The organism is Gluconobacter vitians (assembly GCF_015244565.1).
In the GTDB taxonomy this organism is placed as follows: domain Bacteria; phylum Pseudomonadota; class Alphaproteobacteria; order Acetobacterales; family Acetobacteraceae; genus Gluconobacter; species Gluconobacter vitians.
In genome coordinates, this window is the sequence record NZ_JABCQG010000006.1 from 54,787 (window position 1) to 154,303 (window position 99,517).

The following is a 99,517-nucleotide window of genomic DNA, read 5'->3' on the forward strand; positions in this document are numbered from 1 at the left end:
TCCCAGCGGATGACACGGCGCAAACCATGCTCACAGGTCAGAATGCGTCCCTGCAGATCCACGGTATTGCCGTTGCTGTTAAAGCTTTCCTTCCGATAGGTCGTCATCAGGTTCTCTTCCGGCAAAAACCTGTACTGTGCACTACGGACCGTATCGGACAGGAGCAGGAACCGGCCTTCACTGATCCAGGCAGGCCCTTCCAGCCAGCCACCACCGCTCCAGACGCGTTCGATATTGCCGTTCTTGAACACCAGATCGCCGAATGACGGATCGAGCGACAGAATGTCCGGATCAGGAACGAACGCCGGAGGCGCATGCGGCCCGAAATCACGGACAGGCTGCGTCATGACATCAGCCGGATGAGGCTCGCGCGTTGCAGCCCGCGCTGCCGCGCCGGACAGGAAAACAGCAGCGACTCCACGAAGAACGGAACGGCGATCAGGTAAGGACACGTCGGAACTCCCAGTTGGAAAGAACAGGCTGTTTCAGGATACCCTGCCGGTGTCCTGACCCGGTTTGAGATCAGGCAGACGGCTGGCCAGAAAACCGGCCACGGCGGCTTCTTCCGCCGTCAGGCCATAGCCTTCATGATCCAGAACCTCCTGCGCCCTGCTCTTGAAAGCTTCACGCAGACTTCCGTCCAGATACCCGTCCAGCACGCAGGGATTGATATAGCTGCGCTTGCAGACTGCCGGCGTATTGCCGAGCTTGGCCGCCACGGATTTGACGGCTTCAACAAGCTGTTTCTTTGCTTTGGCTTTCGTATCGTACTGACTGAACGCGCAGAGCGTGACGGCCGCAAGCTGCGTTGCGGCCCAGGTCCGGAAGTCCTTGGCGGTAATGTCCGCGCCCGTGATGTCCTGAAGATAGGCATTCACGTCCTGTGAATGGATATCGTGACGGGTGCCATCCGCATCGACATACTGGAACAGGCGCTGCCCCGGCAGGTCCTCAAGGCGGGAGACGATACGGGCCAGACGGGGATCATCCAGTTCCAGGTGCTGCTTGATTCCGTGCTTGGCGCGAAAATCGAGCGTCAGGTGCCTGCCATGCACGGTCGCATGTTTGTGGCGCAGGGTGGTCAGCCCATAGCTGCGGTTCTCTTTCGCGTAACGGTCATTGCCGATGCGGGCCATCGTGCGTTCCATGAGACGGACGATCGCCGCCAGGACACGCTCGCGTTCCAGCCCGCGCCGGCGCAGATCGTGATCCACACGTTCACGCAGAAGGGGCAGTTTTTCGCTGAAGACCAGCATATGCCCGAACTTGCCCTCATCCCGCACACCCTGCCATAGCGGATGATAGCGATATTGCAGACGACCGCGCGCATCCTCGCCAACAGCCTGAAGATGTCCCTGCGGATCAGGACAGATCCAGACATTCCGATAGGCCGGGGGAATGGCCAGACGGCGGATCCGCGCAATCACATCCGGATCGACGATATGGCTACCATCGGGGGCATAGAACGCAAAGCCCCGCCCGGATCGACGACGCGTGATCCCTGGCATCGAGCGGTCCACATAGCGCAGTCCCGTCTTGCGTGCCTGCTTCTTTGCGTCCGCTTCCCTGCTATCCGCCGCACTCATTCCGCCAGCCTCATCTCTGTTATGGCCATAAAGCGTCACAGACGGGACCGGGTTTCCGGAAAGCCGATGCGAAGGCGCATTGCTGGCTTACGCTTCCTTACGGTTCCTGACATGACAGACATGCAGGCGGAACGCATTCTTTCCGGCAGGGGAACAGAAGGAACCGGACGCCGTGAGAAAGACCAGCGCGATTGCCATTTTCATCCTGCTTTCGGCCTGTGCCTCACGTTCCCCAGCCGACATGGCGGACGCCGCGAATGATGACGATTCCGGTTACACTGTCCGGGACCATCAGAGGGGTGGCATGGGCGGCAACGGCAATATCTGGGGCGAAGTCCTCCGCACTGCGTTGCAGACCGGCATGAGCTTCGCCCATCACTGAACGTCAGTAGACCAGACGCCACTCCGCCGGTTCATCCGCTGCCAATTCGTACCATTCCCGTATCAGCGGATGATCAAGCATCGTCCGCACCCAGGTTTTCACAACCGGATCAACATCCAGTTCAAATGTATGAATCCGGATCGCGATCGGCGCGTACATGCAGTCCGCGACCGTCATCCGCTCCCCGAACAGGAACGATGTCGGCTGGCCCGAGCGCAGAAGCGCGCCCTTGAGCGTACGACTCAGGAGCGCTACATCGGCCGCCAGTTCCTCGCTGATTTCCGGCAGAGGGGCCGGAACGCGCTCCACGTCCATGGCACAGTTCTGGCGGATGGGTCGGAAACCGGCATGCATCTGCGCGCTGATGCTGCGGGCATAGGCCCGAACGATCCGGTCTTCCGGCCACAGCGAGGGCGCAATTTCCGCGCAGTATTCGCAGATCGCCAGACTTTCCCAGACATCCGCACCATCATGCGTCAGATACGGCACCATCCGGTTGGGCGAGCGCGCGTGGATTTCCGTTGTCTTGCCCCCACCCTTGAGCGGGATGACCTCTTCCGTCACATCCAGCCCGGCCAGACGCACCGCCAGCCAGCCCCGCAGCGACCAGGACGAATACCGGCGCGATCCCAGAAGCAGCACACCCGCCATCAGGCATCTCCCGCAGTAATGAAGCCACCGCCCAGAACGCGGCTTCCATCATACAGCACACAGGCCTGACCCGGCGCCGGCATGGCAGCCTCGGTCAACTCCACCAGCGCGCCACCATTCTCCAGCGGCTTCACGACAGCCTCGCGCAGCTTCTCCCGCGCTCGGATCTGCACGCCACAGCGCACGCCGTCCGCAGGGGCATCGATCAGCCAGTTCATGTCCCGCAGACGCACAGTGCGACGGCTGTCGGCTTCCGAAACCTGCACGCGCGGTCCGACCACGATGCGCCGCTTCGGCACATCAATGCGCGTCACCATCTGGCGCTCACCCGTTGCGGTGTGGATGTCGCCCAGACGCTTGCTCTGCCCAACCGTATAACGCGCCACACCTTCGTGACGGCCAAGCACGCGGCCGTCTTCGTCCACGATCTCGCCCTCGCCACGCACTTCCGGACGCAGCTTCTCGACCAGTTCGGCATAGGAGCCGCTGGGCACGAAACAAATGTCCTGACTGTCAGGCTTTGCGGCGATTTCCAGCCCCAGTTCCTGCGCCAGCGCGCGGACATGCGCCTTGTCCGGCATCTCGCCCAGCGGAAAGCGCAGATAGTCGAGCTGGTCTTTTGTCGTCGCGAACAGGAACCAGGTCTGGTCCCGTTCCGCATCGACGGGACGATGCATTTCCGCACCCTCCGGCCCTTCGACCCGGCGGACATAATGCCCGGTCGCCATGGCCTCGCATCCCAGATCCCGCGCCATGCCCAGAAGGTCCGTGAACTTCACGCCCTGATTGCAGGCCACGCACGGAACAGGCGTTTCGCCGCGCGCATAGGCATCGGCAAAGCTCTCCACCACGCTGTCGCGGAAGCGGCTTTCGGCATCAATCACATAGTGCGGAAAGCCCAGACGATCCGCCACGGCGCGCGCATCCATGATGTCACGCCCCGCACAGCATGCACCCGGCTTGGCCGCCTGCCCGTGGTCATAAAGCTGGAGCGTCGCGCCAATCACCTCGTGGCCCTGCCGTTTGAGCAGCGCGGCCACTACGGAACTGTCCACGCCTCCCGACATGGCAACGAGGATCCGCATGATGCTCAGCCCGCCTTCGGCAGGCGAACGGTCAGGCCATCAAGCGCGTCCGTCATGACGATCTGGCAGCCCAGACGGGACGTCTTTTCCAGCCCGAACGCCAGGTCGAGCATGTCTTCCTCGTCATCGGTCGGCGCGCTCAGCTTGGCGGCCCATTCCGGATCGACAACCACATGGCAGGTCGCGCAGGCCAGCGAACCTTCGCAGGCGCCTTCCAGGTCGATGTCGTGCTTGTGTGCGATTTCCAGCACCGACAGGCCGACGGGCGCGTCAACGTCACGACGGGTTCCATCACGCTCGATAAAGGTCATCTTGGGCATAGTTCGTCCGCTTTTTCCGGTTTCAGTTGGGTTGGCACGCCCGGGCAGCTGCGATCAGAAGAGAGGCCGCACGGTCAATATCGGCCTTGGAGGTAGAGCGTCCGACCGACAGGCGCAAGCACCGGGACGCCTTCTCCGCAGAAAGTCCCATCGCCGTCAAGACATAGGAGGGCGCAATCTCCGTCGCCGTGCAGGCCGATCCGGTCGAAGCGGCAACATCCGGACAGGCTTCAAGAACGTCCAGCGCACGGACTTCGTCCGGCAGACAGACATTCAATGCCCCCGCCAGACGCGGCGCCCCGGCGCCGTTCAGTCCAATCCCTGGCAGGCCTTCGCGAAGCTGCGCCCACAGATCATCCCGCAGAAAAACCTGCCGCGCCGCCTCATCCCCCATGGTCGCAGCCGCCAGATCCGCAGCCTCACCAAACCCCACAATCAGAGGCGTCGGCAGTGTTCCGGACCGAAGCCCCCGCTCCTGCCCCCCTCCGGAAAACAGCGGCTCCAGCCGGACACGCGGCTTTCTCCGGACATAAAGTGCGCCGATCCCCTTGGGACCATACATCTTGTGAGCGGAGACGGACGCCAGATCCACATCCCGCAGCGACACCGGCATCTTCCCCGCCATCTGCGCCAGATCGACATGCATCAGCGCCCCGCGCTCCTTCACGATCACCGCAAGCTGCGGAATATCCTGCAACACCCCGGTCTCGTTATTCGCCGCCATGATGCTGACCAGCAGCGTCGGGACTTTCAGCGCCTCCCGCAGGGCTTCCGGATCAACCCGTCCCTCGCCGTCCACGCCGAGCACAACCGCTTCAAAGCCCTCTCTTTCCAGATCCCGCACCGATTCCAGAACACATTTATGCTCCGTCGCCACCGTGACAATCCGACGCCGCGGATCGCCCAGACGCGCCAGATGACGCGTAGCCCCCTTGATGGCGAGGTTGTTCGCTTCCGTCGCCCCGGACGTGAACACGATCTCCCGAGCCTCCACGCCCAGAAGCCGCGCCACGCTCTCCCGCGCACGCTCCACGGCGTCCGCCGCCTTGCGCCCCGGCCCATGCGGACTGTGCGGATTGCCGAAATCCTCCCCGAACCAGGGCAGCATGGCGCGCACGACTTCCGGATCACACGGCGTTGTCGAAAGATAATCGAGATAGATCATGCCCACTGCCCCTTTGCCCGTCTCATTTCCGCAGACGCCGCGCCATCGCCTCATAGGCCTCACAGAACGCCTCGACCTGGGCCTCCTGCACATTCCAGGGCAGCGAAACACGGATGGCCTGCGACGCGCCCTCCGTCTCCCCCATCGCCCGCAGGACATGCGAAGACGACACCTTCCCGGACGAACAGGCCGACCCCGCCGAAACGCAGAATCCGGCCAGATCCAGCGCCATAAGCTGAACCTGCGCCGCCACTCCGTCCAGAATCAGGCAACTTGTATTCGGCAGCCGCGCCACGACCTCGCCCGCAACCCGTGCACCAACACTTTTCGCAGCCGCTTCGACACGATCCCGAAGGCGCTGCACTGGAGCCCAGTCCTGCGCACGCGCCGCATCGAACGCCGCCGCCATTCCTAGAATGGCTGGCAGGGCCTGCGTCCCGCCCCGGCGTCCCCGCTCCTGACCGCCACCAGCCACCAACGCGTCCATGGGCTCGTCTTCCGCCAGCAAAAGCGCACCCGCCCCTTTTGGCCCACCCACCTTGTGCCCGGACACCGCAACACTGCACCCGCCCAGCATGAAAGGCACCCGCCCCGCGCTCTGCACGGCATCCACATGCAGATGTGCCCCCGAGTCGCGACAGACCGCCAGCACGTCCTCCAGCGGCGAAAGCACCCCCGTCTCGTTATTCGCGGACATCACGCAGACCAGCGCCGGGCCAGTGTCCTGTAACCGCGTGCGTAGGTGTTCAACGTCCAGAATCCCGTTCCTGTTCACGGGCAGGATTTCAGCCTCCGGCGCAGCCCTGAGAATGGCATCATGTTCCGTAGACCCAACGAAAATCCGGCATTCCTGTCCGAAAGCATGAACCGCCATCGCATCGGCTTCCGTCGCCCCGGATGTAAACACGCAGGTGCCGGAAATCCGCCCGAAACCCGCTGCAACCCGGCTGCGGGCATCCTCCAGAAACCGGCGCGCTTCCCGTCCCTCGGCATGCACCGAAGACGGGTTTCCGGATAGCATCATCCCCTCCAGCGCCGCCTCCTTCGCACAGGGGCGCAGAGGTTCGGTGGCGTTGGCATCCAGATAGGTCGTCCCGGAGGCGGTCATAGGCGCAGTCATCATGTTTTCCAGATTGGACAAACTGGCGGAAATCGCAACGCCGTGTCGATTTTGGTGGAAATCGGGTTTTGCGAGTCGATATACACTGCGTCACCGGACGGCAGAGTTCCAATCCTGCCCGACACAGTGCGAGAGTATTCATGCCTGAAGTGATGTTCGCCGGCCCAGACGGCCGGCTTGAGGGTCGTTACCACCACTCCAGCGAACCCAACGCTCCGCTTGCCCTGGTGCTGCATCCCCATCCGCTCCACGGCGGCACCATGAACAACCGTATCACCTATACGATGTATCGCAGCTTCGAGAAGATGGGCTTCTCGGTGATGCGCTACAATTCGCGTGGCGTGGGCCGGTCCCAGGGCCGTTATGATGGTGGTATCGGCGAGATTTCCGATGCGGCGGCCGCCCTCGACTGGATGCAGATGGTCAATCCGAACTCCACCGAGCTGTGGATCTCGGGTTATTCCTTCGGCGCCTTCGTGGGTATGCAGCTCCTGATGCGCCGCCCCGAGATCAGCGGCTGGATCAGCGTGGCCCCGCCGGCCAATGACTACGATTTCGGCTTTCTGGCCCCCTGCCCCTGCGGTGGCCTGATGATTGCCGGCGGCAAGGACGAACTGGCTCCCGAGCCGGGCATCCGCAAGCTGGTGGACAAGCTGAACACCCAGAAGAACGTGACCGTCGACTATCGCATTTTCGAAGACGCCGACCATATCTTCGCCAAACAGGCCGACCGGGTTGCCGAAGCCCTCGAAGACCACGTGAACACGATGCGTGGCCGCAAGGCTCTGGCACTGGCTGCCGACTGATCCGGGACATTCCGCCCCGTCAGACATTTTCAAAAAGGCTCTCCCTTCCGGAGAGCCTTTTTGATTCCGCCTTTCGTCTCCCTTGCTCCGTCCAGACAAATATGTAACCGGATATTTCATGCAAGACCGAAACATTCCGTCCCATGGTGCTCCATTTTCCCTGCCTGTCGAGGTCTCGCACCTCACCAAGAGCTTTGGCAGCTTCACGGCGCTGGATGACGTGTCCTTCTCGATCGCACAGGGCGAGACCGTGGCCCTGCTGGGGCGCAACGGGGCAGGCAAGTCCACGCTGATCGGATGCCTCATGGGTTTCCTGCTCGCGGATGGTGGCAATATCGACATCTTCGGTCACAGCATCGCTTCCCTGCCGCGTGAAATCCGCGCCCGCACAGGGTTCGTACCCCAGACGATGACCGGTTTTGGCACGTTCCGCGTCGCCCAGCTCATGGATTATATCGCCGCGTTCTACGGCGAGCTGCCTCCTGTCGATCCGACCCTGATGGCCTGGGCGGATCTCGATCCGAGAAAAATGGTCCGCTCCCTCTCCGGCGGGCAGAAACAGCGTCTGGCCATTGTGCTGGCCATGCGTCACAACCCCGAGTTTCTGGTTCTGGACGAACCCGTCGCCAGCCTGGACCCACATGCCCGGCGCGACTTCATGAACCTGCTCGACAGCTATACGCAGCGGACAGGCGCCAGCATCCTGATCTCGTCGCATATCCTGTCCGATCTCGAACGCCTGTGCTCCCGCCTGCTCTTTGTCCGGCAGGGTCGCGTCGTGCTTGACGTGCCGACCGAGACCTTCCGGGCCACGACCCGCTGGCTCGAACATCTCACGCCCGATCAGGTCCTCGCGGCGCTTCCAGCCGATATCCAGATCCTCGGCCAACGCCCTGACGCCCTGCTGGTCCATGGCTGGACCGAAGACCTCGCACTCCCCAATGGGACTCAGACGGTCGTTCCGGATTTCGAGGACGCCTTTCTGGAAATCACAGCACCCCGCACGGCCCGAGCAGAGGCGGAAACACCGGACGCTGCAGCATGAACAGCTTCCTGCCCTCCGGCGCACTGGAACGCAGCGACATGCTCCGCGCGCTGCGCCTGTATGGGACGCGCGCCTTTTTTGTCGGCAATCCCATGATCTTCACGGCGGGGATTTTCATCCTGCTGGCAGTCATGACGGCACACGAGTTGCATACGGCCCTCCTGACACAAAGTCTGGAAACGGCCCTCAAGCATTCCTCCATCCTGAATGCAGCTCTTGCTGCGACCTTCCTTCAGAGCTGCCTGCAGATCCATGCCGGCAACCAGATCGGAGCCTCCCAGGCCCCGGCCGTTCCCGGCCTGCTTCACGCCGAAGCACGCGCGGCGGCCCTAATGTCCATGGTCGTCCTCGTCGCATTGTCGGGCCTGCTGGCCTGGAGCGGCGTGCCGCTGCATGACACACTGTTCTACACGCTGCTCAATACGGTCCCATCCGTCGCCCAGTGGTATGCACCGCCGCAGCAGAGTTCGCGTCGTCTCAAAGCCATCACGACCCTGACCGGCTTCGCGCTGCTGCTCGGTCTGATGCTCCTGACCTTTACAACCGACTTCCCTCTCTGGGCCCTGACACGTCCGGCCATCCTGACTGTTCCGTCCGACATCGCCATGATGGGCCTGCTGACAGCCGCCATCATGACGCTGCCGAACCGTCTGCATTCCCCGGCCATGATGAGCCCTACGGACGGCATGACTGCCCCGGCAGCGGCTTTCCCGACACCAGACACCACGCCCCGCCTCGTGCCGCACGACCTGAGTTTCTATCAGCTGCGGCAGATGCTTCTCGCTCCCGCCTCTCCCACCACCCTGAAAAACGATCTGCTGATCAGCCTGTTCATGCCGGCCTGCGCCGTCATGATCATGGCAAGCCTGCCATTGGGGCATGGCGGTTTCGGCACCCGTATTGCGCATCTGACGCCCGGCATGACCATCCTGATCGCCCTGCAGGACGGATGGATCAGAACCCGGACACACTGGCCCCTGCTTCTGACGACCGGCCGTTTCGGCAGCCGGCTGGATTTTGTCCGTGCGGTTTTCACTGCCAAGGCCAGCAGGGTTCTCATGACAGCCCCGCTCCGGACCGTCAGCCTCATGCTGCCCATCACCCTTTTCAGACCGCTCGCGCCCACACATGCCCTGCTGGATGGCGCGGAACTCCTGATTGCCACGCTTGGCGTGACATTCTGCGGCTCGCTGCCTTTCCTCGTCATGAAACAGCCGCCCCAGAATCTGGTCGTCGCACTCAGCCTCGCGCCCGCCTTCATATTACAGCTCTGCAACCCGTTTATCCTCGGCGCGCGCATTTTCGGCCCGATCGCCCTGGGCATCGCGGCACTGGGCGCCGTGTGCTTCTTTCTTGTTCCGCCGCGGCTTGCGCGGGCTGACTGGCCTTACGAGACCGAATGACCCTCGTTCCGCCCACATGGCCGCTCCCGGAGTTTCCGCTCCCGCGCCGGTCATGCTAGGGTCCGCGTCCTTTCCTTCCCTGTAGCAGCGTAGCAAGACCGACCCATGCCAAAGAGTCCGTTCCTCCTCGAAGCCCAGGCCCGCGGCCTGATCTTCCAGTGCACCGACCTCGACGCCCTCGACGAGGCCATGCTGGCCGGACCGATCACCGCCTATGTGGGTTTTGACCCCACCGCGGACTCCCTGCATGTCGGCAATGCACTCTCCATCATGGCACTCCGCCTGCTCCAAAAGCACGGCCATCGCCCGATCGCCCTGATGGGCGGCGGCACGGCCAAGATCGGCGATCCGTCCTTCCGCGACGAGGCCCGCTCCCTCATCACGAACGAGACGATCGCGCACAACATCGCCGGGATCGAAAAATCCCTGCGCCAGTTCATCACTTTCAGCGATGAAGACCCGTCCAGCGGCGCCATCCTCGCCAACAATGCCGACTGGCTGGACAAGTTGTCCTACATCAACCTGCTGCAGGATGTGGGCGTGCATTTCTCGGTCAGCCGGATGCTGGGTTTCGACAGCGTGCGCCAGCGTCTGGAACGCGAGCAGGGCCTGACCTTTCTGGAGTTCAACTACTCCATCCTCCAGTCCTATGATTTCCGCGAACTGAACCGCCGCCACGGCGCCGTCCTGCAGATGGGCGGCTCGGACCAATGGGGCAACATCGTCTCCGGCATTGATCTGACCCGTCGCACGGACGGCAAGCAGATCTTCGGCCTGACCACTCCGCTCGTCACCACGTCCTCGGGCGCCAAGATGGGCAAGTCCGCCAAGGGCGCCACCTGGGTTCGTCCGGAGAAACTGCCAGCCTTCGAATACTGGCAGTTCTGGCGCAATACCGAGGACGCCGATGTCGGCCGCTTCCTCAAGTTCTTCACGGATCTTCCCGTTGAGGAATGTGAGCGTCTGGGCGCGCTCGAAGGCTCGGAGATCAACGAGGCCAAGAAGATCCTCGCGACCGAAGCCACCGCCATCTGCCACGGCCGCGCTGCCGCCGAAGAAGCAGCCGAAACAGCCCGCCGTGTCTTCGAACAGGGCTCCACACAGGCTGCCCTGCCGGAAATCGACCTGCCTGCCAACCTGATTGCCGAAGGCCTGCCCGCTTTCCGCGTCTTTCAGGAAGCCGGCCTTGCCGCCAGTGGCGGTGAGGCCCGCCGCCTGATCCGTGGTGGTGGCGGTCGCATCAACAATGTGGTGGTCTCGGACGAAAACCAGACCTTCACGCTTGATGATCTGCGGGACGGTGTTCTGAAGGTTTCGTCCGGCAAGAAGAAGCACATCCTGCTTCGTCCGGTCTGAACCCCGTCATGACCGATGTCATCCGCGGCATCTGACACTGCACCCTGTTTTTCTCCGCTGGAAGAGGCAGCCTTGTCACGGGGCGCCCCCGATGGAGATGCAGCGCGGATGATGACGGAGCGGAAAAACTGGCGTGGCCTGCTGACCGACTGTGCAGGTCTGGCCTTCGCGGCTCTCTGGGCCGCACGCGGCGCACAGGCAGCCACGCTTCCCATCCCCCTGACCGCTGCAATCCTCACCGTCCCGACGACCCTTCTCGTCCTGGGCTTCATCCGGCGCGACCTTGTGCTCCGACATCCCGAAATCTCCCTTGACCCGAAACTGACGCGCCGCATCAAGATCCTGCGTTTCGTGGGGATTTTCATCGCCGCATCATGGACACATGCCCATCACCGGGTGGACCTGTTCTATCCGCTTCTCGGAGCCATCATCGGCCTGTCCTACATTCCGCTGGGCCGCGCCCTGAGAGAACCGGTCCATATCGTCATGGGGGGCGCCATCGTCCTGATTTCCGGCCTTTCCATGCTCCTGCCCGAACCGCACCACCTTGAAGTCGCGGGTTTCGGCACAGCCATCGCCATCTGGGCCGGAAGCGCCATGCGCCTGTGGCGTTCCGGCGTGTTCTTGACCCCGGGCATGTCCTCAACCACCCTCACCTGATGGCCACAGATTCCCTCTCCCGCCATCTGGCGGACCGCAAAACGCCGTGGCCCCATTTCAACCAGTATCTGGTGGCCTATCTGAGCTACCTGCTGTTTTATCCGGTCCCCTGGCTGCTGGGCTATCACCGTCCCACGCTTGCCGGCGTCCTGTTCTCCACGGCCGCCATGCTGGTTTTCCTGCTGGTCTATTTCGCGCCCTACCGGAAAGATCGGTATTACGGCTACGGCGAAATCATCCTGACCGACCTGATCGGCTATGCCTGTGCCTGGACGCATGGCGACTGGGAGGTCTACTGCATTTTCGCCGCCGGAATGTGCGCTCGCCTGCCCGGAAAGCGGCAGTCCATCACAATGGTCATCCTGCTGCAGGTCGTCCTGATCATCTCCGGGCATTTCCGCCATAAAACCACGCTGGAAGTCATTCCCAGCGCCTTTTTCAGCATCATCACCTATATGGGCACGCTGGTGCAGTGGCAGCTCGGCATCCGCAATTTCGAGCTTCGCGAAGCCCAGAATGAGATCCGCACTCTCGCCACGACTGCCGAGCGCGAACGCATTGCCCGTGATCTGCATGATCTTCTCGGCCATTCCCTGACGGTCATTTCCGTAAAAGCCGAACTGGCCGACCGGCTGTTTTCGAGCGATACCGCCCGGGCGAGACAGGAACTCACCGAGATCAGCCAGATCGCCCGCACCTCCCTGCGCGAAGTCCGGGACGCCGTCTCCGGCATGAACGGCGCGTCCCTGCAACGCGAACTGGACCGTGCCCGCAAGGCCCTGAACACGGCGGGCATCACGCTTGTTCTGAACAGCCCCGGACCAGCCGCCGATCAGCCGCAGAACAGCGTGCTCGCCCTGGCCCTGCGCGAAGCCGTCACGAATGTCATCCGTCATTCCGACGCCCGGACCTGTACCCTGACCTTCCAGCAGAACGCGGAAGGCCATATTCACACCTTCACCCTCGAAGACGACGGCCCGCTCCAGGCCCCACAACCAGCCCGCAGCATCGTCGAAGGCAACGGCCTGCGCGGCATGCGCGCCCGGCTTGCCGCCTCAGGCGGTACGCTGACCCTTTCCCCCCAGCCCCAGGGCTTCAAGCTGACTGCAACGACACTCCCATGATCCGCCTCATCCTCGCCGAAGACCAGACCATGCTCCTCGATGCGTTCGAGGCCCTGCTGCAACTCGAAGACGACATCAAAATCGTCGGACGGGCGACGGACGGGCGCGAGGCGCTCGACCTGATCCGCGAACACCGCCCCGATGTCGTCCTGACCGATATCGAAATGCCCCACGTCACCGGCATCGAGCTTGCGGAAAAGATCCTTCAGGAAGGCCTACCCAGCCGCGTGATGATCGTAACGACCTTCGGCCGCTCCGGCTATCTGCGCCGCGCGCTTCAGGCCGGCGTGCGCGGCTACATGCTCAAGGACGCACCCATCACGCAGCTTGCCGCCGCCATCCGCAAGGTCGCGGCAGGCGGCCGGGCCATCGCACCCGACCTGGCCGAAGCCGTCTGGGACGCCCTGCCCGACCCGCTCTCCGAACGCGAACGCGCCATGCTCCGCCTCGCCGAAGCAGGACGCACCAACCGCGAAATCGCCGAGGAACTGTCCCTCTCTTCCGGCACGGTCCGCAACTACTTCTCGGAAATCGTGCAGAAACTCGATGCCCGCAACCGCATCGAGGCCGGACGGATCGCCCGGGCGAATGGCTGGCTCTGAGACAGACAGGAAGACCAGCCCGCTAATGAAGGCTCTCCCTGAAGTTTGCCCGGTCATGATAGGATAGCCTGCAACTACTGGCGAAAGACTTTTCATGCATCTTCTCGCGCTCATCGGGGCAGCGTTTCTGGTCTACTGGGTCCTGAGCCATCTGGGACTTGTCTTCGGCCTCATTTTTGTTTTCGCCAAATTCATCATTCTCGCGCTTGGGGCCCTGGTCCTGCTGGGCCTCGTGATGCAGATGATCTCGGGAAAGAAGGATGCGGAAGGCCCCGATCAGAAAACAGCGGGCACTCCTTTCGAAGAGCCTCCTGCGGACCGGACATGGTTCGAAGTCCTCGGGGTCAGCGAGTTCGCGTCACCCGACGAAATCAAACGCGCCTATCGCGATCTGATCCGCCAGTACCATCCGGACAAAGTCAGCGCGATGGGCGAGAAAATCCGCGAACTGGCCATGCGCGAGACACAACTTATCAACGCCGCTTTTCAGGAAGCACGCCTCAGCCGCGGCTTCTGAAGCGTGGTTTGTGTACTCTGATGTCTGACGGGTCTACACTCCTGCGGACATCATCAGGAGTGCACCATGTCCCAGACGCCCTCGCCCCATGAGATGATCCGCGTCAGAGGGGCGCGGGAACACAATCTGGAAAACGTGGATGTGGACCTGCCACGCGACAAGCTTGTCGTCGTCACCGGCGTCTCCGGGTCCGGCAAATCCTCGCTGGCCTTCGGGACGATCTATGCCGAGGCCCAGCGACGCTATCTGGAGTCCGTCTCCCCCTATGCCAGGCGCCTGTTCGATCAGATGCCGGTTCCGGTCGTGGCCTCCATCGACGGACTGCCGCCCGCCGTCGCGCTTCAGCAGCAGCGCGGCGGAAGCAGCAGCCGCTCCAGCGTCGGCAGCCTGACGACGCTCTCGAACCTGCTGCGGATGCTCTATTCCCGCGCCGGCACCTATCCGCCCGACCTGTCACGGCTGGAAGCGGAGTCCTTTTCCCCCAACACACCCATGGGCGCCTGCCCGAAATGTCACGGGCTGGGGCGTATCTATGACGTCACGGAAAAGACGCTCGTCCCCGATGACAGCCTGAGCATCCGCGACCGCGCCGTCGCAGCGTGGCCCACGGCATGGCAGGGGCAGAACTTCCGCGACATTCTCATCACCAGGGGCGTGGATGTAGACTGCCCCTGGCGCGACCTGCCGAAAAAGACGCGGGACTGGATCCTCTTTACCGAGGAAACGCCGACCGAACCCGTCTATCCGGGAGGCACCCACGCTCAGGTCGTAGACGCCATCAAACGCGGCATCCCGGCCGATTACAACGGCACATTCAGCGGTGCACGGCGCTACGTCCTGCACACCTTCACGCAGTCGCAGAGCGAGAAGATGCGTAAACGTGCGGCATCCTTCATGGTCTCCGCACCCTGCCCGGTCTGTCATGGCCAGCGCCTGAATCCCGATGCCCTGCGTGTGACCTTCGACGGGCTGAACATCGCCGACTTCTCAAGCCGCACGCTCGAAGACATCGCCGCCTCACTCCGCACATCCGCCCAAACCCTTGCGAACGGAAAAGACGCCACGGCCGTAGCCGCACGCGGCATGGTCGAAGCCATGATCGAGCGCATCGACGTGCTGCTGGATCTGGGTCTGGGCTATCTCCAGCTCGACCGCGGCGTGCAGACACTCTCGCCCGGCGAATACCAGCGTCTGCGGCTCGGCACCCAGATCCGCTCGAACCTGTTTGGCGTGGTCTATGTGCTGGACGAACCCAGTTCCGGCCTGCATCCCGCTGACACGCAGGCCCTTCTGCGGGCCTTGGACGGACTGCGCGATGCGGGCAATTCGCTGATCGTGGTCGAGCATAATCCGGACGTCATCCGCCGCGCGGAATGGCTGGTGGATGTCGGCCCGGATGCTGGCGAACGGGGTGGCCGCATTCTCTATAGCGGCCTACCAGACGGACTGCGGGACGTGAAGGAGTCCCGTACACGCCCCTATCTGTTCGGCACGGTCCAGCCCCGCACCACACCGGTTCGCAAGCCGACCGGCACGCTGGAACTGACCGATATCTGCTGGAACAATCTGGACCACCTGGCCCTGACACTCCCGCTCGGAGTGCTGGTCTCGGTGACGGGGGTTTCAGGCTCCGGAAAATCCAGTCTCGTCGGACAAGCGCTCGTCTCCATCATGGCCCGCACTCTCGGCCAGAAAGTGGACATCGAACCCGACGACGACAGCACGGATGATGCCCCGCCCCCCGAACATCGCGAGCCCAAAGGGAACGTTTCGGGCGGAACAGGACCGATCAAACGCATGGTCATGATCGACCAGAAGCCGATCGGACGGACCCCGCGTTCCAATCCCGCCACCTATACCGGCCTGTTCGACACGATCCGCCGCCTGTTTGCCGAAACGCCGGAAGCAAAGAAACGCCGTTTCGATGCCGGATGGTTCTCCTTCAACGTCGCCAAGGGAAGGTGTCCGCGCTGTGAAGGCGTAGGGACGGTGGATGTGGAGCTTCTGTTCCTGCCGACAGTGCAGACGCCCTGTCCCGTCTGCCACGGCAGTCGCTACAAACCCGAAGTTCTGGAAGTCCTGTGGAACGGGCACAGCATTGCAGACGTGCTCGGCCTGAGCATCGACGATGCCTGTGACGTCTTCGCGGATGTACCTGTTCTGGCACGCGGCTTCGACACCCTGCGTCGCGGCGGGCTGGGCTATCTCCGGCTCGGACAGCCCGCCACCGAACTGTCAGGCGGCGAAGCGCAGCGTATCAAGCTTGCAACCGAGCTTCAGAAACAGCGCAACGGACACATCCTCTATGTCTTGGATGAACCCACGACCGGCCTGCATCCCGCCGATGTGGACCGCCTGATGCTCCAGCTTCAGGCGCTGGTCGATCAGGGCAATACGGTCGTTCTGGCCGAGCACGACATGCGCGTGGCAGCGGCCAGTGACTGGATCATCGATCTCGGCCCCGGTGCAGGACGCAAGGGCGGCCGGATCGTGGCATCAGGAACGCCGGAAGATGTTGCGGCCTCGGAACACAGCGTCACCGCCCCGTTCCTCCGCCGCTACGTTTACCCCGGATCTCAGGACGCCGGGTGAAACAGCACGCTCAGCGAGCGCACACCCTGCGCACCATGCACGAGCACGCCCTCAATATCCGCCGTCGCTGACGGACCGCTCTGGAACACGGCATAATGCGCCTGCGTCCATTCGGGGCGCTGGTAGGCATTGTGCAGGTTGTAGACGATCTGCGCCGGGTCCAGCAGGATGATCAGATGCTGCGGCAGAAAGCCCGTCGTGTTCACGAGAAGCTGCTTTTCCGTGAAGCACAGCGATCCCGTCTCAGCCACGCCAAATGCCGCGCGCAGAACGGCATATTCAACCGGCGCAATATCCGTTGGCTTCGTCTGCGGGGTGACCTTCATGTCCCCTTCGAATTCCGGCACGCAGGACAGGACAGGCCCTGCCTTGACGATGGCCTGCCGCACCGGAGCCATTGGATCTGCGGCATCGGGCGTCAGCAGTTTACCACCCATGCGCTCCAGAGATTTCTGGAATAGTTCTTTCAGATCCGCAGGCGCGGCCTGATCGAAGAGCGGCACGTTCGGGCGCGCACGATCACCCTGGATATGATTTTTCCGGATTGCCTCCAGAATGGCTTCGCGTGATCCGCTCATGATTTTCCCCCTTCGGCCTGCTGTTTCCGGTTTTTGCGATACCATTCATTGAACGTCTGTTTGGGCGTCTCCGGAATGTCGCGCTTGCGGCCCCAGGTATTGAGCTTGTTGTACAGCATGAAATGCGGAAGATGCCGCAATGCACTGCGCCCCAGTGGCAGGCTCGCGCGATAGACCACCGGCGACGCCAGAACCTCACCAGCCGCCTTCATCATGACCTTCTTGACCGGCGAGATTTCCCCCTCGCCCGCCAGCGTCTTGCGCCAGTCGGCAATCTGCTCGTGAATGTTGATCTTCACCGGACAGACATTGGTGCAACTGCCGTTCAGCGTCGAGGAATATGGCAGATTGCGGTATTTGTGGACGTTGAAGGTCGGATCAATGATCAGCCCGATTGGACCGGCATAGGTCGCGCCGTAGCTCAGCCCGCCACTGCGGCGGAAAACCGGACAGGTATTCATGCACGCGCCACAACGGATGCATTTTAGCCCCGGCCAGAACTTCTCCATTCCAAGCCGCGCGGAGCGTCCGTTGTCCACGAGGACGACATGCATCTCGCCACCCTCACGCGGGCCGCGGAAATGCGACGTGTACTGCGTGATCGGAGAGCCCAGCGCACTGCGCGACAGCAACCGGACAAACACAGCCAGATCATCCAGTCCGGGGATCAGCTTCTCGATCCCGATGGATGCGATATGCAGCGGCGGCGTATTGGCGGAGAGATCCGCATTGCCCTCATTGGTGCAGACAACGAACGTGCCCGTCTCCGCGACCACGAAATTGCCACCCGTCATGCCGGCCTGCGCCGACAGGATCAGCGGGCGCGTGGCTTCACGCTGACATTCCGTCAGATAATGCGCATCCGCGTTGTCGGGATCGGAGCCGATCGTCTTTGCAAAAACACCGGCCACATCGGTCCGCAGCTTGTGCACGGCGGGCACGACCACATGGCTGGGCGCTTCGTCATCAAGCTGCTGGATCCGTTCCCCCAGATCCGTCTCGATGACTTCGACATTGTTCTCGGCCATGAAGTGACGGAAACCACATTCCTCCGTCAGCATGGACTTGCTCTTGATCAGCCGTTCCACGCCCTTCTTGCGCAGAATATCAAGAACAATGGCATTATGCTCGGCGCCATCCTTCGCCCAATGGACCTTGATCCCGTTGGCCGTGGCATTCTTTTCAAACAGCTCAAGATAATAATCGAGTTTGGAGAGCGTGTGTTCCTTGATGCCCGAAGCCAGGTCCCTCAGCTCTTCCCATTCCTCAATGCCGTGCATTTCCTTGTCGCGCTTCTGACGGAGGTCCCACAGACGCGCATCATGCATGGCTTCATGCTCGGTCGCGGCAATAAAGCGGTTTGCCGCTTCGGACTGGTCGATCGGCCGGTTGCCATGAACCTTGGCACCGCGGGGCTGGGGTTCCGAAATCCGCGACTTCAGAGGCCGGGAGGATGCCGCACCGTGATCCAGCTGATCGGCATTCGGATCGGTCAGTTCTTCATGCAGTTCGGCAGTCATGCGCGTGCTCCATTCAGGATCTGGGCAATGTGGATGTATTTGAGATTGGCACCCATCCGCCGTGCACAGCCTTCCTGATGCATCATGCAGGAACTGTCGGAGGACGTGACATATTCCGCCCCGGATTTCAGCTGATCCGTGACCTTGTCCTGACCCATCTTGGCCGAGACGCCTTCTTCAAACACCGAGAACGTCCCGCCAAAGCCGCAGCATTCGTCAGGCCGCGTCAGATCGGCGAACTCAATGCCCTTGACCATCTTCAGGAGCGCTTTTGGCTTGGAAAACGGCTCCTCACGGCGCTCGGTCATGCTCGCGATCCGCAGATTCCGCAGCGTGTTGCAGTTGTTGTGAAGTGCAACACGATGCGGAAACTCGGCCCAGGGAAAAGCATCGACCTTCAGGACATCATGCAGGAACTCAACCAGTTCATAGGTCCGGCTGCGGACATGTTTGACGGCGTCGCTCTGCTCAATGGCCGTCATATTGTGGCGGACCTGGTTTGTGCAGCTTCCGGACGGCGTGACGATGTAATCGTATTTTTCGAAATTGCGGACGAACAGTTCTTCCGTCTTGGCCGCTTCACGCTCACAGCCCGTATTGGTCATGGGCTGTCCACAGCATGTCTGGTCAACGGGATATTCAACGGACAGCCCGAAGCGCTCCAGCAGTTCCAGAGTCGCAATTCCTGTCTCAGGGTGAAACATGTCCACGTAACATGGAACAAACAGACCGACCTTCATGGGAATACCTTTGTCTTAATCGTATCGTGCGGCAACAGTTTCATAAAATTAACGCAGAAACAAAAGACAAGTTTACGGGAGAATCAAAGTCACCGTAAAAAGAGTATTTTAGTCCTGATAATAATACCAAAAAATAATAGTGAATTGCAGGAGATCATCTCATTCGATTTGAGATAATGATTTCCGATCATAAGTATTTTCCTGGATTTATTCAGTAAATATTTATGGATTTCAGATTCGATTCTCAGAAAAATCTCTGTTTTCATGATGTTCTTGGAAAATTTCTTCCAATATACCGTCAGAATCAAAAAACGCGTTTTTCTTCTCATTAACGAAAAATTATAAAGCCACTGACACTATCGACACATCTTTTGCTCTCTGAGAGATGTCGATCTGTGCTTAGTGTAAATAATGCCTCTGTCCTCTCCGGACTTCAGGTCCTGTCCCAGACCACTACAGCCCTGAACAAGGCGGAAACCGAGGTCTCGACCGGAAAAGCCGTATCGACTGCGTCAGACAATCCCGCAGTCTATTCGATTGCCAATACCATGCAGGCACAATCCTCCGCGCTAACCGGCATCTCACAGGGGTTGAATGTCCTTGGCCAGGTTGTTCAGACCGCCAGCGCCCAGGGGACACTCATCAACAATGTCCTGACATCCATTGCCGCCAATATCAGCGAAGGACAGAATACCGGCATTGACAGCAGCACCGTCAACACCCGGATTTCCATGGCGCTGAACGAAATCGACTCGATGGCCTCATCCGCCACGTTCAATGGCGTCAACCTTCTGGCAGGCGGCCTTGTAAACGGTGTGACCTCCAATACCGTCTCCACGTCTCTGGATGTCTATGGAGGGTCTCTCAAGGTTGCGGGACACAATGCCACTTCAACCGGTCTTGGTCTGTCAGGCCTTAACGTGGATCAGGCCGGGGTCACCCTGCCTTTTGATTCTGAAGCGCTGGTCACGGCAGGACCCGCGACCACCACTCTGACACTGAACAACATCGCTCAGGCCACCAATACGGGAACAGCCCAGAATCCCGCGGTCCAGTACCAGTTCGTTGCTGAAGAAGCCGATACCGGAACCAACAATCCGGGCACTTCCACACTGGCCAATATCAATGCCGCCATCGGTACCGGCTCGGACCTGAAATGGGACCCGACAACAGGAGACCTGACGTCCGGAAGCAACACCGTCATTACTTCCCAGTACACCGATCCGAACGGGGTAAAGCTTTACAAGCTGAGTTCCGGTGCAGCCATTCAGGTCTCTCAGGGCAGCAACGGCGATCCTGTCTATACACTGAGTTCGACATTCGATGCGCTCGGCAACTCCACGGCCCAGACGGTCATCACGCCTGTTTCGATTGATACGTCCGGCGCCGGAAAAATGGACGACAAGACCATTTCCGATACGTTCATCGCGGCTATTTCCGGGCAGGGTTTTCACGTTGACCGAAGCAGCACAGACGGTGCACTGACCATCAGCGGCGGGAACATCTACGCTCCGGCTTCGTCTTCCAGCCCGGATGTTTCGGCCCTGACGAATGCCATCAATACCGCGCCTCTCTCAGGATCGGTCGTCCCTGTGGAAACCGATACCAAAACCATTCCGGTTCCCCTGACAGACGAGAACGGGCACCTGGTTTATGACAGTGACGGAAACGTCGAATCCACCAGCACTACAGAATCTTTTATTTCCACCTATGGGCAGCAGGTCAGCCTGACGACAGCCCAGGCCAGTCTTGCCGATCCCTTTGCAACGCAGATGGACTTCAACACGAAGGGTCAATCAGTCGGATTAGATGGTTATCAGCTTGTTCTGAACCAGACGACCACTGACGGGACACTATCCAGTTCAAAAACAATCGGCCGCAGTATTCAGAACCTGACCGACAGCACTCCTGAAATCACCATTGATCCCACGACCGGGCACGTAACGCCCTCGAAAATCATTTTACAAAGCAGCGCAGGAACCGTTTTCCAGATCTCGACGACGGCTTCTGGCAATCCCATGTATGTCAGCCTCGGAGTAGACGGAACAACAGGGAACATGACCTATTCGGTTTCGGCATCTTCCGAGTTTCCCCAGGGGGAAACGAACAATATCGTGGCCGTAAACGTCACACCCGATATGACTTCATCAGCGACCTATCAGAACAGCCTTCTTACACCGATTGTCACCGCCCTGAAGTCAGCAGGCATCACGACGAACGGAAGCGGCATCGATGCAGGCACACTCTCCATTGTCGCGAGCGGATCAAAAATCGCCGGGTCTGTTCCGTCCGGTGCAGTTACGGCAGATGACGGCACCCCTGTCTGGGCAACACCGGGCACACCTTATGCTTTGAGCAATCTGCACAATAATGGTTCATATACCGCCTTTCCTGTCTATAGCTCCCAGTCACCGAATTCCTCTCTGCTTGCAGCAGACAGCAGGAATTTTTCCGGAGATACGATCGCTGGCCAGCAGACCAGCGGCTATGATGTTGCCATCGGGGCCGTAACCGCCGCCATTTCGAAAATGACGTCCATCAATGCATCGCTCGGAAACAGTGCAAATCTCATCACGCAGGTGACGAAAAATACTGCTGCCCAGCAGGATGCCATCACAACAGGAATATCCGCACTGACAGATGCCGATCTGGCAAAGGAAAGTGTCCTGCTTCTTTCAGCCCAGACCAAGCAGCAACTCGCCGTACAGTCCCTTTCGATCATGGACGGCCAGTCCTCGATGATTCTCAAACTTTTCCAGAGTTAAAAGACTTTCGGGAGAAAGCCTTTTCCATAAGTTCTACAACATGTCGGAGGATGTGGCTTTCATCATATGCCTCAAGCGCAATCTGCCTTCCGGCACGTCCCATTGCCTTCCGCAGCGCAGTGTCCTGCACAAGAACCCGCAGGGCCCGCGCAAGCGGTGCAGACAAGCCTGGGGAGACAAGAAAACCCGTCTTTCCGTTTACCACCTGCTCTCTCGGGCCCCGGACATCCGTCGCCACAACCGGCAGTCCGGTCAGCATCGCCTCGATGACTGACATCGGCAGCCCTTCGAAATGGCTGGGGAGCACAAACACATCCGCTGCCTTCAGAAGGTCAGGCACGTCTTCACGATAGCCGAGCATTCGCAGTCGTGGCCCCAGACGCTCCCGCGCACGCTCGAAGGCTGCCGTCAGATCCGCGCCATGATCCGAAGGCAGACGTTCCCCGACAACCCAGAGCTCGGCCTCAGGCACATCTTCCATTGCACGCAGCAGTTCGGGATGCCCCTTGTGCCGCACCAGACGCGACACCACGATCACCACCAGCCGGTCTTCCGACACCCCCAACTCCCTGCGCAACCGGGCACGCGTCTCTGCATCGGGATGATAGCGCTTGGGATCACGACCGTTGCCAATGGCTATGGGGGTGCGGTTCAGGTGCAGCCGACGTGCATCCCGCGCCTCTTCGTGCGAGACCGTCATGTACAGGTCCGTAATCCGTCCCGCCGCCCATTCCAGAACCAGGGAGAGCAGTCGGCGGCGCCATGATCCGGGCTGGTTAAACAGGAAGCCGTGGCAGGTATAGGCCACGATCCGCACGCCGCAGAGCCGCGCGGCAAAACGCGCCAGGATGCCGCTAATCGGCATATGACCATGCACCAGATCCGGCTTCTCCTGCCGGATCAGCCGGATCAGAGCCATGAATGCCCGGTACTGTGCCACTGGCGACAGCGACCGCGCCATCGGGACACCATGTACCGTAAAGCCCTCGGCCCGCACTGGCTCCAGATGTGCCCCTTCCGCGCAGGCTCCCTGAACGTCGTGACCAGCCTCACGCAATTCCCGCATCAACGGCAACAGGAACTGCCTGAGCGCAAAATCCACGTTGGTGATTTCAAGGATCTTCACGCCAGCACCCCCGATACGGAATTGCCTATTCCGGAATGCGTTCGAGAAGCCATGTCACACTCTGATGGGTCCGTTTTCCCGATTTTGGCGCCGCTGGTTTCTCCTGCTCACTTTTCTCTTCCGCAGGAACAGTGTCGGGGACCGGCAGAGGCGTGATGATGATCTGGCGGCAGACTTCACGCTTTCCACGCCCCAGATAAACATCGTTTTCCAGCCGCACGACACCGTCACGCTGCCTGAAACGCCAGATCGTCCCGCCAACCTGAAGGATGATGTCCTCGTCATCCTGCGTCACTTTCACATCCGGATGAATGTGAAAACGGATGGCAAAATCAATGTTGCGTTCGCCGTCTATCAGTTCCTGCCCGCGCAGATCCTCGCCATCCGAGCCGAAATACAGACGTCGGGTCCATTTCGCTCCAAGCGGGGCATGATAGCCATCATGCGACAGATCCAGCCAGTGCGCGGAACCGTCCGTCTGATGATCGCAGGAGACCGTGACCGGCCGGCGCGTCATGCCACCATCCGGTCCGAAATCCGCGGAAGACAGACCATCAGCCACAAGCACCGTATGGGCGGCGCTGCACCGCATCGCGTCGCGCCAGGCACCAACCACGGCACTCCCGCAATTGACGAACAGCCGGTGACGCTGATGCGAAAACTCGAAGGACAGGGTCCCGGCATGCGCCATGCTGTCGAAACCGGCCGGAGCCGGTGGCCCGCTATCCACGATCAGCAGCGATTTACCAAGCGCCAGTCGGGTGAATTTTCCCTGCGGCATGGATGGCGCAATCAGCTTCTGTCGTGAACCCTGCGCCAGAACATCTTCCACGGCCGCGCTATGCCGTTCATTCGCTCCGTTGAAAAGCGCCAGTCCACCATCCCCATGGCGCATCGCCCGCAGAACGGGACAGACTTTGTCCAGAGCCCGGTCGATAAAGGGCGGCACACTTGCATGGGCGGTACGGAACATAACGGACATTTCTGCCAGTTCACGCGCTACAAGGAACTGAGCCTCGGGACTACGCTCGATGACCGTGCCGTCCGCCAGAATAAGACGTTCCAACTCGGCAGGCAGATAGCGCAGAAAACGGGACATGAAGCCCGTATGCTCCGGCATTGCCATGGCTGCGGCCAGCAGGCCCCGGAACGCCATCAGCCCGCGCGCACCCTGTGGCGACAGCGGCAGGAGCGCTGCAATGGTCCGCCCCTCGACCAGCATCCGTTCCATCAAACGCTGTTGAAGACGCGGATCGGCAGAGGCCAGGCAGAACTCGTGGTTCGACAGCCATGATGCCAGACGGGACCCGGTGACACAGGCATCCCGGACCAGCGGATCGGTTGGCGGATGCGCCAGCCAGTCACTGACGAGCGCCCGCGCGGTCAGACGAGCCTTGTCACTCCCGAGCGCCCGCAGATCCCGCAGCCAGCTGAAGCCGTGCAGCCATTCCCGCACCGGCTCCGGCCAAGGGCCACGTTCCCAGTTGCCCTTTGGAAGCGTATAATCCTGCCGATCAAAGCGGAAATGCTCCGCGATGAGGCGAGCACCCTGCTCCGGTTCTCCCTTCCAGGGATCACGGAACGCATGCACGGGCCCTTCCGAGGCAGGTCCCCCGAACGGCAGACGGGCAAGCGAAAGACGGAGACCACGAAGCCAGCGACTGCCTGTCATCAGGTCGTGTGATCCACGAACGGTCCTTCGAGCGCCCTGATCGCGGCATCACGGTCCTCTTTTCCGAAAACTGCCGAGCCCGCAACCAGCATGGTCGCTCCGGCGTCCACAACCCGCGGAGCCGTGCGCGGATCAATCCCGCCATCCACAGCCAGAACAATGTCACGACCGCTCTCACGGATCATCTCGGCAAGTGTCCGGATCTTGGACAGCTGGCTATCAAGGAAGCTCTGTCCGCCAAAACCCGGGTTCACGGTCATGACCAGGATGATGTCTACCAGATCCATGACTTCCGACAGCGCCACGGCCGGCGTCGCCGGACAGATCGCCACACCGGGACGGCATCCCAGCGCACGGATGGTCTGAAGCGAGCGGTGCAGATGGGGCGCGTTCTCGACATGGACCGTGATGTGATCGGCACCCGCTTTGGCCGTCGCTTCCAGATACGGATCCACCGGATCGATCATCAGATGGACGTCGAATTTCGCGTCCGTATGCTTGCGCAGAGCCGCAATGACCGGAGGGCCGAACGAAATATTCGGCACGAAATGCCCGTCCATCACATCAAGATGAAGCCAGGACGCGCGCGCAATGGAGGCGATCTCTTCCCCGAGGCGGGAAAAGTCAGCAGCCAGAAGGCTGGGAGCGACGATGATCGAGGGACGGTCAGTCATACTCTCATGTATCGGCAAACCCATCGCGCGACGCAAGCCACATCCGCATCCGTGCGCATCTTCGTGAGGATCATGTCTATGCGCCCCTCCTCCCGGAACCCCCGGGCGCCTGAAACGTCCTGATGCCCACATCTGCCGACCTGCCCGGAGCGCCTCATGACCGATCGCCTTTCACCCACCCTGCTCAGCCGCGACAGCTGGATCCGCCGCCCCTCCCATCGGGCCTGGCTGGAAATGCAGGGCCGTCGCCTTCTGGATTTCAGCAAGGGCGGGTGCATTGACGGCGGTTTTACCGGACTGGATCTGGAAGGCACGCTGCCTGAAAACGCAAAACCCGAAGCCACGCTGACCGCCCGCTGCGTCCACGCCTATGCCGTGGCCGAGCTGCAGGGACTGCCCGGAAGCGCACCACTTGTTACACACGGGATTCACGCCCTGCGCACCAATTTCCGCGATGAGACGCATGGGGGCTGGCAGCATTTCGCAGACAAGGACAATGACCGCAAACAGGCCTATCTGCATGCGTTCGTAGCCCTCGCAGCCTCCTCTGCTGTCCTGATCGGAGCAGAAGGCGCGGGCGACCTGCTCAAGGATGCGATCGAGCAGATCGAAACCCATTTCTGGAGCGAAGACGAAGGCGTCATGCGCGAAAGCTTTGCCCCCGACTGGTCGGACGAGGAAGACTATCGCGGCGCCAACAGCAACATGCATTCCACCGAGGCCTTCATGGCACTCGCGGACGTTACCGGCGACGTGAAATGGCTGCATCGTGCCCGGCGCATCGTTACACGCTTCGTGCATGAACTGGCAGCGGCAGAAGGGTTTGCCATGCCTGAGCATTTCAACCGTAACTGGGTACTCCTGCGCGATTTTAACAGCGACAAACCCAATGATGACCTGCGCCCTTACGGCATGACGCCGGGACATTTCGTGGAATGGTCACATCTGACCCTGAAGCTCGAAGCTGCTCTCCTGCGCCATGGACTCGAGACGCCGGAGTGGATGCTGCATGACGCCCAGGCCCTGTTCGAAACCGGGATGAACACTGGCTGGAACGCCGATGGTCGACCGGGCATGCTCTACACCATCAACTGGGAACATGGCCCGCATAACCGCAGCCGCATCCACTGGGCACAGGCCGAAGCCCTGACAGCCGCCATCAATCTCTACAAACGGACCGGCAATCCCCATTACGAGCACTGGTACCGCATGATCTGGGATTATATCGACACGACCCTGATCGACCGCGATTTCGGAAGCTGGTTCAATGAAGTCAGCCCCGAAGGCGAACCCACCGAGACGATCTACAAGGGCAAAGGCGACCTGTACCACGCCTATCAGGCCACACTCGCCCCGATGATGCCGCTTGCGCCGTCCCTTGCAACAGCCATCGAACAGATCGGCGTCCCTTACTGATCGCTAACCCGGCGGCGCTTTCGTCAGGATATAGACCGGAAGCGCCACAGAATCCCGGAACAGATACCAGAGTTCCGCTGGCCGGAACCGGGATGGCGCCGCGCCCGAAACTGGTGCCACACCAACGCGGCGCAACGCCCATTCCGCGCGCAGCACATGAAACCACTGCGTGACCACAATGGCACCGTCAGGCCGCATTTGGGCAACATGCAGCGCCGTCAGCCAGGTATTATTTCCGTGCGAGTCCACGATGATGGTAGAAGCCGGGACACCACGCATCCTCAACCAGTCTGCCATGATCCGGGCCTCGTCCTGATGATTACCGCTCTCGATCGCACCGCTGACCATGACGGTTCGGACAAGACCGGCACGCCATAGTCGCAGGCCCTCTTCCAGCCGTTCCTGCAGCGCCGGGCGCGGTTCGCCTTTGCTGGTCACTGCCGTACCGAAAATCACGGCCATCTCGGAGCGCACCGACACGGCCGAGAAACCCCGAACCGCCACAAATCCCATCCAGGCCAGCAGCAATCCACCCAGCACCAGCCCCGCAGTCAATCCTCTCACGACCGCCCGCTGCCAGAACTTCCTGAACATCAGGAGGCATTCTCCTGCCCGGTACGCAACCGGTGCAGGTAAAGCAGCGCCACTCCCGCCGCGAGAATGCCGGACAGAGATCCCACACCCAGAGCCCAGCGGGGCCCAAAGGAGTTTGCGATCATTCCCACCAGAGGGGCGCCCAGCGGCGAAGATCCGGCAAAGACGGCAAACCGGATCGACACCACACGCCCGCGCATGCCCGGATCCGTCGCCAGCTGCATGTAGCTATTGCTCACCGCTGTAAAGGTCAGGGATGCCATGCCCGCCATGACCAGTGCGACCGCAAAGGCCCAGTAACCCGGCGAAAGCGCCCCCAGGAGACAGGCAAGACTGAACACCACCGCCCCTTGCGGCAGGGCAGAAAATTTCATGGTTTTGCGACTGGCTGCAAACAGCGCCCCCGTAATTGTGCCGACTGCCATGGCGGAATTGAGAACGCCGTAACCATGCGCCCCGACGTGAAAAACGCTGACCGCCATGGTCGAAATATAGATCGGGAAATTGAGCCCGAACGCCCCGAGCAGAAACAGCATGAACAGGATGGTTCGCAGGTCATCGCGCTTCCAGACGTAGCGCACGCCCGTCAGCAGGTCCTGTTTTTCCTGATGTGCGTTTTCCGGTTTTGCGGGTGCGAGGCGATGCAGATCCTGTATCCGCAAAGACAGGAGTGACATCAGCACGCCATAAAATGAAAGCCCGTTCAGGATGAACGACCATCCCGAACCCAGCTCCGCAATACAGAACCCTGCCACCGCCGGCCCGATCATGCGCCCGGCATTGTAGGAGACGGAATTGAGCGCCACAGCATTGGCCAGATCTTCCTCACCGACGAGTTCGCCTGCAAAGATCTGCCGCACAGGACTGTCAAACGCTGCGACGCACCCGCTCAGAAACGCAAACAGGTCCACTTCCCACAGCCGGACCATACCCGTCACTACCAGAACTCCGAGCGCAATAGCCAGGGTTCCTAACGCTGCCTGCGTCAGCAGCAGAAAGCGATGTTTTTCAACCCTGTCGGCAATTTTGCCGGTCCAGAGAATCAACAGAAGCGGCGGCGCCAGCTGAAGCGCCATAACAATGCCTACAGCCGTCGCATCATGCCGGGTCAGTTCTGTCAGAACCAGCCAGTCCTGCGTCGTCATCTGCATCCAGGTCCCGATATTCGAAACCAGAGCACCCATCGCCCAGATACGGTAGTTACGCCTCCCCAGAGACCGGAAGGCCTGCCCCATCATGGGCGATACCCGTCATTCAGGACATGGACGCGGAAGAAGCCGACTGACATGCCATCAGTTTCGGGAATATCCCGACAGATGTCGAGGCATGTCTCGAAAATGTTCCCCTACAGCCTCGGCGGAAAGAGCATGGTTTTCAGAATTCGCTCGGGGCCAGCGTCCGCGACGCGGAAAACACTTGTTTTGCGGAAGACTGTGCAGGACCGAACCTGAATCTGGACAATTCGGCAAACAGATCCTTCGCTTCGTTGCTCAGGTTCCGGCAGGCCACGTTGACCTCTTCCACCATCGCGGCGTTCCGCTGGGTCATCTGGTCCATCTCGTTAATGGCCTTGTTGATCGTCTCAAGACTCTCGGCTTCACCGGTTGCGGAATGGGAAATATCCTCGAGCAGGGACGTAATCCCGTCCACATGCTGGCTGATGATCTTCATCGACCGGTCCGCCTCGCCGACAAGATGAACACCTTCTTCCACCTGTCGCCCTGAAGACGTGATGATGTTCCGGATGTCCTGGGCGGATTTGGCTGAACGCTGCGCAAGAGCCCGGATTTCCTTGGCCACCACATCGAAGCCTTGGCCGGCCTCACCCGCGCGCGCGGCCTCGATCCCTGCATTCAGCGACAGGAGATTGGTCTGGAACGCAATTTCTTCGATCAGGCCCAGAATGCTCTCGACCTGCCGCGAAGAATTGCGGATTTCGCCCATGGCCGTATTGGCAGAATGCATGATCCCGGAGATCACGACCGTCTGTCCGCGCGTTTCCAAGGCTGTCTCACGTGCCTGCACCGCAGAGCGGGCGGTTTTCCCGACCGTTTTCGTGATGCTGTTGATGGATGCGGCGGACTCAGCAAGATTGACGGCCTGCCGCTCCGTCCGCTCGCTCAGTTCAGCAGAGGCTGACGCGATTTCTGACGTTCCATTGGCGATAACAGATGTGGCATCGGAAATCTTGGCAATCGCTGTCCGGTAAATCTGGATAAGCGTGTTGAAATCCTGACGGAATTCTTCAAACCTGTCCTGAAAGTGCTCCTGGAACGTGAAGGTCAGATCCCCTTTCTTCACGATTTCCATCCCGGCACAGATCGTCCCGATCGTCTCACCCTGCAGCCGTCGGATGCTCTCGCTTTTTTCCGACAGTTCCTTCTGGATACGCGCAGCCCCGCGAGCCTCTTCTGCAGACAGTTCCTGGAGCTTCAACTGGTTCTGGCTGTTTTCCCGGAATGACTGCAGGGAACGTGCAAGCCGCCCAGCGCAGTCCTGATGATGCAGACACGGAATGGTGATGTTCAGGGCGCCACCCGCTACTTTTTCCGTGGCAGCGGTGATCTGCTCGAACGGGACGGCGATAACCCGGATCGCAAATCTGGCAATCAGGAGCGTCAGAGCGACCTGAAACAGAAGTCCGGCGCACTGGGACAGGACCTGCTCATGCCGGTAATGCGTAAAAAGATGCTGGAAAACCTGTTCGACCACGAACTGAAGAACAGCGATCAGCACAAGAAAAGCGAAAAGCGCCTTGATCTTCTGGCGGACGTAGGCTGTTTTTTCAATCCAGTTTAGCATTTTCGCCTTTTACCCTGGAACCTGCTTCGTATTCAGGACCCTTCAAGAGATCATTCAAAGCTAGGCGCGTCGTTATTAATAAATAATGAAGATAGCGCGCGGAATTGTGTGCCCGGTTCCGGTGGCCGCACGTCGAACCATCGCAGAGCGCACCAATCCCCTCATATTGACAATTTTTCTCCTACGGAGGATTTCTGGCGCTTCACCGTGGGGAGCCCTGGCATGGGGCTGAGATTCTGCTGGTATGACCGTCAAAAGTCATGTGGCGCAGTGACCCATCGAACCTGATCCAGTTCATACTGGCGGAGGGATGGTGGTCGCTGTCTGCCCGACGCATGTTCATGCACAATGCAGCCAGCAGCTTGAGCCTTTCCTGTCAGAACTGAGATCTCACTGCTTGCAGGCGAGGAGTCTCTGATTATGGCATACAGACAACACCCGGCCAGTCTGGTCCCAGCGTCTCCTGTTCCCCGGTCGCGGTATCGCAGCGTGCTGCCGGTCCTCATTGGCACGACGGTCTGCCTGTCTACCGCCCGGGCAGCCGATATACCGGTTCCGACATCTCCCCCGGTCCAGCAGACAGCTCCGCAGCCTTCTGCCGCGCATCCCCCCAAGGCAGAGCACATCATTGTCCACCGGGTCTCGGACAGCGCTTCCGGCAACCAGCCGGGGGGCGGACTGATTCATCTGCAGGACGGCGTAAAATCCGTCAGTACGGTCAGTCAGGATTTCATTTCCAAACAGGCTCCAATGGCGACGGCCTTTCAGCTTGCCTCCATGCTGCCAGGCGCCAATGTCTCCTCATCCGATCCGATGGGCTTTTCACCAAATACGAACATCACCGTCCGCGGGCTCGATAACAGCGCCATCGGCTATGTCCTCGAAGGCATGCCGCTGAATGACGTGGCCTATTATTCCGGCACGCCGAGCCAGTTCGCGGACAGCGAGAACTATCAGGAAATCGCCTTGGCGCAGGGATCGGCCGATCTCGACAGTCCCGTTCTGAATGCGGCCGGCGGCCTGATGAACCTGACATTCCGCGACCCCGCCAAAAAGGCCGGTGGCGATGCCAGCGTGTCTTATGGATCCTACAACACCAACCGCGAATTCATCCGCCTCGATACCGGCGACATCGCCCATACCGGCATCCGTGGCTTCGTATCCTATTCCCATGGCGCAACCGACAACTGGCGCGGACCCGGACGCGACGAGAAACAGCACGTCGATTTCAAGTTTCTCAAGGAATGGGGACAGGGCAACCGCGCCAGTCTCCTTGGCTCTTTCAACACGACCATCACAAGCTGGTATCCCGAACCGACGATGGACAGCTGGGAATCGGACGGAATCAAAGGACAGAACAACCTTCTGGCCCACTATGACAGCAGCAATCCCGAAAACGGCGCGAATTACTGGCGCCTGTGGCGGGACGGAGAACGCACGCTTTATGGCGGGGCGCCCGTTCATCTGACACTGACAGACCGCCTGTCCCTGGACGTCACACCTTACGCCCAGTTCGCCTATGGTAACTGGCCGGGCGGAAGCACGATGTCCACCTCCGGCCTCTATCAGGGCACGCAGGCCCTGTCCGACACGCTGAACCTGCCCGGCGCGCAGGACGGCGTCGGCGTGGTCCGCGCGGATTATACCCAGCGCAGCTACCGCTCCGGCTTTACCAGCGCCCTGCATTACAAGACCGGCTGGAACGATTTCGTCCTGGGGTACTGGTACGATTACGGCGACGACAACGAGCAGCAGCCGTTCACGGCCGTCCAGACCAACGGATATGCCCCGGACATCTGGGCGAAAAACGGCAAGGACGTGATCCGCCTGTCAAACGGCGAGCGGCTTCTGGGCGGCAGTTTCCATACCATTTCCCAGACCAATGCCCTGTTCGTCGGCGACCACATGTCCCTGCTGCACGACCATCTGGCCATCGATCTCGGCTTCAAGGCCGTCATGATGAGCCGTGATGGCACGAACAGCCTGCCGGGCCCGCAGTACCATGTCGCGTCCAACAGCATGGAGCCCCTGCCCCGTCTGGGTGTGCGCTGGCGGATTGATGGCGAGAACCAGCTTTTCTTCAACGCCACAACCAATTTCCGCGCACCCGATCAGACCGCGCTTTACAACACCTATGACCCGTCTTCGGGCGAGATGTACGGAACCGGCTCCACGGATGTCCGCAATGAATATTCCATTTCCGAAGAGCTGGGATATCGCCGGACGGGACGCTGGATCATCGGCAGCCTGACGCTGTTCAACTACAACTTCACCAACCGCCAGATCTCCACGCAGGCCGTGCAGAACGGCTCCATCGTCAGCACGACCATGAATGCCGGCGGCCAGACGTCACGCGGCGTGGACGTGGAAATCGGCCTGCGCCCCTGGCACCATTTCAGCCCGTATGTGTCGGGTGAATACCTGCACGCCACCATCGACAACGACCTGATGTCCGGCGGGGACCTTCTGCGCACCCGTGGCAAAATCGCTGTCCGCAGCCCCACCCTTCAGGCCGCGGCCGGACTGAGCTACGATGATGGACACATCTTCGGCGTCGCCACCGTGCATTACACCGGCCACCAGTACGCCACCTTCATGAATGACGAGCGCGTCTCGGATCATACGACGGGTGATCTCGCCATTGGCTACCGCTTTTCGGATCATATCCATCTGCATCAGCCGACGCTGCGGATGAACTTCATCAACATCACGAACGAGCACTATCTTTCAGGCGTGGCCAGCCCCACCCTGAACGCGAAGGACACAACCGGCGTCTATGGCACCACCATCGCCGGCAGTGCCCCGAGCTATTATATCGGTGGCGGCTTCGCGGCCCTGTTCACCGCCTCCACGGGATTCTGAGCATGGCAGAGGCATCCGGACAGTTCGGCGTCAACGGTCCCGAAAACAAACGCGACTGGCCGGCACTGTCGGATGCCGAAGCCCGCAGGGTCCTGTCCCATTTCCCGCTTCCTTCCTCTGCTCGACAGGTCGTCTGGCACGGACGGCGCCCATTTTCCTCAACGGGCGTTGTCTCGCTGGAAAACGGGAGCCGGGTTTTCGTCAAACGTCATGACCATTGTCTGCGCGATGCCGCAGCGCTCGCAGAAGAGCACCGCTTCATCACGCATCTGGCCGAACAGGGCGTTCCGGTCGGCCAGACATGGCGTACGAAAACCGGGCAGGCCGCCCTCGATCTCGATGGCTCAGCATACGAAGTCTTTTCCATCATGTCCGGCCATGACCTGTACGAAACCGTGCAATCCTGGGAGCCATTCCATAACGTCAAACACGCCTTTTCCGGCGGCCTGCATCTGGGGCGGCTTCACGACGCGGCCAGAAGTTTCCATGCCCCTGCCCGCCCTTCCCGACGCCCCCTGCTCTCTACGTTCGAGGTCATCACATCGCCTGACCTGATGGCCAGACTGGAACGCTGGATCCCGCAACAGGCAGGACTAGCCAGAGCGCTGACCTATCATCCCTGGCGTGAGGATATCCCCGCCGCCCTGCTGCCGTTTCATGAGAGACTGAAACCCCATCTCGGCACGATCCAGCCCCGCTGGGGCCATGGCGACTGGCATCCCTCCAACCTGTTCTGGAGCGGAACCGGGGCAGACGCACAGGTCTGCGGCATCCTTGACTTCGGCATGTCGGACCGCACCTGCGCCGCCTATGACCTCGCAGTCGCTATCGAACGTACCGCCATCGCATGGCTGGAGCCCCGCAACGACTGCCCTGTCACCCATGACCGACTGGAAGCCTTCCTGTCAGGTTATCTGTCACAATACGCCCTCTCGGTTGAGGAGCGGAGATTGGTGCCCCTTTTCCTGCCGCTGGTGCATGTCGAATATGCCCTGTCCGAAGTCGCCTATTATGAGACGCTCGTCCACGACAAGGCCGGCGTAAAAGCCGCCTATACGAATTACCTGCTGGGCCACGCCTACTGGTTCGCTTCCCCTGCCGGACAGCAGCTCCTCCAGTGGCTGACGCAGGCTCTTCAGGCACTTCCATGTCCCTGATCGAGATTTTTGGAGCCGTCCTCAGCGCACTGGCCGTATGGCTGACCTCGCGGCGCAGCATGATCTGCTGGCCCGTCTCGCTGGCTGCAGCCGGACTCTATTGCTGGATTTTTCTGAAAGCGCGTGTCTACGCTGATGCAGGACTTCAGATCGCTTTCAGCCTCTATGTCATCTACGGATGGCAACACTGGCGCCAGATGGAAAAGTCTGACGGGAGGATCTGTGTCCGCCGTCCCACCAGTCGCACACTTGTCAATGGCATGCTCTGCGGCGCGGCAGGCAGCGCAGTCTGGGCGTTTGTCCTGGCCCGCTTTACCAATGACCCCAATCCCCTCATGGATGCCACTCTGACCGCTTACAGTATCGTCGCCCAATGCTGGGACACGATGCGCTACCGCGAGACCTGGCTCCTGTGGATCATGGTGGACAGCACCTATGTTGGCCTGTTCATAACGCGTGGTCTTTATCCAACCGCAATACTGTATGCGGGCTTTGTTTTACTGGCCGCTAACGGATACCGTCTCTGGAAACCAGAAAGTTCGTCCAGACCCTCGTCCATCCTGCCCTCCTGATCTCAGAAGAACAGATTCGGGACAAAAACGGGGAAATGAACAAAATCGACTCCTTAAGCCGTTCTGAAAATACTCGCTCTGGATATCATCCAAATTCTTGACTCGTATTGGTGATCTATATTTTATCAGAATCGATAAAAAATTTTTTAGGGACGAGATTTATGATCATAATGGAAGGCAAAGAACTCGTTCTTCATTTTCATGAAGGAAATACGAAATATTGCGTTTTGACCTTTCCGGCAAGGCTCGAAACCCAACACGCACGAAATACCTTTTTTGGCGAAAGTATATTCAAGAAGTACAACATATCATCCATTGGCCTCACAACCAAAGTAGATAACTGGTACATATGCGATGAAATGGACGGGTTTATTCAAAAGATAAAAACCATAACTGAAAAATACAATAAAATAGTAGCTATCGGCCCTTCCATGGGCAGTTATCCTGCAATAAAATACTCAAAAATTCTTAATGTACACAGAATATTGGCGCTGGCACCAAAATGGACCATAGATCCTGACCTGATAAATCTGGAGGACGATAATACAAGAAAAGGTTTATTAAGCGGAAATATGCACGACATTATAAACCGTGTTTATACAGAGGATAAAAAGGGACATTGCATCGAGGAAAATGACGTAGAGGATAATCTTATCGTATGTTACGACCAACATAGCGAACTCGACAGAAGTAATATTGAAAAGTTAAGGACCGTAATTAATTTTGAAGAAGTTCTGTTTCCTTATTGCGGGCACGAAATTATTCAGCAGTTAAAGGGATCTGAAAATATCAAAAATATAGTCCATTCAATGGTTTGCGATGACATAAAGACAACCTGCAGGCTCTTGTCAAAAATAAGACGATCTCACAAAACCAAAATCAGCCGGTATTATGATGTCGCTCAGGAAAGACACCCCGTTTACTGCTTCCTGATGTTAAAAAAATTTATTGATGGCAAGCTTCCCGGATACAAGGACTTTTTGTTCAGGCAACATTTCTTTTCCGGCTTGATGGACAAATCAATAAGAAAAAAAATGCCTTGGGCTGCTAAGGATGTGGAGTTCTATTTCAGAAATAAATTAATCTCCAAGGCATCTGAAAACAGACATTTATCTACCGAGCCAAGCTACAGAAGCGATGTTTTCAACATCACGGATTATCATGGGGGCCGGCTGGAGTACTCTTTACGAGACGAAACCCTGTTTGCCTCTAATTATTTTTTTGGATCCAGAGACTTTGCCATAAACGTCTTTGCAAAAAAAATCCGCTCCGAAATATTCCTGGTCACAATATTTGATGGGCAGACTTTCTATCTGCATTTCAAGGATGGAAAAATCCTTCTCAGCAATTTTGCTGAGAATGTATCCCTATTGAAATTGAGTCCCACGTCCCCGCCCCAGCAGAATGATTTTTTCTACGACAACAATTTCATGAAGGATATATTCCGGGTCGTAACGCCTCAGGGTTATATGATGTCCATGCCGAATGGACATATTGTCTTCAATTCATCCAATACCCTGGCCTGGGAAAGCTTTACCCTGCATGCGCCTCTCGATGAGAGAGCACCCGTTCAAACCCGGAATATCCAGAAAGATGTCAAGCTTGCCATCAGTGAGAAGCCAAAAAAGAAAGCCGGGCTTTTTTCGCGTCTCATCAGTTCAAAATAGAGCAGATTCCGATACAGATTTTTTCCAATATCGATTTTGTAGCTTCACCTTGTGAAGCATTAAAAAAACTGCCCTGACGCTTCAGGGCAGTTTTTTATCAGACCAGAAAATCAGTCAATATTCGCATCTTCCGGCAGGGGCTGGATCTGACGCAGCTTGCCGTAGCGATCGTAATAAAACACCGATGTTCCGCGCCGTTCGGCATAGCCGTCGGGCTGGCCATCCTTCGTCTGGAACAGGAGCCGGAACGCATCCGGCTGTTCAATCACCTTGTCCCCTGGCGGACGATACCGATAGCGGCTGAAATCGGCATGGCTCTTGGGCAGCGACGAGTTATGATACAGGTCGTGCATGCTCGGCTTCTTGGGCCCGTCATCCGCATCCTGCGCCACAGCCGTGCCAAGGGCCGCGCCTGAAACAGCGAGGGCGGCCAGTACTGGGACAATCAACCTGCGCATGAAGCTCTCCGGTCAGTGCGTTTGTGAGGGCACCTTAGGCGAAACCGTCTTCTGGCTCCACCCACCTCCGAGCGCGCGATACAATGTCACAATATTCTGGAACCGCGCGGCCTTCACCGTGATGGCATTCTGCTGCGCCTGAAAAAGCGTGCGCTGCTGCGTCAGGGTCGTCAGATAACTATCGATTCCGGCCCGATACCGCATCATGGCGAGATCAAACGCCTTCTGGGATTGCCCGACCAGTTCCGCCATGTGACGGTCCTGCGCCGTATAGGTCTCCCGCGCTGTCAGAGCATCGGAGACTTCACGGAACGCGGTCTGCACGGTTTTTTCGTACTGCGCGGCATATTGCAGCTTCTGCCCTTTCGCCATCCTGAGGTTTCCTTCGCTCTGACCCCAGGTGAAGATCGGCACACTGATCGACGGCGAGACGGTCCAGGTTTCCGCGCCCGGCGTGAAGAGCTTGCGGAACTGCAGCGAACTCGTGCCTTCAGACGCCGTCAGCGTCACGCGCGGGAAGAACGCCGCACGGGCCGCCCCCACATTGGCGTTCGCGCCGATCAGCGTATGTTCGGCCGCGCGAATATCCGGACGCTGCGCCAGCAGATCCGAGGGCAGACCTTCCGGCAGATCGCCGATCATGGTCTGCGCCCCGAATGGTGCTGGCTCAGGCAGGTCGGCTGGCAGAGGCGTCCCTACCAGAAGCTGAAGCGCGTGCTCGTCGTCCGCCACGGCGCGTAGATACTGCGCCTCGTAAGCCGACGCCTGCTCCACCTGTGTCTTGACCTGCGCCAGCGTCAGCGCATCCGCTTCCCCGTTGTCATAGGCAAGCTGCGTCAGACGCAGCGTGTCGTTTTCGGATTTCAGGGTATCGCGCGTCACCCGAAGCTCTTCACGATCCGCGAGCCACTGGATGTAGGTCGTGCCGATCTGCGAGACGGTCGTGAGCAGCACATTGCGGGTATTTTCCACACTGTTCAGCACGGCTTCCATCTGCTGGCGCGTCAGGTTCCGGATACGTCCCCACAGATCGACCTCATAGGACGAAAATCCGATGGATGTCTGATACAGGCGCAGCGTGGAGATGTTGGTGCCCAGACCCGGCGCGAAGGAGAAACCTGCCGTGTCGGACGGGCCAAGGAACAGTCCCTGCCCCCCCGTTGAAATGATCGGGAAAAGGGATGCGTTCTGGATCTCGTACTGACCGCGTGACACCGTCACCGCCGCAGCCTGAGCCGCGATATCGCGGTTGTTATGCAGCGCAAGTTCCACGAGCGCCTTCAGACGCGGATCGGTATAGAAATCCTGCCACCCCAGATTGGCAACCTTGGCAGCCGCCGTAACATTCTTCGAGCCCGTATCGGCCGGATAGCTGTTCTGTATGGCCTGCGTCGGCTGATGATAGGTCGGGGCCAGATTGCACCCCGACACCAGCAGCAGACCGGGAAAGCCGAGAGTAAGTCCGAGACGGGCCTTCATGCGCCGTGCTCCCCTTCGGCGACAGGTGCCGCCTTGTTGTCCAGATGGGCATACGGATCCTTGCGGTCACGCACCCGCGTGACCCGAAACAGACGCAGCACCACCACAAAGAAGACCGGTACGAAGTAGATCGCCAGCAGTGTCGCGGACACCATGCCGCCCACGACGCAGGTGCCGATCGCCACGCGCGCCGCCGATCCCGCACCTGTCGCAATCGCCAGCGGAAACACACCGCAGACGAAGGCGATCGAGGTCATGAGGATCGGACGCAGACGCTCGCGCCCGGCCTCCAGAACCGAGTCTTCCAGACTTTCTCCACTTTCGAAGAAGGCCTTGGCGAATTCCACGATCAGGATCGCGTTCTTCACCGACAGACCAACCGTCGTCAGCAGACCCACCTGGAAATAGACATCGTTGGAAAGTCCACGGCCCAGCGTCGCCACGATGGCACCAAGCACACCCAGTGGCAGCACCAGCAGCACCGCAAACGGAATGGCCCAGCTTTCATACAGCGCCGCCAGACAGAACATGATGATGATCACGGCCAGCCCATAAAGCGGCGCTGTCGATCCACCCGAAGCAAGCTGCTCAAACGACAGACCTGTCCACTCATAGCCGATACCACGCGGCAGCTTGGCCAGAAGCTTTTCCATCTCCGCCATGGCCTGTCCGGAGCTTGCACCCACGGCAGGCTGCCCCTGGATTTCGTAGGAGTTCAGACCGTTATAGTCCTCGACCTTCTGTGGACCATTAATCCAATGCCCCGAGGCAAAGGCGTTGAACGGCACCATCGTCCCGATCGCATTGCGGACATACCAGCGGTTCAGGTCCTCCGGCGTCATGCGCGCCCAAGGCTCACCCTGGATATAGACCTGCTTGACGCGGTCATTGCGCATGAACTGGTTGACGTAGATCGAGCCCAAGGCTCCTTCGAGCGTCGTGTTGATATCCGCATTGGTCAGGCCAAGTGCATTGGCGCGCTCACGGTTGATATCCAGACTGAATTGCGGCGCATCTTCCATACCCAGCGGGCGCACCGCCTGAAGCAACGGATTCTGTGCCGCTTCACTCAGGATCTGGTTTCGCGCTGCCAGCAGGGCGTCATGACCCAGATGCCCAGTATCCTCCAGTTCAAGGTCGAAACCGGTTGCATTGCCCAGTTCCATCACGGCCGGCGGATTGACGGCGAAAATCTGCGCCTCCGGATCCATCCAGAAATGCATCATGATTTCGCGCGACACCGTCATGGTCGTATGCGCGGAGCCCGGCCGCTGATCCCAGGGCTTCATCCGGATGAAGAATGCACCCGCACTCTGCCCCTGACCCGCGAAGCTGAAGCCCGTCATGGTGAAGACGGATTCAACATACTGGCCATAGGTCTTGAGAACGTAATCGGTGATCTTGCGGTTGACGGCGGCCGTCTGCTCCTGGGTCGCCCCGTTGCGCATCGTGACCTGGCCGAAGATGATCCCCTGATCCTCATCTGGCAGGAAGCCGCCCGGCACCCGCATGAACAGGAACCCGACCAGCCCCGCCAGCAGCGCAAACGCGATCATGCTGACGACCGGAACACGAATCATCCATTTCACACCGCCGATATACCCGTTCGTCAGACGATCGAACGTCCGGTTGAACCAGGCCGCAGGACCACGCTCATGGCCTTTATGCGTCGGCTTGAGCATGGAGGCACACAGCGCCGGTGTCATGACCATCGCCACCAGAACCGACAACCACATGGCCGCGACGATGGTGATGGAGAACTGGCGATAGATCACACCCGTCGAACCGCCAAAGGCCGCCATCGGCAGGAACACCGCCGTCAGCACCAGCACGATACCCACAAGCGCGCCCGAGATCTCGTCCATGGAGACGCGGGCCGCTTCCTTGGGAGACAGTCCCTTGTCGGTCATGACACGCTCGACGTTTTCGACCACCACGATCGCGTCATCGACCAGCAGGCCAACCGCCAGCACCATGGCCAGCATGGTCAGGGTGTTAATGCTGTAGCCCAGAATGGACATCAGCCCGAATGTTCCCAGCAATACGACCGGCACCGCGATCGTCGGGATCAGCGTCGCACGGAAGTTCTGCAGGAAGATCAGCATCACGATGAACACGAGGACAATCGCCTCGATCAGCGTCTCAACCACTTCATGAATGGAGAGCGTGATGAACGGCTCGGTATCCAGCGGATAGACGAGCTTCAGACCCTGCGGGAAATAACGGCTCAGCTCGTTCAGACGCGCGCGGACAGCCGCTTCGGTCTTGAGCTGGTTCGCACCCGGCGCCAGCTTGAGCGCCATCGCGGATGCGGGATGGTTGTTATAGACAGACCCGAGTGCGTAGCTCTGTGCTCCAAGCTCGACGCGTGCCACATCCTTCAGGCGTACCTGACTACCATCCTGCTGCACTTTCAGCAGGATTTCCTTGAACTGGTCCGGTGTGCTCAGACGTGTCGGACCAATGATCGTGGCATCAAAACCAATACCTTTCTTGGCCGGCAGACCACCAAGTTCACCAGACGAGACCTGAATGTTCTGTGCCGAAATCGCCGCCTGCACATCCCCGACCGTCAGGCCGAAATTGTACAGCTTGGACGGATCAAGCCAGACGCGCATCGCGTATTCCGAGCCGAACAGCGTGTGATCGCCTACACCCGACACACGCGACAGCGGATCGGAAATGTTGGACGCCACATAATCCGCAATGTCCTGGCCGGACATGCTGCCATCTTCGGAAATGAAGGCCAGAACCATCATGAAGTTCTTGGTGGCCTTCGTGATGCTCAGGCCCTGAGCCGTCACTTCCGTCGGCAGACGCGGCTGGGCAAGCTGCAGCTTGTTCTGGACCTGAACCTGCGCAATGTCAGGGTTCGTGCCCTGCTCGAACGTCAGGTCGATCTCCATCTGGCCGCTCGCATAAGACGAAGCGGACAGGTATTCGAGATGATCCAGACCATACATCTGCTGCAGGATCGGGCGCACAACCGTGTTGTTCACCGTCTCGGCAGAAGCCCCCGGATACATGACCGAAATAGCAATCTGCGGTGGCGCGATGCTCGGATACTGCGCGATCGGCATACGCGTGATCGCAACAGCACCGACGAGCATGATGATCAGACCGATGACCCACGCAAAGATGGGCCGGTCAATGAAGAAGCGGGACAATGACATGCGGGGTTACTCCGCCTTTCCCGCAGGGGCGTCAGCCGGGACATCATGCGGCGTCACCTTCGCGCCGGGCTGCACCTTCTGCAGACCGTTCACGATCACCTTCTCTCCGGCTTTCAGCCCATCCGAGACCAGCCAGGATTCCCCAACCGTCCGCGAGACCTGAATGGAACGCTGGACAACCTTGTTCTCGCTATCCACGATCATGACGTAAGGATTGCCCTTGGCGTCACGCGCCACGGCAACCTGAGGCACCAGCAGACCGTTCGGATCAATGCCTTCCTGGATATGCGCATGCACGAACATGCCCGGCAGCAGCAGATGATCGGGGTTCGGGAAAACCGCCCGCATGACGAGCGTTCCGGTTGACGGATCCACCGTGACTTCGGAAAGCTGAAGCTTGCCGCGTGCCGGATAATCGGAACTGTCTTCCAGCTTCAGGCTGACGGCCGCCGCATCCGTCCCGCTGCGCTCGACCTGACCGTTCGCCAGTTCGCGCTTAAGGCGCAGCATGTCGGCCGCCGCAAGATTGACGTCCACATAGATCGGATCAAGCCGCGTCACGACTGCGATCGGCTGGGTCTGCCCCGCTGTGAGCAACGCACCCGGCGTATAAAGCGTACGGCCGATCCGGCCGCTGATGGGCGCCCGGACATGCGTATAATTCAGATTGACGGCAGCCGCTTCCACCGCTGCCTTCGCCTGCGCCACCTGAGCCTCGGCCTCACGCGCCGTCGCAAGTGTGTTATCGAAATCCTGCGAACTCACGGCATGCGCCGCCACCAGCGGACGATACCGCTTCAGCTGACCACTCGCCCGCGCAGCCGCAGCCTGTGCATTCAGAAGCTGCGCCTTTGCTTGGTCATAGGCCGCCTGATAGGGCGCGATATAGATCTGGAAAAGCTGCTGCCCGACCTTGACGTCCGCACCCTGCTCGAAATCACGCGAGACAATGACACCATTCACCTGCGGACGGATCTGTGCCTGCTCATAGGCATCCGTCCGACCCGGCAGAGACGTCTCAAGCGTGACGGGCTGCGTCTTCAGCGTCACCACATCGACAGGCTGCGGCGGCATTTGCGGAGGCGGCGTTTTTTTCTGACACCCGCCGACCAGCAGCGGAAGTGCCAGAAATGGCACCAGAAAGGTTCCCTTCCCAGCCCACGGACCGACCGGAAACAGGGCCGCAGAAGAATTCAAAGACGTTTTCTGAAAAGAAGGCATGATACGGCCGCTATCCTGTGATACAGAAACCCGCTAGTTTCCTGCGAGGACGGAAACTAGCGGGTTTCTTTGACAGACGTCAATTCAGTCTGTGAAATAATATCGGAGTTGATCTTGAGCAGTCAGTCGAGCAGCCAGTCCGAAGACCGGAAACAGCCCTGCTGTGGCCGTCCTGCACAGCTCGACGAAGCCGAAAGACGCACCCGGATCCTGGATGCAGCCAGCGCGGTTCTGACCACGCACGGCTATCATGCCGCGTCAATGGACAGCATCGCTGCCTGCTCGGGCATGTCCAAGAAAACCCTTTACCAGTTCTTCGACTCCAAACATGCCCTTTTCGAGACCCTGATCCTCGAAAGGCTTTTCGCCCCGATCAACTACACCCCCCTGCCTTCAGATCCCATGGAAAAGCAGCTTCTGGGACTGATGACCCGTATCGCGGCCTGCATGTTCTGTGATGAACGCCTGAGCCTGCTGCGCTCCGTCATTACGGAAACCAGCCGCAACCCTGCAGTTCGTCAGCTGGTGGCAGATCTCTTTCAGCTTTCAGGCCGCGTTTTGCCCATCCAGAACTGGCTGACCACCCAGTCCGAAGCCGGCAGACTGGATATTCCGGACATCTCCGAGGCGTCGGACCTACTGTTCGGTATGACCCTGGGTGGTCCCATGCTCGGTCAGCTCACACATTGCAAACCCAATCGTTCACAAGAGCAGCTCGAGGCATTCATGGCATATGGCATCCGGGTTTTCTTGGAAGGACACCGTCCGACCGCTTAACCCTGAGCACGGCCTAACCGCCTGCGGACACCGGCGGTGAGGCCTCGTCGTGGCCTCCTGTCAGCAGACGGAAAACGCCCTCGGAAGACGTGCCTTTCATCAGGGGAGCAAAACGGGTCTGCAGATTTTTAAGCGTCTGTTGATCCTGCGCCCTGGAGGCATCCCCGCCAATCCGAAGGACAAGAGCCTGCTGTTCCGCTGAGAGCTGTGCTCTCGTATCGTCTGCACCCGTTGGAAGCCCGTCCAGCATGGGCAAAAGCGCTTCCACGGCCCGGGACCATTCACCGGCCTTTTCAGCCATCTGAGCCCGCAAATCCCATGCACGCGGATCACGGATTGTCGCCAGTTCGCCCGCAGCTTCATCAGACCGATGATCAGCAAGCGAAATCCGTGCCTTCAGCAAGGCCACTTCTACAGTCTGACTGCTACTTCCTCCAGGCAGAGCCATGGCGGCATCGGGAGAACCTTCAGCAAAAACCGCGAGATCCTGCCGGGCAGCCTTGAGATCGCCCATATCCAGCTCAAGCCTGGCCAGTCGAATCCGGACATCCATGGCCTTTGAGCCAGTTTCACAAGCCAGAAGACTTCGCAATGTCTCCCGTTCCTGATCCGGCAGCCCCAGCGCTTCGTAACGACGCGCCAGTCCATCGAAAATATCCCGCCGCGAAGTATCGTCAGCCGCGTGAACCAGTGCGTCTTTCAAAAACGCAACCTCATCCATATTCTGCCGCGCGCCTGAAGACGCCGACTGTGCCATCCGTCGAATGATATCGGTCTTCTGCGGTTGGATTTCGGCCATATCATCCGGATAAAGATGGCTCCACTCCTGCACTGCCGAAGCAGCGGCTCCAAGGTTGCCACCTTTCATGAAAGCCTCGAGCTGGAAAATACGGCCGGCCTTTTCCCGGCCTGCAACCCGAAGGGCAGGCAGGATGCTATCCACCTGATCCGCGACAGCCTGTGGAGATAATATCTTTTTCTCCAGCGCAAGTCGGAGAGATGCTTCCCGAGCCACAGGCCAGACAAGAGGTGATGGATCGCGCGCAAGCACAGACAGCTTCGCTTCCGCATCCTGTGCGTTCCTGCGCGCGGCAAGAAGCGCTCTGGCCAGAGCGACCTGTGGGTTATCCGGCGATTGATCCAGGATTTTTGTAGCGCTGTCTCCTCCGTAGCGCGCAATCCACTGCGCGGCTGGCGGTAGGAGGCGATCGCGTAAAGGTGCCGCGTATGCCTGCAGGACCGGCAGGCCCGTGGCAATCAGGTCAGCGGTATGAAGGCGATCATTTTCATCAGACCCTGACACAGCCTGTCCGGTCCGACTGGCTGAAGGCAGAAGCATCCGCATCATTCCACGCCAGAGCTGATCTTCCGGGGTATTTCCTCCGTCTTCCGCCAAGGAAGAAGAACCCGGTCGCGCATTGAGCACAGCCGATATCTGCTGCAACCGACGCGCTTCGGGTTTCTCTATTCCTTCCGGCCAGTCCTGCAAGGCAACCTGCATGACTTCACCCAGAAGAGGCCCGTTCCCCGCCCGGGCTGCAGCCTGCGCAACCCGCATGCGCGCATCAAAACGATCACCCGAAGAGGCCAGCGCCGCAGAAATCATACTGCGCCTGAGAGACTCCCGCAGTTCCTCCGGCTTCCCCGCACTCAGGCTTACGCCACTCAGAGAGGAGCCATAGGGCTGAAGCCGGTTGGATGCCATCAACGGGAAACTGTCCGGACCGGTTGTATCCAGAACCAACTTTCCGCCCGTCTGACGCAATTCGATGGTGTCAGCATCGGCAGCAATCACAACGCCAATCAGACTGCTCCGAACCGCAAACCCCGTTCCCAGACGACGCATGGTCTTCTGAATCCGTCCTGACCGAGTCATTCCAAGCAAAAGCCGTCGCCCCGAGTCAGGATCATCCAGCGCAACGACCTGCGGCAGACCTTCTTCAACAGGGGGCATGAAGGTCAGGGCGTTTCCGTCCTGCCCCAGCAGCATATCGTCTTGAGGCTTCATGTCCGAAGCAACCGACACCGTCCAGCCCGCGCCAACCGGACGCAGGACAGGATTACGTTCATCTGACAACCCAATGGTAATCACCGTCACATCCGGCAGCATATGGCTGGACACGGATGTAAAAGGTCCCATTCCTGACAGTCCCGCAGTATCAAGGACATGTCGTCCTGCGGCCACCAGAACAAGATTCTGGCCATTCCTAAAAGCAGCTACAGGCGTCAGTTCACCCAGCGGCAACCACAATCCGGTTGCACCGGGAACCTGTACGGATGGCCCTTCGGAAGGCGCTGTCGTGCTTTGTGGACGACCTTCAGACGATGAACCGGTCCCGGAAGCGGCCTGCTTTTCCTGGACTGCTTTTTCCGGATGAGGAAAAAGAGGAGAGGGATCGTTCAGGAAAGACCACCCGGCAGGCAACAGATTTCCACCTGTAGCCTTTGCCGAATGTCCCGCATCAGTCTCGGGCTTTGAGCCAGGGACTCTAGCGGCAGGGGCCGCTATTGCCGCTCCAAGAGACGACAATCCCAGTACTGTAGCCAGAAACGCCCGTCTCATCCGTTACCACCAATCCGGGTGGCCGGCCGTGCATGGGAGTTCACCAGAAGCTGCGTGGCCAGAATGGCACGCTGTGGAGACATGGCTTCCATGATGGCCGAAGCCTTGCGGGGATTCATTTTATTGAGAAGCGCTACCCCCACACGCAGATCGAGAATATTGAAGATCGCTGCCGCATCCTCCGGCTTCATGGCCTGATAGATTTTGACCAGACGATCTGCATCGTCATTCCGCAGCTGATCCGTATGCTGCTCACTGCTCTCGAGGGCGGTTCGTGAATTCTCCAGCGCCGTCATCCGGCGTTGCAGTTCTTCCTCGGCTGCATCCACCAGACGCTGTCGATCATTCAGAGCAGCATCCCTGCGATCCAGTTCCTTTTCGCGGGTAGCAAGCTGCTCCGCCAGTACGGGATCTGTTGGCTGTGCCGCGGATGCCGGAGCCGCTGGCGCAGGTCCCTTGCAGCCCCCGTGCGCACAGAGATCATCCATTTTGGGAGCGGTTGCAGAAGAAGGTGGCGGAGGCGCTACGGCCTTTGAAGGCTGAGCCGATGGAGAAACCGGAGCCGGCGCCTCAGCCTGCGGCTGCGGCTGCGGCTGCGGCTGGGCCATGGCAGCTGCGGTCAGGGACGAGGAGGCAGAGTCCGTGTCGTCCATCAGGTCACCGGCGATCGCGTAGATCTTGACCCCCAGAAGAACAATCATCAGACCACAGGCAAGGTGCAGGATACGGAAAAACATGGCTGCTTATCCCTGCTTCTGACGAAGGGCACGCAGGAGTTCACGTTCAGCAGCGCTCTTACTGCCGCCGGGCTTCATCGTCCGTACTTCATCCGGTTTCAGGCGAAGTGCCGAGCGGAACGGGGTTTCTTCAGGCCGTTCCTCGACCCGCTGGGAGGCTTTTACGCCTGCCGTCGCCGCTCGTCCCGCAGGCAGAAGAGATTCCAGCTGCTGGGCAAGGGTTTCGGACCGGTCACACAGCATCGCAAGATCTCGCTTCAGGCTTTTGCCGGATTCGACGGTCTTGCCCAGGGCGCGTCCCACGAGTTCGGTCGTCTGTCGCAGATGATCAATGCCGGACTGGGCCTGTGCACTACTGGACTGGAGGCTTGCAATCAAAGCATCGAGCTGTCCGCGGTCACGCCGCAGGACGGAAAGGGCACGTCCGAGATAAAGACTGTAGAAAATCGTCACCAGCAGCAGCGCTGACAGGGCAATCTCGATCCAGAGCTGAAATCTGTCCATGAAATATGCTCCGTTCAGCTATAGGATGTGGCACGATCCGTGCCGGGTTTCTGGTTGATAACGTCTTCAATCTTGATGGCGACCTGCCCCTGCTTGCGGCCGACCCGCCCTGTAAAAAGGGCATGTTCGCCACAGCGCAGACTGACGAGGGCATCCGGCTTGCGACGCAGGATCAGTTGATCTCCTGGAGCGAGCTTCATGATATCCTTGAGGTTCACGGTCTGCTCTTCCAGGACGGCGTCGAGGGTCAGATCCGTCTGCCAGAGCTCCTCGGCAAGGTGATTTTCCCACATGCCGTCATGACCGAATTTCTCACCCATGAACTGCTGCAGCAGAATGTCCCTGACAGGCTCAAGAGTGGCATGCGGCAACACCACGTCCACATCACCGCCCCGGCCTTCCATATCGACACCGAAACGGGAAGTAACGACGCCGTTGCCAGCACGGCAGATCATCGCGAAACGTGAATTCATCTCCAGCCGCTCAAAATGGAAATTGACGGCACAGAGCGGACTGAAACTCGTTTCCAGATCGTCCAGGATGATCCTGACCATGGGCTCGATCAGAGCGCGTTCAATCGCAGTATGATGCCGTCCCGTCTGGCGGCTGGTTGGACCGTTGGACGCGATGTCGCTGCGGAGATGTCCTCCGAGAAGCGCGTCGACGATGCTGTAGATCAGGGGCGAACTCAGCACGATGATGCCGTAATTGTCCCATTCTTCCGCTTTGAAGACCGCGAACATGGCCTGTCCCGGCACTTTTTCGAGATAGTCCCCAAAACGCTGTGATCCCAGGCGGTCCATCGAGACTTCGACATTGTCGCTGGTAAAATTGCGCAGGCTCGTCGTCAGGATTCTCGTGAAACGGTCAAAGACGACTTCGAGCATCGGCAGCCGCTCGGACGATACGCCGGACGTGCTGACCACACGCTCAATGCCCGTGCTGTCAACCGGACCACTGATCGCAGAGTCCTTGCCAAAAAAGCTGTCGATCTCGGCCTGACTCAGAACGTGGTCCTGATCGCTGTCAGACCCGAATCCCGCCGGGCCCTGTCCGGCCAAGGGAAAAGCCGCAGCAGGCATGTCGGCATCATGGTCCGCAAAAGCAGTATCGGCCTGTCGGTCGTCGCTCACTGCACCAGCACCTCTACGAAAAAGAGATCCCGAACCCGAAGAGGCGCCACGATATTGGTGATCTGCGCCAGCATGGTTTCCCGCAGCCGGTAAATGCCACTGCCGGAAAGCTCTGAAGGCTGCATTCCATGCAGACAGGTCTGGAACGCATCCTGGATCTGCGGCATCAGAGCTGACACATTTGCGGCGTTCTTGCTGTCCTCAACCTCAAGCCGGGCACCGATCCGGACATACCGCGTACGGTCCGTCCCGGAATCGAGATTGGAGAGAATGGTCGGAATGGTGATGGTCGTCCATTTCACCGGCTGGGAAGCGGCTGTCTTGGCCGACGGGGTTGCCGCGTGATGAAAATGCTTCCATGCAAAGGCTCCACCACCAGCCAGAAGCAGGCATGCCAGCACTGCAAGGATGATGATCTTGCGCTTACCCCCCTTCTTGACCGGGGTTTCGTTTTCCGGAGTCTCCGTCGTCACCGTTCGTCTGCCTTCTCTTTCGGACAGCGCTCATCATCGGCACAAAAGATTAACAGCGGGTTTATGATGCGCAGGAAAAGGCGAGTCTTCCTTCAGACGGGAACCATCATCCTGAGCCTCACAGCCCTTGCGGGCTGCGCCTCCCAGCGCTCTCCTTACAACCGCTATTATTCCTCAAGCGGTGCCTATCGCGCGCCCGGACCGGCAGGCGATCCGTGGCGGCCCTATATCCTTCAGGCTGCCAGCCGATTCTCGATTCCGCAGGAGTGGATCCGCGCCGTCATCCATCAGGAATCGGGAGGGCACCAGTTCCTGGACGGGCGACCCATCACATCCCATTCAGGGGCAATGGGTCTGATGCAGCTCATGCCCCAGACCTATGCCGACATGCGCTCGCGCTACGGCCTCCGGGCCGATCCCTATGAGCCACATGACAACATCATGGCGGGTACGGGCTATATCAGCATTCTTGCCCGCAAATATGGCGCCCCGGCCTTTCTGGCGGCCTATAACGCGGGTCCGCAGCGGCTTGAGGCTTACCTTTACGAAGGACGCCAGCTACCCAACGAAACCGTCAATTATGTCGCCAGCATCACGCCCCATCTTGGCACGCAGATTGCCATGACAGGTCCGCTAGCCGCTTATGCCAGCGCCGATCAACTAAATGCCTCCCAGTCGGGCACAGCCCTTGCAAGCCTCTCTCCTGCCCGGACTGCGGCCGCACCAGTCATGACCGCATCACGGAGCGTGGGACAGGTCTGGGCCAGCCGCCATGTCACAACCGCTGCCGCGCAGACGCCGATTGCCGCGCCCAGCGCCATTCCGTGTAATCCAGACGACGCCTACGACCCCGATGTGCCCTGCGCCGTCCAGCCCGTCAGCACACCGCAACTCGCGCCCCCTGCCGCGACGGCGAGTTCCACTCCCACAGACAGCAGCACGCTCGCTCTGCAACAGCCAGCCCCTGCCCGCGCTCTTCCGCCGCCGCCAGTCATTCCGACGCCTCACACCCTGCCAACGCAGCCTACGGAATCGACCACCATGGTCGTTGGCTACCATCGGCCCGGAAGCTATGGTCCTTGGGCCGTTCAGGTAGGGGCCTTTGCCAGTATCGGACAGGCAAAATTCGCGGCCACCATGGCGCGGCAGGCAGCCTTCACCCCGCTCCAGTCCGCCCGAATCGAAGTGCATCCGACATCCAGCCATGGCGCCACGGTCTGGCGCGCGCGTCTGACAGGAATAAACCGCGTCGGGGCAGCGCAGGCCTGCTCAACTCTTTCCGGACAAGGAATGGCCTGCATGGCCGTCCCGCCAGGGCATTGAGGGCACAGCCGAGAGAACAGTTTCGGCGTCAGAAGCAATCCGCGTTGGCAATGCGGTAACTTTCGCCTATGTTCCCATGCATGCCACACATAGCTGACGCGCATGAAGCGTAGGCCCTCACGGCCCCGCCTCTCGTCATGCCCCATACAGCTTTACCGACACCTTTTACGACGACTTCCCAGGACGTGCAGATGACGACAAGCCCGGCTCCCGATCACACCCCGACCCATGCAGGGGCCATCAGCGAGGAAGGCTATCACAAGGACCTCGGACGCCGTCATGTTCAGATGATCGCCATCGGTGGCGCCATCGGGACGGGACTGTTCCTTGGAGCGGGCTCACGCCTTCAGGTGGCCGGGCCGTCCCTTGCGATCATCTATGCGATCTGTGGTGTCTTCTCGTTCCTGATCCTGCGCGCGCTGGGTGAACTGGTCATGTACCGCCCGACCAGCGGCAGCTTCGTGACCTATGCGCGTGAGTTCCTCGGCGAGCGGGCCGCCTACATGGCGGGCTGGCTGTCCTTCCTGAACTGGGCCATGACCGGCATCGTCGATATCACGGCTGTAGCCCTCTATATGCATTACTGGGCAGTGTTCCTGCCGGTTCCACAATGGGTTTTCGCGCTCGTGGCTCTGGCGATCGTTGGCACCATGAATATGATCGGCGTACGCTATTTCGGCGAGATGGAGTTCTGGTTCTCCCTCATCAAGGTCGTGGCGCTGGCGCTTTTCCTTGTAGCGGGCGCCCTCATTCTCGGGACACGCATGCCGGTTGCGGGCCATACGACCGGCTTTCACCTGATTACTGAAAATGGCGGCATTTTCCCGCACGGGATGTTCTCGGCCCTCATGCTGCTTCAGGGCGTGGTCTTCGCCTATTCCGGCATTGAACTGCTGGGCACAGCTGCCGGTGAATGCGAGGACGCACGCGAAATCCTACCCCGCGCCATCAACAGCGTGATCTGGCGTATTGCCCTGTTCTATGTGGGCTCCGTGATCCTGCTGGTCTGCCTGCTGCCCTGGACCGAATATCATGCCGGCACCAGCCCGTTCGTGACGTTCTTCCAGGCGCTCGGCATTCCGGGCATTGGCACCATCATGAACATCGTGGTCCTGACCGCGGCTCTCTCCAGTCTCAATTCCGGCCTGTATTCCACCGGGCGCGTTCTGCGCGCCCTCGCCCTTGGCGGCTCCGGCCCGAAGGCTCTGGGCAAGCTGAACGGCAGCTCCGTCCCCTATGTCGGCATCCTCACCACACTGGCCGTCTATCTGGTGGGCGTAATGCTGAACTACTTCATCCCGTCCCGCGTGTTTGAAATCGTCCTGAACTTCTCCGCACTTGGCATCATCAGCACCTGGGGATTCATCCTGCTGTGCCAGCTGCGTCTGCGGGCTGCGATCAATCGCGGAGACATCGCGCCGACAGGCTTCAACATGCCCGGCGCGCCTTATACGACATGGGCCACGCTCGGCTTTCTGGGCTTTGTCCTGATCATGATGGCCTTCGACTATCCGGACGGCACAATCACGATCGGCGCCATCCCCCTGATCGGTGCCATCCTGATTGGCGGCTGGTGCCTGCTGGATCGCGGTCGCCGCCACGGCTGATCCTCTTTCCCGGCACAAAAAAGGGCGCTTCTGGGAGCGCCCTTTTTCATATCCGCATGATGCGAAGCCTCAATGCGTCCGACCGAGTTCGGACCACAGATAGGCATAGCTCAGCGCCTGCGTCTGGGCGATTTCCTTCTGGCTCGCACCAAAACCATGACCGCCCGCCACCTGCTCCCAGTAATAATAGGGCAGTTTCAGCTCACTCATGCGCCATGCAAAACGACGGGCATGAACGGGGCCAACGCGATCATCCTTGGTGGTCGTCTCAATGAACGGCACAGGATATTTCACATCCGGCTTCAGGTTCTGAAGCGGCGAAATCCCACGCAGGAATACCTTCTGCTCCGGGATGGAGACCGTCCCGTATTCACCAACCCAGGACGCACCCGCCGACATGTGCTCGTAATTCATCATGTCGAGCAGCGGGACTTCGATATCAACAGCCTTCCAGAAATCGGGATGCTGCGTGAACTCGACTCCCATCAGCAGACCACCGTTGGAGCCGCCCTGAATCGCCAGATGCTGCGGAGACGTCACCTTGCGGTCCATCAGGTCCTTCGCCACGGAAGCGAAGTCGTCATAGATCCGCTGGCGATGGGTCTTCAGCCCCGCATCATGCCAGGCCGGTCCAAACTCCCCGCCACCACGGATATTCGCCAGCACATAAACGCCGCCCCGTGACAGCCAGTTATTGCCGATCCCGGCCGAATAGAACGGGAAAAGCGGCACTTCAAAGCCGCCATAGGCATAAAGCAGCGTCGGATTGGTGCCATCCAGCTTCATGTCCCGCCGATGCACAATGAAATACGGAACGCTGGTTCCATCCGTCGAGCGCACTTCCTGCTGCTCCACCGTCATGTCCGAAGCATCGAACTGTGCCGGCAGCGTATGCAGCTTCTGCACCGAAGCCGTATCGCTGTTGATTTCCCACAAGGTGGTTGGACTCAGAAATCCGGTCGAGACGGCATAGGCCAACGGGCTGTCCTCATCGACGCTGGCCAGTTCCACCGACATGTTCTGCGGCAGTGGCAGGTCCCGGTGCGTGAAGCCCGTCCCGGACGGCGTATAGATCGAGATCTGGCCGCGTACGTTGTCGTAGAGCGTGACGATCAGATGGCCATGGCTCGTGAACGCTCCCTCAATCATCTGCTTGCCGGTCGGCGCCAGCAGAAGCTGGGGCGCAACGGTTGCGGCTGCCGGATCGACCAGCACCACACTCCCCTGCGGGAAAGTCTGCGTCCCGATTTTCCAGTCTTCCTTCAACTGTACCACCAGACGGCCATTGAACAGCCCCGCCACGTCCGCCTTCAGGGGAATGGCAACCGGAGTCACCTGACCATCGCGATACAGGAACAGTTTCGACGAAAACGCATCCAGACCTTCGCGGATCAGCGTGACCTGGTGCCCCGCGCCGTCATGCAGGACTTCCGGCCCGACCTCGACGTCCTTGCGATTGCCGGTAAAGACCGTCTGCGCCTCGGACAGCGACTGTCCGCGCTTGAGCAGTTTCACAATATACGGATAGGACGATTCCGTGAGATCGGCATCCGTCCAGGGATAGCTGACCAGAAGCGTGTCCCGGTCCAGCCAGCTGGAATCCTGCTTGGCATGCGGCAGGCTGAACCCGCCTTCGACAAACTTTCCAGTCCGCAGATCAAACTCCCGGACGGTCTTGGCGTCCTCGCCCCCATCCGAAAGATACAGCAGGCAGAGATTCTGCTGGCTGTGCAGGCAATCCACGCCCCCATAAACCCAGTTGCGCTTCTCTTTCGCCGCCAGCGCATCGAGATCCAGCGCCACCGTCCATTCCGGGTGTTCCGTCGCATAGGAATCCGGTGTTGTCCGGCGCAGGATGCCCCGCAGATGCCGGTCATCACGCCAGAAATTGTAGATCATCCCGTCGTTCTGTATCGGCAATGCCAGACGGTCATGTGTCTGGAGCAGCTTCAGCGATGTGTCATACAGGCCCTGATAAAGCGGCCCATGACCCAGCAGACGCAGGGTCCGATCGTTCTGCGCCTTGACCCAGGCCATGGCCTGCGCCCCGTTGATATCACTCAGCCAGGCGGGAATGGTGTCGGGGGCATCGGCCGCATGAAGCGGCGTGAACATGCTGCCAGTCAGCAGAACCGCGAGACCGGCATGGCGAAAACTCCGGAAAACTGTCACAGTAACAAGACCCCTGATTGTTTCAGAGCGAAACTGTCATTCCACAACCGAAACTGCAAGGGTGGCGCTGGCTGCCGGCAGCCAGACCAGACAGGTCGTCCCCTTCCCCGGCGCACTTGCAATCCGCAGACGCCCGCCATGCCGGTCCAGGATATGCCGGACGATAGACAGGCCAAGACCCGTCCCCTGACCGGCTCCGTCGGTAGGAGCGCCCACACGGTAGAAACGCTCGGTCAGGCGCGGCAAATGATGTGCTTCCATCCCGCAGCCATTGTCCTCAATGCCAAGGATGATGCCGCCATCAGCAGGCCAGCGGTCATCGGGCGTGACCGCGCGCTTGGCCGACAGGGTGATGGTCAGCGGATCACCCGATCGGGCACCGTAACGCAGGGCGTTCTCGATCAGGTTGAGCAGGACCTGAACCATTTCGTCCTCGTCAGCGCGCACCAGCAGATCGTCCTCGATCTCCAGTTTCAGGGTGCGTCCTTCCTGCTCGAAACGCGGAGCGACTTCTCCGAGAACAACCGCCATGAGGTCCGCAACATCCACCACGTCGCGGGGACGCTGATGTTCATGAGCCTGCACGCGCGACAGATACAACAGCCGGTCGATCAGGCGTTTCAGCCGCTCGGACTGCTGGCTCATGATATCGAGAAACTGCTGCCGCATAACCGGATTTTCGCCAGCTGCCCCCCGCAGCGCATCGATAAATCCACTTAAGGAGGCCAGCGGCGTGCGGAGTTCGTGGCTGGCATGGGCGACGAAATCCATGCGCATCCGGTCCGCAGCCTGCGCCTCGCTCCGGTCCGTCAGAACAACCAGAACGCGCCTGTCCTGCCCCTTGCCACCGGGAAGCCGGCGCAGCATGAGGTGAAGCGTGCGTGGAACCGGCACATCGAGGGTAAAGGTCGTAGAACAGACCGGAGGCAGATCGCCCCGGCCACTGCTCCCCACGCTCGGGAGAGGAGCCGGAGCCCGCAACGCCGCCGACAGTGCGGCGCGCGCTGCAGGGTGACGCAGGATGGCACCGACCGTTTCCCCGAACTGGGAGGCCGCCTCCTCATTGACCTGGACAATCGCACCCAGCCCGTCCAGCACCACGGCACAGGCCGGCAGGGGATCAACCGGCAGATCGGCCGGAGATACCGGCGTCAGATAGTCATCGGGAGGAGATGTCGGAACACGCGGCTGACGCAGCAGAAGCCAGACCGCCAGCACCCATCCAGCCAGCGCCACACAGACGAGGACCATCCCCACCTGCAGGGGCAGCGTGTCCGCTGCAGGCGGAAGTCCCCCCGGCGGCACCCGTCAGCCGCCGTCCATCGTCGGGCCGTCATCCAGCGCATAACCGGCTGCACGCACGGTCCGCACCAGATCGACTTCACCCGGCCCGTTAATGGCCTTGCGCAGGCGACGGATATGCACGTCGATTGTCCGGATCTCGACATGGATGTTCTGGCCCCAGATCCGCCGCAGCAGATCCTCGCGGGAAAACACCTTGCGCGGGTTGCGGATCAGCAGGTCCAGCAGGCGGTATTCCGTTGGCCCCAGCGACAGCATCCGCCCGCCCCGCTCCACGCGGTGCGTCTCCGGGTCCAGCGTGATGTCCGCAAAGGACAGACGGTCATAGGAGGACTGATGCCGCCGCAGCAGCGCCCGCAGACGCGCATCGAGCGTATCGATACTGCACGGCTTCATCAGATAGTCGTCCGCACCCGTATCGAGCCCGCGGATCGCATCCTGCTCGGCCGAACGAGCCGTCAGAAGCAGAACCGGAACGTCGCGCAGCGCGGGATTGGCGCGGATCCGGCGACACACATCCAGCCCTGACAGTCCCGGAAGCATCCAGTCCAGCACGACAGCGTCCGGACGGGACGTTTCCAGCGCCAGAAGGGCGGCTTCTCCGTCCTCAGCCTTCTCGACCCGGTAGCCGCGCTGTTCGAGATTGTAACAGGTCATCAGCAGAAGGGCCGGATCGTCCTCGACCAGAAGAACGAGCCCCTTGGCGCGTGCCGGCGATGGTCCCGTCACCGGACGTCAGGCTCCTGCATCGTTTCGGCTACCGTCAGCCCGGAAGCCGGACCGCCACGCGGGCGCAGGGACGGCAGGTTGTCGCCGGTCACGGCATAAAAAACGCGCTCGGCGATATTGGTCGCATGATCGCCGATCCGCTCAAGGTTCTTGGCGATAAACAGCAGTTCCGTGCAGGCGCGGATGTTGCGGGCATCTTCCATCATATAGGTCACGAGCTCACGGAACAGCGCCGTATAATACTCGTCCACGGCCCGGTCCGAATGCCAGACTTCCATGGCACGGTTGGAATCCTGCTGCGTGATGGCATCGATCGATCGGCGCAGGTTTTCCTGCACCAGACGCCCCATGCTGCGCAGACCTGAAAGCGAGATCTGGTTTTCCGGCATCCTGATCCGCAGGGAACGCCGTGCGATGGACGATGCGTAGTCGCCAATCCGCTCCAGATCGCCCGTGATCTTCAGGGCTGCCACGATCTCGCGCAGATCGCCCGCCATGGGGCTTCGCAGCGCCAGCAGACGGATCGCAAGACTTTCGACCTCACGCTCCAGCTGGTCCACTTCCGGATCCTGACGCGCGGCGGCATCGGCGGCTTCCTCGTTGCGGTCCGCAATGGCGGACAGCGCGAGCGCCACTTGGTTTTCCACAATGCCGCCCATCTGCGCCATCATGGACCGGAGCTGACCCAGCTCCTGTTCGTAGCTTTTGACGATATGGGATCTGTCAGCCATGACGCGTTATCCAAACCTGCCGGTGATGTAGTCCTGGGTCTGCTGCTGCTTCGGATTGGTGAACATGCGGTCCGCACTGTCCACTTCGATCAGCCGTCCCATGTAGAAGAAAGCCACCTGATCCGCGCAGCGCGCAGCCTGCTGCATGTTGTGGGTCACGATCGCGATCGTGAACTCTTCCTTGAGCTCATCGAGAAGCTCTTCGATACGCGCCGTGGAAATCGGATCCAGCGCCGAAGTCGGTTCGTCGAGCAGCAGCACTTCCGGGCGCGTCGCAATGGAACGGGCGATGCACAGACGCTGCTGCTGGCCACCGGACAGGCCGGAAGCCGGAGCGTTCAGACGGTCGCGGACTTCGTTCCACAGCGCAACACGCGTCAGAACGTCCTGCACGCGCGCATCCATGTCGGCCTTGTTCAGCTTCTCATGCAGGCGCACGCCGAAAGCGATGTTGTCATAGATGGACATCGGGAACGGTGTCGGCTTCTGGAACACCATGCCCACGCGGGCGCGCAGGATGTTCAGGTCCAGATCCCGGTCCAGAACATTGCGTCCGTCGAAGATCACCTCACCCGTCGCTCGCTGGCCGGGGTACAGATCGTACATGCGGTTGAACACGCGCAGCAGCGTTGATTTTCCACATCCACTCGGCCCGATCATGGCCGTAACCCGACGTGCCGGAAAATCCACCGAGATGTCGTGCAGGGCGTGGTTCTCGCCATAATAGAAATTCAGATTGCGGACAGCCAGCGCCACTTCAGGGCTTTTCACCATCTGCGGATCAGTCTCGGTCATCATGAAATCCTGTGTCATCCCCTGCAGTGTTTCCGGGGTCATCCGCGTCGCGCCGAGACGCGGACGGCAATATTGATGGCCAGAACGCCCATTGTCACAAGGAGCGCACCGGCCCAGGCCAGCTGCACCCAGTCTTCATAGGACGCACCGGCATACTGATAGATCGTCACCGGAAGGCTCGCCATCGGCCGGTTGAGGCTGAAGGACCAGTTCTGGTTGCCCAGCGATGTGAACAGCAGCGGCGCGGTCTCACCGCTCACACGGGCGAGTGCCAGAAGAATACCAGTCAGAACGCCCGTCTTGGCGGAGCGCAGGCAGAGCGAAAGCGTTACGCGCCAGCGCGTGGCACCAAGTGCTGCTCCGGCCTCGCGCATCGATGTCGGCACAAGCCGCAGCATGTCCTCGGTCGTGCGCACGATAATGGGCACCGCCAGGATTGCGAGCGCCACGGAACCGGCCAGCGCGGAGAAGTGCCCAAACGGCGCGACCATGACCTGATAGACGAACAGACCGACCAGAATGGACGGAACCGACATCAGCACGTCAGACACGAAGCGGACGCAGGATGCGAATTTGTTGGTGCTCGTCCCGTATTCGGAAAGATAGATCCCGCACCCAAGACCAAGCGGGGTTGCCATCAGCAGGGCCAGGAAGGTCTGGATCAGGCTGCCGACGATTGCATTGGCCAGACCCGAGGACGACCCGGGAGGCCCCATGGGCTTCATGATTGCCGCAGCGGACAGGCCAGCGAGCCCACGTGAAAGGAGCGTCCACAGGATAGAGGCCAGAACCAGCACAAGGATGCCTGCCATGACCATGCCAAAGGCCGTGGCGAGATGATCGGCGCTCCGGCGACGGGCCGCGCGGGGATTGGGCTTCCAGCCGTTTGTGGAAACGGTTGTCTCGCTCATTTCGTATCTCCCCGCAGCATCCGCGCGAGTGCCAGGCTGGCGAAGGACAGCAGCATTAGGATGAAGCCCAGAGCCAGCAGGGACGACAGGCGCAGCGAACCGGCCGGGCTTTCCGGAAACTGGAGCGCAATCAGGGAGGCGACAGTGCTGCGGGGCGCGAAGAGCGACCAACCCACAGCCGTCACATTGCCGATCACGAAGGTGACGGCCATGGTCTCACCCAGCGCACGGCCCATACCCAGCACGATCGCACCGATCATGCCCGAGCGGGACCAGGGGACCACGACCTTCCACATCACGTCCCAGCGCGTGGCACCGAGGCCATAGGCACTTTCACGCAGCATGTTGGGCATGGCGGCAAAAACGTCCCGCATCACGGCGGTCATGAAAGGTGCGATCATGACGGCAAGCACCAGCCCGGCCGTCATGAGACCCGTGCCGAACGGCGCGCCATGGATGATGAAGCGGATGCCGGGCACATGCTTGAAATGATGGGTCAGAAACGGCTGGACCGTCCGTGCCATGAAGGGAACGATCGTGAAGAAGCCCCACATGCCGAAAATGATGGAGGGCACGGCGGCCAGAAGCTGTACGGCGGTTCCAACGATGGCCGCAATCCGCGGCGGCGCCATCGCGGTCAGCCAGAAGGCCGTTCCGAAAGCCAGCGGCAGGGCAATGATGACGCCGATCAGCGTGCTGACAATGGTGCCAAACAGCGGTGCCCAGGCGCCATACTGATCGGCAACCGGGTTCCAGACATCACGGAAGGCAAAGCCCAGGCCAAACGTGCGGAAGGCCTGACTGCCACCCACGCCCATGAGGACCACGAGACCACCAAGCACCACCAGCACCAGAAGCGCGGATGCCGCGACCAGAAGATGGAATGCGGTATCAGGCCCGCTGCGGCGGCTTCCGCTATGGGAAACACCGGCCTTGTCGCGGGCCTCGGTAGGCTGCGTGGCTGTGGCAAGGGTCATGCGTGAGAAGCTCTGACTTGAAAAAACGGGCGTTATCCGGCAGCCGCAGCCACCACCTCAGTGCATTAGCCGTCCTGTCATGGAAGAACAACCGGAACAGGAACGAGGCGTGATGAAAGATTTATGTCATCACTGAACGAAACGGTGACTGCGGATCGTGCCTGCACGCCGGGCGGCACTGCCGGATTTTACACTGCGAAGAGGGACGGAACCGTCAGGACACACCCGGAGTTTGGATGGGAACTGTGGCACATGTAACACGTTTGGGAGAGTGACAGCCTGCATGAGAGCAGGCGCCAAGATCTTTCAGCAACCTGATGACCCGCCTTCGGGTCGTATTCAGATGCTCAGGAGTAATCCCATGGCTTCCAGAACAGACCGCCACGTGACGCAGAACAACACTGCGGACAACACCAAGAATGTTTCCATCGAGACGCTGAACGCCCGGCTTTCGGACCTGATTGATCTGGCGCTTATCACCAAGCAGGCCCACTGGAACCTTAAGGGTCCGCAGTTCATCGGCGTCCATGAAATGCTTGATGGCTTCCGCTCCAGCATTGACGGGTTTTCGGATACGGTTGCCGAGCGCGCTGTCCAGCTTGGTGGTACGGCGCTGGGAACCGTGCAGGAAGTTTCGAAAAACAGTGCCTGCACACCTTACCCGACCAATGTCTACCGCGTTGCTGACCATCTCGCGGCCCTGATTGACCGCTACGCCACAGTCGCAAACAACATGCGCGAGTCCATCAAGGTGACGGACGAGGCGGGCGATGACGATACGGCCGACGTGTTTACGGAAGTGTCCCGTGGCCTCGACAAGCATCTGTGGTTCCTTGAGGCCCATGTTCAGGAACCGACCGGAGAGATGCGTGATGGTGACCATAAAGGCAGCCGTAGCTGATCTTTCTGCCATTCCATCAGTATCGTTCAGCGCCCCGCAGGTTTCCTGCGGGGCGCTTTGCGTTTCAGAGGCAGCATTCGAGATGCTCGCGCGCAAAGGCCAGATCAGCCGCTTCATGAGCCCAGAGTTCAACGTCTGACTGAACGGGAATGGCACTGTCTGGCTGGGCGTCTGGAACGACAGGCGTGACAGCCAGCCCGGCGGGCTCGGATACTGGAAGGACCGGTGAGATCACGGACGCCAGATGTTCAAAATCATGGGCCTGCAACGGGCCGGGTTTGACGCCAAGCTTCTGCTGCACGATCCAGTTCTTCGTCAGTTCCCGCAGATTGCCCCATTCCCGCTCTCCTTCCGCGGATACCGGGCCGGCCAGTCCTGCCTTCACCGCGATGGCGAGATCATGAATATCCGAATTCGTGAGCAGGCTCGGATGGGACGACGCATCCTTTCTGTAAACCCAACGCCCCACAGCAGCTTTCAGAGCTGACACTGCTTCATTCGTCATGCTGGCTTATCCTTTCTGGCGTTGCGTCCGAGTCCATGCTTGGAAACGACCTTATACCCCCATCGAAATACTGAAAAATCCTGACAGAGACTGGATTTATTCCAAGTCACTTCCAAGCCGTTGATAACTATAACCCAAATACAGTAAGGTCCCCTGCAGAAGAGAACATATTTTGTTATCGAATGGTTAATTAATGGTTAATCCACAACCTATCAACTCTTATTCAGACGAATATATCGATTTGCTTCAGAGTTGCCATGACCATCAAGCCATTGCCTATTATGAAAAACACGGCGCCTCGACAGTCGAGCACGCGTTTGCCATAGCCAATATCCTTCACATTCACAGTAAGGTTCTCGAAGCCTCCTTTTTCTACAGGGTGGCATTCGATATGCATGGCAAGACGCAGACGGAATACCCGCTGCCACAGTCGCTGTTGCAGGTCAGACTGCTGTGTCTTCTGAAGTCCTCCAATTCGCCGCCACCGGAAGAACTGGAAGAACTGGAGAGCTATTCTCCGCAACTGGCCAATTACATCCGTGGCATTCAGGCGGCCTGGCAGAACGGCAGGACGGGCGAAGGCCTGGATCTTATCGGGAATTCCTTTGAAATTTTTCATTCCGGGGAAGAAATAGACAGACTTTATCTGGAACTCGCCCTGCGCCACGCTCCGACTGGCCTCGCAGCCAGAGACGCCATCCCTGCCCCGACACCCATTCCCTGCCGCCTTTACATGTACTGGGACAAAAACCCGCCGGAAGAAATCAAAAACAATATCCAGTACCATCGCGATCTTCTTGGAAATGATTTCGTATTCTTTGACCGGGACTCTGCCAGCAGGTGGCTTCACGATCATTATGGAAGAGAAATCTGCGAACTCTTTCTCAAGGTCCGTCATCCTGCCGAAGGGGCCGATCTGTTCCGCCTGTATATGATCCTGAACAATGGTGGCTGGTGGCTTGATGCCGATCTGCGGATCCGGTCCAGAGATGCCTGGGAAAAGCTCGCAAAAACCACGTACAAGCCCTGCCGCCTTTTCACGACACATAACTATGTGCTGCATAATGACTTCTTCGGCGCGGCACCCGGCAGTCCGTATCTGGCCAATGCAGCGATGAGCGCGCTGGTCAATACATTTGAACATTCCGGACTTTATATTGCCTTCAAGACCGGTCCGGGCGTTCTGAACAGAGCCGTCAGCCGGGCAATTCACAAGGCACTGCAAACCCGGCAGCCGATCTGCGATCTGCAGATTGATTGCCAGAATCAGTTCCACGAGTTCATTGAAGAATACGACGTCACTTACAAGAACATCGGTTCGTCCTGGCACAGCGCCTGATGTAACGGGGAAGGATCAGGCTTCCCCACGTTGTCTTTGTTCAGGACCGGTGCGTATTTACAATCCGGGCAACAAGATCGTCATATCGCTTCAGATAATCGTTCAGACAGAGTTCAGCCTCAGCGTAACGGCGGGCCTCCTGCCCCAGACGACGGGCGGTTTTCCGGTCGTCCAGAATGGCAAGCGTTGTTTCGGCAATCTTTTCCGGCTCAAGAAACGGCACCAGACGGCCGGTCACGTCATTCGTAATGAATTCCCTGACCGGCGCGGTGTCACTGCCGATGATGGGACAGCCCGTCGCCATGGCCTCGCGGAGAGACCAGGAAGCAACGAACGGATAGGTCAGGTAGAGATGGGCATCCGAACGCCGCAGAAGAGCCCGGAAATCATCGTATTCGATCTTGCCGACAAAATGTACGCGATCGAGATCGAGCTTGTCTCCAAGTTCGCGCAGCATGATCTCACGCCAGCTTCCGCCTCCTGGAGGAAGCGTGCCGTAACTGACCTTGTCACCTCCTACGAGAATGACATGCGCATCCTTGCGCTCTGAGAGAATGCGCGGGAGTGCGCGCATGACCACATGAAAGCCGCGATAAGGTTCGAGATCACGCGCGACATAGGTCACGAGCGGCATTTTGGGCGTGATGCGGACATCCTTGATGACAAGGTTGCGCCGTCTGGCCTGCGGTTCCGGAGAACAGAGTTCCAGATTAACCCCTTCGCGCAGCAGGGAAATCTTTTCCTGCGCCCAGCCGGGATAGGTTCCAAGCTGAAATTGGGTTGGACTCTGGCCATATCCGTTTGCCAGACAGAGTGCCTGCAGATTGATCGCGTTCTTGACCCTGACGGCTGCGGCAAGTTCCGGAGAAGGCGGAAATTCCGGGTCGAAGCCGACGTCATTGCGGTCGGCATGATAGAAAAACTCGAAATATCCAAGGATCGGACAGTTCGGGAAAACATCGCCAAGATTGAGCAGTTCGCCCCAACCGTGATGGCCGATGATAATGTCGGGCTCATACCCCAGCCCCTTGAGCGTCCGGGCCGCCGTCGCGACGGCTTCGGCACGGAGCAGGCCGTATTCGAACTCCCTCAGATGGGGATGGGTTTCCATTGAGGGCAGGCGCGGCACGCGATAGATGGCACGCCGCACACCAGGGATATGGCCGTTATTTGCTTCGGAAATGAAGACGATTTCATGGTCCTGCGCCTGAAGATGCCGGACAAAATGCAGGAACTGTCCTGGAAAATTCTGGTGAACGAATAGATAACGCACATCGTCTCCGGAGCGACTGGAAGCCTCTGCGGCTTCCTGTTCGCACACGGAGAGGAGAGCAGATGGCAGCAGTTTTCAAAATGACTGGAGAAGAATGGCGCCTTCTCCGGTCAGTCAGACATCACTGATGAATCAGGATGCCGAAACAGGCTTGCGCTTTTTCGAGGCCGCAGGCTTGGCCTTGGCTTCAGCAGATTTCGGAGTACGCGGCTTGGCAGGAGCTTTTGTAGCGCCTTTGCCCGAGTCAGCTTTTGCGGCGGCCTTGGGAGCTTCGGGCTTGGTTGCTGGCACTTCTTCACCCTCAGGCACGATCTCCAGCAGGAAAGCTTCCAGCGGAGCAAGGCTTTCTGCTTCAAGGGCTTCGGAGCCATCCACAGGTCCAAGACGTGTGCCGTCCGTAAATGTCGCCGTCAGACGGATCTTGTGTGTTTCAGCGGACTTGCCCTTCAGGCGAACACGGAGCCCGAGGATTGGAAGCGCCATGCCGCGCGAACCGCAATACTGGCCACCTTCAGCCCACGGAGAGAGCCAACCCTTGCCGAGAACTGCCTGATATTCGATGTCGGACGCGGGAATGCCGTCTTCGGGAGCAATGCTGAAGCCTTCGATCCAGCTCTGGCTGCCGGGGACACCCATCCAGTGTCCAATGCCGGTTGCAACATCACCGCGGCGCTGGATGTGAGCGGAAATATCGTTGGCAATTTTCTCGGCCACAGTTTCCGCGGCCGTTTCCGCAGTTGCGGCAGCAGCAGCGATCGGTGCCGCAGCAGCCGGAACCGCCGGCTGGGCAGGAGCCGATGTGATCGGGCCAGCCAGCTGGGCAACCTGCAGACGGGGAGCCGGATGGGCGCTGTCCGGTTCCTGATAGGTCGTCACCAGTACGGCAGCCGGGCCACGCATGACCCGGACAAGAGCTGCACCGTTCGATCCGCCGATCCAGCCGTCTTCTTCAAAAGTGCTGACCGTCACGATCCCCGGCGGCGTGCCCGGTGCACGTGAAATCCGGACGCCCGGCAGTCCTGCCGGGCCGGCAGGAGCCTGTCCGGCAGCATGAAAGATGCAGAAAATTCCTGCATCCAGCACCATCATATGCGCCCCGGCCTTGAGGTCGATGACCCGGTTCTGTCGCGGTGCTTCGGCGGCGTTAGACATTCCCTACTCCCAATTGCGTCCGTTCTTGCGGGTAATAATAACGGCATGTTTCATGAACTGTCACGAGTGGTCATCACAGTTATGAGCAGCATCCCGACGATGTGTTACAACAGCCTTCTAGAAATATCGGCTTCTGTTTCACCATTATAGTGGCCTGTTTCGTTAGAAAAGGTAAACCACCTGTCATCGGGATGCACCCCATCGTTGCAACAGGATCCTCGCGAGCTGAAAAGGCGGCATCCCAAGTGGGACAGCGAGGCCGGTCATGCTTTTTCTGACCCGTTCTCCCTGCGCGCCCAGATCGAAACAGACGGCCTCCAGACCACTGCGCCAGACCTGCCCCAAGGCATAACACCAGGTTTCCGGCGCTATGGAAGGGATCAACCCTACATCTGGCTGCTGTTGGCGGATCAGGTCCTGCACTTCCTCTTCCCGATATTCTCCAGTGACACGGACACCCCGAGAAACTAGGGCGTCGTCGTCATGCGTATGCCCGACCAGCGACAGTTCGATAGGCAGACGGTGGGCCTGGATTTCGGTCGCCAGCGCCAGCAGGACATCATAGCCCTTCCACTGACTGATCCCGCCCACGACACAGACCCGGAGCGGCTGACCCGGCCGCGCATGGCGATCTGGCCGGATGGCAGTCCGCAGGGCGGTATCGTCTTCCAGCGGGATGGCCTCGATCGTCAGACCGGGGAAATGCCGCCCGATCCGCCGTACCGTGTCATCCGAAGGGGCCATGAGCAGACGCGCTCCGGACAGCTCCCGGGCAGAGCGGGCCAACAGTTCGGGAAGCGACAGGTCTTCCCCGAGATAACTTCCCCACCGTGTCACACAAAGTTCACAGCCTGGCAGGTCGGGTTCTCCACAGTAACGCCCTTCTCCGTCACAAAGAGAGATACGTGGACAGAACCAGACGTGATCATGGATGAACACGTCATACGGTACTCCAAGCGCCTCATGCAGGCTCCGGATACAGGGCGCATGACCAATCAGATGGTGCCATTCCACTGCTTCGACCCGCAGGGCCCTGAGGAGATCCAGCAGCGACGGCAGTTCATCCGGCAGGCGGAACTTCAGGTTGGAAAAGCGTTTCCCATCCAGAGCATATTCCAGCCGGCATCCGCTCTCATGCGGGCGCAGGGCGAGCGCGAGAAGTCCCGCAGCCTCGAATGCTTCCGACCGCTCCCGTACGACACGCCCGACACCGCCGCCCGCGTCGTGCTGCACCATAAGAACAGCAGACCTGCCCGCGGCAAGACGGGTCAGCCCCGCCGCATCCAGTCTGCGTCGCGTTCCATGCAGCGGATCGGCCGCGATGAAACGTCTGACGAGCGCGTCATAACCGGGATGCAGGGCGTTGAGGATTTTTAGATTGCGCGCACCCAGTGCCTTTCGGGCCGTTCCGAAGGACGCGGAGCCGACATGCGCGACAAAAAGTTCCGGTGCGGCCAGATGGCGAAAGCCTCTTGCCGAAGCCCGGAGAGAGAAGTCATTTTCCTCACCGTAACCCTGGGCGAACAGATCCTCGCGGAACAGGCCAATCTCTGCCAGACAGTCGGAGGAAATCCCCATGCAGAACCCGTGGGCCGTGGGCAGGTCAATTCCGTCGCCTGTATCCGCGTCCTGTGATCTGAAAACGTTCCGGCACAGCCGGTCCATCGCACGCATTTCCGTCAGTGACGGGATCGGATTGGCGCGTTCAACAGACGGATAGGACAGGATGGTCGCGTCATTCGACAGCGGTGTAACGGTCCCGACATCCGAATGGACGAGCCTGGCACGCAGTCGTTCGACCCAGCCTGCTGGAACCAGCGTATCACTGTTGAGCAGCAGGATATCCCGCCCTTCCGCTGCGCGCATTCCATCATTGGCGGAAATCGGAAACCCCATGTTCCGGTCATGGCGGATCAGGACAATCCGTCCCTCTTCGGCCAGTTTATCGAGCGCACTGGCAAGAGACGGTTCCGGGGTTGCGTCATCCACGACGATCACGGGCACATCGGGCGGCCGCGTCGCCAGAACGGTTCGCAGACAGGCCAGCGTGCGATCCCGGTCGGCATAGACCGGAACCACGATCGCACAGCCGGGACTTTCGCGGGAAAGACGCGGCCGCAGGGTTACCGCTTCAACCTTTACGGGCTGCAGTCGCGCCGGCAGACCGCGTCTGCGCCCGGCCACCAGCTTACCGACCATGGGATCAACAGGAGCGCCTGCCAGAAGGCGCCCGTTTTCGTCCCGCAGTTCGATGGGTCCCGTATCGCCCTTAGGACAACGTGAGGACGAAATATGAAATATCCGGTTACGGGCCAGGGGAATGTCGCTGTCGACATCCTGAGCGAAGTTCTCAACACGAAGGCTGGAACCGTCCCAAAGTGTTATGCAGGGAGCATATTCAGGTTCGGCGGGTGTCCAGATCCAGCCGTTTAATCCGTCGGCCGTTGCCTCGACAAAAGATTCACACCGGGTCAGAGCCGGAATATCGAGCGGGCCCCCCAGAACATGCTGCTGCCCGGCACGGATTTCCAGCCTCCTGGCCGAACGCCAGCCATCCGGAAGATTATGCACACCACCCTTTAAATCCTGGGCGATCTCCTGTCCGTCCAGCAACAGCCGAACGGGCTTGGACGTCCTGATAAGAACCGTGCCTGCATTGGAAACCGTCATCCAGCCCGGAAATCCCGCAGAAGTGGCGATCTGATCTGCAAGCGGATGAGTCTCCGGCGTGGCATGAAAGCATGAGAGGGCCGCCTGCATCCGGGAGGTAGCCTCTTCTATGCGCTGCAACCGCATGAGGCAGACAACTTCCAGAAAGGCGGCTTCCCGCAATCCGAAATCCTGGCGCAGGTTCTCCATGCGAACCAGACAGTCCGTGATCCGACCGGCTGACAGGCAGGCCAGCCCAACCGACCATTTCAGATTGGGATTGTGCCGCGACATCCGTTCGGCACGTTCGAGCCAGAACAGACCGAGGGATGTGTTACCGCTCTGAAAAGCGGCCTGTCCTCTGGCAAAGGCTTCCTGGGCCCTGCGGCTCATGGCGTCCCGCCAGAGGGCCCGGTCTTCATCGCTGACGATCCGACCGAAACCCGCAAACGCCGCTCTGGATGTATTCCGGTCGGAGGAAGGGTGATCAGCAGCCACGGAGATCAGTCTCATCGTCCGGCTGCGCCTCGTCCAGCATGGCCAATTCGACTTCAGCATCCTTGATATTCTGCGCTTTTGCCCGCTCCAGCCAGATCCGCCCTTCGACGGGATCCGTCACGCCGGCCAGTCCGCGCACGAGGTAACGGCCGAGCATCATCTGGGCGAGGCCGTTCCCACGTTGAGCGGCTTTCCGGAACCACAGTTGGGCCTGCGAACGGTTTTCGGGCACATCATGCCCTCCTCCGTACATCGCAGCGAGTGAGAACATGGCATCCACGTTCCCACTCTCGGCGGCATTCCGGTAAAGGCTCAGTGCCTTCTCATGATCCTTGCGTCCGTTGATGCTTCCATCAATGAGCAGACCGGCCACTGTGACCTGCGCCTCGGCCATGCCCGCATCAGCGGCCTTCTCCATCCAGTAAAGAGCCTGTGTGGGATCGGACTGCACGCCCCGTCCCTCCAGCAGCATCATGCCGTACCAGTACTGGGCGTTGACAACACCGTCGGCAGCCTTCTGCATCCAGCGGGCGGCCTCACGTCCGTTCTGGGCGCCAGTCACTCCCTCGGCAAAGCACACACCAAGGTTGTAGGCACCCACCAAGTCACCCTTCTCAGCCGCCTTTTCGAAGCGTTCATGGAGCGCCTGTTTTTCATCCGGGCTTGCCGCAGCGCCCGCCAGGATCAGGTTCCCGAAATCGGCATCCGCATGAGCATCACCGGCTTCAGAAGCGATCTTGAACCAGTGCGTTGCGACATCGGGATCCTGATGAACGCCATTGCCCGTCAGATAAAGCAGCCCCAGAGCACGCGCGGCCCCTGCATGTTTCTGTTCCGCAGCCAGCCGGTACCATTTGGCGGCTTCCATAAGATTGGGAGGCAGATCGCCACCATTGGCACACAGATCACCAAGCAGGGCCGCAGACTGTGTGTCGCCATTTGCAGCAGCCCGCTTCAGCCAGGTTTCCGCACGCCCGTAATGTCTGGCAGTGCCAATCCCTTCCAGCAACATCAGCCCGTATTTGGCCTGAGCCGTGACGACATTGCGCTCCGCGGCCTCACGAAAGTAGGTGGCTGCCTTGCCAAGATCGCGCGATACCCCGGACCCTGATTCATACATCCTGCCCAGAATGTCGAAGGCCGTTCCGAGACCACCTTTCGTCGCTTCCAGCAGGTGCTTGGCCGCAGACGACAGCTCCTCACCGGTCGTTGCCTCTCGGAGAATGCAAAGCGCCACCCCCAGATGCCCCTGTGAGCATCCGGCTTCGGCAGAGCGTTCATACCAGGTCCGGGCCTGTGGCAGGTCCCGAAGGTCCTCGGGACCGTTCGTCAGGATGTACCCAAGAAGAGCCTGGGCATCCGGCGACCCCGCTTCAGCCGCAGTTTTGGCCCAGCGGTATCCAAGATGAAAATCCGAATGCCTGGGTCCGGCCTGAGGCGTCTGGGAAAGATCCAGTCCTTCACTGGACGTCTGGATCTCAAACCCTTCCGGCAGCCCTACGGTATAAAGCGTCGCAAGAACAAAGGCCGCTTCGACATGACCAGCCTGAGCAGCAAGATAGATCCACCGGGCCCCGTCTTCGAGACTGGGCGGAGCACCAAGCCCATCCAGATAGGCACGGCCAACCCGAAACGAGGCCTCCGCGTCTCCGGCGGCAGCAAGACGGCTGAGGAGTGTAAATCCCTTAACAGCCTGGCCGGTTTCCGTAAGGTGAATTGCATATTCCAGCTTTCCCCTCGAAGAGAAAAGGGCACCAATACGATGTTTAAGCGGCATGAGCGGCACGGGTCCTGAATAACTGTCCTATGAAAACGCCCGGACTTTGCCGGGCGTTCCTTCGAGCGTTTTTAGGAACGCTCCATACTTCTGTTATGGCTCCCTCATGCCATTCGTAAGCGCTGGCGTAAGCTTGTTGAACAGGTACTGCAGCACTGTCCGTTTCCCGACATCGATGTCGGCTGTTACTGCCATACCCGGCATCGGATGGAAGAAGGAAGGCTGACCGTGAAGCGTGTAGCGGTCAATCCGCAGACGAACACGGTAAACACCTGAAGCGCCAGTATCGTCAGGGGAAGCATTTCCACTTCCACCAGCACCACCATTTTGTGAGGACGGTGTGAAAGCATCTGCACTGATGACGCGAACCGTCGCTTCTGCACCGCCATACTGATCATACGGGAACGTCGCAAATTTCAGGAGCGCATGGTCTCCGACCTGAACGAAGCCCACATCCTGCGAGCGCAGAACGGCTTCCATTTCAAGACCATAGCCTGTGGGGACGAGCGTAATGAACTGCCCTGCCGATTGCAGGACAGAGCCGACAGAGCCCTGTGCAATCGTCAGAACAATACCATCCTCGGGTGCCCGCAGCAGAACAAGATCCTGACGAAGACGCGCTTTTTCAAACGAACTGCGATATTCCGCCAGATGATGGCCAGCTTCGGTAAGATCCGAATAGATCTTGGCCTGCCAGTTTCCGATATAGCCGTCACGTTCCGCCTTCATGGCAGCCAGTTTTTTCTCTGCAGAATTGGCACTCTGCTGGGCAGCGATCTCGGCCCGTTCGGCTTCCATCAGTTCGGTCTGGGCGCCAAGGGTCGAAAGACGGGAACCCACCTGATCAGCCTGTTCCCGCTGACGCATCTGCAGAACCTCGGACGCGACACGCATCTTGCTGCCATACATGGCGGCATTGGCCCGATAACCCTGGATATCACTCTCGAGGCTGGCGATCTGCTGGGCATAGTTTTCGACATGTGCCTGATATTCGTTCTTGCGACGCAGGAACGCGGCACCCTGCTCCACCGAAGCCGGATCGTTCAGGTTGACATGATAGTCCTGATCCGCAGCTTCGGCTTTCAGGCGATCATATTCCGCCTGATAGGCATCACGCTGCTGGCCCATATTCGTAATGTCAGCTTCGCTAATCGTCGGGTCGAGATGCGCGAGAACATCACCCTTTTTTACGAAATCGCCAACGTGGACATCGATGGAACGGATAATGGCTGTTTCAAGGGGCTGCACGACAATAGTCGGCTGTGTTGAAATCAGGCGCCCTGGTGTCGAGACCACACGGTTGATCGGGAACAGCGCCATGGCCGCCAGGCAGGCCAGGAACAGGCATCCGATCAGCAGGATGATATAGCGGGCAGCCGGTGTCGCCGGAAGATTGACGAGCCCTGCAGTCGGCGAATGGAACTCGAGCAGGGCCAGAGGCATGTCGTTGGGCGCGAACGGGTCCGTAGCTGTCCGAGGCACATGCTGGTTGAAATCTTCATCGGACTGACGCGGCGTGTTGTCGTCATGCGGAATCATGTCGGAAGAGCTCATGATTACTCTCCTTCCGTCAGTTGCCCAGCGGCGCCGGGAACATCTTTGTCTGTCATGTGCCGGTTCTGCTGCAGCCACAACATGCGATAGATTTCGCACCGCTCCAGCAGGACCCTGTGCGGAGCGATATCAACAAGCTTACCCTGATCCATGACCGCGATCTGATGACAGTTCACAAGCGAGGACAGACGGTGAGAGACGATCACCATTGTTCTGCCCTTGCCGATCCGCTGCAGATTGGCATTCACCAGAGCTTCAGATTCCGGATCCAGAGCCGATGTCGCCTCATCCAGGATCATCAGCTTTGGATCACTGATCACAGCACGGGCAATTGCAAGCCGTTGCCGCTGCCCACCCGAGATATTGGTCGAGCCTTCCTCAATCCATGTGTCGTAGCCTGCAGGCATGCGTTCGATGAATTCTTCCGCACCGGCGAGGCGCGCTGCCCGGATTGCATCATCAATCGTCAGCCCGGGACGGCCCGCCGTGATATTGTCGCGGATTGTTCCGCGGAACAGGAAGTTGTCCTGAAGCACCACACCAAACGAACGGCGCAGATGTGTCAGATTGATTTCACGCAGATCCACACCATCGAGACGCAGATACCCCGTATAGTTACGGCTCACACCCTGCAGGAGGCGGGTAATCGTCGATTTACCAGAGCCTGAGCGTCCTACGAGACCCAGCATTGTTCCGGCAGGGATATCGAACGTAACGTCGTTCAGAGCCTTAGACGTCGATCCCGGATAACAGAAATCGACATGGTTGAACGAAAGTGCTCCCTTGACGACAGGACGCATGCCTGTTGTCAGCGCCTTGGTTTCCGTAGGTTGATTCAGTACTGCTCCGGCTTCGCTCAGGGAGACACTGACCTCATTGAAGGCTTCCATCAGCTTGGCAAGACTGACAAGCGGGCTGGCCACACGTCCACCCAGCATCATGAACCCCATGAGCGCGCCAGACTGCATGGAACTGGCATTGGTCAGGATCAGATAGGCTCCTACCAGGATAATACCTCGGTTGATGAAGATTTCAAAAGGCATAACCAGAGTCTGTGGCCAGCTGGCCATGCGCCCAGCAGCCAGCTTCCATCGCACCACATCTGCCGTCCGGTCATCCCATAGTTCCCGTCGCGTTGATTCAAGAGCAAGCGTCTTGACGGTCCGGATACCGGCGACCGTCTCGTACAGGATGGAGCCACGCTTCATTTCTGCAAGCACCTGCTTGCCAACGGCACGGGTAACAGCCGGAAGGAATATCACCACAATCAAGCCGATGCAGCCTGCCCCAGCTAAGGTCATCCATGCGAGTGTTGCGCTCAGCACAAACAGCACAGGCAGGATTACGACAAGCGTAAAAAGATCCAATAGGGTGTTCATCAACTGTCCGGTCAGAAAGTCCCTGACTTTGAAGACGGACATGAACCGACCGAGAATTTCACCTGTCTGTTCGCGTTCGTAGAATTCCAGCGGAAGTGCAAGAAGTCTGTTGAAAGCGTGCAGCGAAATCCTGGCATCCAGGCGGGTGGACAGGATCAGCGACAGCTCCCGCCGGGCATAGGTCAGCAGGATTTCGTAGAAGGAAAGAATGATGACAAAGGCGGTCAGCGAGATCAGCGTCGCCATGGAATGGTAGTTCACCACGCGATCGATAACCTGCATGACGATCAGCGCGGGAAAGATCTGAATGATGCTCAGGATCAGCGATGCAAAGGCAATGTCGCGCATTACCTTCTTTTCGCGAAGCACCATCTTCACGAACCACAGCATGTCAAACTTTGCGTCGGCCTCGGATTCGTCGCGACGACGTTTGACCAGCAGGACATCACCGGTCCAGACCTGCATGAGACGCAGTTCATCTACCGGGACGGGGGCATCACCCTCGCCACCCATTGGATCCCGAAGCCACACCACGCCCTTGTCGGCATCGGCACGCACCATTAGCCCGGCAGAGCCATCCTTGAACATCAGGACAACGGGCGGGGAATTGCGAATCTTGACGAGATAACGCCACCGAAGGCGCATCCCCTTGGCAACAGCGCCCTGTTCGTTCAGCCATCTTGCAAGGGTGGCAGGAGAAGGCGAATCCTCACCTGGCTCTGCCGCAAAATCGCGGATATCCAGTTCAAGGCCGTGATAACGGGCTGCGGCCAGGACAGCATAAAGCCGGATAACGGTCGGACTGACTCTTCCGTCCGGGCCTGACAAGCTCTGGGTATGCTCCACGAAATGTCCTCTATGCTGTTGTCGCGCGCAGGCGGCACCAAAGGTAGGAACGCCAGTTCATGTTCTCATGAATAGAGAAGACTCTCTTTTCCGTCACCACCCTTGCGGGTGGGAACTGAAAAATATCTGGGGTCAGCATAGTCCAGAGAGATCAAAAACTCATTAACGGCTTAAAGCATAGTCACCCTCATCACATGACCGTTTTATTGAAAACACGGGATATGAGCAGAAAAATCATATCCCGTGTCCTGTATTCCGACCCGGAAGTTTTCGTTTTTGCCAGTTCCGTTACCGCAGATTGCGGCTTCCCGGAGGCATCAGCTTTCTGCTTCCAGCCTTTCAAAGGCTGTTACTTTGTCGTGTATCCGCCATTGACGAGGATGGTCTGGCCGGTCATCCACCAGCCATCCGAGACCAGGCACCGGACGATGGGGACGATATCCTCGATATCGGTCAGGCCCGTACGACTGAAAGCCGACAGGGCAGCCGCGCTCTTGTGGTAGGCTACGGCTTCCGGCGCTTCCTGTCCGTAGAAGAACGGCGTGTCCATCGGCCCCGGCCCGATCGCATTGACGGAAATGCCGCGCGCGCCGAACTCCTTGGAGGCCGCACGTGTCACATGCTCGACGGCCGCTTTCGATCCGGCATAGGTCGAATAGAACGGCGTATAGGCCCCGAGCAGGGATGTCACGATGGTCAGGAGCTTCCCATTGTCATTCAGATGACGTCCGGCTTCCTTGATGAAGAAATAGGCTGCCTTCGCGTTGATCGCGAACATCTCGTCATACTCTTCCTCGGAGGTTTCGAGGATTGGCTTCTTGAGCACCTTTCCCGCCGTGTTGATGGCAATGTCCGGCTTCCCGACAGCCGCGATGACGTCCTCGAAAAGCTTTGCATTGGCGCCGGCAGTCGTCAGGTCTCCCTGGAAGGCCTCTGCCTTGACACCCTGTGCTTTCAGGGCGGCGACCGTGGCGTCGGCATCAGCCTTTGTGGCAGCGCTGTTGTAATGAATGGCAATGGCAGCCGCGCCCTGCGCCGCGAGATCGCGGGCAATCAGACCACCGAGATTTTTGGCTCCGCCCGTAATGAGAGCGGTTTTTCCCTTGATGCTGTGATCGGCCATGAGAACGGCCTCCTTGCGCTGATGGATGACGATCTGAACTATAATTTGTCAGGAAAGCTGCAAAAAGGACGAAGTTCTGACATCATCTGTCAGGAAAACCGAACAAACCGGATGTCCTGACGTCGGAGGCATAATGGACCGCATAGACCTGTTCCGCATTTTCGTGCGGGTCGCGGAAAGCGGAAGCTTCACCCACGCCGCCGACACGCTTCAGATGCCGCGCTCCACCGTCTCGACCGCCGTGCAGGAGCTGGAAAACAGGCTCGGAACCCAACTCCTGACCCGCACGACACGCTCCGTCCGGCTTACGGAGGACGGAAAGCTTTTCCATCAGAATGCGCTGCGCCTTCTGGTCGATTTCGAGGATGCCGAAAACCAGTTCCGTTTCCGCCAGGAGGAAACGCGGGGGCATGTGAAGGTCAACCTGCCTGGAAGGATCGGCCGACTGATCGTAGCCCCGGCCCTGCCGCAATTCCTGGAGCGGCATCCCGGTCTGGATATCGAGCTTGGCATGACCGACCGGAGCATCAATCTGGCCGAGGACGGCACCGACTGCGTATTGCGCGTCGGGCCGCTGCGGGATTCCAGCCTGATCGGACGCAGGCTCGGCATGCTGCCTGTTCTCAACGTTGCCAGCCCGGCCTATCTGGCCCGCCACGGTACGCCCCGTACACTGGAAGATCTCCCAAACCATCAGGCCATTCTCTACGCCTCTCCATCCACCGGAAGGATCGAGGAGTGGGAATGGGAAGCGGACGGGCGGGAAGAGAGCATACCGCTTCAGGGACGGATAACGGTCAATAGTGCCGAAGGCGCCGTAGCGTGCTGTCTCGCCGGACTAGGGCTCGCCCAGCTTCCGGCTTATGATGTGCTGCCTCATATCCACAAAGGCGAGCTTGTGAATGTTCTGCCACAATGGCGTCCGGCTCCGCTCCCCATGACGTTACTCTATCCCCACCGGAAGCATCTTTCCCGGCGGCTGGAAGTCTTCACGGACTGGCTGACGGATTTGCTGAGCGAACACTGCTTTGCAGTCGATCCCCTTCCCTTTTGACGGGGAATGGCCCATCTGAAGAAAGACTTCTTCAGTCCTGATTGGATAACCGATGCAGTTCTCCCGCATCTACGCCTCCCTTCCCGAACGCTTCTCCGCGGCGCTCACTCCGACACCGCTGCGTGATCCGCAGATCGTGGCGCTGAACGAGCCACTGGCCCTTGAACTGGGACTGGATCCGGACTGGCTGCGGAGCCCGGCGGGTGTTGCGTTCCTTAGTCAGGGAACGCGTCCTGATGGAGCCGCGCCGGTGGCGATGGCCTATGCGGGACATCAGTTCGGGCATTTCGTACCCAGTCTGGGTGACGGACGGGCCATGCTGGCCGGTGAAGTGATGGATCGGACGGGACGGCTTCGGGACATTCACCTCAAAGGGTCCGGGCCGACGCCGTTTTCACGACGCGGGGACGGACGGGCGGCTCTGGGACCGGTTCTGCGCGAATATGTGGTGAGTGAAGCCATGCATGCGCTGGGCATCCCTACGACACGCGCGCTTGCGGTCCTGACGACAGGCGAGAGCGTGGTACGGGAAACGATGCAGCCCGGCGGGATCATTGTACGGGTCGCATCCAGCCATGTGCGGGTCGGGACGTTCCAGTATTTTGCTGCGCAGGGGGACATCGAAGGCGTCCGTATCCTTGCGGACCATGTCATCGAACGCCTGTATCCAGAGCTGAAAGACGCCGAAAATCCCTATCTGGCGCTACTGAAAACTGTCACAGCCCGGCAGGCGAATCTGGTGGCGCGCTGGATGCTGGTCGGGTTCATTCATGGCGTCATGAACACAGACAACATGTCCATCGCAGGCGAGACCATCGATTTCGGCCCCTGCGCATTTCTGGATACCTACGACCCGGCAAAGGTCTTTAGCTTCATCGACCAGAACGGGCGCTATGCCTATGGAAACCAGCCGGACATGGCGTTGTGGAACCTTGGACGGCTGGCAGAAACGCTTCTGCCCCTGCTGGACAGTGACCGCGAGCAGGCCATTGAAAAGGCCAGGGGCGCATTGATGCGCTTTGATGCCGTGTTCAACGACACCTATCTCGGCGGATGGCGGCGGAAGCTCGGTCTGGCGCTGGAAGAGGACGGAGATGCCAGGCTGGCAGGACGTCTGCTGACGGCCATGCATCGTGGCGAAGCGGATTTCACGCTGACCTTCCGGCGACTTGGTGAAGTCGTCCGGACCGGACAGACCGAGAATCTGGTGGCGCTGTTCAATCCCGGTTCCGGAATCGAAGACTGGATCGTGGACTGGCGGGCGCGGCTGGATCGCGAAGAGCGATTGGTCGAAGCCTGTTACACGGACATGCAGGCGACCAATCCACGCATCATTCCTCGCAATCACAGGATCGAAGAGATGATCCAGTCAGCGGTGGCGGGCGATTACACTCCATTCCACCGTCTGGTCGCGGCGCTGTCACATCCGTTTGATGAGGCGACAGACGGCCTGGACGCACCGCCTGCCCCGCATGAGACAGTCAGGAATACATTCTGCGGCACCTGATGTGCCGCAGCACATCAGGCAGTCTTCGGGGCCAACAGGCGGCTGCGGTTGAACAGGCTTTTGACCTGGGCATAAAGCATGCTGAAATCCGGCATGCAGGCATTGTGCAGGGCACGCACGCTTTCATGTGTGGCATAGAAACGCAGGGTATTCAGGCTTGCACTCACGATGGCCGTCCCCAGAAAAACGCCATCAACATGAATGACCTTGGAACTCAGCATTGGTCTTCAACCTCGTCATGACTCCCGCGCTGGGAGCACAGAATGTTTTCACGTTCCGCACAGTCTCCTCTTCAGGATTCCGGTGGCTTGGAACGCTCTACTAACGGGGGTGATGCCACATCGTTGCCTGACAAAACGTGACCTTTTTATGATACGGCATGCCACCTGCGGAACAATCTCCGCCCTGTGCTATGGCCCAATAGAAACGCAGGGGATGGACTCACCCCCCGCCCATGCGGGAAAACGCAAGCCATGTCTCGCAACGCTTCTTCCACCGCTGATCTGGCCGCAGCTGACCTGCCGCATCTGTGGCTGCCCTACACCCAGATGCAGACCGCCCCCTTCCCCGTGGAAGCCGTCAGCACATCCGGAAGCCGGATCACGCTCGCGGACGGGCGGGAACTGGTTGACGGAGTGGCAGCCTGGTGGACGGCCTGTCATGGCTACAGCCACCCGCATATTCACGCGGCACTGGTCCGGCAGGCAGAGCAGATGCCGCATGTAATGTTTGGCGGCATGGTGCATGAACCCGCCATCCGTCTGGCCGCGCGGCTGGCAGCGATGCTGCCGGGCGATCTGGAGCGGGTGTTCTTCACCGATTCCGGATCGGTCGCGATGGAAGTCGCTATCAAAATGGCGGTGCAGTACCACATCAACCGGGGCACAGAAGGCCGGACGAAGATCCTGTCTTTCCGCGGCGGCTATCACGGGGACACGCTGGGCATGATGTCCATCTGCGACCCCGAGGAAGGCATGCACAGCCTCTTCGCCGGCGTACTGCCCGAACAGGTTCTGGCCGATCTGCCTGTGGATGCGGACAGTCTGGCGCGGATTGAAGCCCTGCTGGCGGAACGCGGCGACAGCATCGCGGCTATGGTCACGGAGCCTCTGGTTCAGGGTGCGGGCGGCATGCTGTTCCATGACCCGGAAGTCCTGCGCCGTCTGCGCGAACTGTGCGACCGGCACGGAATCCTGCTGATTCTGGACGAGATTTTCACCGGTTTCGGCCGCACCGGGACAATGTTTGCCTGCGAACAGGCCGGGATCGTGCCGGATATCGTGGCGCTGTCGAAGGCCCTGACCGGCGGAACCATGGCGCTGGCGGCCACGGTGGCCCGGCAGCACGTCTTCGAGGCATTCCTGTCCGACAGCGCCGGGCACGCCCTGATGCACGGGCCGACCTTCATGGCCAATCCGCTGGCCTGTGCGGTCGCCAATGCATCGCTGGACCTGTTCGAGACCGAACCGCGACTGGAACAGGTTGCGGCGATTTCAGCCCAGCTTGCGCGGGAACTGGAACCCTGCCGCGCGCTGCCCAGGGTCAAGGATGTGCGCGTTCTCGGCGCAATCGGCGTGGTGGAGCTTGAAACGCTGGACGATCCCGATGCGCTCCGCCGGGCCTTCGTGGAACGCGGCGTCTGGATCCGGCCCTTCCGCAACATCGTCTATCTGACGCCTGCCTTCACCATCCCGCCCGAAGAGCTCAAGCGTCTGACGACGGCCATCGTGGACGTGCTGCGGGAGCGCGCATGAGCCTGTTTGACCCCCATTTCACGGCCACCCTGACCGAGCGCGAAGCCGCCGGGACACGCCGGACCCTGCGCGCGGTGGTCCGGCAGGACGGCATGATCGTCCGCGACGGGCGACGGATGCTGGATGTGTCGTCCAACGACTATCTGGGGCTGACGGATCACCCGTTGCTGCGGGAGCGGGCAGCGGACTGGGCGCTGCGTTTCGGGACAGGGGCCCGGGCTTCCCGATTGGTCAGCGGAACGCTGGACCTGCATCGGCAGGTCGAGACGAAAATAGCGGCGTTCAAGGGCTGCGAGGACGCGATCCTGTTCGCCTCTGGCTGGCAGGCCAACGCCTCCGTCATGCCTGCACTTTGTGCGTTGTCCGTGGCCCGGACGGGCGCGCTGATGCTGGTATTTTCAGACCGGCTGAACCATGCCAGCCTGCATCATGGCTGTGCGGCGGCTGGTGTGCGGCAGATTCGGTTCCGGCACAACGATCTGTCCCATCTGGAAAGCCTGCTGGCCCGCGAGGCCGAAAAACCCGGCCTACGGATGATCGTGACGGAAAGCGTGTTCTCCATGGATGGAGACCGGGCAGATATTCCGGCGCTCCGGGCGCTGGCGGATCGGGCCGGAGCATTCCTTTATATAGATGAAGCCCATGCGACCGGCGTTCTGGGGCCGAAAGGTCGCGGCCTGTCCTGCGGGATGGCTGATCTGACGATGGGAACATGCAGCAAGGCGCTGGGCGGCATGGGCGCTTATGTCGCGGGCTCGAAACCGCTTTGTGACTATCTGGTGAACCATGCATCGGGCTTCATTTACAGCACGGCCCTGCCCCCTGCGGTTCTGGGTGCGATCGATGCGGCACTGGATGTCGTGCCGGAGCTTGATGAAGAACGCACCCTGCTACTCGGACAGGCGGAGCGGCTTCGAACCATGCTGCATGAGGCGGGCCTTCACACGGCGAACTCTACGACGCAGATCGTTCCTGTCCTGATCGGAGAGTCCGAACGCGCCATGGCCGTGGCCGCCGGGCTTGAAGAAGCCGGTTTCCTGACGGTAGCGATCCGGCCGCCGACCGTGCCTGCCGGAACCGCGCGACTGCGGCTGGCGCTGCATGCCGGGCTGAGCGATACGGAAATCGACCGTCTGGGGCAGGCTGTCATCGCTCTGACAAGAGACGTCGCATGACACGGGCGCTTTATCTTGTGCACGGCTGGGGGTTTGACGCGTCCTTCTGGGCGCCAATGCTGGCGCATCTGCCGGATGTGAACGTGCAGGTCGTGGATTGCGGTTATTTCGGCCCTGAACAGCGCCCGGCCCTGCCGCAAACGCCCTATCTAGCTGTTGGACATTCGGCCGGATCACTGGCGCTGCTGGGGCAGGACCTGCCGGGATGTGAGGGGCTGGTGTTTTTCAACGGCTTTCCGCGTTTCACAACCGCGCCGGACTTTCCAGACGGGACGCCTGAGCGGGTTCTGACCCGGATGCGGGCTCGCCTGAAACGTGATCCGGCCGCCGTTCTGTACGATTTCCGTGCTCTCTGTGGAACGGATGCGCCTTTTCCCGGCACGCCGGATGTGGATGCACTGGATCGTGGACTGGACGCGCTTCAGACTCTGGAATGTCGCCCACAGACTGCAAATTGGAAGGACCGGCTGCACTGGATGACGGGCACGGATGATCCGTTCGGCGCAGCGAAGGCAGGTTTTGCAACACCGGGCGAACGGGTTGAAGGCGGCCATCTGCTACCCCTCACTCACCCCGGACTCTGCGCGGGTTTCGTGCGGCGGTGGCTCAATGACCCGCGCTGAGACTTCCGAAAACACCCGGCGCCGGAACAGCATCGCCGCGCGATTTGACGCGGCCGAAGACTATGACGCCGCCGCCCATATCCAGCGCCGCTGCGCCACGACACTGATGGACCGCATCCGAAGCACCGCCGCAGACCCCACTTCCATTCTGGAATTCGGCTGCGGCACCGGCTTTCTGACGGCACAACTGGCAGATCATTTCCCGCAGGCCAGCCTGCTCGCGACCGATCTGGCGCCTGGCATGGTCGCGCGAGCATGTCAGCGGCTTTCGGGTGAAGCCATCCGCTTTCACGTCATGGACGCCGAACATCCGGACGTATCCGGACCGTTCGATCTGATTGCCTCCAGTCTGTGCCTGCAATGGTTCTCGAACCGGAGCGACGGCTTGCGACGGCTTTGTGACCTGCTGGCGCCACAGAGTCGACTGATGGTCACGACGCTGCTGCAGGGCAGTCTGGACGAATGGAAACAGGCCTGTCTCGCAGAAGGCGCGCCCTGTGGCGTGCCGGATTATCCGTCCGCGCAGACGGTGCAAGCCGAGTGGCCTACAAGTGGCGCAGGAACTTGGGAGGTGTTGACGCTGCATGATCCCGTGGACAGTGCGCGGGACTTCCTGCGGGGTCTGCGGCAGATCGGAGCGTCGGTTCCGCGTGCTGGCAGCACGCCCGCCAGCACCGCGGCCCTGCGCCGGGCCATGCGGCATTTTGACCGCACGCATTCCAGCGTGACCTATCAGATCGGCATCGGGACATTCGTGAAATCCGGCGTAAAAGCGGAAAGGACAGAGCCATGAATTTTCAACGCGGGGTTTTCGTCACGGGAACGGATACCGGGATCGGCAAGACGCTGGTCAGCGCCATTCTGTGCCGTGCCTGGAACGCCACCTACTGGAAACCGCTTCAGACCGGCCTTGCGGATGAGGAAGGCGATACGCCTACCGTCCGGGACCTTGCGGGGCTGTTTGCTGCACGGATCATCCCCCCCGCCTATGCATTTCAGGCCCCGCTTGCCCCACTCGCGGCAGGCGATCTGGAAAACGTAACGGTTAATCCGGGGCGGCTTGTCCTGCCGCAGGTACAGGGGCCGCTGGTCGTGGAAGGCGCGGGCGGACTGATGGTGCCGGTGCGTGAGGACATGATGCTCGTGGACCTGATCGAAAGCCTGGGCCTGCCGGCCGTACTGGTCACGCGCAGCGGACTGGGGACGATCAATCACACGCTTCTGAGCCTTGAAGCACTGCGGCGACGGGACATTCCGGTACTGGGTGTCGTGCCGGTCGGGCCACCCAATCCGGGCAACGAACGCGATATTGCGCGCTTTGGCAAAACCCGCATCCTGTTCAGGGTTCCGCATCTCGACGCAATAACGGAAACATCTGTCGCCGAATTGTCCGGCAATGTTCCGTTACTTGATGTCTTGCAGCAACAGATTTCACAATAATGTGTCATCTGGGACGCATGCCATAAAAAGGCCGTGCCAGACCTTGTGAAATGGCACCTTCACCATAGAAGGGCTCTTCGCAACGAAGGGCTTCCGGCGTATCGCTGGAAGATCGGGCTTCGTTTCGGAGATACCGACAGAAACTGGGATATTGGGAAGAGTATGAGTATCCTGCGCCGTGATCTGGTCAAGCTTGGGGCCGGACTGACCCTTCTGGGAACAGCTAACCGTATGGCCCATGCCCAGTCCACAGCCACATCTCCACCAGCCGCGACCCCTGCGCCGCAATCGACCCCCTTTGATGACGGAACGGTCCGCCTCATCGCACAGCGCCTTTCGAAAAAACCCTACTCCCCGCCATCGCAGGCGCTGCCCAATGCCATTGCGAACATGGATTTCGACCAGTTCCGCGGCATCGCCTTCAATCCTGAGAAAGCCCTGTGGCATGGCCAGAACCTGGCGTTTGACGTGGAGTTCTTCCCGCGCGGTTTCCTGTACAAGCCGCGGATCGGCATGAACGAGGTCACGGGCGGGCAGTCCACGCCCATTCCCTACGATCCCGATCTCTTCACCTATTCCAACCCCGTCCTGCGCGTCACGGATGATCTCGGCTTCTCGGGCCTGCGTCTGCGCTATGCGATCAACACGCCGGGTGTCATGGAAGAATGTGCCGTCTTCCTTGGTGCGTCCTATTTCCGCGCCGTAGCCAAGGGCCAGAATTACGGACTGTCCGCCCGTGCCTTCGCGGATGGCACCGGCAATCCGAAGGGCGAGGAATTCGCCCTGTTCCGCGAGTTCTGGCTGGAGAAGCCGGAGCCGGGCGTGGAGTCCATCGTCATTCACGCGCTGCTCGACAGCCCGTCCCTGACCGGTGCATTCCGCTTCACCATCCGCCCCGGCGATACAACCGTTTTCGACGTGCAGTCCTCGCTGTTCCCGCGTCAGGACATCACGGAATCCGGGATCGCGCCGCTCACGGGCATGTTCTATTTTGACACCAACGAGCGCAATCACGTCGATGACTGGCGTCCGGCCGCACATGACAGCGAGGCACTCCAGATGTGGACCGGTGCGGGGCAGCAGCTTTACCGGCCGCTCATCAACCCGACCGATCTCCAGTTCTCGGCCTTCGAGGACAGCAGCCCGCACGGTTTCGGCCTGATGCAGCGCAAGCGGTCCTTCCACGACTACGAAGATCTGGCGCTCAACTACCAGAAACGTCCGTCGCTATGGATCGAGCCCATCGGCAACTGGGGCGATGGTGCCGTCGATCTCGTGGAGATCCCGACGCCCAACGAAGTGAACGACAACATCGTCTCCTTCTGGCGTCCCAAGCAGCCCATGAAGGGCGGCCAGGAATACAGCTACATCTACCGGATGTACTGGGGCTGGGACACGCCATGGCCGACCCAGATGGCCCGGGTTGCGGCAACGCGGATCGGCGGCGTGACCGACCATGCGGATGCGCGGTTCTTCGTGATCGATTTCACGGGGGCTCCGTTCCAGAACGTGCCGCAGGGTGCGAATTTCCATCTGATTTCGCAGGCCTCGCCTGGCACGATCCGCAATGTGGTGGTCGAGCCGAACCCTGAAATCCAGGGCTGGCGCACGACCTTCGAATTCGTGCCCGGCGACGCGAAGATGTGTGAACTGCAGGCCCAGCTCGCTGGTGATCAGGGTCCGATCTCAGAGAAATGGATGTACCGTTGGACGCCGTGACCGAGTTTCCCCCATCCGCTGATCCGGCCGCTGCTCCGTTCCTGCCGCCCGAGGCACCGCTTGCGATGAAGGTGCAGAACCTTCGCCAGCAGCCGGACCGTCATGGCAGACCCTTCCGCACCCTGCCCACCACGCCGTCTTTCCTGTGGATGCGCCGTCTGTTCGTCTTCGGTGGCGCGCTGCTGCTGACGGGATACGGCATCTACAGGATCAATCAGGTCTTCAACTCGCTGGGTGTCTCGGCACTCGGCGTCATCATCCTGATCCTGTTCGCGATCCTCGCCTTCTGGATCGCCCTGTCCTTCACATCCTGTCTCGGCGGGTTCGTCTCGCTGATCCGGCGGGGCGGGCTGGGGCTTGGCATCCATCGCACCGGACCGCTTCCGGAGCTGAAAAACCGCACCGCCGTCCTGATGCCGACCTATAACGAGGACCCCACGCGGGTTCTCGCCGGTCTGCGCGCCATTCATGACAGCATTCTGGCGACGGGCCAGATCGACGCTTTCGATTTCTTCATCCTGTCCGATACGACCAATCCGGATGTCTGGGTGCAGGAAGAGCGGGCATTTCTGGAGTTCCGGAAAGCCACGAATGGCGAAAAGCGGGTCTTCTACCGTCGCCGTCACAAGAACGTCGACCGCAAGGCCGGCAATCTGGGCGACTGGGTGACGCGGTTCGGTTCGGCCTATCAGCAGATGCTGACGCTTGATGCCGACAGTGTCATGGATGGCAGCCTGATCGTCCGCATCACGGCGGCCATGGAGCAGCATGACGGCGTGGGCCTGATCCAGACCCTGCCGGTCATCGTGGGTGGCCGCACGCTTTTTGCCCGGATGCAGCAGTTTGCAGGCCGCGTCTATGGGCCGCTGATCGCGCATGGCATTGCCTGGTGGCATGGTTCGGAAGGCAATTACTGGGGCCATAATGCCATCATCCGCACCCAGGCCTTTGCCGAACAGGCCGGTCTGCCGCATCTGAAGGGCCGCGCACCGTTTGGTGGGCACATCCTCAGCCATGACTTCGTGGAAGCCGCGCTCATGCGCCGTGGCGGCTGGGCCATTCACATGGTGCCCGGTCTGTTCGGGTCCTACGAAGAGAGCCCCCCTTCCCTGACCGATGTCGCCATCCGCGACCGTCGCTGGTGTCAGGGTAATTTGCAGCACAGCAAGATCCTCGGCACCAAGGGCATGCACTGGGTCAGCCGCGTCCACATGCTGACGGGCATCGGCTCTTATGTCATGTCGCCGCTCTGGCTTCTGTTCCTGCTGTTCGGCATCCTGATCTCGCTCCAGTCCCATTTCTACCATCCCGAATATTTCGGCTCGAAGCCGACGCTTTACCCGCACTGGCCGCGTGTTGATCCGGTTCAGGCAAAGCTCGTTTTCATCGGAACAATGGGCATCCTGCTGGCACCAAAAGCTCTGGCGTTCATTGCCATGCTGTTCGACCGCGCTGCCCTGCGTGGCTCCGGCGGCGTGTTCCGGCTGGCGGTTTCGATCGTTCTGGAAACACTGATCGGGGGCTTGATTGCGCCGATCGCCATGCTGATCCAGACGTCCGGCGTGATTTCGATCCTGCTGGGGCGTGATTCCGGCTGGAACGCCCAGAACCGCGAGGACGGGCGCGTTTCGCTGAAGGAAGTCGCGCATGGCTACTGGATCTACACGGTGTTCGGACTGCTTCTCGCCATTGCGGCCTGGTCGGTGTCGCAGGCGCTGTTCCTGTGGATGACGCCCGTTCTTCTCGGGCTGATTCTTGCCATTCCGCTGGCAGCGCTCACGGCAAGCCGGGATGTCGGCCTGAAACTGCGCCGGGCCGGCCTTCTGTTGATCGAAGAAGAGACCGCGCCTCCGCCGATCCTTCAGCTCGCCATGGCCAATGATGCGGCCCGCGAACGTGCGGCCCATGACCCGAATGCACCGCCCGAAGAGGCTTTCGCCGCTCTGCGTCAGGATCACACCCTGCTTGAAGCGCATGAAGGCGCCCTGCCTCCGCCCCGCAAACCGGGCAGCCCGATTGACGCCAATCTTCTGGTCGGGCTGGTGAAGCTGCGGGAGGCACCGTCGCTTCAGGTTGCGCTTGAACGGCTGACCCGTCAGGAAAAGGCCGCAGTCCTCGGCAATCCCGAAGGCATCCAGCTCATGGAACGCCTGAAAGGCTGAGCCTTCCTCTCGCTCTGCGCATAAAAGAAAAGCCCCGGCCAGAAGCCGGGGCTTTTTTCATGAGGGCTTTCCCTCATGACACCGTCAGACCTCAGTGACCAACGACAGCCGAGTCACCAAGGGACTGGGCCTTCTTGATGAGGTCATTACACGTCATGACACGCTTGTCCTTGGGGAGCGTGCCGATATCGAAGACGTTTCCGCCCTGCATTTGCAGCATGCCCTTGCCACCCAGCGAGTAGAACTGGTCGTTCTGGACATCCGGACGCTTGGCCAGCGTACGGGCGGCCACGATCGGGGACGTGCCAAGCACCAGCTTGTGATGCGTGCAGTAATAGGTCAGTCCGGCGACGTTACCAGCCTGCGCATTCTGGATGGACGGAAGACCATCGGCACCCAGCGTTCCCGGCGATGCTGCGCTCAGAACATTCTTGCCACCGGCAACGGCCTGAAGATTGGCAGACGGCAGCGTGGCCTGCGTTCCAGCCGGAATCGTCGGGACGGGGCTGCTCTGCGGGATCGGCGGCACACCCTGCGCAAATGCGGCACCGGAAATGGACAGACCGGCAGCGGCAAGAACAGCAAAATATTTGTTCGAAATCATGGTACTCTTCTTTCTGTCTACAGGGCGATCTGCTCCTGTCATGAGAGAAGAAACAGAACTCACCTGGTCTGGAACATCGGCTGGGATGCTCCGTTGCATTTGTAACACGCGAGGCTCCGGGCGGTTTCTTGGAGCGCACCCTTTTTCCTCATGGCCGTCATGCGGGAACTTTCCGAAAGCTCCATTTTATCAGGCCGGATATTCACCTGCGTTTGCCCGAACGCATGGATTGAACGGGCACAGTTTCTGCGTCACAGTTCACCCCATGTCACAGATCCCCGATGCGCCCTCCGCCGCTCCCGTTCCGCCCGTTGCCAGACGCGATCCCATCACGATCACGCAGCTTGGCCGGACACGCACGGATCCCTATGCCTGGATGAAGGATGAGAACTGGCAGCAGGTCCTGCGGGACCCGTCCGTCCTGCGCGAAGACATCGCCACGCATCTGAAGGCGGAGAACGCCTATGCAGAGGCCGTGCTGGCAGGCATGGAACCGCTGCGCGAGACGCTGCTTCAGGAAATGATCGGCCGCATCCCGCCAGCGGAGTCCTCCGTGCCGGTCCCGGATGGCCCATGGGAATATTATGTCCGCTTCGAGGACGGAGCCCAGCATCCCCTGCGGGTCCGCCGCCCACGCGGCGGTGGCGAGGAGCAGGTGCTTCTCGACGCCGATGCTCTGGCGAAGCAGCATGACTATTATGCGCTCTCGCAGACCGATCATTCCCCCGATCACCGCTATTTCGTCTATGCGGAGGACATTCAGGGCTCCGAGGTCTATCGCATTCAGGTCGAGGATCTAGAGACGGGCGAACTCTGCGCTCCACCAGTGCCGAGCACGACGGGCAGCTTCGCCATTTCTCCCGACAGCCAGTGGCTGTTCTGGATCTACCGGGACGACAATGGCCGCCCGTCAAAAATCTATCGCCGCCCGCTGACGGGGGGCGAGGACGTTCTGGTCTTTGACGAGACCGATCCGGGGTTCTTCCTGAGCATCGGCGTCAGCGCATCCCGCAAGTGGATCGTCATCGAGCGCGGCGATCATGATACCAACGAGACGCTGCTCATCCCGGCTTCCGACCCGACGGCCCTGCCCGTCGTGGCGGCTCCTCTGGTGCGGGGCGAGCGCTATTCCCTGACGCACTGGAACGACCGCTTTATCATCCTGACCAATGCGGGCGGGGCCGTGGATTTCCAGTTCATGCAGACGCCCGACACGGCCACGGGACGCGAGAACTGGAAACCCTTCGTGCCATACCGCGAGGGCCATTATCTGCTGGGGGCCAGCGCTTCGCGCGGGCATCTCGCCTGGGCCGAGCGTCGGGACGGAAACATCCATATTCTCGTCGTGTCCGAAGGCACGGAGGGCGATATCCGCGCGCAGGCCAAAGCGATCGGCATGGATGAGCCTGCCTATGACCTGACGATGCTGGGCACGCTGGAATATGAGGCCCTCATCCTGCGCTACATCTACCAGTCGCCGACCAATCCGGCGCACTGGTACGATTACGACATGGCGAGCGGCGAGCGCGTTCTGCGCAAGATCCGCGAGGTCCCATCCGGCCATGATGCGAGCCGCTACGAAACGCGCCGCCTGTTCGCAACATCTCCGGACGGCGCGCAGGTTCCCATCACGGTGCTGATGCGCAAAGGGCAGGCTCTGGACGGCTCGGCACCGCTGCTTCTGTACGGATACGGCTCCTACGGCATTGCCATGGACGCCGATTTCTCCACGACCGTGTTCAGCCTGGTGGACCAGGGCTGGATCCATGCCATCGCCCATGTCCGCGGCGGGTCCGAAAAGGGCTGGAACTGGTTTCTGGATGGACGCGGGACGAAAAAGCCCAACACGTTCATCGATTTCATCGCCTGCGCCCGACACCTTGTCTCGGAAGGCTATGGCGCGGCGGGCCGTATCGTCGCGCAGGGCGGCTCGGCCGGTGGGCTGCTGATGGGCGCGATCACGAACATGGCGCCCGAGCTTTTCGCGGGCATCGCCGCACAGGTGCCGTTCGTGGACATGCTCAACACCATGTCCGACGTCTCCCTGCCCCTGACGCCGCCGGAATGGCCGGAATGGGGCAATCCGCTGGAAGACCCCGCCGCCTATGACCTGATCGCCAGCTATTCGCCCTATGACAATATCGCCGCCAAAACCTACCCGCCGGTTCTGGCAATGGGCGGCCTGTCCGACCCACGCGTAACGTACTGGGAACCCGCGAAATGGATCGCCAAACTGCGGGAAGTGACGTCAGGCGGCCCGTTCCTGTGCCGCATCAATATGGAAGCTGGACATGGCGGCTCATCAGGCCGCTTCAAAAGACTGGAAGAAGTCGCCTTAGTCCAGGCCTTCGCCATCTGGGCAATCGACAAAGCCTGGAAAGGCCCCAGTGAATAAAAGTTTTTGGTGAAGCTTTTTTCAAAAAGCTTCACCGCTCTCCGCCTTTTTGAAAAAAGGCGGAACCCAAAAACTTTTATTCCCAAATCCTTATCTGTGCCCGAACAAGTGGCGGACGTCGTCGCCGAAGTGCTGGAAGGCGGCGTGGGTGGAGCGGTGACGGCGGTTGCCCTCTTCTGACACGACGGTCACGGTGGCTGTCATGCCAGCGGCAAGCGTCAGGTCATCGGGGATCTTGTCGATCTTCACACGGACCGGGATACGCTGGGCCAGACGGACCCAGGTATAGACCGGGTCCACTTCCGGCAGCCCCTGCTTGTTCACCAGGGCGTTGTTGCTGGCGATACCGCGGGTGATACTCTCGACATGGCCGAAGAGCGGGTCGTGATAACCCATCAGATCCATGCGGACGAGATCTCCCTCGTCGAGATCATGAACCTTGGTTTCCTCGAAATAGCCGTCCACCCAGTAGGAACTGGTGTCGATGATGTGGATGTTGACCACACCGGCCGTTGCGAAGTCACCGGGACGCATGATGAGGTTGGTCACGATGCCGTCGATGGAACTGCGGACTTCCGTTCGCTCGAGATTGATCGCGGCCTGACGTTCCGCAGCCTGCGCCGCATCGTACTGGGCCTGCATCTGCTGGGACAGAGCCTCATACTGCCGCTTTTCCTCGACGGAGACAGCCGTGCCGGGGATGGCCTTGCGCCACTGGGCCTGAACGACACGGAATTCCAGATCGGCCTTGCGCTCGGCAACGCGCGCTTTGGCCGTATCGAGCGCGACCTTGAAGTCGAACGGGTCAATGACATAGAGCACGTCCCCCTTGTGGACGAACTGGTTGTCCTTCACCCGCACTTCGAGGATCTGTCCCGACACACGCGGCGCGATATTGGCAACCTGCGCACGCACCTGTCCGTTCCGGGTCCAGGGGGAAGCCGTGTAGTAATCCCACAGAATGACGACCACGAGAGCCGCCACCACGAGAATGCAGAGCGTGATGGTCAAGCGGATCAGGCGATGGGCACTGGCAAGCACGGGACGGTCACCTTGGTTTCGAAAAATGGAATTCGGAGCGGGAGTAAAGGGGTCAGAGGATCAGGGTGTAGATGCCAACCAGGCAGATCAGGATGCCGAACTGGGCCAGTGGCGGGTCCCAGACGAAGCGCCACAGGTCAAACCAGCCCATGATCCAGCGCAGGATCCCGAGCGTGACCAGCGCCAGCGCCAGATTGATGACGAAGGCCGAAACCAGCACGCCATCAAGATCGACGACCTGTGTCATTACCATCGCTTGCGTCCTATCCCGTAGTGATGCACAGCCGAACGGTTCAGACGCACCATCGTCCGGACCGCTTCCAGACCGCCGATACAGTTGATGATCATGGACTGCTCTTCGCGGATGCCTTCCGAAAGGCGCTCGAAGAACATGGCCTGAAGTTCGGGGATTTCAGCCTCCAGAAGGCCGAGCTTGTCATGGGCTAGCAGACGCCGCACATGACGGACCATGGGTTTGAGACCGTGCAGATGCCCGGCCTCATCCAGATAGTGCCGGACGCGGGCAATCGTGCTGGAAAAATCTTCCAGCGCCACGAACCGGTTGAAAACGCGCCGGGAACGCAGACCAGGGTCCTGCATCCGGTCCGTCCACATCAGGAACTGACTGAGGCGTTCGTATTTCCGACTGAGCAGCGGCGGCCCCATGCGCTCGCCATGTCCGGCAAGCTGCGTTTCCAGATCATAGGCGATGGAGACTGCCAGCCGGAAACGATGCCGTCGCGCGGTGGGCGGCCAGAGCAGGACCAGCAGCACGAAAGAGAGCACCGCCGCCATCGCATAGAAGGTGTTGCGCGTGATGAAAGCCAGCGGGTCATAATTGTGGTGATTGCCGAGCCCGATGAACACCAGAAAGAACACGCCATAATTGAAGCCGATGGCGCTGGTTTTCGGGTTCATCAGCAGCAGGCAGGACACGATGGTCTGTGGCAGAAGCACCAGCGCCAGACCCAGCATGCTTTCCACATGCGGCAGGATCATGAAGTCCAGCCAGGCGGCCACGAGAATGCCAGCAGGCATGCCGATGATGGCCCCCTTACCGAACTGCGCGGTGTCGATCGCCGTGGACGCCAGCGTCAGCACCAGCGCCGTCTGCGACAGGGCCGTGACAGACGCCGGAATGCTGGACGCAAGACAGAGCGCGGAGGCGACACTAAACCCCAGCAGGACCCGCATCGCGTTAATGAACGCCGTCACATAGTCCGGATTGCTCTCCAGATGGGCCAGCTTGAGCGCATCGCCCGCCGGTGTGGCGCGCAGGAGCGTGTTCATGCCGGTGCGGATGTGCAGACGGTTACTGAGAAGCGTCGAGCAGCGTTCGAAAAACCAGGCTTCCCGCGCCGAAGGGACGAAATCCGGGTCTTCCTTGCGGATGCCATCCAGAATCGTGTCCATCGTTTCAAGACGGGTCGTACCGTCCTCGGAGCGTTCATGCCAGGCGCGGACGTGACGGATCAGGAGATCGGAAATGCCGCCGGTTTCCAGAAGCCAGGCAATGGCACGGCTGGTGGTCAGGACGGTCAGCATGCCGATGATGCCGAGCCGCGCGCCCGCCATCCGCAGACGTCCACGCTCCACTTCGGTCCGCGCATAGGAAATCTGGGTCATGAGCGCGAGGATCTCGCCACTCAGCCCGATCATTTCCTCCGGCGTAGCAATCGGCTCGCCCATGACGGCGGATTTGCCGGTCTGACGCACGCGATGGGACAGCGTCTCCATGGCCTCGGACAGCCGGCGCCAGGCTTCCGGAGAGCCGGAGAGAATATTAACGACCGCGATAGAGGCCACGCCGATGGCAATGTCAGAGGCACGGGCGATGCTGACGGGATAGATGTTCTGCGGGTCATCCATCGTGGGGATAGCCACCAGCGCAACCGTATAACCTGCCAGAAGCGCCCCGTAGGACCGGAAATCGCGCTCCAATGAGCCTACGAAGGCACAGGCTGAAATCCACAGGGCCGCCCCACCCAGCGAGAGGGCCCGCTCCTCATTGAACATGGCGACGAGAATGATGGAGACGCTGACGCCAAGTACGGTGCCGGCCAGACGATAAAACGCCTTGGACAGCGCCTGGCCACGCAGGGGCTGGGCCAGGATCATGACGGTCACGCCCGCACTGGCAGGCGAATCAAGCTGGGACCAGAAGGCCGTTCCAAGCGCCAGAACAAGTGCAAACCAGGTCCTGAGACTGAACTGGAGCCACCCCGGGCGAAGAACTGACTGTAGTGCTGCGGTCAAGAGCGTTGCTCCCCACCCGGCACAGACTTCATCAGAAACAGTCCCACGGCCCTCGTTACCAGAATCAGACTTCAAACCTTAGGAGCGCTTGCCCGGAAAAGTTAGTCCTCAAATCCTCTGGACACGCTTTGACAGACAGATCCTCACGCGGATGTGTCTGTCTGCAGGCTAGTCTTCTTCGGTTGGCAGGGCGTTGCAGGCCGCAGTCAGCTTGGGGTCCGGATGCGTGGCCGCACTGCGGCAATAGGTTCGGGCATCGGCACCACACATATTCGTGACGTCCTCCATTTCGGAGGACAGGACATCGCGCGCCACGCCGATATCCTGATTGTGCTCGGGATCGATGCCCTCTTCCTTGCCGAGTGCCGTCTGCGCCTTGTGCATCTCCTTGAGCGCATTGATGCAGGAATCGCCTGCCGCGTCCGGATTGGTCTGCAACACCCGCAGGATCTTGTTGATGGCGAATCCCTGCTGGTTGATCGTGGGATCGTCGTCATTGGTCTTGGCGTCGCCGTCATCGGCCCGGGCCATGACGGGCGCGGCCAGGGCGACGGCGAGAGGAAGAAGGGCCAGCAGACGGGCGGGACGGGAATGGCGCTTGATCATGAAGTTTACGTTAGGAGAAAATATCGCCGCAACAAAGACCCGGAACGCCGCTGTTGCAGCATGTTGCAAAAGGGCGACATCGAGGAATTCCGCCGGCCAGACGGCTTGTCAGCTTGACTCTGCATGGCGGGATCGGTAAGCGGGGCCATTCTTTCGCGGGCGTTCCGGCCCGCTGTCCGGTCCGCAAGGGCCTTACCCGTCGAGAGCCTGATCACCATGAAGATCCGCAACAGCCTGAAGTCCGCCAAGGTCCGCGACAAGGACTGCCGCGTTGTCCGCCGCCGCGGCCGCGTTTACATCATCAACAAGAAGAACCCGCGCATGAAGGCTCGCCAGGGCTGAACCCCTTGGTCTGCCGGATGACAGACGGACGGCGCTGGCTGATGGCTGGCGCCGTTCTGCTTTGTACCCCGGCCCTGACATGTCTGCCAGTTCGGGCTGAACCTGCGGCAAATCCGCCGGTTTCCAGCCCCGCAGCCCCTCCGGCTGCACCGCCTGTCCAGCCCGCTCCCGCAGCAGGGACTGCGAAGGCCTCTCCCAAATCCCCGACACTTCATCCCCGCCGTACACTCCACGATCGCCTTGTGGAGGCCGAAAAGGCTCTCGCCATGGCCAGGAATGAAAAGCAGGCCGGTGAAATCGCCGATCGTGCGGAAGGACTCCGCAGCCGTGCCCTGACCGGCAGCGTGCAGATGCTGATCAGCGATTCGCATGATGCGCTGGAGAAACATGATTTCCAGCGGGCACAGGATGATCTGACCTCCGCCATCACCATCCAGCCCGACCAGTCCATCCTGTATCGCCAGCGCGCAGCCATCCGCCTGATGGCCGGTGACAATAACGGCGCCATCTCGGATCTGGGCGTTGAGCTTCAGGCCGATCCCGGCGATCCAACGGCCTGGGGGATGCTTGCCGAAGCCGAACACGACCGCAATGAACCGGATGCGGCTCTGCAGGCCTTCCATCAGATGCTATTGCTGAATCCGAAATCACCCGATTCTGACAAACAGCTCAAAAAGCTGGAAAAGGCCCGCGACGGCCAGCAGGACTGAGGCTCCGCACGGCGTCTCACTGTCGTTGCTCTGGCAACCCCTTGTATTGCCGGGTGTTCATCCCCTGATTCCTTTTTTCAGGAGATTTTCGCATGACAAAGCATTCCCCCGCCCATGCAACCGTTATCCCCGAGGCCGGTTCCAAGAAGAGCTGCTGCTCCAAGATGAAGACCTGCTGTCAGAAGGCCACGCGCGCCCGTGAAATCGGTCTGGCTGGCATGACGGCCATGGCGACCTTCGGCCCCAAGCGCTTCCGCCCCTACTTCCAGCAGATCCTTGCCGTCATCGCAGTCGTCACCGCCACGGTCGAGTTCTTCCGCAAGCGCAAGGGCTGATTTTCCAGCCCTAGAGAAAGGAGATGGGGTCGATATCAATATCGACCTTTGCTCCCCCGGCTGGTTTGATATCGGCCAGCCATTCCCGCAGGATCGGCTGCACAGCGATGCCCCGCATCGTCCGCAGCAACAGTCGCCTGCGATGCCGTCCGCGAAGAACGGCAAGCGGGGCCGGAGCTGGTCCCAGAACCTGCACCCCTTCCCGCTCCGGCGCAGAAAGCGCGATCTCCCGTGCCAGCGCATCCGCAGCTTCGGCACTCGGGGCACTGACGATCAGGGCGGCCAACCGTCCGTACGGCGGCCAGAAAGAGGGCCGTCTCTGCTCGGCTTCCTGTTCCATGAACGTCTGGAAATCGTTGGACACCAGCGCCGTCATGACCGGATGCTCACCCACATAGCTCTGAAGCAGCACGCGGCCACGATGCTCGGCACGACCCGCACGACCCGCAACCTGATGCAAAAGCTGCACGGTCCGCTCCGCCGCCCGCAGGTCCCCGCCGCCCAGCCCCAGGTCGGCATCGACGACACCCACGAGCGTCAGCTTGGGGAAATGCCAGCCCTTGGCGACGATCTGTGTGCCAATGATGAGGTTGACCTCTCCATCCGAAATCTTCCGGACCGCTTCCGCCGTGGCAGCAGGGGAGCCGAGCGTATCAGACGACATCACCAGCAGTTTCGCGTCCGGAAACCGGAGCTTAGCTTCTTCGGTAATGCGTTCGATCCCCGGCCCGATAGGCACGAGCGAGTTCTCGGCGTGACATTCCGGACAATCCTTCGGAATCCGCTCGGTATGGCCACAGTGATGGCAGGTCAGGATGCCGCGGGCCCGGTGTTCCACCAGCCAGGCCGAACAGTTCGGACACTGCATCCGGTGCCCACACGCCCGGCACAGCGTCAGGGGCGCATAGCCGCGCCGGTTGAGGAACAGCATGGCCTGTTCCCCCTTCTCCAGCGTTTCGTCGATGGCGGTGCAGAGCTTGGGCGACAGGAATAGTCCGCGCTCCGGCGGATCGGCCCGCATATCCACGAGTGAGACATCCGGCAGGGTTGCCCCGCCGTGCCGCGCGGTCAGGAGTTCATGCCGGTAGCGGCCGCTTTCCACATTCGCGAGCGTTTCAAGCGATGGCGTCGCGGAGACGAGAATGGCCGGTGCATCCGCCAGACGCGCGCGGACGACCGCCATGTCCCGGCCGTGATACATGACGCCCTCTTCCTGCTTGAAGGCACTCTCATGCTCCTCGTCCACCACAACAAGGCCCAGCTCGGAAAACGGCAAAAACAGCGCCGAACGGGCACCGACTACAACGCGGGCACTGCCTTCCGCCACCGCCCGCCATGTCTCGCGCCGCCTTTTGGCTCCGAGATCAGAATGCCAGACGGCGGGTTCTGCGCCAAAGCGGCGGATGAAACGGTCCGTCCACTGGGCAGAAAGCGCGATTTCCGGCAACAGGACCAGAACCTGCTTTCCCTTGGCCAGACAGGCCGCCACGGCCTCGAAATAGACCTCTGTCTTGCCCGATCCGGTCACGCCTTCGAGCAGTGTGACCTGAAACCGTCCGGCTTCGACAGGCCCACAAAGTTCCTGCGCGACTTCGGCCTGTTCTTCGGAAAGTTTTGGCGCGCCATGGCTCGGGTCCGGTGTTGCGAACGGGGCGGCCACAGCAATAACGGCCTCGCGCAGCAGACCGGCCGTAGCAAGGCCGCGGATCACGGCAGCACTTGCCCCGCTCCGCGCGCCTAGTTCGGCGGTCGTCATGGGCGTGGACGAAGCAAAATTGAGCACCGAGCGACGGGCTGGCGTGATACGCAGATCACCTTCCGGCATCTCCGTCCGTACCCAGCCCAACGCAGGCTTGGGCGCGTCCTTCAGATGAATCCGCGTCGCCATCGCCAGCACTAGGCCCGGCGGGGTCAGCGTATAGGCCGCGACCCAGTCGATGAAGCGGCGCAGGCTCTGCGGAAGCGGCCGGACATCCAGTTTCCCGATGACAGGACGCAGACGCGCAAGCGGAACTTCACGGCCGACCGGCAACGCAAAATCGGCAGGCAGGGTGCGATCGGTTTCCCAGACACAGCCTACGGTTTCGCGTCGGCCCAGCGGGACCGTGACAAGGTCTCCGGGCTCAAGCGGCATCGGCGCAAGGTAATCGAGCGGCCCCGGAAACGGCAGCGGCACGAGCACCGAAACGCGCGTTCCGGCGGAAGGTGGCTTTCGCCGGGGATCAGGCTTGGATAGGCTGCTGGATGCCATGACCGTATCTAACCTCCCACGCTCCGAAATGCCATGACGGCCACACTGATGGCGCTTGATGCCCTGCGCGACTGGACCGAATGGCTGACGCATGAGAAGCGCTCCAGCCCGCGCACCGTCGAGGCCTACCGCCATGACATCCTGCTGGCGCTGACGTTTTTCCAGCAGCATCTGGGCGGCGAGGTCACACTGGCAGACCTGGGAAAACTCTCACTCGCTGATCTGCGCGCCTGGCTCGCCCATGAAACGGCCCGCAGCGAGAAACCGACCCGCCGTACCACCAGCGCCGACTCGCGGGCAAGGTCGCGGGCGCGACATGTCTCGGCCCTCCGTTCGTTCTACCGGTATCTGGCCCTGCGACATGATCTTTCTAACCCGGCTCCGTCCCTGCTCGCCACACCGCGTATGAAAAAGCGTCTGCCCCGCCCGCTGGGACAGGACGCCGCACTGGCCGCGGCGGAAGGCATTTCCGATGATGCCGAGACCAGTCAGGCCGCCCTGCGGGACCGGGCACTGTTCACGCTGCTTTATGGCACCGGGCTGCGGATTGGCGAGGCGCTCTCGCTCGACATCCGGGACCTGACCAATGCGGGACAGAACATGCTGCGCGTGGTCGGCAAAGGCGGCAAGGAACGGCTCGTGCCCCTGCTTCCGGCCGTGATCGAGGCGCTGGAAAGCTGGAAAGCGGCCCATCCCTCTCCCGCTCCCGATGCGCCCCTGTTCTGCGGAGTACGGGGTGGGCGGCTCAATCCCGGCGTGGCCCAGCGCGCCATGCGGAACTGGCGCAAGGGTGAAGGCCTGCCCGATTCCGCCACCCCTCATGCCCTGCGCCATTCCTTTGCGACTCATCTGATGGAAGGCGGGGCCGACCTGCGCACCATTCAGGAACTGATGGGCCATGCCAGCCTCTCCACGACGCAGGCCTATACGCTGGCGGATGAGAAGCACCTGCTGGATGTCTGGCGCAAGGCGCATCCGCGCTCGGGTCAGGGATCATGAAACGCACGCTGCCAGCTGCCCTGTTTCTGGGCATGACGCTGTGTGCAACAACCGTTCATGCTGCTTCCACCTGCGAGATGGCCCCGGCCGTCGTCCTGCCGCTTCGCGATGATGGCGGTTATCTGAGCGTGCCGGTCACGGTGAACGGGCAGGATGCCTCGATGATCGTGGATACCGGTTCCGAAGGCAGCCTCATGACGCCGCAGGGCGTCTCGGCGCTGCACCTGCCGGCCGATCCCGAACATCGCACGATGATGCAGGGCCCCAATGGCAGCCCGCGCCTCGTACCGAATATCCGCATTCAGGACCTGCGGCTGGGAACACGTTCGGCGGGCGAGCTTCCCCTAGGGATGGGGACGATGGCCGTTGGAATCCTGCCGGGTTCACCCATGATCAGGCCCCCCGTTTACGGTCTGCTGGGGGCGGATGTGCTGGCGGATTACGATCTGGAATTCGATGTCCCGCATCAGCGCCTGACACTCTGGACGGTGCGCCTGAATTCCAGCGTCTGCCATCAGCCTCCCGCCTGGAGCGGACACTGGACGACAATCCCCGTGCAGCGTCAGTCCGGACGCCTGATGGTGGCCTTTACGCTGGATGGCGTGAAGGGCACGGCCCTTCTGGACAGTGGCGCGCGCTCGCATATCGTCAGCACGGACTTCGCCTACCGCATCGGCCTGACCGACATGCAACTCGCGCGGGACCCGGGCGGTCTGACGGCGGGCGTGGATCTCGGGGAGCGCCAGTATCACTGGCACCGTTTCGGACAACTGGAGCTGGGCGGCACCGTCTGGACACACCCGGTCCTGACCGTCGCCCCCGTCCACGATCAGGCCGACATGCTTCTGGGCTCGGACTGGTTCGCCCATCACGAGATCTGGCTGTCCTACGCCACGAAGCAGCTTTTCTTTCGGTAAATACCGAACATGCCGGGAAAGTTTCCCAACGGTCATCAGGCAGGGAAAGCTCAAAGTCTTCCCCTGCCTGAGGTACAGCTTTATCGGGTAATAAACGCCAGAATATCGGCATTGATGACGTCTGCATGTGTCGTGTGCATGCCGTGCGGATAACCGGGATAGATTTTCAGCGTGCTGTCCTGAATCAGCCTGCCCTGCAGGACCGCAGCGTTCTGGTAAGGCACGACCTGATCATCATCGCCCTGCAGCACAAGCACCGGCACTGTGATGGCCTTCAGATCCTCGGTCTGATCCGTTTCGGAGAAGGCCCTGATACCCTCGTAATGGGCCTTGGCACTGCCCATCATGCCCTGACGCCACCAGTTGCGGATCGTGCCTTCGGAAACTTCTGTTCCCGTGCGGTTGAAGCCATAGAACGGTCCTGTGGGAACATCGAGAAAGAACTGTGCCCGATTGGCTGCCAGTCCGGCCCGCAATCCATCAAGAACTTCGATCGGAGCACCCTCGGGGCTGCGGTCCGTCCGCACCATCAAAGGCGGCACTGCGCTGATGAGCACAGCTTTGGCCACACGCCCCTGAGGCTGGCCATATTTTGCGACATAGCGGGCCACCTGTCCCCCGCCTGTTGAATGCCCGATATGGATGGCATTCTTCAGATCGAGATGTTCCAGAACGGCCGACGCGTCGGCTGCGTAATGGTCCATGTCATGACCGTCACTCACCTGCGCCGACCGCCCGTGACCGCGACGGTCATGCGCGATGACGCGAAATACCTTGCTCAGAAAGAACAGCATCTGCGCGTCCCAGTCATCGGCACTCAGCGGCCAGCCATGATGGAAAACAATCGGCTGGGCATCCTTCGATCAGAGGTGGACCCCGTTTTTCGGACAGGTGTCTAAGCTATAATCCGACCTGAGAGAGGACGGGTTTTATGGGCAAGGTTACGCGCAAGAGGTATGCGGCGGAGTTCAAATCACGGGTTGCCCTGGAGGCGATCCGTGGGGAAC

At 60.2% G+C, this 99,517-nt stretch carries 84 protein-coding genes, 1 pseudogene and 1 riboswitch (1 of these 86 cut by a window edge); of the genes and pseudogenes, 36 read left to right on the forward strand and 49 right to left on the reverse strand.

The features are described 5' to 3' along the window. Both HKD24_RS06415 and HKD24_RS06420 read right to left on the reverse strand, forming a co-directional pair. Positions 1-452, reverse strand: partial view of an SMP-30/gluconolactonase/LRE family protein gene (locus HKD24_RS06415; RefSeq protein WP_194259539.1) — the 5' end (the start) only. It extends 730 nt beyond the left edge of the window; 452 of the gene's 1,182 nt are visible here — the first part of the coding sequence; the start codon lies at positions 450-452; its stop codon lies beyond the left edge, outside the window. Positions 453-485: 33 nt separating this feature from the next. Next, complete coding sequence (locus tag HKD24_RS06420; protein WP_194259540.1) at positions 486-1,586, reverse strand: DNA topoisomerase IB; 1,101 nt, start codon at positions 1,584-1,586, stop codon at positions 486-488. Positions 1,587-1,758: 172 nt separating this feature from the next. Here HKD24_RS06420 and HKD24_RS06425 point away from each other — a divergent pair, with 172 nt between their 5' ends. After that, positions 1,759-1,968 carry a hypothetical protein gene (locus HKD24_RS06425; protein ID WP_194259618.1) on the forward strand — a complete coding sequence of 70 codons (210 nt, stop codon included), beginning with the start codon at positions 1,759-1,761 and terminating at the stop codon, positions 1,966-1,968. Between the two features lie 3 nt (positions 1,969-1,971). Here HKD24_RS06425 and HKD24_RS06430 read toward each other — a convergent pair whose 3' ends face one another. Genes HKD24_RS06430 through HKD24_RS06450 form a run of 5 tightly spaced genes read right to left on the reverse strand, consistent with a single transcriptional unit; the run spans position 1,972 to position 6,309 of the window. Further along, a complete protein-coding gene (locus HKD24_RS06430; protein ID WP_194259541.1) occupies positions 1,972-2,619 on the reverse strand; it encodes a glutathione S-transferase family protein in 648 nt (215 codons plus the stop codon). Continuing rightward, positions 2,619-3,704 (reverse strand): tRNA 2-thiouridine(34) synthase MnmA, encoded by a 1,086-nt coding sequence (gene mnmA / locus HKD24_RS06435; protein ID WP_194259542.1) that lies wholly within the window; start codon positions 3,702-3,704, stop codon positions 2,619-2,621. The genes HKD24_RS06430 and mnmA overlap by 1 nt, the downstream gene beginning before the upstream one ends. Positions 3,705-3,709: 5 nt before the next feature. After that, complete coding sequence (locus HKD24_RS06440) at positions 3,710-4,024, reverse strand: ferredoxin family 2Fe-2S iron-sulfur cluster binding protein (protein WP_011252912.1); 315 nt, start codon at positions 4,022-4,024, stop codon at positions 3,710-3,712. A gap of 22 nt (positions 4,025-4,046) precedes the next feature. After that, positions 4,047-5,189: a cysteine desulfurase family protein gene (locus HKD24_RS06445; RefSeq protein WP_194259543.1), complete on the reverse strand. Its 1,143-nt coding sequence runs from the start codon at positions 5,187-5,189 to the stop codon at positions 4,047-4,049. A 22-nt stretch (positions 5,190-5,211) separates the two neighbouring features. Continuing rightward, positions 5,212-6,309, reverse strand: coding sequence for a cysteine desulfurase family protein (locus HKD24_RS06450; protein WP_407646356.1), 1,098 nt, complete (start codon positions 6,307-6,309; stop codon positions 5,212-5,214). Between the two features lie 140 nt (positions 6,310-6,449). Here HKD24_RS06450 and HKD24_RS06455 point away from each other — a divergent pair, with 140 nt between their 5' ends. The 9 genes from HKD24_RS06455 (at position 6,450) to HKD24_RS06495 (ending at position 16,414) form a co-directional block, all read left to right on the forward strand. Continuing rightward, a complete protein-coding gene (locus tag HKD24_RS06455; protein WP_062511341.1) occupies positions 6,450-7,115 on the forward strand; it encodes an alpha/beta hydrolase in 666 nt (221 codons plus the stop codon). A gap of 118 nt (positions 7,116-7,233) precedes the next feature. After that, positions 7,234-8,160, forward strand: coding sequence for an ABC transporter ATP-binding protein (locus tag HKD24_RS06460; RefSeq protein WP_194259544.1), 927 nt, complete (start codon positions 7,234-7,236; stop codon positions 8,158-8,160). After that, positions 8,157-9,563 (forward strand): ABC transporter permease, encoded by a 1,407-nt coding sequence (locus HKD24_RS06465; protein WP_194259545.1) that lies wholly within the window; start codon positions 8,157-8,159, stop codon positions 9,561-9,563. Before HKD24_RS06460 ends, HKD24_RS06465 begins: the two co-directional genes overlap by 4 nt. A 105-nt stretch (positions 9,564-9,668) precedes the next feature. Next, positions 9,669-10,919 carry a tyrosine--tRNA ligase gene (tyrS, locus tag HKD24_RS06470; RefSeq protein ID WP_194259546.1) on the forward strand — a complete coding sequence of 417 codons (1,251 nt, stop codon included), beginning with the start codon at positions 9,669-9,671 and terminating at the stop codon, positions 10,917-10,919. Positions 10,920-10,991: 72 nt separating this feature from the next. After that, the gene (locus tag HKD24_RS06475) at positions 10,992-11,579 is read left to right on the forward strand and encodes a hypothetical protein (protein ID WP_228124217.1); all 588 of its coding nucleotides are present in this window, start codon (positions 10,992-10,994) and stop codon (positions 11,577-11,579) included. Beyond that, on the forward strand, positions 11,579-12,703 hold the full coding sequence (locus HKD24_RS06480) for a sensor histidine kinase (protein ID WP_194259547.1): 1,125 nt from the start codon (positions 11,579-11,581) through the stop codon (positions 12,701-12,703). Before HKD24_RS06475 ends, HKD24_RS06480 begins: the two co-directional genes overlap by 1 nt. After that, positions 12,700-13,305 carry a response regulator transcription factor gene (locus HKD24_RS06485; protein WP_041111755.1) on the forward strand — a complete coding sequence of 202 codons (606 nt, stop codon included), beginning with the start codon at positions 12,700-12,702 and terminating at the stop codon, positions 13,303-13,305. The genes HKD24_RS06480 and HKD24_RS06485 overlap by 4 nt, the downstream gene beginning before the upstream one ends. Positions 13,306-13,399: 94 nt before the next feature. Further along, a complete protein-coding gene (locus HKD24_RS06490) occupies positions 13,400-13,822 on the forward strand; it encodes a J domain-containing protein (protein ID WP_194259548.1) in 423 nt (140 codons plus the stop codon). A 66-nt stretch (positions 13,823-13,888) separates the two neighbouring features. Continuing rightward, a complete protein-coding gene (locus HKD24_RS06495; protein ID WP_194259549.1) occupies positions 13,889-16,414 on the forward strand; it encodes an excinuclease ABC subunit UvrA in 2,526 nt (841 codons plus the stop codon). Here HKD24_RS06495 and HKD24_RS06500 read toward each other — a convergent pair. The 3 genes from HKD24_RS06500 to HKD24_RS06510 are packed head-to-tail and all read right to left on the reverse strand — an operon-like array spanning position 16,399 to position 19,252. Beyond that, positions 16,399-16,992 (reverse strand): LutC/YkgG family protein, encoded by a 594-nt coding sequence (locus HKD24_RS06500; RefSeq protein ID WP_194259550.1) that lies wholly within the window; start codon positions 16,990-16,992, stop codon positions 16,399-16,401. The genes HKD24_RS06495 and HKD24_RS06500 overlap by 16 nt on opposite strands. Next, positions 16,989-18,512, reverse strand: a complete 1,524-nt coding sequence (locus HKD24_RS06505) for a lactate utilization protein B (RefSeq protein ID WP_194259551.1) — start codon at positions 18,510-18,512, stop codon at positions 16,989-16,991. Before HKD24_RS06505 ends, HKD24_RS06500 begins: the two co-directional genes overlap by 4 nt. After that, complete coding sequence (locus HKD24_RS06510; protein WP_194259552.1) at positions 18,509-19,252, reverse strand: (Fe-S)-binding protein; 744 nt, start codon at positions 19,250-19,252, stop codon at positions 18,509-18,511. Before HKD24_RS06510 ends, HKD24_RS06505 begins: the two co-directional genes overlap by 4 nt. A gap of 395 nt (positions 19,253-19,647) precedes the next feature. Between HKD24_RS06510 and HKD24_RS06515 the strand changes: the two genes are divergently transcribed. After that, a complete protein-coding gene (locus tag HKD24_RS06515) occupies positions 19,648-22,017 on the forward strand; it encodes a flagellin N-terminal helical domain-containing protein (RefSeq protein WP_194259553.1) in 2,370 nt (789 codons plus the stop codon). Here the strand turns inward: HKD24_RS06515 and HKD24_RS06520 are convergent. Genes HKD24_RS06520 through rpe form a run of 3 tightly spaced genes read right to left on the reverse strand, consistent with a single transcriptional unit; the run spans position 21,998 to position 25,489 of the window. Further along, the gene (locus tag HKD24_RS06520) at positions 21,998-23,143 is read right to left on the reverse strand and encodes a glycosyltransferase family 4 protein (protein ID WP_194259554.1); all 1,146 of its coding nucleotides are present in this window, start codon (positions 23,141-23,143) and stop codon (positions 21,998-22,000) included. The genes HKD24_RS06515 and HKD24_RS06520 overlap by 20 nt on opposite strands. A gap of 25 nt (positions 23,144-23,168) precedes the next feature. After that, complete coding sequence (locus HKD24_RS06525) at positions 23,169-24,815, reverse strand: heparinase II/III family protein (RefSeq protein ID WP_194259555.1); 1,647 nt, start codon at positions 24,813-24,815, stop codon at positions 23,169-23,171. Beyond that, positions 24,815-25,489, reverse strand: a complete 675-nt coding sequence (rpe, locus tag HKD24_RS06530; protein WP_194259556.1) for a ribulose-phosphate 3-epimerase — start codon at positions 25,487-25,489, stop codon at positions 24,815-24,817. Before rpe ends, HKD24_RS06525 begins: the two co-directional genes overlap by 1 nt. Before the next feature lie 156 nt (positions 25,490-25,645). Here rpe and HKD24_RS06535 point away from each other — a divergent pair, with 156 nt between their 5' ends. Beyond that, positions 25,646-26,905: an AGE family epimerase/isomerase gene (locus tag HKD24_RS06535; protein ID WP_194259557.1), complete on the forward strand. Its 1,260-nt coding sequence runs from the start codon at positions 25,646-25,648 to the stop codon at positions 26,903-26,905. 3 nt (positions 26,906-26,908) lie between these two features. Here the strand turns inward: HKD24_RS06535 and HKD24_RS06540 are convergent, their stop codons facing one another. From HKD24_RS06540 to HKD24_RS06550, 3 genes are all read right to left on the reverse strand, one after another. After that, a complete protein-coding gene (locus HKD24_RS06540) occupies positions 26,909-27,499 on the reverse strand; it encodes a YdcF family protein (protein ID WP_194259558.1) in 591 nt (196 codons plus the stop codon). Continuing rightward, positions 27,499-28,737: an MFS transporter gene (locus HKD24_RS06545; protein ID WP_194259559.1), complete on the reverse strand. Its 1,239-nt coding sequence runs from the start codon at positions 28,735-28,737 to the stop codon at positions 27,499-27,501. The genes HKD24_RS06540 and HKD24_RS06545 overlap by 1 nt, the downstream gene beginning before the upstream one ends. Positions 28,738-28,873: 136 nt before the next feature. Then, a complete protein-coding gene (locus HKD24_RS06550) occupies positions 28,874-30,301 on the reverse strand; it encodes a methyl-accepting chemotaxis protein (RefSeq protein WP_194259560.1) in 1,428 nt (475 codons plus the stop codon). 198 nt (positions 30,302-30,499) lie between these two features. After that, a riboswitch (TPP riboswitch) is annotated at positions 30,500-30,629 on the forward strand. A gap of 92 nt (positions 30,630-30,721) precedes the next feature. Here HKD24_RS06550 and HKD24_RS06555 point away from each other — a divergent pair. From HKD24_RS06555 to HKD24_RS06570, 4 genes are all read left to right on the forward strand, one after another. Beyond that, positions 30,722-33,163: a TonB-dependent receptor gene (locus tag HKD24_RS06555; RefSeq protein WP_228124219.1), complete on the forward strand. Its 2,442-nt coding sequence runs from the start codon at positions 30,722-30,724 to the stop codon at positions 33,161-33,163. Between the two features lie 2 nt (positions 33,164-33,165). Continuing rightward, positions 33,166-34,320, forward strand: coding sequence for a phosphotransferase enzyme family protein (locus HKD24_RS06560; protein ID WP_194259561.1), 1,155 nt, complete (start codon positions 33,166-33,168; stop codon positions 34,318-34,320). Next, entirely contained in the window at positions 34,311-34,892 is a 582-nt protein-coding gene (pnuC, locus tag HKD24_RS06565) for a nicotinamide riboside transporter PnuC (RefSeq protein ID WP_194259562.1), read from the forward strand. The genes HKD24_RS06560 and pnuC overlap by 10 nt, the downstream gene beginning before the upstream one ends. Positions 34,893-35,062: 170 nt before the next feature. After that, the gene (locus HKD24_RS06570; protein ID WP_194259563.1) at positions 35,063-36,559 is read left to right on the forward strand and encodes a hypothetical protein; all 1,497 of its coding nucleotides are present in this window, start codon (positions 35,063-35,065) and stop codon (positions 36,557-36,559) included. Between the two features lie 110 nt (positions 36,560-36,669). On the opposite strand, the gene HKD24_RS06575 is transcribed toward HKD24_RS06570, so the two are convergent. From HKD24_RS06575 to HKD24_RS06590, 4 genes are read right to left on the reverse strand one after another with little or no spacing between them, the layout of a single operon-like run. Then, on the reverse strand, positions 36,670-37,017 hold the full coding sequence (locus HKD24_RS06575) for a hypothetical protein (protein ID WP_194259564.1): 348 nt from the start codon (positions 37,015-37,017) through the stop codon (positions 36,670-36,672). Positions 37,018-37,029: 12 nt separating this feature from the next. Next, a complete protein-coding gene (locus HKD24_RS06580) occupies positions 37,030-38,496 on the reverse strand; it encodes an efflux transporter outer membrane subunit (protein WP_194259565.1) in 1,467 nt (488 codons plus the stop codon). Then, a complete protein-coding gene (locus HKD24_RS06585) occupies positions 38,493-41,669 on the reverse strand; it encodes an efflux RND transporter permease subunit (protein ID WP_322783289.1) in 3,177 nt (1,058 codons plus the stop codon). The genes HKD24_RS06580 and HKD24_RS06585 overlap by 4 nt, the downstream gene beginning before the upstream one ends. 6 nt (positions 41,670-41,675) lie before the next feature. Continuing rightward, positions 41,676-42,890 carry an efflux RND transporter periplasmic adaptor subunit gene (locus tag HKD24_RS06590; RefSeq protein ID WP_228124220.1) on the reverse strand — a complete coding sequence of 405 codons (1,215 nt, stop codon included), beginning with the start codon at positions 42,888-42,890 and terminating at the stop codon, positions 41,676-41,678. Between the two features lie 114 nt (positions 42,891-43,004). On the opposite strand from HKD24_RS06590, the gene HKD24_RS06595 reads away from it, so the two are divergent. Further along, positions 43,005-43,667: a TetR/AcrR family transcriptional regulator gene (locus tag HKD24_RS06595; RefSeq protein WP_228124221.1), complete on the forward strand. Its 663-nt coding sequence runs from the start codon at positions 43,005-43,007 to the stop codon at positions 43,665-43,667. 13 nt (positions 43,668-43,680) lie between these two features. Here the strand turns inward: HKD24_RS06595 and HKD24_RS06600 are convergent, their stop codons facing one another. The 5 genes from HKD24_RS06600 to HKD24_RS06620 all read right to left on the reverse strand — a co-directional run bounded on the left by HKD24_RS06600 (position 43,681) and on the right by HKD24_RS06620 (position 49,077). After that, complete coding sequence (locus HKD24_RS06600; protein WP_194259567.1) at positions 43,681-45,789, reverse strand: tetratricopeptide repeat protein; 2,109 nt, start codon at positions 45,787-45,789, stop codon at positions 43,681-43,683. A gap of 437 nt (positions 45,790-46,226) precedes the next feature. Next, positions 46,227-46,967: a MotE family protein gene (locus tag HKD24_RS06605; RefSeq protein WP_194259568.1), complete on the reverse strand. Its 741-nt coding sequence runs from the start codon at positions 46,965-46,967 to the stop codon at positions 46,227-46,229. Between the two features lie 6 nt (positions 46,968-46,973). Beyond that, a complete protein-coding gene (locus HKD24_RS06610) occupies positions 46,974-47,471 on the reverse strand; it encodes a DUF6468 domain-containing protein (RefSeq protein WP_194259569.1) in 498 nt (165 codons plus the stop codon). Positions 47,472-47,485: 14 nt separating this feature from the next. After that, complete coding sequence (gene fliM, locus HKD24_RS06615) at positions 47,486-48,604, reverse strand: flagellar motor switch protein FliM (protein WP_322783290.1); 1,119 nt, start codon at positions 48,602-48,604, stop codon at positions 47,486-47,488. Then, complete coding sequence (locus HKD24_RS06620; protein WP_194259570.1) at positions 48,601-49,077, reverse strand: flagellar basal body-associated FliL family protein; 477 nt, start codon at positions 49,075-49,077, stop codon at positions 48,601-48,603. Before HKD24_RS06620 ends, fliM begins: the two co-directional genes overlap by 4 nt. Positions 49,078-49,140: 63 nt before the next feature. Between HKD24_RS06620 and HKD24_RS06625 the strand changes: the two genes are divergently transcribed. Then, a complete protein-coding gene (locus tag HKD24_RS06625; protein ID WP_194259571.1) occupies positions 49,141-50,400 on the forward strand; it encodes a lytic transglycosylase domain-containing protein in 1,260 nt (419 codons plus the stop codon). 191 nt (positions 50,401-50,591) lie between these two features. Next, positions 50,592-52,007, forward strand: a complete 1,416-nt coding sequence (locus HKD24_RS06630; protein WP_194259572.1) for an amino acid permease — start codon at positions 50,592-50,594, stop codon at positions 52,005-52,007. Between the two features lie 69 nt (positions 52,008-52,076). Here the strand turns inward: HKD24_RS06630 and HKD24_RS06635 are convergent, their stop codons facing one another. From HKD24_RS06635 to pstC, 7 genes are read right to left on the reverse strand one after another with little or no spacing between them, the layout of a single operon-like run. After that, a complete protein-coding gene (locus HKD24_RS06635; protein ID WP_322783291.1) occupies positions 52,077-54,179 on the reverse strand; it encodes a prolyl oligopeptidase family serine peptidase in 2,103 nt (700 codons plus the stop codon). Positions 54,180-54,215: 36 nt separating this feature from the next. Continuing rightward, positions 54,216-55,430 (reverse strand): sensor histidine kinase, encoded by a 1,215-nt coding sequence (locus tag HKD24_RS06640; RefSeq protein ID WP_194259573.1) that lies wholly within the window; start codon positions 55,428-55,430, stop codon positions 54,216-54,218. 57 nt (positions 55,431-55,487) lie between these two features. Continuing rightward, positions 55,488-56,210, reverse strand: coding sequence for a response regulator (locus tag HKD24_RS06645; protein ID WP_194259574.1), 723 nt, complete (start codon positions 56,208-56,210; stop codon positions 55,488-55,490). After that, on the reverse strand, positions 56,207-56,941 hold the full coding sequence (gene phoU / locus HKD24_RS06650) for a phosphate signaling complex protein PhoU (protein WP_062511280.1): 735 nt from the start codon (positions 56,939-56,941) through the stop codon (positions 56,207-56,209). The genes HKD24_RS06645 and phoU overlap by 4 nt, the downstream gene beginning before the upstream one ends. A 6-nt stretch (positions 56,942-56,947) precedes the next feature. After that, positions 56,948-57,754: a phosphate ABC transporter ATP-binding protein PstB gene (gene pstB, locus HKD24_RS06655; protein ID WP_228124222.1), complete on the reverse strand. Its 807-nt coding sequence runs from the start codon at positions 57,752-57,754 to the stop codon at positions 56,948-56,950. 20 nt (positions 57,755-57,774) lie between these two features. Beyond that, positions 57,775-58,647 (reverse strand): phosphate ABC transporter permease PstA, encoded by an 873-nt coding sequence (gene pstA / locus HKD24_RS06660; RefSeq protein WP_194259575.1) that lies wholly within the window; start codon positions 58,645-58,647, stop codon positions 57,775-57,777. Further along, positions 58,644-59,624, reverse strand: a complete 981-nt coding sequence (gene pstC / locus HKD24_RS06665; protein WP_194259576.1) for a phosphate ABC transporter permease subunit PstC — start codon at positions 59,622-59,624, stop codon at positions 58,644-58,646. Before pstC ends, pstA begins: the two co-directional genes overlap by 4 nt. Before the next feature lie 361 nt (positions 59,625-59,985). Between pstC and dps the strand changes: the two genes are divergently transcribed. Beyond that, on the forward strand, positions 59,986-60,525 hold the full coding sequence (dps, locus tag HKD24_RS06670) for a DNA starvation/stationary phase protection protein Dps (protein WP_062511274.1): 540 nt from the start codon (positions 59,986-59,988) through the stop codon (positions 60,523-60,525). A 64-nt stretch (positions 60,526-60,589) separates the two neighbouring features. Here the strand turns inward: dps and HKD24_RS06675 are convergent, their stop codons facing one another. Further along, a complete protein-coding gene (locus HKD24_RS06675) occupies positions 60,590-61,030 on the reverse strand; it encodes a hypothetical protein (protein WP_194259577.1) in 441 nt (146 codons plus the stop codon). Between the two features lie 223 nt (positions 61,031-61,253). Next, a complete protein-coding gene (locus HKD24_RS06680) occupies positions 61,254-62,093 on the reverse strand; it encodes a hypothetical protein (protein ID WP_194259578.1) in 840 nt (279 codons plus the stop codon). Between HKD24_RS06680 and HKD24_RS06685 the strand changes: the two genes are divergently transcribed. After that, the gene (locus tag HKD24_RS06685; RefSeq protein WP_194259579.1) at positions 62,085-62,369 is read left to right on the forward strand and encodes a hypothetical protein; all 285 of its coding nucleotides are present in this window, start codon (positions 62,085-62,087) and stop codon (positions 62,367-62,369) included. The genes HKD24_RS06680 and HKD24_RS06685 overlap by 9 nt on opposite strands. A 40-nt stretch (positions 62,370-62,409) precedes the next feature. Here HKD24_RS06685 and HKD24_RS06690 read toward each other — a convergent pair whose 3' ends face one another. The 7 genes from HKD24_RS06690 to HKD24_RS06720 all read right to left on the reverse strand — a co-directional run bounded on the left by HKD24_RS06690 (position 62,410) and on the right by HKD24_RS06720 (position 74,620). Further along, entirely contained in the window at positions 62,410-63,642 is a 1,233-nt protein-coding gene (locus HKD24_RS06690) for a glycosyltransferase family 4 protein (protein ID WP_194259580.1), read from the reverse strand. Positions 63,643-63,774: 132 nt separating this feature from the next. Next, entirely contained in the window at positions 63,775-64,794 is a 1,020-nt protein-coding gene (locus HKD24_RS06695) for a hypothetical protein (protein WP_194259581.1), read from the reverse strand. 183 nt (positions 64,795-64,977) lie between these two features. Then, positions 64,978-67,956 carry a glycosyltransferase gene (locus tag HKD24_RS06700; RefSeq protein ID WP_228124223.1) on the reverse strand — a complete coding sequence of 993 codons (2,979 nt, stop codon included), beginning with the start codon at positions 67,954-67,956 and terminating at the stop codon, positions 64,978-64,980. Then, positions 67,931-69,718, reverse strand: coding sequence for a tetratricopeptide repeat protein (locus HKD24_RS06705; RefSeq protein WP_194259582.1), 1,788 nt, complete (start codon positions 69,716-69,718; stop codon positions 67,931-67,933). Before HKD24_RS06705 ends, HKD24_RS06700 begins: the two co-directional genes overlap by 26 nt. A gap of 93 nt (positions 69,719-69,811) precedes the next feature. Continuing rightward, positions 69,812-71,272 carry an HlyD family type I secretion periplasmic adaptor subunit gene (locus tag HKD24_RS06710; protein ID WP_194259583.1) on the reverse strand — a complete coding sequence of 487 codons (1,461 nt, stop codon included), beginning with the start codon at positions 71,270-71,272 and terminating at the stop codon, positions 69,812-69,814. Between the two features lie 2 nt (positions 71,273-71,274). Beyond that, positions 71,275-73,425 (reverse strand): peptidase domain-containing ABC transporter, encoded by a 2,151-nt coding sequence (locus HKD24_RS06715; protein WP_194259614.1) that lies wholly within the window; start codon positions 73,423-73,425, stop codon positions 71,275-71,277. Positions 73,426-73,846: 421 nt separating this feature from the next. After that, positions 73,847-74,620: an SDR family oxidoreductase gene (locus HKD24_RS06720; protein WP_194259584.1), complete on the reverse strand. Its 774-nt coding sequence runs from the start codon at positions 74,618-74,620 to the stop codon at positions 73,847-73,849. A 133-nt stretch (positions 74,621-74,753) separates the two neighbouring features. Between HKD24_RS06720 and HKD24_RS06725 the strand changes: the two genes are divergently transcribed. Then, a complete protein-coding gene (locus HKD24_RS06725) occupies positions 74,754-75,674 on the forward strand; it encodes a LysR family transcriptional regulator (RefSeq protein ID WP_194259585.1) in 921 nt (306 codons plus the stop codon). Positions 75,675-75,726: 52 nt separating this feature from the next. Then, positions 75,727-77,181 (forward strand): protein adenylyltransferase SelO, encoded by a 1,455-nt coding sequence (locus HKD24_RS06730; protein ID WP_194259586.1) that lies wholly within the window; start codon positions 75,727-75,729, stop codon positions 77,179-77,181. Between the two features lie 14 nt (positions 77,182-77,195). On the opposite strand, the gene HKD24_RS06735 is transcribed toward HKD24_RS06730, so the two are convergent. Then, on the reverse strand, positions 77,196-77,402 hold the full coding sequence (locus HKD24_RS06735) for a hypothetical protein (protein ID WP_194259587.1): 207 nt from the start codon (positions 77,400-77,402) through the stop codon (positions 77,196-77,198). A 252-nt stretch (positions 77,403-77,654) separates the two neighbouring features. Here HKD24_RS06735 and HKD24_RS06740 point away from each other — a divergent pair, with 252 nt between their 5' ends. From HKD24_RS06740 to mdoH, 7 genes are all read left to right on the forward strand, one after another. Next, the gene (locus HKD24_RS06740) at positions 77,655-78,935 is read left to right on the forward strand and encodes an adenosylmethionine--8-amino-7-oxononanoate transaminase (protein ID WP_194259588.1); all 1,281 of its coding nucleotides are present in this window, start codon (positions 77,655-77,657) and stop codon (positions 78,933-78,935) included. Continuing rightward, the gene (locus HKD24_RS06745; RefSeq protein WP_194259589.1) at positions 78,932-80,110 is read left to right on the forward strand and encodes an aminotransferase class I/II-fold pyridoxal phosphate-dependent enzyme; all 1,179 of its coding nucleotides are present in this window, start codon (positions 78,932-78,934) and stop codon (positions 80,108-80,110) included. Before HKD24_RS06740 ends, HKD24_RS06745 begins: the two co-directional genes overlap by 4 nt. Further along, positions 80,107-80,733, forward strand: a complete 627-nt coding sequence (locus HKD24_RS06750) for an alpha/beta hydrolase family protein (RefSeq protein WP_194259590.1) — start codon at positions 80,107-80,109, stop codon at positions 80,731-80,733. Before HKD24_RS06745 ends, HKD24_RS06750 begins: the two co-directional genes overlap by 4 nt. Beyond that, positions 80,720-81,526 (forward strand): methyltransferase domain-containing protein, encoded by an 807-nt coding sequence (locus HKD24_RS06755; protein ID WP_194259591.1) that lies wholly within the window; start codon positions 80,720-80,722, stop codon positions 81,524-81,526. Before HKD24_RS06750 ends, HKD24_RS06755 begins: the two co-directional genes overlap by 14 nt. Next, on the forward strand, positions 81,523-82,173 hold the full coding sequence (bioD, locus tag HKD24_RS06760; protein ID WP_194259592.1) for a dethiobiotin synthase: 651 nt from the start codon (positions 81,523-81,525) through the stop codon (positions 82,171-82,173). The genes HKD24_RS06755 and bioD overlap by 4 nt, the downstream gene beginning before the upstream one ends. Before the next feature lie 162 nt (positions 82,174-82,335). Next, positions 82,336-83,892: a glucan biosynthesis protein gene (locus tag HKD24_RS06765; RefSeq protein ID WP_194259593.1), complete on the forward strand. Its 1,557-nt coding sequence runs from the start codon at positions 82,336-82,338 to the stop codon at positions 83,890-83,892. Further along, a complete protein-coding gene (mdoH, locus tag HKD24_RS06770; RefSeq protein ID WP_194259594.1) occupies positions 83,868-86,054 on the forward strand; it encodes a glucans biosynthesis glucosyltransferase MdoH in 2,187 nt (728 codons plus the stop codon). Before HKD24_RS06765 ends, mdoH begins: the two co-directional genes overlap by 25 nt. A gap of 91 nt (positions 86,055-86,145) precedes the next feature. On the opposite strand, the gene HKD24_RS06775 is transcribed toward mdoH, so the two are convergent. Next, positions 86,146-86,658 (reverse strand): DUF2501 domain-containing protein, encoded by a 513-nt coding sequence (locus HKD24_RS06775; RefSeq protein ID WP_194259595.1) that lies wholly within the window; start codon positions 86,656-86,658, stop codon positions 86,146-86,148. Between the two features lie 265 nt (positions 86,659-86,923). Here HKD24_RS06775 and HKD24_RS06780 point away from each other — a divergent pair, with 265 nt between their 5' ends. Further along, entirely contained in the window at positions 86,924-89,053 is a 2,130-nt protein-coding gene (locus HKD24_RS06780; protein WP_194259596.1) for a S9 family peptidase, read from the forward strand. A gap of 90 nt (positions 89,054-89,143) precedes the next feature. On the opposite strand, the gene HKD24_RS06785 is transcribed toward HKD24_RS06780, so the two are convergent. From HKD24_RS06785 to HKD24_RS06800, 4 genes are all read right to left on the reverse strand, one after another. Next, positions 89,144-90,094, reverse strand: a complete 951-nt coding sequence (locus HKD24_RS06785) for an efflux RND transporter periplasmic adaptor subunit (RefSeq protein ID WP_194259597.1) — start codon at positions 90,092-90,094, stop codon at positions 89,144-89,146. A 52-nt stretch (positions 90,095-90,146) separates the two neighbouring features. Further along, complete coding sequence (locus HKD24_RS06790) at positions 90,147-90,341, reverse strand: DUF1656 domain-containing protein (RefSeq protein WP_194259615.1); 195 nt, start codon at positions 90,339-90,341, stop codon at positions 90,147-90,149. Further along, on the reverse strand, positions 90,341-92,350 hold the full coding sequence (locus tag HKD24_RS06795; RefSeq protein WP_194259598.1) for an FUSC family protein: 2,010 nt from the start codon (positions 92,348-92,350) through the stop codon (positions 90,341-90,343). The genes HKD24_RS06790 and HKD24_RS06795 overlap by 1 nt, the downstream gene beginning before the upstream one ends. Before the next feature lie 168 nt (positions 92,351-92,518). Continuing rightward, positions 92,519-92,956 carry a hypothetical protein gene (locus HKD24_RS06800; protein ID WP_194259599.1) on the reverse strand — a complete coding sequence of 146 codons (438 nt, stop codon included), beginning with the start codon at positions 92,954-92,956 and terminating at the stop codon, positions 92,519-92,521. A 216-nt stretch (positions 92,957-93,172) separates the two neighbouring features. Between HKD24_RS06800 and ykgO the strand changes: the two genes are divergently transcribed. The 3 genes from ykgO (at position 93,173) to HKD24_RS06815 (ending at position 94,343) form a co-directional block, all read left to right on the forward strand. Beyond that, positions 93,173-93,298 (forward strand): type B 50S ribosomal protein L36, encoded by a 126-nt coding sequence (gene ykgO, locus HKD24_RS06805; RefSeq protein ID WP_007281615.1) that lies wholly within the window; start codon positions 93,173-93,175, stop codon positions 93,296-93,298. Positions 93,299-93,339: 41 nt separating this feature from the next. Then, positions 93,340-94,008, forward strand: a complete 669-nt coding sequence (locus HKD24_RS06810) for a tetratricopeptide repeat protein (protein WP_228124224.1) — start codon at positions 93,340-93,342, stop codon at positions 94,006-94,008. Between the two features lie 92 nt (positions 94,009-94,100). Next, positions 94,101-94,343 (forward strand): hypothetical protein, encoded by a 243-nt coding sequence (locus tag HKD24_RS06815; protein WP_194259601.1) that lies wholly within the window; start codon positions 94,101-94,103, stop codon positions 94,341-94,343. A gap of 10 nt (positions 94,344-94,353) precedes the next feature. Here HKD24_RS06815 and HKD24_RS06820 read toward each other — a convergent pair whose 3' ends face one another. Next, the gene (locus HKD24_RS06820; RefSeq protein WP_194259602.1) at positions 94,354-96,594 is read right to left on the reverse strand and encodes a primosomal protein N'; all 2,241 of its coding nucleotides are present in this window, start codon (positions 96,592-96,594) and stop codon (positions 94,354-94,356) included. 45 nt (positions 96,595-96,639) lie between these two features. On the opposite strand from HKD24_RS06820, the gene HKD24_RS06825 reads away from it, so the two are divergent. Together HKD24_RS06825 and HKD24_RS06830 are read left to right on the forward strand one after the other, a co-directional pair. After that, a complete protein-coding gene (locus HKD24_RS06825) occupies positions 96,640-97,593 on the forward strand; it encodes a tyrosine recombinase XerC (RefSeq protein WP_194259616.1) in 954 nt (317 codons plus the stop codon). Next, a complete protein-coding gene (locus HKD24_RS06830; protein ID WP_194259603.1) occupies positions 97,590-98,510 on the forward strand; it encodes a retroviral-like aspartic protease family protein in 921 nt (306 codons plus the stop codon). Before HKD24_RS06825 ends, HKD24_RS06830 begins: the two co-directional genes overlap by 4 nt. An 80-nt stretch (positions 98,511-98,590) precedes the next feature. On the opposite strand, the pseudogene HKD24_RS06835 reads toward HKD24_RS06830, so the two are convergent. Then, positions 98,591-99,370: pseudogene (locus HKD24_RS06835) on the reverse strand (alpha/beta fold hydrolase); the annotation flags it as partial. Positions 99,371-99,517: the final 147 nt, after the last annotated feature.

Coding starts and splice junctions, on each gene's coding strand:
- pstC (WP_194259576.1), bottom strand. CDS start 59,624: ATGACCCTTGCCACAGCCACGCAGCCTACCGAGGCCCGCGACAAGGCC.
- HKD24_RS06790 (WP_194259615.1), bottom strand. CDS start 90,341: ATGACACAGGTCGTCGATCTTGATGGCGTGCTGGTTTCGGCCTTCGTC.
- HKD24_RS06420 (WP_194259540.1), bottom strand. CDS start 1,586: ATGAGTGCGGCGGATAGCAGGGAAGCGGACGCAAAGAAGCAGGCACGC.
- HKD24_RS06545 (WP_194259559.1), bottom strand. CDS start 28,737: ATGATGGGGCAGGCCTTCCGGTCTCTGGGGAGGCGTAACTACCGTATC.
- HKD24_RS06695 (WP_194259581.1), bottom strand. CDS start 64,794: ATGTCTAACGCCGCCGAAGCACCGCGACAGAACCGGGTCATCGACCTC.
- HKD24_RS06680 (WP_194259578.1), bottom strand. CDS start 62,093: ATGCAGCACATAGTTATGTGTCGTGAAAAGGCGGCAGGGCTTGTACGT.
- HKD24_RS06775 (WP_194259595.1), bottom strand. CDS start 86,658: ATGATTTCGAACAAATATTTTGCTGTTCTTGCCGCTGCCGGTCTGTCC.
- mdoH (WP_194259594.1), top strand. CDS start 83,868: ATGGATGTACCGTTGGACGCCGTGACCGAGTTTCCCCCATCCGCTGAT.
- HKD24_RS06590 (WP_228124220.1), bottom strand. CDS start 42,890: ATGCCTTCTTTTCAGAAAACGTCTTTGAATTCTTCTGCGGCCCTGTTT.
- HKD24_RS06580 (WP_194259565.1), bottom strand. CDS start 38,496: ATGAAGGCCCGTCTCGGACTTACTCTCGGCTTTCCCGGTCTGCTGCTG.
- HKD24_RS06605 (WP_194259568.1), bottom strand. CDS start 46,967: ATGTTTTTCCGTATCCTGCACCTTGCCTGTGGTCTGATGATTGTTCTT.
- HKD24_RS06485 (WP_041111755.1), top strand. CDS start 12,700: ATGATCCGCCTCATCCTCGCCGAAGACCAGACCATGCTCCTCGATGCG.
- HKD24_RS06430 (WP_194259541.1), bottom strand. CDS start 2,619: ATGGCGGGTGTGCTGCTTCTGGGATCGCGCCGGTATTCGTCCTGGTCG.
- phoU (WP_062511280.1), bottom strand. CDS start 56,941: ATGGCTGACAGATCCCATATCGTCAAAAGCTACGAACAGGAGCTGGGT.
- HKD24_RS06500 (WP_194259550.1), bottom strand. CDS start 16,992: ATGAGCGGATCACGCGAAGCCATTCTGGAGGCAATCCGGAAAAATCAT.
- HKD24_RS06725 (WP_194259585.1), top strand. CDS start 74,754: ATGGACCGCATAGACCTGTTCCGCATTTTCGTGCGGGTCGCGGAAAGC.
- HKD24_RS06560 (WP_194259561.1), top strand. CDS start 33,166: ATGGCAGAGGCATCCGGACAGTTCGGCGTCAACGGTCCCGAAAACAAA.
- ykgO (WP_007281615.1), top strand. CDS start 93,173: ATGAAGATCCGCAACAGCCTGAAGTCCGCCAAGGTCCGCGACAAGGAC.
- HKD24_RS06570 (WP_194259563.1), top strand. CDS start 35,063: ATGGAAGGCAAAGAACTCGTTCTTCATTTTCATGAAGGAAATACGAAA.
- pstA (WP_194259575.1), bottom strand. CDS start 58,647: ATGAGCGAGACAACCGTTTCCACAAACGGCTGGAAGCCCAATCCCCGC.
- HKD24_RS06510 (WP_194259552.1), bottom strand. CDS start 19,252: ATGAAGGTCGGTCTGTTTGTTCCATGTTACGTGGACATGTTTCACCCT.
- HKD24_RS06810 (WP_228124224.1), top strand. CDS start 93,340: ATGGCTGGCGCCGTTCTGCTTTGTACCCCGGCCCTGACATGTCTGCCA.
- HKD24_RS06610 (WP_194259569.1), bottom strand. CDS start 47,471: ATGGACAGATTTCAGCTCTGGATCGAGATTGCCCTGTCAGCGCTGCTG.
- HKD24_RS06625 (WP_194259571.1), top strand. CDS start 49,141: ATGATGCGCAGGAAAAGGCGAGTCTTCCTTCAGACGGGAACCATCATC.
- HKD24_RS06455 (WP_062511341.1), top strand. CDS start 6,450: ATGCCTGAAGTGATGTTCGCCGGCCCAGACGGCCGGCTTGAGGGTCGT.
- HKD24_RS06535 (WP_194259557.1), top strand. CDS start 25,646: ATGACCGATCGCCTTTCACCCACCCTGCTCAGCCGCGACAGCTGGATC.
- HKD24_RS06780 (WP_194259596.1), top strand. CDS start 86,924: ATGTCACAGATCCCCGATGCGCCCTCCGCCGCTCCCGTTCCGCCCGTT.
- HKD24_RS06710 (WP_194259583.1), bottom strand. CDS start 71,272: ATGAGCTCTTCCGACATGATTCCGCATGACGACAACACGCCGCGTCAG.
- HKD24_RS06755 (WP_194259591.1), top strand. CDS start 80,720: ATGACCCGCGCTGAGACTTCCGAAAACACCCGGCGCCGGAACAGCATC.
- HKD24_RS06525 (WP_194259555.1), bottom strand. CDS start 24,815: ATGACAGGCAGTCGCTGGCTTCGTGGTCTCCGTCTTTCGCTTGCCCGT.
- HKD24_RS06700 (WP_228124223.1), bottom strand. CDS start 67,956: ATGAGACTGATCTCCGTGGCTGCTGATCACCCTTCCTCCGACCGGAAT.
- HKD24_RS06675 (WP_194259577.1), bottom strand. CDS start 61,030: ATGACGAATGAAGCAGTGTCAGCTCTGAAAGCTGCTGTGGGGCGTTGG.
- HKD24_RS06540 (WP_194259558.1), bottom strand. CDS start 27,499: ATGTTCAGGAAGTTCTGGCAGCGGGCGGTCGTGAGAGGATTGACTGCG.
- mnmA (WP_194259542.1), bottom strand. CDS start 3,704: ATGCGGATCCTCGTTGCCATGTCGGGAGGCGTGGACAGTTCCGTAGTG.
- HKD24_RS06505 (WP_194259551.1), bottom strand. CDS start 18,512: ATGACTGCCGAACTGCATGAAGAACTGACCGATCCGAATGCCGATCAG.
- tyrS (WP_194259546.1), top strand. CDS start 9,669: ATGCCAAAGAGTCCGTTCCTCCTCGAAGCCCAGGCCCGCGGCCTGATC.
- HKD24_RS06585 (WP_322783289.1), bottom strand. CDS start 41,669: ATGTCATTGTCCCGCTTCTTCATTGACCGGCCCATCTTTGCGTGGGTC.
- HKD24_RS06575 (WP_194259564.1), bottom strand. CDS start 37,017: ATGCGCAGGTTGATTGTCCCAGTACTGGCCGCCCTCGCTGTTTCAGGC.
- HKD24_RS06495 (WP_194259549.1), top strand. CDS start 13,889: ATGTCCCAGACGCCCTCGCCCCATGAGATGATCCGCGTCAGAGGGGCG.
- HKD24_RS06740 (WP_194259588.1), top strand. CDS start 77,655: ATGTCTCGCAACGCTTCTTCCACCGCTGATCTGGCCGCAGCTGACCTG.
- HKD24_RS06730 (WP_194259586.1), top strand. CDS start 75,727: ATGCAGTTCTCCCGCATCTACGCCTCCCTTCCCGAACGCTTCTCCGCG.
- HKD24_RS06450 (WP_407646356.1), bottom strand. CDS start 6,309: ATGACTGCGCCTATGACCGCCTCCGGGACGACCTATCTGGATGCCAAC.
- HKD24_RS06765 (WP_194259593.1), top strand. CDS start 82,336: ATGAGTATCCTGCGCCGTGATCTGGTCAAGCTTGGGGCCGGACTGACC.
- HKD24_RS06720 (WP_194259584.1), bottom strand. CDS start 74,620: ATGGCCGATCACAGCATCAAGGGAAAAACCGCTCTCATTACGGGCGGA.
- HKD24_RS06445 (WP_194259543.1), bottom strand. CDS start 5,189: ATGATCTATCTCGATTATCTTTCGACAACGCCGTGTGATCCGGAAGTC.
- HKD24_RS06745 (WP_194259589.1), top strand. CDS start 78,932: ATGAGCCTGTTTGACCCCCATTTCACGGCCACCCTGACCGAGCGCGAA.
- HKD24_RS06460 (WP_194259544.1), top strand. CDS start 7,234: ATGCAAGACCGAAACATTCCGTCCCATGGTGCTCCATTTTCCCTGCCT.
- HKD24_RS06480 (WP_194259547.1), top strand. CDS start 11,579: ATGGCCACAGATTCCCTCTCCCGCCATCTGGCGGACCGCAAAACGCCG.
- HKD24_RS06490 (WP_194259548.1), top strand. CDS start 13,400: ATGCATCTTCTCGCGCTCATCGGGGCAGCGTTTCTGGTCTACTGGGTC.
- HKD24_RS06830 (WP_194259603.1), top strand. CDS start 97,590: ATGAAACGCACGCTGCCAGCTGCCCTGTTTCTGGGCATGACGCTGTGT.
- HKD24_RS06440 (WP_011252912.1), bottom strand. CDS start 4,024: ATGCCCAAGATGACCTTTATCGAGCGTGATGGAACCCGTCGTGACGTT.
- HKD24_RS06555 (WP_228124219.1), top strand. CDS start 30,722: ATGGCATACAGACAACACCCGGCCAGTCTGGTCCCAGCGTCTCCTGTT.
- HKD24_RS06550 (WP_194259560.1), bottom strand. CDS start 30,301: ATGCTAAACTGGATTGAAAAAACAGCCTACGTCCGCCAGAAGATCAAG.
- HKD24_RS06705 (WP_194259582.1), bottom strand. CDS start 69,718: ATGCCGCTTAAACATCGTATTGGTGCCCTTTTCTCTTCGAGGGGAAAG.
- pnuC (WP_194259562.1), top strand. CDS start 34,311: ATGTCCCTGATCGAGATTTTTGGAGCCGTCCTCAGCGCACTGGCCGTA.
- HKD24_RS06815 (WP_194259601.1), top strand. CDS start 94,101: ATGACAAAGCATTCCCCCGCCCATGCAACCGTTATCCCCGAGGCCGGT.
- dps (WP_062511274.1), top strand. CDS start 59,986: ATGGCTTCCAGAACAGACCGCCACGTGACGCAGAACAACACTGCGGAC.
- HKD24_RS06750 (WP_194259590.1), top strand. CDS start 80,107: ATGACACGGGCGCTTTATCTTGTGCACGGCTGGGGGTTTGACGCGTCC.
- HKD24_RS06735 (WP_194259587.1), bottom strand. CDS start 77,402: ATGCTGAGTTCCAAGGTCATTCATGTTGATGGCGTTTTTCTGGGGACG.
- rpe (WP_194259556.1), bottom strand. CDS start 25,489: ATGACTGACCGTCCCTCGATCATCGTCGCTCCCAGCCTTCTGGCTGCT.
- pstB (WP_228124222.1), bottom strand. CDS start 57,754: ATGACACAGGATTTCATGATGACCGAGACTGATCCGCAGATGGTGAAA.
- HKD24_RS06800 (WP_194259599.1), bottom strand. CDS start 92,956: ATGATCAAGCGCCATTCCCGTCCCGCCCGTCTGCTGGCCCTTCTTCCT.
- bioD (WP_194259592.1), top strand. CDS start 81,523: ATGAATTTTCAACGCGGGGTTTTCGTCACGGGAACGGATACCGGGATC.
- HKD24_RS06820 (WP_194259602.1), bottom strand. CDS start 96,594: ATGGCATCCAGCAGCCTATCCAAGCCTGATCCCCGGCGAAAGCCACCT.
- HKD24_RS06465 (WP_194259545.1), top strand. CDS start 8,157: ATGAACAGCTTCCTGCCCTCCGGCGCACTGGAACGCAGCGACATGCTC.
- HKD24_RS06640 (WP_194259573.1), bottom strand. CDS start 55,430: ATGGTCCTCGTCTGTGTGGCGCTGGCTGGATGGGTGCTGGCGGTCTGG.
- HKD24_RS06630 (WP_194259572.1), top strand. CDS start 50,592: ATGACGACAAGCCCGGCTCCCGATCACACCCCGACCCATGCAGGGGCC.